The organism is Micromonospora sp. DT53 (genome assembly GCF_049841535.1).
Lineage (GTDB): Bacteria > Actinomycetota > Actinomycetes > Mycobacteriales > Micromonosporaceae > Micromonospora.
This window is the reverse complement of record NZ_JBNCKM010000002.1, coordinates 399,772-511,304: the sequence shown is the minus strand read 5'-3', so window position 1 is coordinate 511,304 and position 111,533 is coordinate 399,772. Positions and strand designations below refer to the sequence as shown.

Sequence of the window (111,533 nt, the reverse complement as noted above, 5' to 3'; positions counted from 1 at the left end):
ATCCCGCTGCGGACCGGGAGTTGCACCGCCCGGACACCGCCGGCGAGATCGACCGGCCGTAGCGGGCCGCATGGTCAGCCCTTCCGTGCTCGGCCCGACCGCCGAGCGCCTTCCCGACGTGCGGCGGATCGCCGTGCTGCGCGCCAACGCGCTCGGCGATTTCATCTTCGCCCTGCCGGCGCTTGACGCGTTGCGCGGCGCGTACCCCTCGGCGGAGATCGTGTTGCTCGGTGCGCCGTGGCACGCGAAGCTCTGGCGCGACCGGCCCGGCCCGGTGGATCGGGTGCTGGTGGTGCCGGCGACGCCCGGCATCCGTACGCCGGACCCGGGCGAGCCGGAGTCGTCGATGGACGACTTCCTGGCCGCTGCCACCGGTGCGCAATTCGACCTGGCGGTGCAGATCCACGGTGGCGGCGCCAACTCCAACCCGCTGGTGAGTCGTCTCGGCGCCCGGTTGACCGTCGGCCTGCGCGCCGACGACGCGCCGCCGCTGGACCGCTGGCTCCGCTACGTCTACTACCAGCACGAGGTGATCCGCTACCTGGAGGTGGTGGCGTTGGTGGGGGCACCCGCCACCACCATCACGCCGATGCTGGCGGTGACCGACGCCGACCGGGCCGAGGCCGCCCGGGTGCTCGGCCCGGCGGGCCGCCCCCGGGTGGCGTTGCATCCGGGTGCCACCGACACCCGCCGCCGCTGGCCCGCGGAGCGCTTCGCCGAGGTGGCCCGTGCGCTGCACGAGGACGGCTACGAGGTGCTGGTCACCGGCACGCCCTCCGAGCAGGACGTGGTGGACCGGGTCGTCGCGGCGGCCGGGGTGCCGGTGCGACCGCAGGTGGGCACGCTCAGCCTCGGCGGGCTGCTGGGTTGCTATGCCGACTGCGCGTTGGTCGTCTCGAACGACACGGGCCCGCTGCACGTGGCGGCGGCGGTGGGCGCGCCCACGGTGGGCATCTTCTGGGTCGGCAACCTGATCAACGGGGCCAGTCCGCTGCGGGGTCGACATCGGCCGATCAGCTCCTGGACGGTGCACTGCCCGGTCTGCGGGGTCGACTGCACACCTGGCATCTATCCCCACCGGCCGGGCGACGGTGATTGCCCGCACCGGGACTCGTTCGTCACCGACGTTCCGGTGGTCGAGGTGCTGGAAGCCGCCCGGGAGTTGCTCACCCGGTAGTTCAGGCCGGCTGTGGGGTGTCCTCGTCGGCGAGGACGACCTCCCACGCCTCCACGTCCCGGTCGGTGACAGTGGTGGGGGACTCCAGGTGGTACGCGCCGCTGGGCAGGATGCCCGCGCCGCCGTAGCGGGACAACACGGCGAGCTGCGCGGCCACGTCCTCGCCCTGGTGCTTCTCCTGCACCCGACGCCAGAAGTCGAAGCCACCGGCGTCGACGAGTTTGGCCCGGTCGTAGAGCACGCACCCGCCGACCCAGGAGACCTTGTACGCCCGCCACGCGCCCGGCGGCAGCGCCAACTGCTCGGTGATGTGCAGCAGGTTGGCGGCCGAGTGGATCCGGGCCCGGTTCCACTCCGGGGTGCCGGGTCGGATCCGCTCCGGTGTGGGCGGGCCGGTCCACTCCTCGTAGTGGCCGTGCGATTCCGGCCGCACGTCGGCGGTGTACGAGAGCCCGTGCACGCCGTTGCCGACGAACCCGCAGCCCAGTTCACCGATCGCGGTGACCAGTCGGTGCAGCGCACCCGGTTCCAGCCAGATGTCGTCGTCGAGGCTGAGGACGTACCGGGCGGCCGAGGCGGCGAGCAGGTACGCGCGGTGTTCGGCCAACCCTCGCCGGGGCAGCCTGCGGGTCAGCAGCACGGGGTGCCCCCGCTGGCGCAGCGCCCGGACCATTGTGGCCGCGGCGGGGTGCGCGTACGCCGGGTCCCCATCGGACTGGTCGCTGACGACCACGCCGAAGCCGGGTACGCCGTCCTGGGCGGCGAGCCCGCCCAGGGTGACGGCCAGCTCGGCGGGCCGGTTCCGGGTCGGAATCAGCACGTCTACCAGCCGGTCGGCGCGGAACTCCTGCGGGGCGCCGAGGTCGAGGGGCCGGTTCACGACGCCTGGGTGCGGGAGCTGAGCGACGGGTCGGTGAGGTGTGGCGCCGGGTCGTTGAGGTGTGGCGCCGGATCCTGGCTGTGCGACCGGATCCGCTCGATGATCGCGGAGGTGGACCGGTCCGGCACGTACCCCAGGGTGCGCACCTGACCGCCCAGCCGGCGCACCAGCGGCGCCTCCGGCACCAGCTCCGGCGGATAGTCGCCGCCCTTGACGTACACGTCGGGTCGGACCGCCTCGATCAGCGCGGCGGGTGAGTCCTCCTCGAACACCACCACGTGGTCCACGCAGGCGAGCGCGGCGAGCAGGGCGCCCCGGTCCTCGACCGGGTTGACCGGCCGGTCCGGGCCCTTCAGTCGTCGTACGCTGCCGTCCGAGTTGACCGCCACGATGAGCAGGTCGCCCAACGCGCGGGCCTGCTCCAGGTAGCGCACGTGCCCGCGGTGCAGCACGTCGAAGCAGCCGTTGGTGAAGACCACCGACCGTCCCGCCTCGCGGTACTCGGCGACGATCGCGTCCAACTCGTCCCCGCCGACCAGCGCGGGATGGCTCGTGGTGTGGGTCGGCTGGTCGAGCGCGGCGAGCAGGTCGTCCCGTCGGCACACGCAGGTGCCGGTGTCCGAGACGGTGATGGTGGCCGCCAGCTGGGCCAGTTGGGCGGCGGTGGGCAGGGGCGCGTCGGCGGCCAGGGCCAACGTCATCGCCGCCAGGTACGCGTCGCCGGCGCCCACGGCGTGACTCGCCGGCACCGGGGTGCTGTGGCTGCGTCGTGGCTCCCCGTCGGCGCCACCGACCACCGCGCCCTCGGTGTCCAGGGTCACCGCGACCACGTCGGCGCCGGTGTGCGCACGCAGTTCGGCCAGCCGCGACTCGGCCAGGACGGCTCGGTCGACGCCCTCTCCGGCCCGGGTGTTCACGGTGACGCCGGTGCCGGTGACGCTGAGCCCGTCGCCGGTGAGAGCCACCCGTCCCTCGCCCGGGGTGGGCTCGCCGACCGGCCCGGGACGGCGGTCCGGTGCCGGGTCCGAGGCGGTGTCGTCGTCGGCGCGTACCGCGCCCGGTGCCGCGCCCAGTGTCATCTCCGAGGGCCCGTCGGTCGGGTCGCCGTCCGGGTGTTCCAGGTGCAGTTCCGTCCCGCCGGTCGGTCGGGTCGTACCGCCCGCGCGGGCCAACAGTCGGGTCGCCTCGGCGAAGCTGGGAGTGACCACGGTCGGCGCGAGGCCCCGCCAGTCGGCCAGGTCATGGGCGTCCAGCGCGACAGTGGCGTACCGCTGGCGGTTCTCGACCAGCCACGCGCGGACCGGCGCGGGCAGCGCGCCCAGGCCGTAGTCGCAGACCACCAGGGTTGGTGCCTCCCCACCGGCTGCGGCGCGCAACTCCTCGGTGGCGCAGCTCAGGGCGGTGAGCAGTCGGGAGACGCCGTCGTGGCCCAGGGCGTCCTCCGGGTCGCCGGAGTCCTCACGCAGCAGGATCTGGTTGCCGGCCAACATTCGCCGCTTCACCGGGGTTGGCCGTCCGGGCTGGTTGACCGTGCGGTCCCAGACGCCCGCGCGGTCCAGGCAGTCGTGTAGTTCGTCCCCGGCGACGTCGGCGCCGACAGGTGCCACCAGCACCGCCCGGCCGCCGAGGGCGGCGACGTTGACGGCGGTGTTCGCGGCCCCACCGGCGGCGGAGATTCGCCGGCGCAGGGTGAGGACGGGGGCGGGCGCCTCCCGGCAGAGCCGGTCGGAGTCGGCGAACCGCCATTCGTCCAACATGGCGTCACCGACGATCAGGACTGGGCGTCCGAGCCAGCTCTCCACGACGGTGGCGAGCCGGCGCTGTTCCGCTGCTGCTCCTGCCATGCCTCCCCGGGTCCCCAGCGGCCTGGCGGACAAACCTGAGCGGTCCCTGACCTGCGGCTACGTCACCGCTGTGCCCTTCGTGACCCGGCTAGGCGGTTTCGGACGTTCGGCGGCGGGAAGGGGATTGAGGTAACCCCGGAAAGGAGATGTACCGAGATGGCAGCGACATTGCAGGGCAAGCGGATCGCCTTCCTGGCCGCCGACGGTGTCGAGGAGGTCGAGTACGTCCAGCCGCGCGAGGCGGTCGAGAACGCCGGCGCGACGGCCGAGTTGGTCTCGCTGAAGCCCGGTTCGATCCAGTCCTTCAACCACCTGGACCACTCCAAGACCTACGACGTGGACGTGACCGTCGACAGGGCCGACGCCGCCGGATACGACGCGCTGGTGCTGCCCGGAGGGGTGGCGAACCCGGACTTCCTGCGGGGCGACCCGGACGCGGTGCGGTTCGTGAAGGCGTTCTTCGACGCGGGCAAGCCCGTCGGGGTGATCTGTCACGGCCCGTGGACGCTCATCGAGGCGGACGTGGTGCGCGGTCGACGGATCACCTCCTGGCCCACCCTCCGTACCGACCTGACCAACGCCGGCGCCACCTGGGTGGACGAGGAGTGCGTGACGGACGGCAACCTGACCAGCAGCCGCAAGCCCGACGACCTCCCCGCCTTCTGCGCACAAATCACCAAAACCTTCACCACCTCCTGACCCCTAACCCCCACCCGCCCCCGGTTGATCATGAAGTTATTGCCACGACACGCCGCGCACGGTGGCAATAACTTCATGATCAACGCTTTTCAAGGGGGTCCGGTGGGGGTTTCTTTTTGGGGGTTGGCGCATGTTTTGCGGGTGGCGGGATAGAAGGGCACATGACCACCGAAGCCTCCGACGCACCGGTGCTGAACCGTCAGCAGATCCGACTGCTCATGTTCGGCCTGATGACCGGCATGCTGCTGGCCGCACTCGACCAGACCATCGTCGGCACGGCGCTGCCGACAATCGTTGGCGAGCTGGGCGGAATCAACCACTACTCCTGGGTGGTCACCGCGTACCTGCTCGCCTCGACCGCGTCGACGCCGCTCTACGGCAAGATGGCCGACCTGTATGGTCGCCGACCTGTCTTCCTCTTCTCGATCGGCACGTTCCTGGTCGGCTCGTTGCTGGCCGGGCTGTCGCAGAACATGACCCAGCTGATCATCACCCGGGGTATCCAGGGCCTCGGCGCCGGTGGTCTGCTGACGCTCGCGTTCACCATCATCTCGGACGTGGTGTCACCCCGGGAGCGTGGTCGCTACCAGGGCCTGTTCGGCGCGGTCTTCGGGATCTCGTCGGTCGCCGGGCCGCTGGTGGGCGGTTACTTTGCGGAGACCGACTGGCGGTGGATCTTCTACATCAACGTGCCGCTGGCGATCCTGGCCATCGTCGTCTGCTACCACGTGATGCGGCTGATCCCGTTCGAACGTCGGGACCACTCGATCGACTGGCTCGGCGCCGGCCTGCTGGTGGCCGGGGTGAGTTCCCTGCTGCTCGCGTTGAGCTGGGGTGGCAACGAGTACGCCTGGGGCTCCGGCGTGATCATCACGCTCTTCGTGGTCGGCGCGGTGTTGGGGGTGCTCTTCGTCCTTCAGGAGGCCCGGGTGGCCGAGCCGATCCTGCCGCTGCGGCTGTTCCGGAGCGCGACCTTCGCGCTGGCCAACTCGGCCCTGCTCATCATCGGTCTGGTGATGTTCGGTTCGATCATCTTCATTCCGCTGTACCTGCAGATCGTGAAGGGCGCCTCGCCGACCCGCAGTGGTCTGCTGATGCTGCCGATGATGGCCGGCATCATCATCACCTCGATCCTGACCGGCCGTGCGATGACCCGGATCGGCCGCTACAAGTGGTTCCCGGTGGCCGGCTCGGTGACCCTGCTGGTCGGCATGTTCCTCTTCACCCAGCTGGAGGTGGCCACCTCCCTCTGGGTCGCGTTCGGGTTCATGGTGGTGATCGGCGTCGGGCTGGGCCTGTGCATGCAGTCGCTGATCCTGGCGGTGCAGAACGCGGTCTCCGTACGTGACCTGGGGGCTGGCACCTCCTCGGCGACCTTCTTCCGGTCGCTGGGCGGTTCGTTCGGGGTGGCGATCCTCGGCACGGTGCTCTCGTCCCGGCTGACCGGCGGGCTCGCCGACCGGTTGCCCGGCGCGATCGCGCAGCTTCCGCCGCAGGAGCAGGCCGCCGTGGCGGCGAGCGGCGGCACCAACATCTCGATCAACGATCCGGCGACCATCCTGGCCCTGCCGGGGCCGGTGCGCGCGGCCATCCAGGGCGCCTTCGTCGACGCGCTGGACATGGTCTTCCTGACCGCCGGTCTGATCGCGATCGTGGCGGTGGTGGTGACCCTGACGCTGCCCAACACGCAGCTGCGGGGTGCCGGCCCGAAGGGCGCCACCGGTGGCGCCGACCCGCTCGGCGGCGAGGCCCCGGCGCCGGGCGGCAAGCCGTTGACGCGGGAATCCAAGGAGGAGGCCGCCGCCGACATGGAGGCCAAGTCCCAGACGATGATCTGAGCGTCTCGACCCGACCGCCCCGGACCGCTCCGGGGCGGTCGGTGTCGGCCGGGCCCGTCGGCGGTCAGGCGGGACGGCGGTAGGCGCCGTACCACCAGGTCGCGGCCAACTCCCGGGCGGCCGCCGCGTCGGTCTCGGGGTCGGCCGGGGTGGTGCTGACGTGGTCGGCCAGGAAACGGTCGCCGCCGACCACGATCAGCCGGCTGGCCGCCGTCACGTCCAGGTCGGCGGGGGTACGCCCGGCCTGCTGCTCGATCCGGAGCGCGTCCACGGTGCGGGCCACGAACTGCTCCAGCCCGGCCGCCCAGTACTCGCGGACCGCCTCGTCGTACGCGGCGACCTCGCTGACCGCGGCCAGCACCGGGGCGTACGTCCGGTATATCCGGATCACGTCGGCGAAGACCTCGGTCAGCCGTGCGAGCGGATCGCCGGGGCCGCCCGGATCCCAGTCGCCGGTGCGGTCGAACGAGCTCTCCCGCATGGTGCCGGCGAGGCGCATGAGCAGCTCGGTCTTGTCCCGGAAGTGGGTGTAGAAGGTCGACCGCGCCACGCCGGCCTCGGCGGCGATCCGCTGCACGCCGAGGTCGGTGAAGCGGATCCCCTCCTTCAGGAGTCGCTCGGTGGCCGCCAGCACCCGCGCTTCGACTGCCGCACGTCCGTCGGGGTTGCGCGGGCGGCGGCGGGTGATCGAGGGCATAGCCGGAATCCTAGGTGGCCGGGGGCCGGGTGGGCGACGTACGCTCGTTGCCGGACACAGTGTCCGACATAGTGACCACGGAGGGTCCGACCTCGGCCTCCGACCACCACGAGGAGCGACACACGTGAAGTACCGACTGCTGGGCAACACCGGGGTGTACGTCTCGGAGATCTCGCTCGGCGCGATGACCTTCGGTGGCAAGGGGCACCCGCTCTGGGGCACCCTCGGTGGGCTGGCGCTGCCCGAGGTGCAGCGGCTGGTGGACACCGCGCTGGACGCGGGCGTCAACTTCGTCGACACCGCCGACGGCTACGGCGACGGCGAGAGCGAGGAGCTGCTCGGCAAGGCGCTCGGCAAGCGGCGTCGCGACGTCGTACTGGCGACGAAGGTGCACTCCCGGACGGGCCCCGGCCCGAACGACGTCGGCACGTCCCGGCTGCACATCATGCAGAACCTGGAGGACAGCCTGCGCCGGCTGGGCACCGATCACATCGACCTGTACCAGATCCACAACTTCGACCAGATCACCCCGATGGAGGAGATGCTGCGCGCGCTCGACGACGCGGTCCGGCAGGGCAAGGTGCGCTACATCGGCGCCGCCAACTTCGCCGCTTGGCAGATCTCCAAGGCGCTGGGCATCTCCGCCCGGGAAAAGCTGGCCGGGTTCGTCTCGGTGCAGGAGTACTACTCCCTGCTGGGTCGGGACGTGGAACGCGACGTGGTGCCGATGGCGCTCAACGAGGGTGTCGGGCTGACCGTCTGGAGCCCGCTCGCCGGTGGTTTCCTCTCCGGCAAGGTCAGCCGGGACGGCGCCGTCGCCGACAGCGGCGCGCGCAGCGCCCAGCCCGGCTACGCCAGCTTCACGCCGTTCGACCCGGAGCACGCCTTCGGGGTGGTCGACGTGCTCAAGGGCGTCGCCGAGCGGCACGAGGTCAGCCCGGCCCGGGTGGCGGTCGCCTGGCTGCTGTCCCGGCCGGCCGTGACCAGCGTGATCGTCGGTGCCCGCAAGGAGGAGCAGCTGGTCGACAACATCGCCGCCTCGGACCTCACGCTGACCGCGGAGGACCTCACCGAGCTGGACGAGGTCACCAAGCTGCCCGTCGCGTACCCGAACTGGATCCAGGAAGGGTTCTTCGCCGGGCTCCGCCTGCCGCAGTGAGGCACGGCCCCGGGGTCGGTGGCCCCGGGGCCGCCCTACTTGAGGATGAGCCGGTTGGTCTGCTCGAAGACGTCCAGGTCGGCCAGGGTCTCGATGACCGAGGTGGACAGTGGGGTGGGGAACCGGTCGCGGGCGAAGAAGCCGGCGTCGGTGGTCTCGTCGGTGACCCGGGCCAACTGCCCGTCCCACTCCTCCACCTTGAACGCGGTCGTGAACACCTGGTACGTGTGGCCGTACATGTTGGTGCTCGTCCGGTCCGGGCCGGTGTAGAGGGCGAACGCGCAGACCCGCAACGCGCGCAGCCCGGTCTCCTCACGGACCTCGCGCACCGCGCAGTCGGCGATCGACTCGCCCAGCTCCATCGCGCCGGCCGGCATGGCCCACTGGCCGTTGTCCGAGCGTTTGATCAGCAGAACGCGTCCGGCGTCGTCGTTGACCACGGCACGGGCGCCGACGAACATCAGCGTCCGGTCCCCGGCGAGCGCGCGCAACTGCCCCACGTACGAGTCGGCCCAGGAGATGCTCACCTGCGACAACTTACGGGGGTTCCCAACGTGTGACCGGCGACACTAGCTTGTTACCCATGCGTAGCACGATGATGGACGCCCCCCTGCAGATCTCCCGGATCCTCGACCACGGCGCAGGGGTGCACGGCACGGCCGAGGTGGTCACCTGGACGGGCGCCGAGCCCCGCCGGATGACGTACGCCGAGGTGGGCCGTGCCGCCGCCCGGCTGGCACACGCGCTGCGCGACGAGTGTGGGGTGACCGGCGACGAGCGGGTCGCCACCTTCATGTGGAACAACAACGAGCACCTGGTCGCCTACTTCGCGGTGCCGAGCATGGGCGCGGTGCTGCACACGCTCAACATCCGGCTCTTCCCCGACCAGGTCGTCTACATCGCCAACCACGCCGAGGACCGGGTGGTCCTCGTCGACAGCACGCTCATCCCGCTGCTGGCCCGGGTGATCGGTGAGCTGACCACGGTGCGGCACGTCGTGGTGGTCGGCGGTGGCGACCCGGCGCCGCTGGTGGCGGCCGTCGGCGACCGGATCACGGTGCACCACTGGGACGCGTTGCTCGCCGACCGGCCCGACACGTACGACTGGCCCGAGGTCGACGAGCGTGACGCCGCGGCGCTCTGCTACACCTCGGGCACCACCGGCAACCCGAAGGGCGTGGCCTACTCGCACCGGTCGATCTATCTGCACTCGTTGCAGGTCTGCATGCCTGAGGGTTTCGGTCTCGGGCCGACCGACCGCGAGTTGGCCATCGTGCCGATGTTCCACGCCATGTCGTGGGGTCTGCCGTACGCGGCCTTCCTCTCCGGCGCGTCGCTGATCATGCCGGACCGGTTCCTCCAGGCCGCGCCGATCGCCGAGATGATCGCCGCCGAGCGGCCCACCCTGGCCGGCGCGGTGCCGACCATCTGGACCGATCTGTTGGCCTACCTGGACACCCACGACGTGGACACCTCCTCGCTCGGTGAGGTGATCGTCGGCGGCTCGGCGTGCCCACCGGCGCTGATGCACGCGTTCGACGAGCGGCACGGAATCGACGTCATCCATGCCTGGGGCATGACCGAGATGTCCCCGCTGGGGTCGGTCTCGCGTCCGCCCGCCGGCGTGACAGGTGAGCAGGCGTGGCGCTACCGCTACACCCAGGGGCGGGTGCCGGCGGGCGTGCAGGCGCGGATCGTCGGCCCGTCGGGCGACCCGATGCCCGCCGATGGCAAGGCCGTGGGCGAGTTGGAGGTCCGTGGGCCGTGGGTGACCGCCCGGTACGTCGGTGACGACGCTCCGGACGAGGAGAAGTTCCGCGACGGCTGGCTGCGTACCGGCGACGTGGGCACCCTCTCGCCGGACGGGTACATCACGCTGACCGACCGCGCCAAGGACGTGATCAAGTCCGGCGGTGAGTGGATTTCGTCGGTGGAGCTGGAGAACGGGCTGATGGCCCACCCGGCGGTGCTGGAGGCGTGTGTGGTGGGTGTCCCGGACGAGCGGTGGGACGAACGTCCGCTGGCCACCGTGGTGCTCCGGGAGGGCGCTGCGGTGACCGCCGAGGAGTTGCGGGACTTCCTGGCCGGGTCGGTGGCGCGCTGGCAGCTGCCCGAGCGCTGGGCGTTCATCGACACGGTGCCGAAGACGAGCGTGGGCAAGTTCGACAAGAAGGTCGTCCGTTCGCGGTACGCCGGGGGCGAGCTGACCGTCCGGGAGCTGACCGCCCCGTAACGTTTTCCTGAGCCCCGTCGCCTATTGGGCGGAACAACAACCCTCCCCAGGGGCGGCCCCGGCGTTCGCACCGCGCCGGGGCCGCCCGCTCCACGCGGGGTGACCCGCACATCGTCATTGTTGCGAAAGTTATTCGCTTCTGTCCTGCTGATGGGGAAATCAGGCGGTCAGCGACCCGATCAGGCGTCGCTGGTGGTGATGAGCACCTTGCCCACTGCCGAGTCCTCCACCGCCTGGTGCGCCGCGGCCGCCTCGGCCAAGGGGTAGTAGTGCAGCGGCAGGCCGGCGTCCGCACCGACCCGGATGCCACCCTGGCTGGCCGCCGCCGCCACGTCCTTCACGCCCTGCGCCTTGGCCGCCTTCGGCTCCGTGTAGACAAGCACGAACTGCCAACGGGCGTTCGGCGCCATCATCGCCCGGATCGGGATGCTCACCTCGTCGCCGCCGTTGTCGGCGTACATGCAGACCGCGCCGCCGTGCCGCAGCACCTGCACATCGATCGAGGCGTTGCGGGCGGGGGAGACCTCAACGACCGTATGAACCCCGTCGGGGACGATCTTGTGGACCTCCTCGACCACGTCCTGCTCCCGATAGTTGATCACAAAGGAGGCGCCGGCCGACGCCGCGAGCTGCGCCTTCTCCGCGCTGCTCACCGTCGCGATCACCGTGGCGTCGGCCCAACGGGCGAGCTGGATCGCGGCGTTGCCGACCGCGCCCGCGCCGCCCTGCACCAGCACTGTGTGATCCGCGAGCGCGCCGGCCCGCAGCGTGTCCGGCATGAACTCGCCAGCGGTCAGACAGCGGTGCGCGGTGAGGAACGGGATGCCCAGGGCCGCGCCCAGCTCGAACGGAGCGGGGCCGAGGCGTACCGCCTGCCGGACCGGCACCAGCGTGTATTCCGCAGTCGTGCCCCACTGTCGCTGCCAGGCGGACTCCCAGACCCACACCCGCTCACCGATCAGGTCGGGGTCGACACCCTCGCCGACCGCCTCGACCACCCCCGCGCCGTCCTGCCCGGGAATCTGCCACCCGTTCGGGGCGGAGTTGCGGCGGGACTTCCAGTCGGTCGGGTTCACCCCCGCGACCGCCATCCGCACCAGGACCTCGCCCGCACCCGGCTCCGGCACCGGCCGGTCGACCAGATCAAGCACCGAAGGGTCGCCGTTGCGCTCGTACACGATGGCCTTCATTCGTGGTCTCTACCCCGCTCGGCACGGGTCAACCCAGCTCGTCCACCAGCTCGGGGGTCAGCTCACCGATCGCCTTCAGCGTCACCACGGCCAGCCCGGCGGCATCCGGATCGAGCGGGTACGAGCCGTGCGGAACCGCCACCACCCGCATCCCCGCCGCCGCCGCGGAGCGCACCCCGTTGGACGAGTCCTCCACGGCCACACAGCGGGTCGGGTCGACGCCGAGGCGCTGCGCCACGCTCAGGTACACGTCCGGCGCGGGCTTGCCCCGCTCGGTCTGCTCGGTGGAGAGAGTCGCGCCGAACGCGTCGGTCAGGCCGGTCGCCGCCAACGCCGCCTCGATCAGCCGGGTCGGCGACGAACTGGCCAACCCGAGTGGCCACCGCGCGGCCAGCCGGCGTACGACCTGGTCGGCGCCGTCGATGAGGGGTACGTGGTCCCGGTAGCGTCGGGTCATCTCCTCGACCACCTCGACGGCGACCTGCTCGGCGGTGCGGCCGACGCCCAGCTCTCCGCTGAGGTAGTGGGCCCACTCGCCGGTGCTCATCCCCATCAGTCGGCGTTGCGTGTCCGGCTGCCACGTCCCGCCGTGCGCCGCCACGTACGCCCGGCGGACCTCCTCCCACACCGGCTCGGAATCCACGATCACGCCGTCCAGGTCGAACACCACAGCATCCGTCACGGGCCCATCCTGCCCGACGGGTGGGCGCCCGGTCAGCCGGGCAGCGCGGGCAGGCCGAGCGGGCTGTCCTCGGGGAGCAGGGTGTGGCCGGACCGGGCGATCGGTTCCAGCAGCTCTCGCAGCCGGTCCGTGTCCTGCGAGCCGAGCGCCCGCCACGGGTGCGCGGCGGCCCGGTCGGTGGCGTCCTCGATGGCCTGGAACTCGGCCCGGGCATGTTCGGTGGCCCCGCCGTCCTCGGTCAACCAGCCCCGCTGGGTGAGCCGTTGGCGGGCGGCGTGCCACTGCTCCTCGGACCAGCCCCGGCCGAGCAGGTACTGCGGCGACGAACCGTCGAGCGCGACCCGCCCGGCCAGCGTCTCCACCGGGTCCAGCCCGGCAGCCACCAGCGCCGCCACGTGCCCGTCCCCCCGGTGTTCGCGCAGCGTGGTGGCGGCCTGCCAGAGCCGTGCCAGCGGGTACTCCCCGACCGGGAGCGCCGCGTTGACCGCGCCGAGCACCCGGCCGGCGAACTGCGCGGCCGAGGCGGCCCGCTCCAGCAGGTCGGCGGCCTCCGCCAGGTGCGACTCGGGCAGCTCGTAGGTCAGCTCGGCGAGCGCCTGCACGGCTCCGGTCAGGCGGGCGCGCAACGCCTCCTGCGGGGTGGCCAACCGCCACACCGCCGGCAGCGCGCGGGCCACCATCGGCGGCGCGAAGGTGAAGAAGGCGGCGATCACCGGGGCCGCCTCGGTGGCTCCCAGCGGCGCGGCCCGGCCGGCGAAGTAACCACGCCAGTAGCCGCGCAGCCCGACCGCCTCGTACGCGGCGCGGGCCCGGGGGTGGAGGTAGGTGACCGCGTGCACCGGCTCGAAGTACGCCCACATCGACCGGGCGGTCCGCCCAGGCTCGTCCAGCGCCGTCACATGCACCTCCGCGTCCCGGTTCCGATGCTCACCCCGGGCGGCGAACCGCCCGGGGTGACGCCGAACCTACTGCCGCTGGGTGACGGGCCGGAAGCCCCATGTGAACAACTCCATCGCGACCCGGCGGCAACCGGGACGACCCGGACAGGTCACTGGGCGGCGAGCACGTCCACCACGAAGCGCAGCGGGCCGGTCGGACGCCCACCGGCGGCGGCCTCGTCGTTGCCATACCCCAGCTCGCCCGGGATGTCGAGCTGCACCCGGCTGCCCACTGTCACACCGACCAGGCCCTGATCCCAGCCCGGGATGACCTGGCCGACGCCGATCGGGAAGGTCGCCGGCTGCCCGGCCTTCCAGGAGGAGTCGAACTCCTTGCCGTCCTTGTAGAACACCCCCACGTAGTTGGTGGTGATGTTCTGGCCCTTCTGCACGGCCGGGCCCTTGCCCTTGATCAGCGGGGTGACCGTGAGCTTCTTGAGCTCGCCCGTGCCCGGCGCCACAGTCGGCTTGCTGCCCAGCGCCGGGTCGGCGCCCTCGGGCAGCTGCGGAGCGGGCGGCGCGCCGGCCTCGTCAGGGGCCGGGGCGGAGGCGGACGGGGTCGCGTCGGCCTGCGTCTTGGGCTTGTCGTCGCCCCCGCCGATCGTCACGAAAACGCCGATCAACACCCCGACCACGGCGACGGCGGCGAGGCCACTGGCCCACGCGTTGCGCTTGCGCCTCGCGTCGGCGGCCTTCTTCTCTGCCAACTGGGCGGCCAGGCGGCGCCCCGACTTGGTTGCCGGGCTCTGGTCCGGGCCCGTCTGCTGCGTCCGCTCGCTCACGTCGTCGACTCCCTGCTGCGAAGTGTGGCCGGCACCCGGTGCCGGGGGGAAAGCCGACGCACACGGTACCCGCACCGCGGCCTGCCGTGCCGGCCGCGGACGTCTCGGATCGCCCAGCGCGACAGTTCCGGGGCTTTCCCGGGCGGTTATTCCGGGACGACCATGAAGTCGGTCACGAACGAGGTGACCCGCCCGTCGACGGCACGGCCGATCCAGGTGCCGTAGCAGCCGTCGCCCCAACCGGTGGTCACGGTGACGACGTTGGCACCGCTCGCCTCGTCCAGGACAGCGTTGATCAGCCCCGGGACCGGGGACGAGGGCAGCTGGTCGGGGATGAAGACCTGCTCGACCCGGTCGTAGTCCCAGCCCTCCAGGACACTGAGCGCTGTCGGGTCGGCGAGGGTGCCGGCGCCGGCGTCCACCCCGTACCCGAAGTAGTCGTCCGCGCCGAGCGTGGCGACGTCCTGATCGCCCGCGACCGCCGGTTCCCAGCGGATCGTCGGCTCGGTGGAGACGACCAGCTCCAGCGCGGCGACCCGGCGGTCCACCTCGGAGTCCTCCCGGAGCACCACCGCGACCCAGGCGCGGGCGGGATGCCGCCCCGGCGGCACGGTCACCGTGAACGGCTCCGCCTCCGGGCACACCAGCGGGTCACACCCGACCACGCGGCCGGTCGGCAACACGATGTCGCCCACCGGGTGAACCTCGATCAGGTAGCCGCCGTGCTCGTCGGTGAAGCGGGCGCCGGGCGTCAACAACCGGTCCAGGTCAGGGGTGTACGGCATGGGGGCTCCTCCGGTCGCCAGCGGCCGGCGGAGCCTACCCGGCCCGGCGGACACCGCCGCCGCTGCCGTACGGTCAGGCGCTCTTGCGCGGTGCGGTCTTGCGCGCGGCTGCCTTCTTCGCCGGCTCCGCCTTCTTCGCCGGGGTCTTCTTGGCGGCTGTCTTCTTCGCCGGCTCGGCCGTCTTCTTCTCGGCGGTCTTCTTCGCCGCTGTCTTCTTCGCCGGTGCCTTGGCAGCCTTCTTCTCGGCCGCCTTCTGCGCCGACCGCGCCGACGAGATGGGCGTCGGCTCGCCGCCACCACCGCCACCACTGCGGGCCGGCTGCTCGCCGCGAGCCGCCTTGGCGCGCTCCACCGAGGCCTTCAACGCCGCCATCAGGTCCACCGCCGCGGCCGGGGCCTCCTCGACCTCCTCCGGCTGGACGACCTCCCGACCCTCCACCTTGGCGTCGATGACCTCCTGCAACGCGGCCCGGTAGTCGTCGGTGAAGACGTCCGGCTCGAACTCGCCGGTCATCGAATCGATAAGTGAGCTGGCCATGGCCAGCTCCGGCGGGCGCACCTTGAGGTCCTCGTCGAGGAAGCCGAAGTCCGGGGTACGGATCTCGTCCGGCCAGAGCATGGTGTTGAGCAGCAGCACACCCTCGCGGACCCGCAACGTGGCGAGCTGTTCGCGCTGGCGCAGCGCCACCTTGACGATGGCCACCCGCTCCGAGTCGATCAGCGCGTCGCGCAGCAGCACGTACGGCTTGGTTGCCGCGCCCTCCGGCTCGAGGAAGTACGCCTTGTTGTAGAGGATCGGGTCGACCTGCTCGGCCGGCACGAACTCCAGCACGTCGATGGCACGGGAGCTGGTCAGCGGCAGGTCGGCGAAGTCTTCGTCGGTGAGGATCACCATCTCGCCGCCGCCGATGTCGTAGCCCTTGGCGATGTCGTCGTAGGTGACCTCCTCGCCGCAGATCGAGCAGGTGCGCTTGTAGCGGATCCGACCGCCGTCCTCGCGGTGCACCTGGTGGAACCGAATGTCCTTCTCCTCGGTGGCGGAGTAGAGCTTCACCCCGATCGAGACGAGCCCGAACGACACGGCTCCCTTCCAGATGGCACGCATCCTGCGCTCCCTTCCCCGGTATCGACCATGCTCGCATCCGAAAGAACCTGACGCGAGGTGTTCGGGCTGCTACTACAGTCGGGTCGTGCCCGGAGCGCCGCTCAAGCCGATGCTCGCGATGACCGGGCCACTCCCGGCGGGTGACGGCTGGGCCTACGAGTTCAAGTGGGACGGGGTCCGCGCGCTCGCCGACATCTCCGGCGGTGGTCAGCACCTGTATGCCCGCTCCGGCGTGGAGATCACCGCCGCGTACCCGGAACTGGCCACCCTGCCCGAGCAGGTCGACGACGCGCTGCTCGACGGCGAGGTGGTGCTGCTCGGCCAGGGCGGGCAGCCGTCGTTCACCGCGCTGGCCGAGCGGATGCACGTCCGGGACCGGAACAAGGCGGCCCGGTTGGCGGCGGTCATGCCGGTGACGTACATGATCTTCGACCTGCTCCGGTTGAACGGCGACGACCTGACCGGCTGGCCGTTCGAGCGCCGGCGGGAGGCGCTGGACGCGCTCGCGCTCGGTGGCCTCCGGTGGGCGGTGCCGCCGATGTTCACCGACGGGCCGGCGACCTACGAGGCGGCGGGGGAGCACGGCCTGGAGGGTGTGATGGCCAAGCGGGTCGGGGCCGTCTACCGCCCGGGGGTGCGCTCGCCGGACTGGGTGAAGGTCAAGCTGGAGGTGACCGGCGACTTCGTCATCGGCGGTTGGCGACCGGGCGCGCGCCGGATCGGCGGGCTGCTGGTCGGGGTGCCCGGCCCGGACGGTCGGCTGATCTACCGGGGTCGGGTCGGCGGCGGGATCGGCGCGGCCATCGAGCGGCAACTCCTCGCCGAGCTGGAGCCGCTGCGCTCCGGCGTGTCGCCGTTCGCACCGAGTGTGCCGCGCGAGGATGCGCGGGGTGCCATCTGGGTAGAACCCCTGGTGGTGGTGGAGGTGAAGTACGGTCAGCGCACCCCCGACGGTCGGCTGCGCTTCCCCCGGGTGCTGCGGTTGCGCCCGGACAAGCCTCCGGAGGAGGTCGACGATGCCGACTGAGCGGCTACGGGTGGACGTCGAGGGCCGTGCGCTGGAGCTGTCCAACCTGGACAAAGTGCTCTACCCGGCGGCCGGGTTCACAAAGGGTGAGGTGATCGACTACTACACCCGGATCTCCCCGGTGCTGCTGCCGCACCTGCGGGACCGACCGGTCACCCGGATCCGCTTTCCCAACGGGGTGGACGACAAGTCGTTCTTCGAGAAGAACAAGCCGGCCGCGACCCCGGACTGGGTGCGGGTGGAGAATCTGCCCGCTCCCGGGTCGACGAAGGGCCGGGAGACCATCGACTACGTGGTCGCCGACGACCTGCCCACCCTGGTCTGGCTGGCCAACCTGGCCGCGTTGGAACTGCACACGCCGCAGTGGAAGGTCGGCGAGGACCCGGACATGATGGTCGTCGACCTGGACCCGGGGCCGCCGGCCGGGCTCGCCGAGTGTTGCCCGGTGGCGGTCCTGATGCGCGACCGGCTCGCCGACGACGGCATCGAGTCGTACCCGAAGACCTCCGGCAAGAAGGGCATGCAGCTCTGCTGCCCGATCGCCGGCACCCAGTCGTCCGATCTCGTCTCCGACTACGCCCGGCGGATCGCGCAGGAGTTGGAGAAGGCGCACCCGAAGCTGATCGTGTCGAAGATGGCGAAGAACCTCCGGCCGGGCAAGGTCTTCATCGACTGGAGTCAGAACAACGCGGCGAAGACCACAGTGGCGCCGTACTCGCTGCGGGCCCAGTCGGTGCCGTCGGTGTCGACGCCGCTGACCTGGGCCGAGGTCGAGGCCGGCGCGCGCGGCCGGAGACCTGCCGTCCGCCAGTTCAGCGCCGCCGAGGTGCTGGTCCGGGTCGAGGAGTACGACGACCTGCTCGCCCCGCTGCTCGACGGTGGCCCGGAACTGCCGACACGCTGACGACAGAAATCAGCGTGCTCGTGGTGACGGTCAGTGCCCGGAGGGTTCGGCGCCGTTGAAGCAGAGCAAAGGGTGTGTTACGGGGGTGGCATCCTGGCACCTGCTCGCGATGCGTGACCGGCCCGACGCCCGCCTCGGATGGCGAGCGCCGGGCACGGGGCGGCGGTCGGGTCAGTTGCGGCCGAAGACCTTGCGGCTGGAACCGAGGCGCAGCAGCACCGTCTCGCCGGTGGCGTCCTTGACCCCGTCGTTGTCGGTGATCGCGTACACCTCGCCGTTGCCGGCGACGGTCAGGCCCTCCAGCTTCTCCTGCGTCCATCCGTTGGTGGCGCGCAACGCGGGCAGCACGTCGACGGCGAGCGTCTTCGGCAGCACGGTCAGCGGACCGGTCGCCGCCGCACCGGGCAGTGGCACCGTGTAGATCCGCTTGACCGTGGCGGCCGGGCCGTTCAGCTTGTCCCGCTCGATGACCGCGAGCCGGTCACCGACCACGGTGATCTCGGAGAGGCCCATCCAGTCGCCGGGCACTGTGGTGGCCCCCAACTGGTATCCGAACCAACTCCAGGTGCCCGCCGCGACGTCGTACCGGCCGAGCCGGACGATGCCGGCCGGGTCGGTGCTCAACTCCCGTTGTACGGCCACCCAGACGATCTCCCGTCCCTGCCGGTCGGTGGTCGCGGTGACCCCCTCCAGGCCCTGCTTGGCGAGGCCGGCGGCGACCTCGGCGGGCAGCGCGACGGTCTGCCGGGTCACCCCGGCGGCATCGAGCCGGACCAGCTTGTTCTCCGCGCCCTTGGCGCCCTCCACAGCGAGCCAGAAGCCGCCCTGCGGACGGGCGAAGATGCCCTCCGCGTCGTACCCGACCGGAGCGCCTGTCGCGTCCCGCACCGGCAGCGCACCGGTGATCACGGCCGGCATCCGCTTCGCGTCGATGGTGAGGATGCGGGTCTGGCCGTACGCCGCGTCGGTGACGCTGTAGAGCTGGTCCCGCTTGCCCGGGACGGCGCTCAGCGCGCCGAGTGCGCCCCAACCGGTCGGGGTGCCGGCCCGGTCGGTGCCGGAGACGATGCTCGGGAACGCAGGGGTGCCCTTGCCGAGCTGGAAGAGCGACACCGAGGCCCGAACGTTCACCGAAGCGTCGTCCTCCTCACTGGAGACCGCGAGCAGCCCGCGCGACGGGATGGGAAGCAGCCCCTCCGGCCCGTTGGTGGTCGGCAGGACCTGCCGAAAGACCGGACGGGCGGGGTCGCCCAGGTCGTAGACGGCGACGAAGTTGCTCCGCTCCGAACCGACGAAGGCATACCGGACGCCGTCGTACTCGGCGACGGCCACGCCCTCCGGCTCGGTGCCCTTCTTGGCGGCCCGGTCCTCGTTGTGCAGCCCGTACGTGACGGCGAGCCGCTCGAAGGTGTTGCCGGCGTCCCAGGCCACGCGTCCGCTGCGGCTGTCGAAGACCGACCAGCCACGGGTGCCGCCGTGCCAGTCGCCCTCGTTGGCCGTGGCGAGATAGCGGTCGTCGACCCAGGCCACCGCGTCCGGCTCGCGCGGCACGTCGGTGATGCTGCCGGTCAGGTCGATGACACCGTCCTTCTTGGTGTCGATGCCGCTGACCGTGGCGGTGCCGGCGCTGAACACCTTGGTGATCCGGCCGGTGGGCAGGTCGATCAGGGCGACGCCGTTGTTCTCCTGAAGCGTCACGGCCAACTGGTTGCGGCTGTTGATCGAGACGTACTCCGGCTCGGGGTCGGTCGGCGCGGCGAGGCCGGCCTGCGCCAGCGCGGGCAGCGCGCTGCCGTCGGCCCCGGTCAGCGCGACCGGCCGCAGCCGCCAACCGGCCGGTGCCTTCCCGGCCAGGTCGACGATCTGCACGAAACCGGCGGGCGCCTGGGGCAGGTCGCCCTCCTCGCCGCCGGGTGGGGTGGCCTCCTCGTCGCGCTCGTTCTCGATGGCGATCGCGGCGTACCGCTTGTCCTTGCTGATCGCGATGGAGTCGGGCTGACCGGCGAGATCGAAGCTGGCCACCCGCTCGCGACTGGCCAGCTCGATCACGTCGAGTCGGCCCGACGGCTCGGTGTAGCTGGCGCTGGTGTTCACCACCACCAGCACGTACCTGCCGACCACGGCGACCGAGGTCGGCTCGTCCTCGGCGTTGCCGAGCTGGGCCAGGGAGAGCGTGCCGAGGCCGCGCGGCCGGTCGGCACGGGAGATGTCCAGGAAGCCGATGCGCCGGGCCAACGCGTCGGTGTGGATCAGGGTGCGACCGTCCTCGCTGACCGCGGAGATCTCGGCGACCGTCGCGGTCGTCGGATCCTCGCCGGCCGGACGGTTCTGGAACACCGGGTACGTGGCGACCCGGTCGAAGGCGAGCGACAGGCCTGGGTGGTGGTGCGCGCCGGCCGACGCGGGGGTGGCCCCGGTCAGGCTGGCGGCGGCGACACCGGCTGCGGTGAGCGCGGTGAATGCTCTTCTGAGTGTCAAGGACTTCCTCCGTTAGGTCGTACCCGCACGGAGGCTGACAGCCGCTGGGGAGCGTCAGCTTGCGCCGACATGAACAGTCGGCGAAGCTCGCAGCCGCCACCAGGCAGCCACGACCAGGGTGACCGTGATGACGGTGACCGCGATGTCGCCGGCCAGGGCCGCCGCCGGGCTCGCCGGGGAGTACGGCGGCACCAGGTACGCGAACGCGGCGGCCATGGCCAGGCTCGTAGTGCCGGCAACAAGCGTGTGCCGCTGCCCCCAGCCATTGCAGGACGACCAGTACGCGATAAGCCCGCCGGCGACGGCCGCGAGCGCCAGCGCGATCGCCACCCCCGCCCAGCCCGGTGCCAGGTCGGAGCCGAGGCGGACGAGGACGACCGGCAGACCCACCCAGAGCGGATGCGGCGCCCGACGGGCCCGGCGCGGGCGGGGGTGACGCCAGCGGGGCAGCAGAGCCGTTCCGACGAGTACGAGGACCAGCGCCGTGGCGAAGGACAGTTGGAGCGGGCTGGCCAGGAAGCCCTTGTCATTGTTGATGTTGAAGAAGATGAACAGGCTGCCGAGCAGATAGATCACGCCGACCACGGCAAGGCCGGGCCGGCCCAGCCAGGGCCGGAGCCGACGGTTCGCCCCGAGGAGCGACTCGATGAGCAGGATCGGCGCGCAGATGGTCAGCACGATGTGATTGCCCACGTAGTCGAAGGCCTGCCGGAGGCTGAACTCCAACCCCGGCACCAGCGTCGCCTCGGCGGCGGTCCGGGTGTCGGCGTACTGGGTGTCGTCGAGGAAGTCGGGGTTGAACAGCGACTGGTCGACAAGCCCGGCCTGGAGTACACCGAACGCGGCGGCGAGCAGCACGATCGTCGGCCAACCAGCGCCGAGGTGCCGAGCGGTCTCCCGGATCAGGATCGCCGCGCCGCCGTACATCGGCCCCAGGAAGATCAACACCGGCAGGAAGTCGTCGATGGCGAAGCCACCCCACGAGCACTCCGCCGCCCAGGGCGCGAGCAACAGCAACGCGATCACCGGCAGGAGCCGCCGGCGCAGTGGCAGAAGCGCAGCGGCGGCAGGGCGATCGGCGGCGGGATGGTCGGCGGCGACGGGGTCGGTTCCGGTCGGCATGGGCGCTCCTCGACGGTGTCTCGGGGGTCATCTGCACCGTGCGCGGGCCACCCGGTCACCCGATACGGCCATCGGTCGGCGACCGGCGCGACCAAAGTCGTTGAGTACTGTGGTGCCGACGTCGACCTGGGGAGCGTGGATGCAGCCAATCGTCACGGCCAACCTGGCGGCCCGACCCGTCGAGGTCGAGCTTCCGCTGCTCAGCTACCGGAACGAGGCGACCGGCGAGCGCGTCGACCTGACCGCACAACAGGTCGGCACATGGGCGGCACGCAGCGCGAGCCTGCTGCGGGACGGCTGCGGGCTCGGCCCCGGCAGCCGCATAGCGGTCCTGCTGCCGCCGCACTGGCGTACCGCAGCGGTGTTGTTGGGTGCCTGGGCCTCCGGCCTGGCGGTGTCGTTTCGACCGCGCGCCACTGCGGGCCTGACGGTGCTCGAACCCGGCGGCGACCGGCCGTTCGACGCGGTCTTCGTGACGCCGGAGCGGCAGGACGACTGGCTGGAGGACGTTCCCGACGCGCCGCACCGCTACCTTGTCGGCACCGGGCCGGGGCAGTTGGACGACGTGCCGTTGGGCTGGTTGGACTGGTCTGCCGAGGTGCTTCGGCACGGCGACGCCGCGCCCGACCACACCGCCATCCACCCGTCGGACCCGGCCACCGCGGACGGCACCACCTACGGCCAGTGGGGTGCGCTCGCCCAGGAGTTCGCCGCGATGCTGGACCTGCGCGCCGGTGACCGCCTACTGGTCGACGCCGCGGAGACCGAGCAGCCGCTGAAGTGGTTGCTCGCGCCGCTCTCGGCCGGCGCTTCCGTGGTCATCAGCGCCAACCTCGACCCGGCGCGACGGGACGCGGTCGTCGCCGCCGAGCGGGTGACCCGGGTCCTGTAAAGAGTGGAGCACTGGTAGGCGACAGGAAGGAGGCCATGTGATGCAACCCGACGCCCGTCCCGAGATCACGCACTACACCTACCGTGTCACCTGGTCGGTCGATGACCAGGAGTTTGTCGCCACCTGCGCCGAATTTCCGTCGCTCTCCTGGCTGGCCCCCACGCAGGTGGAGGCGCTGCAGGGCCTTCAAGGTCTGTTGCAGGAGGTGATCGCCGACATGCGGGAGCAGGGCGAGGCGGTGCCGCAGCCGTTCGCGGAGCGAAGCTACTCAGGCAAGTTCAACCTCCGTGTCGGAGAGAGCCTGCATCGCGAGCTCGCCATCGAGGCCGCCGAGGACGGGATGAGTCTCAACCAGTACGTCCTACGGAAGCTGCGCGCGGCCTGAGTGGTCGGACAGCGCGCTTTGATCAACTCGGCTTTGGTGAAACCGGGCAACAACCTGTCCTGGATGCCGCGACTTTCTGGAAAACCGGGTCGATCAGGGCTGCGTCACCCGTCCGGTGGAGACCACCCGTTCCGCCCGCTCTCACGTTTCTCCCGCTCCTACGCTTCGCCGAAGGCACGCGCACGGTCAGTGCGTCGGCCACTGTGCACATTGGCGGAGGGGACATGGTGTCGAGGCGTACCCGTCGGGCTGTGGTTTCGGCGGTGGCCGGCGGCCTGTTCGCCCTCGGGGTGGTCGCGCCCGGTCCGGCGGCGGCGCCGCTGCCTCGCGCGGTCCGCGCCGACGGCCCCACCGCCCCCGACCCGCGCGACCCGCGCCCGCCGCTGCTCCCCGCCGACTTCCGGGGCGTCGGTCGGTACGTCGTGCGTGACCTCGGCATCGACGTGCCGTTCAGCTGGCAGGGCCGGGACGGCAACAGTCAGATGACCGCCGGCGGCCCGGACCACCCGATCTGGTTCACCAACCTGATCTACGAGAACACGCTCTACACGCTCACCTACAGGTGGCCGAACATCCCGCTGTTCCCGCCCCGCGCGTGCAGCAAGATCCCGGGGTTCTTCAACCGGCAGATCTTCAACGACAAGCTGAAGACCGCCCGCTACGTGGGTCCGGAGATCCTGCAGGGTGACCAGGACCGGCACGTCGACCACTGGCGGGTCGGCGTCGTCGGCGGTTCCACAGTGCCGGGGGAGTTCTTCCGGTTTCCGCTCGCGCTCGGCGACATCTACGTCGACCAGCGGGACCCGACCCGGTGGTGGCAGGTGTTGCAGTTCGGCCTACAGAACCTCTTCGACCCGGAGTTGGACGAGTGGTTCACGCTGAACACCTTCGACCACCACCCCGGCGAGGTCACCCTCCCCGACCGCTGCCCACCGCCCACGTCGTAACACCCCGCCTGTCGTCGCCCGCCCCACGCGTTGATCGACTCGGCTTTCTTGAAACCGGGGCATCAACCTGCTTCGGATGCCGCGACTTCCAGGAAGCCGAGTCGATCAAGGCGGGCGCATCCCGGCCAGGTCAGGCGCGGCCGGGCGATCTCGGCAGCTACAGGGCGAACAGCAGGGCGGCGTCGAGCAGGACGACGACGGCGGTGGCGAAGTGGATGCCGAAGGCGACGGCCTTCGTGCCGCCGTTGCGGAGCACGATGACGGTGTCGCCGAGCGGGACGAGCGCGACGACCAGCATGAACCACGCGACCGCGTCGGCGCTGGTGAAGGCGATCAGGGCGAGGCCGAGCAGGCCGTAGCTGAGATCGCGTACTCCCTTGACGCTGAGGTAGGCGGGATCTCCGTCCGGCCGGGCCGGTACGCCGTACCCGGCAGCCGACGCGGTGGGCACCAGCAGGAACCGAGCGCCGATGAAGGCAACGAAGAGGCTGAGCACGACGGCGAGCCCGTAGGCGAGGGATGTCAACATGGTCCGCTCCATTTGCTAGCGCTGCTAGATGTAGGAGCGACGCTAGCAGAGCGCCGACAGGATCGCTAGCGGTGCTAGAGTCTCTGTCATGTCGACACAGGCACGCCGGGAGCGCGAGCGGGCGGAACGGGAACGGGCCATCATCGCCGCGGCGCGCGACCTGGCCCTGGCGGAAGGCTGGGACGCGGTGACCACACGGCGGCTCGCCGCCGAAATCGAGTACAGCCAGCCAGTCCTCTACAGCCACTTCAAGGGCAAGGACGCCATCATGGCGGCGGTCGCCGTCGAGGGCTTCGCCGAGCTGGCCACCGCTGTCGCCACGGCCCGGGCCTCGGCCGCCAGTCCCCGGCAGGCGGTCGCCGACGTGGCGGCGGCGTATGTCGCGTTCGCCCAGCAGCGGCCCGCGATCTACGACGCGATGTTCACCCTCGCCGTGGACCTGCCGTTCGCCACTCAGGACGTCCCGACGGACCTGGCCCGAGGCTTCGCCGAGCTGGCCGAAACGGTGCGCCCGGTCGCCGGGAACGACGACCTGGAGACGGTCACCGAGACGTTCTGGGCCGGCCTGCACGGGCTGGTCACGCTGATGCGCAGCGGCCGGCTCCGGCGCGCCGGCCACGAGCAGCGGCTGGCCGTGCTCGTACGCGGCTTCTCCGCTTGAACGTTGCCGCCAAGATCGGTTGAGCCAGCACGGCTGGCCGCCGGCTACGCGTCAGCGCGAGCGTCGCGCACAGCGCGCGGTGTGGTCGGTGGGCAACCCACACCGCCCGCCGCCGGGCAGTGGCCGGTCACAGAACACCCAATGATGTACGCCCTGCTGGTCCTCGGCCGAGACGGTCACCCCGCCCGGTTCGACACGCGCGGTGAGCCGGACCAGCACCCGAGCCGCGGTACGCGCGAAGATCCGAGCGCGCAGCAGGTCCGGCGCGGTGATCGGCAGGTGGATCACCCAACGGTCGCTCATCGGAGGCAGCGGTTCGCCGACCGGACCGTCCGCCTCGGGGTGCGCTCTCGCGTCGGACGTTCTTCGTCGGGTGGGCCCGGCTGACGGATCAGGTTGCGCACGGTGACTGCCCTTCGTCGGATGGATCGACGTGCGGAGGCGGCCTCCGCCGGTTGCGCTCGGCGGAGACCGCCCCGCCCTGCGGCCGCTCCGGAGGTGCGGCAGCAGGCCGCGCTGGGGGAGCGCGGCGGGTGAGGGTCTCGGTGGCGATGCGAGACCAGTACGAGAGGCGCCAACCGACCGCAGCAGCACCGCATCACCGAGAGCGACGCTATTGCTACTGAGTCACCTATGTCAAGCATGTCGCCGAGTCATCTACCCACTTATGTCATCCGTGCTACATGCGTTGCCTGCGTCGAAGTAGCTGATCAATACTGGGCGGGCCAACCGACTGCAAGGGGCTCCACGTGCCTATCCCGCCCACGATGGACGAACTGCTCGACGATCTCCTGAAAAAGATCAAGGACGGCACCTACGCGCCCGGGTCGCAACTCCCGTCCGGGCGGGTGCTGGCGGATGAATACGACGTCTCCCAGTCCACGATCAGCCGGGCGGTGGCGAGACTGCGTGGCGACGGTGTGCTGGTGGGTCGTCCAGGTCGAGGGGTCTTCGTCGCCGAGTCCCGACGGCGCTGAGCGGGTGCTCGCGCCCGACGGCTGATCGACTCGGAATCCGTGAAACCGCGGCATTGAAGTGCCCCGGACGGCCCGACTTGCGGGAAGTCGAGTCGATCAACGCCTACCGTCCGGTCGGCGACAGAGCGGGATTTCGGGACGTGAGCGCTTGGCGCGTATCGATACTCTCGCGAATGGGATGGCGAGGCGCGCCATTCTCGTCCGGGGGGACACAATGGTCGAGCGCGTACGAAGAATGCTGGCCGCATCAATGGGGATCTTGCTCGGTGCGGGCCTGGTCACCGTCACCGCCAGCCCGGCACAGGCCGATGAACAGTTGGACCTGCGGAAGTCCGGGTGGGCCTACACGGATTCATATCTGCCGAAAAAGTCGTTCGTCAACCCCGCCGGAGACGCGCCGATCGGCGCCTGGGCAGACACGCGCGGCAACAAACACCTGTCCCGGTCCTACTTCACCTTCGACGTTTCGCGCTTCCGCAAGGCCATTGTCCACCGGGCCGATCTGATCATCGGCGAGCGATCGGCCGCCGACTGCGCGGCGGCTCAGCCGGTCCAACTCTGGCGGACCGATCCGATCAAGGCGACCACGAGTTGGGAGTCGGAGCCCCGCCGGCGTGAACTCATCGGCACCATCCTGGCCGGCGGCTCGGCGACCTGTCCCGGCTATCTGGTCTGGGACATCAAGCCGGCCCTGCAGCGGCTGGCCGATCAGGACAAGCAGACCCTGACCGTCGAGATCTCCGTGCCGCACGGCGACGAGGGCAAGCTCTCGCACGGCCGTAAGCTCTACCCGTACCCGGCGATCCGCAGCGATGTCAACCACGCCCCGACTGTCGCCCAGATCGGGTTGGAGTGGCCGTCGTGGTCCTGCGGCACCAAGAAGAAGCCACAACCGGTCGGGGCGCGCAGCTACACCTTCATGCTCCGGGGCGCGGACGCGGACAGCAGTGACCCGTACCTCAACGCGCAGTTCGCCGCCTGGCCGGTCGGCCACGAAGACCAGCGGTCCGAGCAACCTGGCGTCAGTTACGGAAGCAACCTCGCCAAGGTCCCCTGGGAGATGTCGCAGTACCCGCACGGGACCGTTGTGGCGTGGACCGCTCGTGCCTTTGACGGTCAGGACTACTCGAAGTGGGCACAACCCTGCTACGTGAAGGTGGACGGGCAGCGACCGGCCCCGCCCACGGTCACCTCGGCGAAATACCCGGATGACGGCCAACCCCACGGCGGCCCCGGGGTGCCGGGCACGTTCGTCCTCACGGCGAACGGGTCGCCGGACGTGGTCGGCTACTACTGGGGACGCTACGGCGAGACGTACAACTACCTTCCCGCGCCCGCACCCGGCGCGAACGTCACACTCGAATACGCGCCCACCTCCTACAACGAGACCCTGAGCGTGCGCAGTGTGGACAGCGCGTCGAACTCCTCAGAGGTGACCAACTACCAGTTCGCGGTGCGGTCCACCGCACCGCAGGTGCAGGTGCAGGTCGGCGGTGTCGGCCTGTCGAGTCAACTGGCGATCTCGACGAACGTCGAGGGGGTCACCGAGTTCGGCTACACGATCGGTGGTGGCGACGAGACCAGGATCCCGGCGAGCACCGACGGCACCACCGAAGTCCCGGTGACGTTCGCGCAGGCCGGCCCCATCCGGCTTGAGGTGCGCAGTTACGTCGGCGCCGAGTTCGTCGGCGCGTACACCGAGGAGGTGTTCGTCCGCGACACCCCGCTCGTGGAGTCGGCCGACTTCGCCTTCCCCGACCACAACGGGGTGGTGGGTCGTCCGGGCACCTTCACCTTCCGACCCGGCCGGGTCGGGGTGGTGGCGTACGAGTACGGGTTGCTCTACGGCGAGATGCAACGCGTCGACGCGGCAGCGGACGGCACCGCGGCGCTGAACTGGACGCCTACCGACCCGGGCTGGCACACGTTCATGGTGCGCAGCATCAGCGCCGACGGCACCGTCTCGGAAATCGTCCAGTACGAGTTCAACGTCATCGACACGAAGCCGAGCATCTACTCCGAGACCTACTACGAGTACGGCGCGTGGGGCGGCGTGGGTATCGCCGGTGAGTTCCACATCAGCACGGCGATGCCGAACGTGGACGTCTTCCTCCATCGGTACAACGACGGGCCCGAGCAGGTCATCGAGCAGACCGACAACGAGGCTCGGCTGACCCTCACCCCGGATCGCTCCGGCAGCAACACGCTGGCGGTGCGGACGCGCTTCCTGGACGGCTCCTTCTCGCCGACGCGGACCTACACCTTCGAGGTCAGCGACGCGCCTGTGGTGACGTCCAGCGCGTACCCCGAGAGCGGCTCGGCCGGCCAGCCAGGCCAGCCAGGCCAGTTCACCTTCAACCCGGGCCGCTCCGACGTGGTGGAGTACCGCTACCTGTTGGACTACAGCGCCGAAGAACAGGTCGTGACGGCCGGGCCCGACGGCCGCGCCACGATCGAGATCACGCCGCCGCATCCCGGGAGCACTGTGTTGACAGTGACCAGCCGGGCGGCGGACGGCACGGCCAGCGCGGAGCGGCGGTACGAGTTCCGGGTACGAGATCCCCGCGTGAACGTGAACAGCGCCTACGACGAGTACACCGCCATCGGCGGGATCGGCGCTACCGGCCGGTTCGAGGTCTACACCGAGATCGGCGAGGTGACGACCTTCGAGTACCAGCTCAACGGCGGCGCCTGGCAGAGCGTGCCGAAGACCCCCAACTCGTTGGGCACCGACATCATGCTGACGATGGATCGCAACGGCGCGAACGTCTTCTCGGTGCGGGGCCGCACCGAGGCGGGGGAGTACACGCCACAGACGGACTACCCGTTCCTGGTCGGTACGGCGCCGCTCGTGTCCTCGGTGACCTACCCGGCCAACGAGTGGGGCGGCGGCGTCGGCGTGCCGGGTGACTTCACCTTCACCCAGGGCTCTCCGGGCGTCGTCGAATTCGAGTACACGGTCGACGACGGGCCGGCGATGCTGGTCGCGGCGAATGCCGCCGGAGTCGCCACCGCGAGCTACACGCCGATCGCGACGAGCTTCCAGACCATGAGGGTGCGCGGACGTGCGGCCGACGGCGTGTGGACCGACACGACGAGCTACCACTTCCTGGTCAACTCGGCCTGAGTGCGGGTCGACTCCATATCGGCGACGGCGCGGTGTCGAAGTGCCGCGACATCGCCGATATGGAGTCGATCAAGGCCCCGCGGGTCAGTCGACGGTGGGGAGCCTCGGGCCGAGGACGTCGTCAGCGTCGACGATCGTGTACGCGTACCCCTGCTCGGCGAGGAAGCGCTGCCGGTGCGCCGCGTACTCGGTGTCGATCGTGTCCCGGGACACCACCGTGTAGAAGTGCGCCTGCCGGCCGTCGGCCTTCGGCCGGAGCACCCGCCCCAACCGCTGCGCCTCCTCCTGCCGTGACCCGAACGTCCCCGACACCTGGATCGCGACCGCCGCCTCGGGCAGGTCGATGGAGAAGTTGCCGACCTTCGAGATCACCAGGGTGCGGATCTCCCCGGTGCGGAACGCGTCGAAGAGCCGCTCCCGCTCCTTGTTGGTGGTCGAGCCCTGAATGATCGGCGCGTCGAGGTACTCGCCGAGCTGGTGCAGCTGATCGATGTACGCGCCGATCACCAGCACCTGGTCGTCCGGGTGCCTGTCGACGAGCGCCTTGACCACAGGCAGCTTGGTGCGGGCCGTCGCCGCCATCCGGTAGCGCTCCTCGGCCTCCGCCGTCGCGTACGACATCCGCTCCGCGTCGGTCAGGGTCACCCGGACCTCGGTGCACTCGGCCGGGGCGATCCAGCCCTGCGACTCGATGTCCTTCCACGGCGCGTCGTACCGCTTCGGACCGATGAGGCTGAACACGTCACCCTCGCGGCCGTCCTCGCGTACCAGAGTCGCGGTGAGGCCCAGCCGGCGGCGGGCCTGGAGGTCCGCGGTGAACCGGAAGATCGGCGCGGGCAGCAGGTGCACCTCGTCGTAGACGACCAGGCCCCAGTCGCGGGCCCCGAAGAGGTCCAGGTGGGTGAACGCCCCGCCGCGCCGCGAGGTGAGCACCTGGTACGTCGCGATGGTGACCGGGCGGATCTCCTTGCGCTCGCCGGAGTACTCGCCGATCTCCTCCTCGGTCAGCGACGTGCGGGCGATCAGCTCCCGCTTCCACTGCCGGCCGGCGACCGTGTTGGTGACCAGGATCAGGGTGGTGGCCTTCGCCTCGGCCATCGCCGCCGCGCCGACCAGGGTCTTTCCGGCGCCACAGGGCAGCACCACGACGCCCGACCCGCCGGCCCAGAACGCCTCGACGGCTTCCCGCTGGTACGAGCGCAGCGTCCACGGCTTGCGCCCGTCCTTGCCGGCCTCGGCCAGCTCGATCGGGTGCGCCTCACCGTCGACGTAACCGGCCAGGTCCTCCGCCGGCCAGCCCAGCTTGAGCAGCGCCTGCTTGAGCCGGCCACGCTCGGACGGGTGCACCCGGATGGTGTCGTCGTCGATCTTGTCGCCGAGCATCCCGGCGAGCTTCTTGCTCTTGGCCACCTCGATCAGCACCAGCCGGTCCAGTGCGCGCAGCACCAGCCCGTACGCCGGGTCGTTGGCGAGCTGAAGCCGCCCGTACCGGTCCATCGTGTCGGCCACGTCCACCAGCAGCGCGTGCGGCACCGGGTAGCGGGAGTACTTGAGCAGCGAGTCCACGACGCCCTCGGCGTCGTGCCCCGCCGCGCGGGCGTTCCACAGACCCAGTGGAGTCAGGCGGTAGGTGTGCACGTGCTCCGGCGAGCGTTCCAGCTCCGCGAACGGCGCGATCGCCATCCGGCAGGCCTGCGCGTCGGGGTGGTCGATCTCCAGCAGCAGGGTCTTGTCCGACTGCACGATCAGTGGTCCACCGCTCACGCCAGCGTCCTCTCCTCGGTTGGCCGTCCGGCCGGAACGGGTGGCATACCCGCCGCTGGCCGACCATCCAGTGTTGCACGATGCGGGACCGCGAAAGAAAGATGCTCACCGGCCGCAACCGTGACGGCACTCACGAACGTCTAGTAAAGGGACGACTGTCTGGGGAGGCTCCATGGGGCATGTTCGGATTACTTCCCGGCTGGTCGCCCTTGTGGTGGTCGTGCTGGTCGGCACGGGTGCGTGCGCGTTCGATCCGCAGTCCGGTGGGAGTGGTGGCGGGGGAGCCGCCCCAGCCGGTGCGGCGGAACAGGCAACGGGGGCGAGCGACACGTCCGGGCCGGACCAGCACGGCCGGCCCACGCCGGCCGTGCCCACCCCGAAACCCTCCCGGAAACCCACGCCGAAGCCGACCCGCACGCCAACACCCACGAAAACCCCCGGCACCGGTACGCCTACCGTCGCCGGCTGCCCCCAGGGCCAGCACCAGCGCGCGGTGGAGACCCACCTGGCCCGGTTGGGCGGGTTCGGGGCGGTGACCGTGGATGGTCGGCAGTCCGCCGCCGACTGTGCCGCGATCAAGAAGTTCCAGAAGAGGTACGGCATCCGCCCCGTCGAGGGTCGCGCCGGACCGACCACCCTCGACGTGGCCCAGCGCCTCGCCACCACCGACACGACCCGCTGCAAGGCCGGCACCGGCACCACGTTCTGCGTGGACCTGACCCGGCAGACCGTCTGGGCGCTCCGCGGCGGCAAGGTGATCATGGCGCCGACGGTGACCCGCACCGGCATGTCCGGCTACCGCACCCCGGCCGGCACGTACGCCGTCAACTACCGCAACCCCAAGGAGTGGTCCGACCCGTACGAGGTGTGGCTGCCGTACTGGCAGCACTTCACCCAGGGGATGGGCTTCCACGAGACCACCACCTACCTGCACGAGAAGTCGATCGGCTCACACGGGTGCGTCAATCTCCTGCACGCCGACGCCGTCCGGATGTGGGAGCTCGGAAAGGTCGGCACCCGGGTGGTGCTGATCGGCCGGCGCCCCGGCACCTGAGCGACACGGAGCGAATCGCGGCGGTAACCCCCTGTCCGACCGGACTAACGAGTGTCACCCTGGGAGTCCAGGGCCGGACCGGGCGGGGAGGCTGGCATGACGGTCGACCGTGACGTGATCGCGGAGCACGAGCAAGCACCACCCGACGAGGTGTCCCGCGCGACAGTGATCGCGTACGCCGCCGCGGCGACGCTCCTCCTCGGGTGGTTCCTCTTCGGCTGGCTGGTGCTCCAGCAGGGCTTCGTCGACTCGGTCGGGGAGTCCGCCGGCGCCGGCTTTGCGCTGCTGCTGATCATCTCGGTGGTCGGCACCGTACGCCGAAGCCGCCGCTGACCGACAGCGCCCGTGCGGTGGCGCCGGCGGTCAGTCCGCCACCACCGCCGCGGTGATCCGGTGCAACGCGAACGTGTGCAGCATCTCGGTCCGTTCGTCCTCGGCCCGCAGGTAGCCGGCACCGATCGAGACCGGCTTGAGCAGGCGCGACGCGGTCGCCCCGTGAGCGTCGACGTAACCGACCCAGACCAGCGCCTTGTCCCGGACCGCCTGCTGGAGCACCGCCAGGGCCTCGCTGTGGGTGTGCGCCGGCACCGGGCCACCGCCCAGCCCCGGCGCGCCGCCGCGCACCACCGCCGGTGCCCGTCGGGCCGCCCGCGCCGCCGCGTCACCCCGCCGGATGTGCTCCACCACGCCGAGCAGCCGGGGCATCGGCAGCTTCGGGGCGGCCAGCGGGTCGATCGTCCGGGTGGTCACCGACACCCGGGCCGGGGCACGCCGGATTCGCGGCCGGGCCAGCACGGTGCTGCCGGTGCCGTCCTCCTGCACCGGGGCATACCCGACGTCGCGAAGCGCGCCCAGCAGCCGACCAACCTGATACTGCGTGCACAGCACCGTCGGGGCGAGCCGGCGCAGCGCCAACGACTCCAGGCGCCGGTCGGCCAGCACCTCGCTGATCAGTGTCTCGTCATCGCTGCGCAGGTACGCCCCGGCCAGGCCGACCCGGAGCCCACCGTGCTTACGGGCCACGTCGTCGATCAGGTAGGTGAGCCCCTGCGGCACCGGGGTACGCGAGCGACGCCGGAACACGTCGTGCAGATCGTCGGCCGTGTAGCCGGAATCCAGTGCCCGCCGCACGCTCGCCGTGGTGACCCGGTGCACGCTGGCCCCGCCGGCCGACTCGAGCTCGGTCATCGCCTCCAGCTCGACGGCGAGCGCCGGCTCGGGTGGGCCGGGCACCACCACGGTCAGGTCGGCCTGCACCAGGAAGTGGTCGACCGGTGCGGGCAGCAACGCGTCCAGCGCCCGGGCGGCACCGGACGGGTCCCCGCTCTCGACGTCCGCGTGCACGCCCAGCGGGTCGTCGCCGCCCCGCTCGTCGGTCGACGTCAGGTCACCCAACAGCAGCCGACCGTACGAGGTGAGCGCCCCCAACCCCGTCACGCCCAGCTGCGCGGCCTCGGCCAGCACCTCCCGGTGCGCGGCGTCCCGGCCCCGGCTGCGACGCGGAGCCCGCCAGTCCAGCAGGCCCTGCACCTCCTCCGCGGTGGGCGCCGTCGCCGGCTCCAGATCGGCGAGTACGCCGAGCACCGCCCGCCGGGTGGCCGGCACGCTGGCCCGCTCGGCCTCTGCGGAGAGCGCGGTGATCGGCCGGTCCCGGTCGTCGCGGCGGCCCACCAGCCCCACCTGCCGGGTCATCGTCAGCCAGGCTCGGGCGAGCTGCTCCCACCGTTGGGCCAGTGAGGCGGCCCGCCACACCTCGTACCCGCCGGTCGGCAACACCTGCTGATCCGCCCCGTACCGGCCGGTGGCCGAGCCGGCCATCTCCAGCTCACCGACGAGCCCAGCCGCGTACGCGACCTCCAACAGCAGCGCGGTGGTCGGCTCGTCAATCCCGGCGGTACGCGCCAACCGGCGCAGATCCCGCACACCGATGCCGCCCGAACGCAGCACCGGCGCGGGCTCGTCGGCGAGCTGCTCCAACAGCCCTTCGGTGTGTCTGACCACCTCCATGGTCTGCCCGGCCCCGGCCGAGTCGACCGCCTTCGGCTCACGCGGCGCGGCGGTCACCGGCGGTGGGCTGGTGCGCAGGGGCCCGAGCGGACCACTGTCGCGGCGCAGCAGCAGGCCGACCTCGCGGGGCAGCTCCACCGTTCCGCTGGCCGTGGACGAGCCGGTCGTCACGGGGACCAGCAGCCGGTTGTCGACGAGCCACCGCACCGGGGAACCGGCCGGAGCGCCACCGTTTGTCGGGTCGGAGAGGACCGGGTCCTCCGCGCCGAGCGGCGGCGCCTGCAACGCCCCCGGCGGCACGCTGCCCACCGGCGGGCCGGCCGCCAACCGGTCCAGGATCGCCCGGGCCGAGGGCGGGGCGGCGAGCACCGTCCGTCGGAGCTTCGCCGGGTCCGCGCAGAGCACGGCCGTGCGCGGGTCCAGCTCCGCGGCCGGCCGGCCGAGCCCAGCGGGGTACGGGGAGACTTCGTCGACGGCGGGCACCACCTGGAGCGCGTGCTCCGGGCCGTACAGCAGAAAAAGCGCACGCAGCCGGCCCACGGCGGCCCGGACGGCCGTCGGAGCCGGCGGCTGCGGCCCCGAGGTCGCCATCGCGAGCACGGTGTCGGTGGCCGTGGTGCCGTCGTCCGGATTTCGGGTGAGGCGGGCGGCGTCGAGGATCTGGAGGGTGAACTGGTCCAGACCGTCCAGCGCGCGGGCCACGGAAACCCGGGACTGGGCCCGGATTGCCAGGGCGGAGACGTCGGCCGGCACGGGCACGACGAGGTCGGGCCGCAGCTGGAGGAGCGCGGCCAGTGACTCGTCGGGCAGCGACCGCAGGTGGTCGGCGAGTGAGGTGGTCATCGTCTTTCCACGCTAGCCCGGCACCGGGCTTCCGCGCCCCTCGGACGTCCGGCCGACTGGGAGTAGCCGGTACGTTTCTCGACATGCCCGCACTGACCGTCGGATTCGATCTCGACATGACCCTGGTGGATTCCCGTCCCGGCATCGCCGCGGCCTACCGGGCGCTGACCGCGAGGACCGGTGTGCCGGTCGACGCCGAACTGGCGGTGTCCCGGCTCGGGCCGCCGCTGCGTACCGAGCTCGCGCACTGGTTCCCCCCGGACCAGGTCGAGTCGGCCGTGCGGGTGTATCGCGAGCTGTATCCGGCGTACGCGATCACCCCGACGCTCCTGCTGCCCGGCGCACGGGAGGCCATCGACGCGATCCGTACGCGGGGCGGCCGGGTGCTGGTCGTCACATCCAAGATCGGCCGGCTGGCCCGGCTGCACCTGGACCACCTCGGTCTCGCGGTCGACGAGTTGGCCGGCGACCTGTTCGCCGAGCAGAAGGCGACCGCGCTGCGGGAGCACGGCGCGACCCACTACGTCGGTGACCACGTCGCGGACATGGCGGCGGCGGCAGCGGCCGGGGTGCCCGGCATCGGTGTCGCGACCGGCCCGTGCTCCTCCGCTGAGCTGCGCGCGGCCGGGGCGGAAGTGGTGCTGGACGAGCTCACCGAATTCCCAGCGGCGCTCGACGGGATGATCCAGCTAGCCTTGGAGCAGTAGCGGCTCAAGTGAAGCAGGGGTTTTCAGGTGCCTACGGGTCGAGTGAAGTGGTACGACACGGCCAAGGGATACGGCTTCGTCACGAGTGACGAGGGCGGCGACGTGTTCCTGCCCAAGGGGGCGCTGCCGGCGGGTGTCACCGACCTCAAGGGTGGCCAGCGGGTCGACTTCAGTGTGGTGGACAGCCGCCGAGGCGCGCAGGCGATGGGAGTCAAGCTGCTGGACGCGCCGCCGTCGATGGCGGAGCTGCGCCGTCGGCCGGCCGAGGAGCTGCACGGCCTGGTCGAAGACATGATCAAGGTGCTGGAGGCGAAGGTCCAGCCGGACCTGCGCCGGGGTCGGTACCCGGACAAGAAGGCCGCGCAGAAGATCGCTCAGCTGGTCCACGCGGTGGCGCGCGAGCTGGAGGTCTGAGGCACCAGGCCGGCGGTGGCGGCCCGGTCGAGCAGTGCCGCCACCGCGGCGAAACCGGCCTCGCCCAGGTCTGCGGTGAACTCGTTCACGTAGAGGCCGATGTGCCGGTCCACCACGTCGAGTTCCATCTCCTGGGCGTGCGCCAGCACGTACTCCCGGCTGGCCGCCGGGTCCGCCCAGGCCTGCCGGACCGACTCGCGGACCCAGCCGGCCGCGGCCTCCGGGTCCACCGCCCCACGACGGGCCAGGATCGCGCCGAGGGGGATGGGTAGGCCGGTGTCGGCCTCCCACCACTCGCCGAGGTCGACCAGGGCGCTCAGGCCGTGCCGGTGGTAGGTGAACCGGGCCTCGTGGATGACCAGCCCGGCGTCGTAACGCCCAGCCGCCACACCCGGCATGATCTCGTGGAACGGGACCACCTCGATCCGGGCCGGCGGTCGCCCTGCCGACCAGAGCCGGAACAGCAGGTACGCGGTGGTCCGGTCGCCCGGCACCGCCACCGTGGCGCCGGTCAGGTCGGTGCGGTCCGGACCGCCGTCACGATCGCCTCGGGTGAGCACCAGTGGGCCGCAACCCCGACCGAGCGCGCCGCCGCAGGGCAGCAGGTGGTAGTCGTCGAGCAGCCAGGGCAGTGCCGCGAAGCTCACCTTCACCAGGTCGAACGCGCCCCGCTCGGCCGCCGTGTTGGTGACGTCCACGTCGGCGTACGTCACCTCGACCGGTGGCGCGCCGGGCACCCGCCCGTGCACCAGCGCGTGGAAGACGAACGTGTCGTTGGGGCAGGGCGAGATCGCCAGAGAGAGCGCCACGCCGTCCACGGTAGCCCCGCCCCCGCCCGCCCTTCCGCCGCGGTCCGTGCCTGTGACGTGCCGGGCAGCTGCCGGGGCAGGCGCCGGGCAGTTGCCGCCGTCGGTGCGCCGGCCACCGTCATGGTTCCAGCCGCTTCCGGGGTACCGGTGGTCACTTCTTCTGCCTGTAGAGCTGCCCCCTCTATGGGGCAGGGCCGGAGGCCTCTATGGGGCAGGGCCGGGGTCTTAATGAGGCAGTGCCGGCGGTGTCGGCAGTGCCGGCGGTGTCGGCGGTGTCGGCGGTGTCGGCGGTGCCGGCGGTGCCGGCGGTGTCGGGGGTGTCGGCGGTGTCGGCGGTCCCCGTGCCGGCGGTCCGGTGGGGCGGTGCCGGTGGGGCGGTGCCGGTGGGGCGGTGCCGGTGGGGCGGTGCCGGCCCCTGGGAGGCGGTGCCGGTGGGGCGGTGCCGGCGCTCCGCCGGTGGTGATCGTTGCATCAGGGGCATTCCGATCTGCCCCATTCCCGGGGCAGCTCTACAGGCACCGACCAAGAGGTGTGCACAGCGCCGGCGACGTTATCCACAGGGTTTTCCACAGGTGGACGGAGCGCTGTTGACGGCCGGACCGGCGCGGAAAACCATTTATGGATGACTGCCGGCAGGAGTGGGATCGACGTGGGGGCGGCCCTGCGGGATCTTCGTCGACGTGCCGATCTGAGCCAGCGGCAGTTGGCCGAGCGGTCCGGGGTTCCGAAGAGCACGGTGGCTCGGATCGAGGCGGGGCAGGGCGCCGGGCCGGCGTTCCGGACGGTGGAGCGGCTGGTCGGGGCGGCCGGTGGTGAGCTCGTCCTCAGACTGCCCGGCGATCCCCCGGCCGACACCTCACCGGCCCCGCTGGACGAGCCACGGGACGAGCCACGGGACGAGCCACGGGACGAGGCCGGTCGCCGTTACCCAGCGCACCTCGACGTCCGTCGAGTGCTGACCCTCAAGGACTGGCCGGGTGCCTGGTGGGTGCACTCCTACACCTTGCCGCAGCGGTCGTGGCCGGTGCGCGTTCCGGAGCTGACCTACGACCTCGACCGAGCACGGCGTGACGAGCGGCGGTTACGTGACCGGACACGCGCCCAGGTGGTGTTTCGGCGGGCGTCCGAAGGGCTGCCGGCGACGTCGTGGCGCTTCCTCGCCGAGGTGCCCGGGGCTGGGCCGGTCGGTGAGTTGAGGGCCCACGAGCGGAGCCTCGACCTCCTCCTCGGCGAGGACTGGGGCGACCGACGTGAGCTGGTGTTGGAGGGTGTTGTCGTTGTTCCCGGCCTGCGGACCCTAGGCATCGCGCGTCAGCTGATCGGTCTACTGGTCAGGGAGATGGCGGTGGCCGGCATCCGGACCACCCACGCGATAGCCGAGGCGGGCCACGTCGAGTTCCTGCTCGCCTGTGGGTTCGAGCTGCGGGCGGGGAGGCCGTCGGCCCTGACCCTCGACGTCCGCCCTCCTCGACCCCAGTGAGCCGACGGGCTCAGCTCAGCGCCCGAGCCGCTTTGGTCAGGGCGGCGAGGGCCTCCCGCAGCCGCCAGGCGTCCCGGTCGCGGGGGCCGATCGGGTTGGAGATGGTGCGTAGCTCGGCGAAGGGCACCCCGGCCTGCGCCGCGGCGACCGCCACGCCGTACCCCTCCATGGCTTCGGCGACTGCTTCCGGATGCCTCCGGCGCAGCTCGTCGGTGCTGGTGGTGGTGCCGGTGACGGTGCTGACCGTGAGCACCGGGCCGGCCGTGGCCGTCGGGAGGGCGGCCCGCAGCGCCGCCAGCAGGCCCGGGTCCGCCGGCATTCTGCTGCCGGCGACGAGCAGCGCGAGCGGCATGCCCAGCTCGTCGACGGGGATGAAACCGTCGGGCGACTCGGCGCCCAGGTCGGCGGCGATGCTGGCGGTGCCGAGCACCGTGTCGCCGACCTCGGCCCGCCCGGTGAAGCCGCCGGCCACACCGGCGCTGACCACCGCACGGTACGGGCGGCCGGCGGCCTCGGCCAGCGCCAGCAGCCGGGCGGTGGCGGCGCCGGCGACGGCCGGGCCCACACCGATCGGGCTGACGGTCACGGTGCGGTCGGTCAGACCGGTGCGGACCGCTTCCGCCTCGGCGGGTACCGCGGTCACCACCAGCAGACCGGTCACGAGAGTGAGCCGGGGGACTCGCGGCGGGTTTCGTCGTCGGCCCCGCCACCCGGGCCGCCAACCGCCGACGACGGGCGGTAGATGTGGTAGCCCGGCGGGGCGAGGCTCGGGTCGTCGTACTGCGGGGAGCTGGTCTGGGCCGGCGCCGGTGACGTGGGTGCGGGGTCGCCGGGCTCGTCCGCCAGCTCGGCCTCGGCCAGTTCGTCGTCGCCGAGCGGTCGGCCGGCCAGCTTCTCGCCGCGCAGCCGGGCGGCGGCCAGCACACCCCGGATCGCGGCCAGTACGCCGACCCCGGCGGCGACGGCGATGCCCATCCGACCATCGAACGGCACCAGCCCGAGCCCGCCGCCGGCGACGAAGGCGAGCATCAGCACCGTCTCGGAGTGGGCGAAGGAACTGGCCCGCAACCGTTCCGGGATGCGCTCCTGGATCGAGGCGTCCACGGCCAGCTTCGCGATCCCGCTGACCATGGCGGCGACCAGGCAGAGCAGGGCGACCATCACCAGCGAGAACTGGATGACGGCGAGCACCGCCACCCCGGCCACGATGATCATGCTGCTGGACTGGATGGCGGTCGGCCGATGGATGCGCAGTCGGGTGCCGATGGCGGTGGCCAGGAAGGTGCCGACCGCGAGCGCGCCGCCGACCACGCCCAACGCCCACTCGGCGCCCAGATCCCGGCCGAACACCACGGTGGTCAGGTCGCCCTTCTTGATCGCGAAGGCGAGGAAGAGCAGCAGGAAGCCGTAGAGCGCGCGGAGCGTCGCCGCGCCGATCAGGGTGGCGATCACCAGCCGGCCGGACGGTCGGCCCCGGCCCAGGGGTCGATCACCACGGCGACGGCCCAGCGCGCGTAGTGGCCGGGGGACCCGCTCCGGTGGCTCCGAGTCGGCCTTCGGTGGCAGCCGCAACGAGATCACCATGCCGACCAGGAAGATCACCGACGCGACCCGTAGCGGCCACTGCGGCCCGAACCAGAACGCGGCCAAACCGATCGGCGCCACCAGCGCGCCCGCGACCGTGCCGTAGACGCTGGCCCGGGCACCCACCTGGGACAGGCCGAGGCCCTCCGGCAACAACCGGGGCACCGCCGCGGAGCGGGCCACGCCGTACGCCCGGGAGAGCGCGAGCACCCCGAACGCGGCCGGATAGAGCCCGAAGCCGTGGATGTAGTCGGAGATCAACCAGGCCAGGAAGGCGCGGCCGAGCATCGTCGCGGCCAGGGCGTACCGCCGGCCGTGCCGGAAGTGATCCAGCAGCGGACCCACCACCGGGGCGAGCATCGCGAACGGCACCATGGTCACCAGCAGGTAGAGCGCGACCTTGCTGCGGGCCTCGCCGAGCGGCACGTTGAAGAAGATGGTGCCGGCCAGACCAATGGCGATCAGAGTGTCCCCGGCGCAGGAGAGCGCGTGCAGGTCGAACAGGCGAACCATGCCGACCTCGCCGCCGGCGCCCCGGGCGCGGGCCCGACCGGCCCGGCGGGTCACCCAGCGGCCGCTGCCCACCGAACCGCGCAACAGCAGACGGACGGCGCGAATGCCGGTGCCGACGGTCCGACCGAGGACGGATCGCCCGGAGCGGGAGTACGACGGCATGTGCACCATCCTCGCCCATCCGATCCGGGTACGCCGCACCACCGCTGGGAAAGGTTCCCCGGGAGTCCCTGTCACCCCTGCGAGGCGCATGGGGAACAATGGTGAGGTGACCAGGCCCGTCTCCACCCGTGCCGCCCGTCTCGACCAGGTCTGCGCCGCCGCCGTCGAGGTGGCCCGCGCCGGCATCACCGAGGTCGACGCCGATGACGTCGGCGACCACCTGCAGGTTGTGGCCGAGGGTGATCGGCTGGTCACCCATTACTTCGAGTGCCTCCTCGCCGGTTACCGCGGCTGGCGCTGGGCGGTCACCGTCACCCGGGTGCCACGCAGCAAGACTGTGACCATCTGCGAGACGGTGTTGTTGCCCGGCCCGGACGCGCTGCTCGCGCCCGGCTGGCTGCCCTGGCAGGAGCGTCTCAAGCCGGGCGATCTGGGCCCGGGCGACCTGCTCCCGACCTCCCCCGACGACGATCGACTGGTCCCCGGTTACCTGCTCTCCGACGACCCCGCGGTCGAGGAGACGGCGTGGGAGTTGGGCCTCGGGCGCGCCCGCGTGCTCTCCCGGGAGGGCCGCATCGACACGGCGCAGCGCTGGTACGAGGGTGACCACGGCCCCGCCGCGGCCATCTCGACCGCCGCTCCGACCGCTGCCCGCTGCGGCACCTGCGGCTTCTACCTGCCGTTGGCCGGTGCGATGCGGCAGGCATTCGGGGCGTGTGGCAACTTCTACGCTCCCGACGACGGCCGGGTGGTGAGCGCCGATCACGGTTGCGGCGCTCACTCCGAGACGTTGATCGAGGCGGCCGACACCGCGGTCGAGGAACTGCCAACGGTGTACGACGACAGCGCCGTGGAGGCCATGTCGGTCAGCCGGGCCTCGGGCTCGGTGGAGGCCGCTGAGCCGGCGGAGCCGTACGGGCACTCCTGATCGTCCGCGCCGGAGTGCTCCGGCGCGGTGGCCAGGTCAACGCGCGCGGCGGCGGCGTCGGTTGGCGTCGTGTCGCATCATCACGGCGAGACCCGGAAAGCCCCAGAGGAAACCGGCGAGGCAGGTCCAGAGCCAGTTCTGGTGATCGTTGTCGGTCAACCAACCCCGGAAGAAGATCAGTAGGACCAGGCCGGCCACCGCCCACGCGATCAACCCGGCGAGGGCGAACGGCACCATCGGCGGATCCAGTGGCGCGGGCCGCGGTGGCTGCTCGTTCGGCATCCGGCAAGCGTACGGGATCTACTTCCCCTGCCCGCCGACGATCTGGGACGATGCGCGCGACAACCTGAAGATCACCTGCGAGGACCTGATGGCAGTAGCGCCGCCCGAGAACGGCACACCTCCCAATCCCGCTCATCCGCGCAACGGTTTCGACCGGTTCTTCGAGATTTCTGCCCGTGGCTCGACGTTGAGCCGTGAGGTACGCGGTGGTCTGGCGACCTTCTTCACGATGGCGTACATCGTGGTGCTCAACCCGCTGATCCTCGGCGGCGCCGTCGATGGTGACGGCAAGAGCCTCCCGATTCCCGCGCTGGCTGCCGCGACTGCGCTGGTCGCTGGCCTGATGACCATCCTGATGGGTGTGGTCGGCCGGTTCCCGCTGGCGCTCGCCGCCGGTCTGGGCGTCAACGCGCTTGTGGCGTACGAGATCGCCCCCGAGATGACCTGGGCCGACGCGATGGGCCTGGTGGTGATCGAGGGTGTGATCATCGCCGTGCTGGTGCTCACCGGCCTGCGGACCGCGGTGTTCCGCGCGGTGCCGACGCAGATGAAGACGGCGATCGGCGTCGGCATCGGCCTCTTCCTGACCATCATCGGCCTGGTCGACGCCGGTTTCGTCAGGCGGATCCCGGACGTCGCGAACACCACGGTGCCGGTCGGCCTGGGCATCGGCGGCAAGCTGGTGAGCTGGCCGCTGCTGGTCTTCGTGGTGGGTCTGCTGCTCACGCTGGTGCTGGTGGTCCGCCGGGTCAAGGGTGCGATCCTGATCGGGATCCTGACCTCCACCGTGCTGGCGGTGATCGTCGAGGCGATCGCCAACATCGGCCCGTCGTTCGTCGACGGGAAACCCAACCCGAAGGGTTGGGCACTGAACGTGCCGGAGCTGCCCAAGACGGTGGTGGACGTGCCGGACCTGTCGCTGCTCGGCAAGTTCAACGTGCTCGACTCGTGGGGACGGGCCGGCTGGGTGGTCGTGCTGATGTTCGTCTTCACCCTGTTGATCACGGACTTCTTCGACACCATGGGCACGATGGTGGCGGTCGGTCAGGAGGGCGGCCTGCTCGACGAGCGGGGCACCCCGCCGAAGGCCAAGGAGATCCTGCTAGTCGACTCGATCGCGGCGGCGGCCGGTGGTGCGGCCAGCACCTCCAGCAACACGTCGTACATCGAGAGTGCCGCGGGTGTCGGGGAGGGTGCCCGGACCGGCGTGGCCAGCCTGGTCACCGGCGTGCTCTTCCTGCTGGCGATGTTCCTGGCGCCGCTGGTCGTGATCGTGCCGTTCGAGGCGGCGTCGACGGCCCTGGTGGTGGTCGGTTTCCTGATGATGACCGCGGTGCGGACGATCGACTGGTCCGACTACGAGATCGCCATTCCGGCGTTCCTCACCATCGTGCTGATGCCGTTCACCTACTCGATCTCCAATGGGATCGGCGCCGGTCTGATCACGTTCGTGGTGGTCAAGCTGGCGCGGGGCAAGGCCCGGGAGATCCACCCGTTGCTGTACGGGGTGGCCGTGTTGTTCGTGCTGTACTTCCTGCGTGGGCCGATCGAGTCAGTGGTGCTCTGAGGCACGTCCGGGCGGGGAGTCGATCGGGGATTCCCCGCCCGTACCATCTGAATCCCCTCGTGAGGCTGGTCATAACGGATGTCGTTAGCCATGCTCATTAGTTAAGCTAACTACTGTGACGGAGCGGACGGTGACGGCGGAACGCGTGCCACCGGCGCAGCTGGCTCCCCAGCTGCGTGATGCGATCACCCGACTCAACCGGCGGGTCCGACAGGCCCGACCGGTCGGCGACCTCACGGTCACCCAGGTCTCCGCGCTCACCAGCCTGCGGCTGGCGGGCGCGATGACACCCCGGGAGCTGGCCGACGTGGAGCGGGTGCAGCCGCCGACGATGACCAAGATCGTCGGGAAGTTGGAGGACCGCGGCCTCGTGCGGCGGACACCCCATCCGACCGACGGGCGGCAGGTCATCCTCGCGGCGACCGAAGGAGGGCAGGCCGTGCTCGACCAGTTCGAGCGGGCCCGCGACGAGTGGCTGGCCCATCGGCTGGCCGCACTCGACGAGGACGAACGGGAGACCCTGCAGAGGGCCGCCCAGATTCTTCAGCAGCTCGCTCGCGCCTGAGCCGCATTCGCGCCACCGGGTCCGTGCCGTCACCTGTCGATGACGCGTACGTCCGGAGGAGGCGCACCAAGAGTGCAGGCGAAGCTGAGCACGATGTTCCAGTCCCTACAGGTCCGCAACTACCGCCTTTTCGCATCCGGGCAGCTGATCAAGTTGGTCGGCGTCTGGATGATGTTCATCGCCCAGGACTGGCTCGTCCTCGAGCTCTCCAACAACTCGGCCACCGCGCTCGGCGTGGTCACCGCCTGCCAGTTCACCCCGGTGCTCCTGCTCACCCTGCTCTCCGGCCGGCTCGCCGACCGGTACGACAAGCGGGTGCTGCTCTTCGCCGCCAACGCCTTCTGGAGCCTGCTGGCGCTCGGCATGTCGCTGCTGGTCATCACCGACCTGGTGCAGCTCTGGCACGTCTTCGCCTTCGCCGCGTTGCTCGGTACGGCCAACGCCGTGGAGACCCCGGTCCGGCAGGCGTTCGTCTCCGAGCTTGTCGGCACGCCGCTGCTGCCCAACGCGCTGTCACTGAACGCCGCCGTGTTCAACTCCGCCCGGATCGTCGGCCCGGCCGTCGCCGGCCTGGCCATCGCCGCGTTCGACGTGGGCCCGGTCTTCCTCTTCACCGCTGTCAGCTCCATCGCGCCCCTGGTCAACGTGGTCCGAATGCGGACGGCCGACCTGCACCGCGACGCCCTGCTGCCGCGCGACGAGCGGGCGTCCGCCCGGGTCGTCGACGGGCTGCGGTACGTCTCGCGCCGCCCCGACCTGCTGCTGCCGATGGCGGTCATGTCGGTGATCGGCATGTCGCTGTTCAACTTCCAGCTGACCCTGGCCGCGCTGGCGAAGACGGTCTTCCACACCGGTGCCGCCTCCTTCGGCCTGTTCAGCACGGCGCTGGCCGTGGGCGCGCTCGGCGGCGCGCTCAGCGGCACCGGTCGGCGGAGCCGGCCGTCGGTCTGGCTGGTGCTCGGCGCGGCGATCGCCTGCGCCAGCTTCGGCACCCTGGTCGGTCTCGCCTCGACGTACTGGCTGGTCGTGGCACTGCTGGTGCCGACCGGCTTCTTCATGGTGTTCTTCGCCCAGGCCGCCAACCAGCGGGTCCAGTTGGGCGTGGACGCGGCCTTCCGGGGGCGGGTGATGGCCCTGTGGGTGTTGGTGTTCCTGGGCACCAACCCGGTCGGCGCGCCGTTGATCGGCTGGGTCGCGGAGCACTTCGGTGCCGGTGCCAGCATCTGGATGGGTGGGCTGATCTCGCTGGCCGCCGCGCTGATCGCCCTCACCTGGCAGCTTCGCCACTCCGGTGCCCGGCTGCGGTTCCGGGTGCTGCCGATGCCCCGTTTCTATGTCACCTCGACCGACTGCTGAGGTTTGGGCGTAGCTGGCCGCGTCCCGTTGCGAGGATCGCGCGGATGCGGCCAAACCGCTGGCGGGGTGGCACGGTGGGGCTTAGCGTCGATACGTGGGAGTCGGACGCGCGCTGATGCTGGCCCTGGCGTTCCTCGCCGTGGCCAGTCTGCCGGCGGCATTCGCCCTGATCTTCTGCTACGACGAGATCCTCGACCGGGTCGTCTGCGGGTGGTCCGAGTGGCGTGACCGCCGACGGGAGAAGCGCACGATCGCCCGTCTCGACCGGGCCATCGAGGCCGACGCGCTGACCCGCGACATCGACCTCAGCGAGTTCGACCGCGCTGACCGTCGGCCACTGGAGCAGCTCGCCGCGGACCTGCGTCGTCTCGGCGGTCAGCGGGTCGGCGGCGCCGGTCGATCGATGGTCTGGCACAGCGCGCTGCTCCAGGCGTACGACGACCGGCTTCGCCTCGCCTGCCGCGCCCTCGGCGTCACCGAGCACCTCGCCGAGTTGGAGGGCGTCGATCAGGAGATCGAGCGGGTCCGGGTGGAGGGCGTGCTGCACGCCGCCGGGCTGGCCCTTCCGGCGGCCCGGGCCGGGCACCGACAGCGACACCGCTGAGCGCGGCCGATCGGCTATGACCGATCCGGTGCCGGCTGCGCGATGCCCGATGTGGCCGCTTGGGATCTGGTGTGGAGCACCGCGCGGGCCTGTTCGGCGGCGCGGGTGATGCTCTCGCTGATGAAGTCGAGGAAGCGGGCGATGTTCTCCAGCCGGGCGGCGGCGGGGGTGTGCGCGCCGAGCAGGGCGACGCCCTGGCGTGCGGTCGCGACGAGATGGTCGTTGGCCCGCGCGCTGGCGATCGTCGCCTGGTAGAAGAGCTCGTCGTCGATGACGTAGCGGTCGCGGCGGCGTTCGTCGCGTTCGCGGCGGACCAGGCTCTGGCTCTCGAGGAAGGTGATCGCCTTGGAGATCGACGCCGGGCTGACCTGGAGGCGCTGGGCGAGTTCGGACGCGGTGAGACTGCCCGAGTCGGTGAGGAACAGGCTGGTCAACACTCGGGCCCCCATCTTGTTCAGACCGGAGGCCATGAGGACTGTGGTGAACGCCTGCTCGTAGTCGGCCACGGCCTGGGCATCGCGTCCGTGTTGTCGGGGGGCTGCCTCGGCGCCACGGGGAGGGGCGGGCTTGCGCCGGTGGGCGCGGTGCTCGGTCGCGTGCTGGGCCAGATCGGCCCGGTAGCCGGTCGGGCCGCCATTGCGCATCACCTCGCGGGTGACCGTCGAGGTGGGGCGGGCGAGGCGTCGGGCGATCTCGGCGTAGGGGAGGCTGTCGGCCAGCCCCAGCGCGATCTGCTGGCGTTCCTGCTGGCTGAGCCTGCCTCCCGGCATCGCGATCTCCCTCTCGTGGTCCCGTGGAGCGGCGGTCCCGGACTCCGCCACCATAGCGTTAACCCGCATCCCAATGCAACGGCGATGGGGCCAACGTTGCATTAGATTCGGGGTCGTTGCAACAATTCCGTGAGCTTGAGCAGCTAAAACACCATCTAACTGCAACAGGGCGGTTGCAGAAACTGGAAAGCAACGTAGCGTTTCCCACATCAGTAACAAGCACCAACCTGGGAGAGCACGATGCAGACGTTCGACACACCCGCCCCCATCTCCGCCGTCCTGGACATTCCTGCCGGGCGCATCCAGCTCATCGCCGCGGACCGCACCGACACCATCGTCGAGATCCTCCCGGCCGACCCCGCCAAGAGCAGCGACACCAAGGCCGCCGAGCAGACCACTGTCGCCTACGCCGACGGCGTCCTGCGAATCACGACCGCACGTCCCCTCAACAAGCTCTTCGGCCCCTCCGGCTCGCTGGAGGTCACCGTGCGGGTGCCTGCCGGCTCCCACGTCGATGCCAGGGCCGCCAGCGCCGAGCTTCGGTGCGTCGGCCGCCTCGGCGACGTCGCCTTCGACGGGGCGTACCGGGAGATCAAGATTGACGAGGCCGCGAGTGTCCGCCTCACCGCGATCGACGGCGACGTCGAGGTCGGCCGGCTCAGCGGCCCCGCCGAGATCAGCACCGCCCGGGGTGACATCAGGGTCGCCGAGGCGCTGCGCGGCACTGTCGTCCTCCGTACCCAGTCCGGCGACATCTCGGTCGCGGCGGCGGCCGGCGTCTCGGCCGTCCTGGACGCCGGCACCGGCCACGGCCGTGTCAGCAACGCCCTCAAGAACGACGGCACCGCCGAGCTCGACATCCACGCCAGCACCCCGCAGGGCGACATCAACGCCCGCAGCCTCTGAAAAGGACGGATCGAGATGACGAACAACAGCATGTCCTCGACCAACTCGACGTGGACCGGCCTGGTGTCGGTCGACGACACGGCCCTGGCCGTCACCGACACCGGCGGGCCCGGCATCCCCGTGGTGTACCTCAACGGCCAGTTCGCCACCCAGGGCTACTGGCGGCGGGTCATCGCCGACCTGGGCGCCGGGTTCCGGCACATCACCTACGACGAGCGGGCTCGCGGCAGGAAGTCGAAGCGCTCAGCCGACTACTCGTTCGAGGCCGCCGTCCGGGACGTCGACGCCGTTCTCGCCGCTCGGGGCGTACACCAGGCGGTGTTTGTGGGCTGGTCCTACGGTGCGGTGGTCGGGGCGCACTGGGCCAACCGGAACCCGGAGCGCACCCTGGGCGCGGTCCTGGTCGACGGTGCCTTCCCGCACGACTGGCTCGACGAGGCCATGGCGCAGCGGATCCGCAAGATGTTCCGACGGATGAACCTGTTCATGCCGCTGCTGCGCCCGACCGGCCTGACCCCACGGATGAATGCCGACCAGATGGCGGACAGCAACATCGAGCTCGGCGAGCTCTCCCGCGAGCGCGAACTGGGCCCGGTGCTGGACGCCATCACCGTCCCGGTGCGGTACGTGGTCGCCTCCGGGACGTCCCTCGGCAGTCGCGGGGACGAGCAGGAGCAGATCCGTGCCAGCCTCGACGCGGTGACCGCCCGCAACCCGAACATCACCATCGGCGCGAAGGTCGCGAGCAACCACGGCGCGATCCTCAAGAAGGACTTCCGGGCCGTCGCCGAGGCCGTACGCGGGGTCGCGGCCCCTCGCCGCGAAGGCGCTGGAGACGCTCGGTGAGGGACGAACACTCGCGTTGACGGGTGGCGCAGGGTCACCCGTCAACGCGAAGCGTCAGGACGATTCGCGGGCGGCCGGGCCGCTGCCGAAGAGCACGTCGTCCCAGCTCGGCAGCCGCTTGCGGGGCTTGCCGTTGGCGTCGGTGGACTCACCGGAGGCCGCCGCGGCGGCCGTCCGACGGGGCCGCAGCACCGCCAGCGACGGCACGGCCGGCACCTCCTTGGGCGCGTCCGAGTCGTCGTCGAAGGCCGACCCCTGACCGCCGCCGAGCAGCGCGGCGGCACCCCCGCCGACCGGCCGCTGCCGAGGCGCGTCCGAACCGGCAAGAGCAGCCGGGGTACGCGGCTCAAGGCCACGACCCGACGACCCGCCGAGCGGGCGGTCCAGGGAGGCGAGCAGCGCGTCGCGGCCAGCCCGGATCGGATCGCGGCCGGGGCGCGGGTGCTCGGACGCCGCCGGCAACCCGTGCCCACCACGGCTCGGCTCGCCACGCGACGGACCCGGGAGGCCGTGCCCGGTCCGTTCCGGTGCCGGCTCCTGGCCGAGGATCGGCGTGGGCCGCTCGGCACACAGGTACTGCGCCATGTCGTCGTGCGGCGTGACCACCTGCCGGGCCTTGTCCATGTCCCAGATGGCCTGCGCGGTGGCCTTGCCGGACGGCCAGGTGGCGATGATCCGCCACGTGCCGTCGTCGCGCCGGTAGGCGTCCCAGGAGATCTTCTCAGTGTCGATGCCGTGCTGGCTCAGCCGGCCGTTGACCACCTCGGCGAGCGGGGTGGGCTTCTCCGCGCCCTTGAGGCGGGTGCGGCGGGCGTGCTGGGCGAGCATCGCCCGCTCCTGCAACACCGGGCCGGCGTAGCGCAGCACCCGGTCGACCGGCACCCCGGCGATCCGGGCGACATCCTCCGCGGACTCACCAGAGCGGATGCGGGCCTGGATGTCCCGAGGAGACAGTGAGGGAATCGGGTCGGCAGTGGTCGGTGCCACCGCGAGCGGCGGGGCACCCGGCTCGGGGTGCATCACGCCGGCGATGCGTTCGTCGATCGGCAGGGCGAGGAGTCGCCCCACCTCGTCGGCGAGCACCAGGGCCTGGCCGTCCTCGGAGAGGGCGACGAAGCGTACTGGGCGCATAGCGTTGCCTCCGTCCCGCTTCGCTGGCCGCACGCCACGAGTCGGCCACCCAGGCGTCTCGGACCACCGTACGCGCATCTGCCCAAGGGTGGGGGAAGCGACACCCCGCATGTCGTGACTGAGCTGCGGCGATGATCACGGTCGGTGTCCGTGGAGGCCCCGACGGACACCGACCGTGACGAAGGTCAGAGTCGCTCGACCACGTAGTCGATGGACGCGGTGAGCGCCTCGACATCGGTCGGCTCGACGGCCGGGAACAGCGCCACCCGCAGCTGGTTGCGACCGAGCTTGCGGTAGGGCTCAGTGTCCACGATGCCGTTGGCGCGCAGCGCCTTGGCGATCGCCGTGGCGTCCACCCCGTCGGCGAAGTCGATGGTGGCGACCACGTTGGAGCGCAGCGACGGGTCGGTGACGAACGGGGTGGCCACACTGGACCGCTCCGCCCAGCCGTAGACCGCGGCGGCGCTCTCGGCGGTGCGCTTCGACGCCCAGGCCAGGCCGCCCTGCGCGTTCATCCAGTCGGTCTGCTCGGCGGCCAGGAAGATGGTGGCCAGCGCCGGGGTGTTGTAGGTCTGCTCCAGCCGCGAGTTGTCGATCGCGGTGACCAGGTCGAGGAAGGCGGGGATGTAGCGCCCGGACGCCTTGATCTCGGCGGCCCGGTCAAGTGCGGCCGGGGACATCAGGGCCAGCCAGAGACCGCCGTCGGAGCCGAAGCACTTCTGCGGAGCGAAGTAGTAGACGTCGGTCTCGCCGACGTTGACGTCCAGGCCACCCGCGCCGGAGGTCGCGTCGACAAGCAGCAGCGCGCCCTCGTCGGCCCCGGCCACCCGGCTGATCGGGACGGCCACACCTGTCGAAGTCTCGTTCTGCGGCGTCGCGTACGCGTCCACGCCGGACTCGGCGACCAGGGCCGGAGCACTGCCCGCGTCGGCCTTGCGGACGGTCGGCTCACCCAGGAACGGGGCGTCCTTGACCGACTTGGCGAACTTGGCGCCGAACTCGCCGAAGCTGGCGAACTGGGCCCGGTCGCGAATCAGGCCGAAGGTGGCGACCTCCCAGAACGCGGTGGTGCCGCCGTTGCCGATCACCACCTCGTAGCCCTCGGGCAGCGAGAAGAACTCGGCGATGCCGGAGCGCAGCCGGGCCACCTGGTCACGGACCGTCTTCTGCCGGTGGGAGGTGCCGAGGTAGGTGGTCGCGACCTCGGCGAGGGCGGACACCGCCGCCGGGCGAACCTTGGACGGGCCGCAGCCGAAGCGTCCGTCGGCGGGCTTGATCTCATCGGGAATCCGGATGATCGGTGCGTCAGCCACGGTCTTGAAGATCCTTCCGCAAGGGCGAGGGCGGGCCCGGCGACACTGCCGGCCCTCATCCTCGCACCCGCCCCGGACCGCGATGGGCGGGGTCCCGGCGGTCGGTCTGAGTCCTTCGCCACAGTCGGCTCCGGCAGCCGTCGACAACGACCCTTCTTCGACGCGCGGCGTCGAAAGGGCCCCTCCCCGACGCGCGGCGTCGAAAGGGCCCCTCGCTGACGCGCGGCGTCGGGGAGGGGCCCTTTCCTACCAGCTCAGACGCCGTGCGGGATGGCCGCCCAGCCCTCGACCTCGGACGGCTTGCGGGCCTCCGGGCCCATGTAGCGGGCGGACGGGCGGACCAACCGCTGAAGGCGCTTCTGCTCCAGGATGTGCGCGCTCCAGCCGCCCATCCGGGCGCAGGTGAACATCGAGGTGAACATGTGCGCCGGCACCTCGGCGAAGTCCAGCACGACGGCCGACCAGAACTCCACGTTTGTGGCCAGCACCCGGTCCGGTCGGCGGGCCTGAAGCTCGGCGAGGGCGGCCTTCTCCAGCGCCTCGGCGATCTCGAAGCGCGGCGCGCCCAGCTCCTTGGCCGTGCGCCGGAGCACTCGGGCGCGCGGGTCCTCGGCACGGTAGACGCGGTGGCCGAAGCCCATCAACCGCTCGCCGCGGTCGAGGACGCCCTTGACGTAGCCCTCCGCGTCGCCGCTGCGCTCCACCGCCTCCAGCATGCTGAGCACCCGGGACGGGGCACCGCCGTGCAGCGGGCCGGAGAGGGCGCCGATGCCCGACGAGATGCAGGCCGCCGCGTCCGCCCCGGTGGAGGCGACGATGCGAGCGGTGAAGGTGGACGCGTTCAGGCCGTGCTCGGCGGCCGAGATGAAGTACGCGTCGACGGCCTTGACGTGCCGCGGGTCGGGCTCGCCGCGCCAGCGCTTCATGAACCGCTCGACGATGGTCTGCGCCTTGTCGATCTCCTTCTGCGGCACCGCCGGCAGGCCGAGGCCGCGAGCGGACTGGGCGACGAAGGAGAGCGCGGTCACCGACACCCGGGCGAGATCCTCGCGGGCCCGCTCGTCGGAGATGTCCAGCAGTTGGCTGAGACCCCAGTACGGGGCCAGCATGGCCACCGCGGACTGCACGTCGACGCGGATGTCACCGGAGTGCACCGGCACCGGGAACGGCTCCGCCGGCGGCAGGCCCGGCCCGAAACGGCCGTCGACAAGTAGTGCCCACACGTTGCCGAACGACACCTGGCCGATCAGATCCTCGATGTCGACTCCGCGATAGCGCAGCGCGCCGCCCTCACGGTCAGGTTCGGCGATCTCGGTCTCGAAGGCGACGACGCCCTCCAGCCCGGGTTTGAAATCGGCCATGTCGCTCTCCTGGATCTGGTCGGTGCGCCCGATCGCTCATCCGGCCCGATCGGCCGAGCGCCTTAGGCGACCCTCAGGGATGTGTTCGGAACATACTGCCTGCTGAGTAAGGGATACGCGACCCGCTGCGACTGTGCTGCACGCGACATCCCCGGACGCGCATTCTCCGCCTGGCTCAGTGAGACTGGGCAGGGTGGGCTGGCCAGCGCGGGAGGGTGCTGACCGGGCCCTCGAAAAGGAGTGGGGACGTGACGGGTGACACACCCGCCCCGGCCGCGATGCGTAACGAGTACGCCGCGGACCTGGGCCTGACCGAGGCTGACCTGGCCGTCGACTGGCACACCCAGTTCGACAGGTGGTTCGCCGACGCGGTGGCCTTCGGGCTGCCCGAACCGAACGCCATGGTGGTGGGCACCGCCGACTCGGCCGGCCGGCCGAGCGGGCGGACGGTGCTGCTGAAGGGGTACGACCCGGAGGGCTTCGTCTTCTTCACCAACCACCTGTCGCGCAAGGGCGTCGAGGCGACCGCCAACCCGTACGCCAGCCTGGTCTTTCCGTGGTTTCCCATGCAACGCCAGGTGGTCGTCGCCGGGCGGGTCGCGCACGTCGACCGGGCGACGAGCGAGGCGTACTTCGCCAGCCGGCCGCGCGGCTCCCAGTTGGGCGCCTGGGCCAGCCCGCAGTCCCAGGTGGTGTCGGGCCGGGCGGTGCTCGAGGAGCGGTACCAGGAGGCGGCCGAGCGGTTCGCCGACCAGGCCGAGATCCCGACCCCGACGCACTGGGGCGGGCTGCGGGTCCAACCCGAGTCGGTGGAGTTCTGGCAGGGTCGGGCCGGCCGGCTGCACGACCGGCTCCGCTTCCGTCGCCTCGACGAGGGTGGCTGGACCGTCGAACGGTTGGCGCCGTGACGGGTGTGCGGGAGACCCGGCCGCGCGCAGCGCGCCGGTGGGCGATCGACGTGCGTCCGCTGCGGGTTCCGGCGTACCGCCGGCTCTGGCTCGGCAACACCGTGGCGATGTTCGGCTTCCAGTTCACCGCCGTCGCGGTACCAGTGGAGATGTACGCCCTGACCCGCGACTCGTTCTGGGTGGGCCTGCTGGGAGTGGCTGCCTTCGTACCGTTGCTGATCTTCGGGCTCTGGGGCGGCGCGGTCGCCGACGCCCGCGATCGGCGTGTGGTGTTGCTCGGCGGCTCATTGTTGCTCTGGGCATCCACCCTCGGTCTGCTGGTCCAGGCACTGCTGAACGTGGGCAGCCCGGTGCTGCTGTTGGTGTTGATGGCGGTGCAGTCGGTGGCCTTCGCGATCAGCTCGCCGGCCCGCAGCGCCATGCTGCCCCGGCTGGTGCCGGAAGACCTGGTGGCGTCCGCGACCACCCTGAACTACACGACCTTCACCGCCGCCTCGGTCGCCGGCCCGCTCGCCGCCGGCCTGATCCTCGCCGCCTCGCCGGACACCACTGTGGTCCTGCCGATCGCGTACGGGCTGGACGCGGTGCTGTTCACCGCGATGCTCTGGGCCGCGCTGCGGCTGCCCTCGCTCCCGCCCGAGCCCACCGCCGACGGTCAGGCCCGGCGTGCCGGCCTGTCCAGCGTCGTCGACGGGTTCCGCTACCTGGCCACCACCCCCGTACTGCTGCTGTCCTTCGCGGTGGACCTGATCGCGATGATCCTCGCCATGCCACGGGCGCTCTTCCCGGAGATCGCGCACGAGCGGTTCGGCGGCGGTGGCGCGGTCGGCCTGCTCTACAGCGCCATCGCGATCGGCTCGATGATCGGTGGGCTGACCTCCGGCTGGATCGGCCGGCTTCGCCGGCAGGGGCTCGGTCTGGTGCTCGCGGTGGTCGGCTGGGGTCTGGCGATCGCCGCGGCGGGGCTGGCCCACCAGCTCTGGCTGATGGTCGTGCTGCTCGCCGTGGCCGGCGCCGCCGACCTGATCAGCGCCGTGCTGCGCCAGTCGATGCTGCTGGTCTACGCACCGGACCGGATGCGCGGCCGACTCCAGGGCGTCAACACGGTCGTGGTGGCGGGCGGCCCCCGCCTGGGCGACCTGCGCGCCGGCACCATGGCCGCCGGCTTCGGCGGCGGGGTGGCCTGGGTGGCAGGTGGGCTCGCCTCCGCGGTGCTCGTGGTGGTGCTCGCGGTCGCGTTCCCGGCGCTGCTGCGCTACCGGGCCGCGACGGCGTCGAGCGAGGACCGGACCTGACCGGTTAGGGTCGCCGGCATGGAAAGCCCCGATCCGCGCCCGTTCTCCGGCGCCCAGTGGACCATCTCCGCCGCCGGCCACGAGGCCGTCATCGTGGAGGTCGGCGGTGGGCTCCGGACGTACCGGCACGACGGTGTCGACCTGGTCGACGGGTACCGGACCGACGAGGTCTGCCCCGGCAGCACCGGGCAGGTGCTGGCGCCCTGGCCGAACCGGATCCGCGATGGTCGCTACCCGTTCGGCGGGCGGACGCACCAGCTCGCACTGACCGAGCCGGATCGGCACGTGGCCATCCACGGGCTGGTCAACTGGGTGCCGTGGCAGTTGCTGGAGCAGTCGGCGGACGCCGTGACGGTCGGCTACGACCTGCCACCGCAGCTCGGCTACCCGTGGCCGCTGCGGCTGCGCAGCCGGTGGAGCGTCGACGCGGACGGTTTGCGCGCCGAGCACGAGGTGACGAACACCGGCGAGGAGTTGGCGCCGTTCGGCTTCTCCGTGCACCCGTACCTGCAACTGCCGGGCGTCGCGGTGGACGACCTGGTGTTGCGGCTGCCCACCCGGAGCCGGGTGCTGGTGGACGGTCGACTGCTGCCGGTGGGGGTGACCCCGGTGTCCGGCACCGAGTACGACTGGACCAGCCCCCGCCGGATCGGCGCCGCGGTGCTGGACTCCTGCTTCGGCGACGTGATCCGGGACGCCGACGGGGGCTCGTCGGTGAGCCTCGCCGCGCCGGACGGTTCGGCCGGGGTGCGCATCTGGGCGGATGCCGAGTTCGGCTGGTGGCAGGTGTTCACCGGGGATGCCCTCATCGGCGAGCGGCACCGCCGGTCGGTGGCGGTCGAGCCGATGACCTGCCCACCGGACGCGTTCCGGTCGGGTAGGGATCTGCTCACGCTCAAGCCCGGCACGACCTGGCGAGGTGCCTGGGGCATCCGCCCCGGCGCCTGATGGAGTTCGCCGAGGTCGTCCGCCGTCGGCGGATGGTGCGCAACTACGACCCGGACCGCCAGGTCCCGCCCGACGTGGTGGACCGGCTGCTCGACCACGCGGTCCGCGCGCCGTCGGCCGGCTTCGCCCAGGGCTGGGGCTTCCTGGTGTTGGAGGAGCCGGCCGACCGGGAACGGTTCTGGGCCGCCACCACCCCCGACGGCGGTGGACGGGAGCGGTGGCTCGCCGGTATGCGCCGAGCACCCCTGATCGTGGTGCCGCACGCCAACGAGTCGGCCTATCTGCGGCGGTACGCGGAGCCGGACAAGGGCTGGACGGACCAGTCCACGGATCGGTGGTCGGTGCCGTACTGGCACGTGGACGCCGGCTTCGCCGCGTTGCTGATGCTGCTCACCGCCGTGGACGAGGGGCTGGGGGCGTGCTTCTTCGGCATTCCGCCCCAGCGGATCGACACCTACCGGGACGCGTTCGGCGTGCCGGTGGAGTACCAACCCATCGGTGCGGTCACAATCGGTTACCGGGCGGCCGACCATCGGTCACCATCGTTGCGCCGTGGGCGTCGTCCGCTGGACGAGGTCGTGCGCCGCGGCCGGTGGAACTGATGCCGACGCCCCGTTCGTCCGGTTGAGAATCGGACGAGCGATGGCGAAACTGACATCAGGGAGCAGAACGCAGCGTGCGCTGGGCGGCTAGGCTGGCACGGTCATCGGTGCCGCGCCGCGCGGTGCCCGCCGCGGCCCGGCTCGGCGCCGTCGGTCGGCCCGGCCACGGGGAGGGGAGCGTGCCGTCGTGATCTTCAGAGCGGTCCGGGACGGGCGTCCCTATCCGGAGCACAATCTGACGCTCAAGCAGTGGGCGGAGATCCCGCCGCGGCCACTGCGCCTGGATCAGATGATCACCACCAAGCGCGAGTTGGCGCTGGACAAGCTCCTCGCCGAGGATTCCACCTTCTACGGTGACCTCTTCCCGCACGTCGTGCAGTGGAACGGCGGGCTCTACCTGGAGGACGGGCTGCACCGGGCGCTGCGCGCCGCCCTCCAGCAGCGCAACCAGATCCACGCGCGGGTGCTGGTGCTCTCCGGGCCCATCGAGTGACGAGCCCTTCTTTCGCGCACTGAACCTTCGTTAGGGTGGCGTCCATGACCGCTGCGCTGGACCTCCTCGACCTGGACCCGTCGCTCAGCGAGGAGGAGCGGCAGATCCGCGACGTCGTCCGCCAGCTCGTCGACGACCGGGTGCGGCCCCACGTCGCCGACTGGTACGAGGACGGCCGGGTGCCCGCGCGGGAGCTGGCCCGCGAGTTCGGCAAGCTCGGCCTGCTCGGCATGCACCTCACCGGCTACGGCTGCGCCGGCGCCTCCGCGGTCGCCTACGGGCTGGCCTGCCAGGAGCTGGAAGCCGGCGACTCCGGCCTGCGCTCCCTGGTCTCCGTGCAGGGATCGCTCGCCATGTACGCCATCTGGCGCTACGGCAGCGAGGAGCAGAAACAACGCTGGCTGCCGTCGATGGCCACCGGTGCGGCGATCGGTTGCTTCGGCCTGACCGAGCCGGACCACGGCTCCGACCCCGCCTCGATGGCCACCCGCGCCCGCCGCGACGGCGACGACTGGGTGCTCACCGGCGGGAAGATGTGGATCACCAACGCCCCGATCGCGGACGTCGCGGTGATCTGGGCGCGCACCGACGAGGGTGTGCGGGGTTTCGCCGTACCGATGGACACACCCGGCGTCACGGCCCGGGAGATCCGCCGCAAGATGTCGCTGCGCGCGTCGGTGACCGGCGAGATCGTGCTCGACGACGTCCGGCTACCGGCCGACGCCCAACTGCCCGAGGCGGTCGGGCTCAAGGCGCCGCTGAGCTGCCTCACCGAGGCCCGGTACGGCATCGTCTGGGGTGCGGTCGGCGCGGCCCGCGACTGCCTGGAAACCACACTGGCGTACGCCACCACCCGCACCCAGTTCGGTCGCGCACTGGCCGGTTTCCAGCTCACCCAGGCGAAGCTCGCCGACATGGCCGTCGAGTTGGTGAAGGGGCAGTTGCTCGCCCTGCACCTGGGCCGGCTCGCGGACGCCCACCGGATGCGGCCCGAGCAGGTCAGCGTGGGCAAACTGAACAACGTGCGGGAGGCGCTGGCCATCGCCCGGCAGTGCCGCACCATCCTCGGCGCCAACGGCGTCTCCGGTGAGTACCCGGTGATGCGGCACGCCAACAACCTGGAGAGTGTGCTGACGTACGAGGGCACCTCCGAAATCCACCAACTGGTCATCGGGCAGCGGCTCACCGGGCTCTCCGCATTCGCCTGACCTGCCCTTTTGTCGCTTCCTGGCGCTCGCCGCGCGGCTGTCGTATCGGGGCCGTACCGTCATTGACAGACGACGTGTCTGACGAGGACGGTGAGCGTGATGGCCCGCGACGCTGGCAGCAACGAGCCCACGAGGGAGTTCCCCGGTTACCCGACCGGTGACGATCTCAAGGCGCGGTCGACCACGACACCCGAGTGGACCGCGGATACGCCCGATGGGCCAGCGGGTCCCGGTGGTCCTGCGGGTCCCGGTGGTCCTGCGGGTCCCGGTGGCCCTGGCGGCCCCGGTGGGCCTGGTGGTCCGACGAGCGGTGGCGACGGCCCCGGCGGTGGCGGTGGCGGTGGGGCGGCGCGAGGGCTGCTCCTGCTGCTCGGTGCCGCCGCGCTGGCCGTGGTCGTGCTGCTCGGCATTCAGGCGGTCGGCATTCTGCCGGACTTCCGTAACCCGTTCGCCAAGGAGCAGACCGACCGCAGTCAGCCACCGCTGCTCAAGTCGATCCAGGACCTCAGTCGCTACGTGGCCGCGGAAGGCAACTTCCAGGTCGTGGTCGACACGCAGAACGACAGGCGCAACGTTCCGGACTTCCTGCTCAACGAGCGCACCCTGTTCGTCGGTGCCGGCAGCGTCGAGGCGTACGTCGACTTCACCAAGATCGGTGAGGGCGCCGTCGTCCAGTCCGCCGACGGCAAGTCCGTCGAGATCAAGCTGCCCGCACCGCAGCTCGGCGAGACCAACCTCGACATGGAGAAGAGCTACGTCTTCGCCGAGGAGCGCGGTCTGCTCAACCGACTCGGTGACCTGGTCGGCAACGACCCCAACCGGCAGCAGCAGGTCTACCAGCTCGCCGAGGACCGGATCACCGCCGCCGCCCGGGACAGCGGGCTCTCGGCCCGGGCCGAGGAGAACACCCGCAAGATGCTGGAGGGTCTGCTCCGCTCCCTCGGCTACCAGCAGATCACCGTCACCTACATCGCCCCCTGACCCAACCACCCCCTGGTACGCCGAAGCGCCCGCCCCGACTTCCGTCGGAGCGGGCGCTTCCGTCTCTGCCCGGCGCCGCGCCGTTGCCCAAGATCCGCGCAACTTCGGCGATGGTGGTGCCTCCAGCGCCCCGGAGGCAGCAACATCCCTGAAGTTGCCGCCCCGGGGTGCGCCATGGCCGGGGGTCAGCGGCCGGTGGAGGCCAGGAGCCCTCGGTGGAACCGGCGCTGTGGACCGGACGAGGGGTGGGTGCGCGCGGAAGGGACGTGAGGAACGGCAGCCGAGGGGTCCGGAGGTCCGCTGCTGGGGCGCGCGGCCGATTCGCCGGATATGAGGCATCGTCGTGGTGGCGGACCAAGCGATCTTGGACAGTTTCCGTCAGCAGCACAGTCAGCAGCTGACGGAAACTGTCCAAGATCTGCGATTACGTCAGGTGTGCGGGGCGGGTCAGCGGCCGGTGGAGGCCAGGTAGCGGTCCTCGTTCGGCATCAGCACCCACAGGATCAGGTAGACGATCACCTGCGTGCCGGGCAGCAGCAGCGACAGCAGGAACAGCAGCCGGACCATTCCGGCCGACATGCCGAACCGCCGTCCGAGGCCGGCGCAGACACCGGCGATCATGCGCCCCTCGCGGGGCCGGACCAGTTTGCGACTCATCGTCGTACTCCCACTCTGCGGCGGTGCGCCGCGTCTGCAATCCACGGTAGAAAGGGATGACCACCTCGCCCTCGGTCCCGAGGATGAGCGGCGACCCGTGGACCCGTAGGTGCTTTACCCGGGCAGCACCCCGCTGACGCCTCCCCGAACCGCCCCTCGAGCGCCGCCCTCGCCCCGCCCTCGCCCGCGCGCCGCCCGCCCTCGCCCGCGCGCCGCCCGCCCTCGCCCGCCCTCGCCCGCCCTCGCCCGCGCGCTGCCTGTCTCCCGCACTGCCGCGTCCGCCGAGCCAGACGGAGATCATGCTCGATCCTGGTTGTAGTGGCATCAAGGCGAGCGAACACCACTACATCCTGGATCCAGCACGATCTTGCGGGGCGAGCGAGCATGCGAGCGGGCGGCGGGGCGAGTGGGGTGAGCGGGGCGGTACCGGGCGGCGAACGGGCGGGCGGGAGACGGTGGTCGGGTGTTCACGTCCCGGACCGGGTGGGCGGTGAGCTGGGCGGGTAGGCTGGCTGATCGGCCTTCCACACCCCGGAGGGCCGGCACCCATACCCCGGACGGTCACGAGCGGGGCCGCCAGACCGGTGGTCACGACCCGGCCGGGTCCCGTACGCCGGGACGACGGCGAGGAAGCGCAGCCATGATCAGTGTTTTCGACCTCTTCAGCGTCGGTATCGGGCCGTCCAGCTCGCACACGGTGGGGCCGATGCGGGCCGCGCGTACGTTCGTCGGCGGGCTCAAGGCCGACGGGCTGCTCACCGACACGGCGCGGGTGCAGGCCGAGTTGTTCGGCTCGCTGGGTGCGACCGGGCACGGCCACGGCAGTGACCGGGCGGTGCTGCTGGGGTTGGCCGGTGAGTCGCCGGAGACTGTCGACACGGACACCGTCGGTCCTCGCGTCGAGCGGATCCGGGCCGAGCGGCGGATCAACATCCTGGACGCGCACGAGATCGACTTCGACCCGGATCGGGACCTGACGCTGCACCGCCGCCGGTCGTTGCCGTACCACCCGAACGGGATGACCTTCGTGGCGTACGACGGGGCCGGTGCCGAGTTGCGCAGCCGCACCTACTACTCCGTCGGTGGCGGGTTCGTGGTGGACGAGGCGGCGGCCGGCGCGGACCGGATCAAGCCGGACAGCACAGTGGTGCGGTACCCGTTCCTGACCGGGGCGCAGCTGCTCGACGTCACCACCCGCACCGGTCTGTCGATCAGCGAGGTGATGCTGGCCAACGAGCGGTCCTGGCGCAGCGAGGCGGACATCCGGGCCGGTCTGCTGGAGATCTGGCGGGTGATGCGGGAGTGCGTGCAGCGCGGCTGCGAGCGGGACGGCGTACTCCCTGGGGGGTTGAAGGTCCGGCGGCGCGCGGCGGAGCTGCGGCGCGGCCTGGAGGCGGAGGTCGGGACGGCCGACCCGCTGCACGCGATGGACTGGGTGACGCTGTTCGCGCTCGCGGTCAACGAGGAGAACGCGGCGGGTGGCCGGGTGGTCACCGCGCCGACCAACGGGGCGGCCGGGATCATTCCGGCGGTGCTGCACTACTACACCCGGTTCGTGCCGGGCGCCGATGACGAGGGCGTGGTGCGGTTCCTGCTGACGGCGGGCGCGATAGGTGTGCTGTTCAAGGAGAACGCGTCGATCTCGGGTGCCGAGGTGGGCTGCCAGGGCGAGGTCGGTTCGGCGTGCTCGATGGCGGCGGCGGGGTTGGCCGAGGCGCTCGGTGGCACCCCCGAGCAGGTGGAGAACGCGGCCGAGATCGGGATGGAGCACAACCTCGGGTTGACCTGTGACCCGGTGGGTGGCCTGGTGCAGATCCCCTGCATCGAGCGGAACGCGGTGGCTAGCATCAAGGCGATCACGGCCGCCCGGCTGGCGCTGCGCGGCGACGGTGTGCACAAGGTGTCGCTGGACAAGGTCATCAAGACCATGCGAGAGACGGGCGCCGACATGAAGGTCAAGTACAAGGAGACGGCGCGTGGCGGTCTGGCCGTCAACGTGATCGAGTGCTGAGTCCGGTCGATTCGGGGCAATCGTTCACCGACTGCTAACCTGTCGTCCGTTTCAGGAGGCGGGAGGCTGCGGTGACCTCTGGCGTCGCGGCTTTGTGGTCGCACCGCAACTCGCTGCGCATCCTGGTCAGGCGGGATCTGGCGGTCAAGTACCAGCAGTCGGTGCTTGGCTACTTCTGGTCGTTGATCGAGCCGCTCGGCATGGGCGCCATCTACTGGTTCGTCTTCGGGGTGCTCTACTCCCGGGACACCGGTCGGCACCTCGGTGAGGCGGCCGAGTCGTACCCGTTGTTCCTGATCACCGGCATCTTCGCCTGGATGTGGACCAGTTCGGCGCTGAGCGAGGCGACGAACGCGCTGACCGGCCAGTCCCGGCTGATCACCACGATGAACGTGCCGCGTCAGGTCTTTCCGATCGGCCGGGTCACCGGCCGGTTCGCCGAGTACGCGGCGGGCCTGCCGATCCTGATCGCCATCGCGGTGATCTACGCGGTGCACGGTCGGATCCACCCCGGCTGGTCGCTGCTCTCCCTGCCGCTGGCGGTGGCCATCCAGGCCGTCCTGTTGACCGGGCTCGCCCTGCTGTTGTCGGCGTGGAACGTGCTGATGCGCGACGTGGAACGGTTGATGCGGCTGATCATCCGGGTGCTCTTCTACGCCACGCCGATCATCTATCCGTTCAGCCTGGTCCGGGAGTCCGGCCTGCCTGGCTGGTTGAAGGTGGTCTACGAGCTGAACCCGCTGGTCGGGATCTTCCAGCTGCACCACGCGATCTGGTACCCGGACGAGTTCCCGGACGCCCGGCTGCTCGCCACCACGATCGTCGGCAGCCTGCTGGTGCTGGCCGCCGGTTGGTGGTCGTTCCGCCGGTTGGAGCCCGCCGTGCTCAAGGAGCTGTGACGTGGCCGCGCCGATCATCGAGGCCGACGGCCTGGGCATCCGGTTCGTCCGCAACCGCCGCCGCCAGCTGCGGCTGCGTGAGTTGTTCATCCACCGGGGCGCCCGGGGCGCGCTGCCCGGCCAGTTCTGGCCGCTGCGGGACGTGTCGTTCACCGTGCAGCCCGGTGAGACGGTCGGGGTGATCGGACGCAACGGCACCGGCAAGAGCACCCTGCTGCGGCTGATCGCCGGGGTGCTCATTCCGGATGAGGGCGGCATCCGGGTGCACGGCGCGGTGGCGCCGTTGCTGGAGTTGTCCGCCGGTTTCTCCAACGACCTGACCGGGCGGGAGAACCTGCACCTGGTCGGTGGGCTGCACGGACTGTCGACGAGTTACCTGAAGCGGCACTTCGACGACATCGTCGAGTTCGCCGGTGAGCAGGTGGAACGGGCCATCGACACGTCCGTGCGGCACTACTCGTCGGGGATGAAGGTGCGGTTGGGCTTCGCGATCATCTCGCACCTGCCGCACCCGATCCTGCTGATGGACGAGGTGACCGCGGTCGGGGACGCGGAGTTCCGTAAGAAGTGTTACGCGACGATTGATCGTCTGCTCGGGGAGGGGCGCACGCTGGTGCTGGTGTCACACAACGAAAAGGACCTGACCCGGTTCTGCCGTCGGGGGTTGTACCTCGACGCGGGCCGGTTGACGCTCGACGGCACCATCGCCGAGGCGCTCGACGCGTACCACGCCGCGGTCCCGCGGTGACGCTCGCGATCGTGCTCGCCGCCGGGAGGCCCGCGGCGGGCCTGACCACGGCGACCGGCGAGCCACTGGCCGACCGCCTGGCCGCCCAGTTGCGCCAGGCCGGGGCGGACGAGGTGCGTTTCGCCGCCAACCTCGACGAGTTGACCGACCTGGTCGCCACCGCGACCGCGCCGGTGCTGATCACCGGCACGGACCTGGTCGCGCACACCGCCGTACTGCGGCACCTGGCCACCAGCCCGGTGGGGCCCACGGTGGCGCTGGTGCTCGGCGACCCGCCGGTGCCGGGTCGGACCGCGGTGCGGGAGGAACGCGGCCAGGTGGTCGACGCCGGCGCGTTGGACGCCCTCGACGGGGACGCCACAGGCGTGTTCGGCGGCGCGCTGCGGGTCGGCGTGGAGGACCTGCCGACCCTCGCGGCCGCCGCCCGGGCCGCCGCGTCCGGGCTGCTGCCCGTCGCCGCCCCGATCGGCCCGTCCGGCGACGTGGCGCCACTGCCGGCGACCGCCGGGTCTGGGTCTGGGGGGTCGGTCGCGGCCGGCGGCCCCGGGTCCGCCGTGGACCGGCTCTTCGCGGGCCTCGCGGCGCTCGGCACCCTGATCTTCGCCCAGCGGGTACGCCTGCTCGTCGCCCACCGGGTCGAGGACACGGCCGGGCTGACCGCTGCCGAGGCGGCGGTGACCGCTGTCGACGAGGACCGGGCCGAGCTGCGGCTGTCGGTGAAGGAGAAGGACGACTTCTTCTCCACCTACTTCGTCAGCACCTGGTCGCCGCACGTGGTCCGGCTCTCGGCCCGGCTCCGGCTCACCCCGACCGGGGTGACGGTGATCTCGGTGCTCTTCGCGTTGGGCGCGGCGGTGCTGTTCGGGGTCGGTGGGCGACAGGCGCTTGTCGGTGGCGCGGTGCTGCTCTACCTCGGCTTCGTGCTGGACTGCGTGGACGGCCAACTGGCCCGCTACACCCGGCACTTCAGCGCCTGGGGTGGCTGGCTGGACACGATGGCGGACCGGGCCAAGGAGTACCTGGTCTACGCCGGGCTGGGCTTCGGGGTGAGCCACGCCGGGCTGGGCAACGGGTGGGCGCTCGCGATCGCCGCGATGACCTTGCAGACCGTCCGGCACATGACCGACACCTGGTACGGGGTGCTGCACGACGAGGCGGCCCGTCGGCCGCGTACGGCGACGAACGCCAGCGGCGGGATCGGTGACCGGCTCAACGCGGCGTCGACCCGGGTGCAGGCGGACACCGGGTCGGTGTCGTACTGGCTGAAGCGGACAGTGGTCTTCCCGATCGGTGAGCGGTGGGCGCTGATCGCGGTGACCGTGGCGCTGTTCAACCCGCTGGTCAGCCTGATCGCCGTGCTGGTCTGGGGTGTGCTGGCGTTCGCGTACACCGGGGCTCTGCGGACGCTGCGGGCCCGCTGGATGTGGGTGCCGGTGCTGGACACGGTCGATGCCACACTGCACCGCGACGACGGGCCGTTGGCCCGCTGGTTGCCTGTGGTCCGCCCGATGGGGCCGCTGACCCTGGCGGTGGTCGCCGCGCTCGGCCCGGCGGTGCTACTGGTCGGGGCGTTGCTCAGTGACGCGCCCGAGGGGCTGCGCTGGGCGGTGCCGGTGGCGCTGCTGGTGCTGCTCGTCGGTGGGCTGGGCGCCGGAGCGGCGCACAACGGCCCGCTGGACTGGCTGGTGCCCGCCGCGTTGCGGGCCGCCGAGTACCTGTTCGCCATCGCGGTCGGGGTGGTCGGCGCGGCGCCCGGCTGGCTGATCTTCGGGTACGTCTTCGTGCTCACCGTGCACCACTACGACCTGACCGCCCGGCTGGAGAAGCGGCAGGCGGCACCGCCTCTGCACGCGGCGACGCTGGGTTGGGAGGGGCGTTCGGTCCTGTTGGCCCTCGCGGCGATCGCCGGAATTGCGGGTATCGGTTTGGCTACACTCGGTGCGTACCTTCTGGTGGTATTCGTGGTGAGCGCCGTCCTGGCCTGGTTCGTGCGACCGGCCCGTAGCACGCGGGCGTCGGTGGCGCCGGCGAGCGCTGGAGGTGCCGCGCCGCGCTGACGGAGGGACGGCCGGATGACCCTGATCAGCTTCGTGGTGCCGGCCTTCCGGGTGCAGGGATACCTGCGGGAGTGCCTGGACTCCATCCTCGGCCAGCCGGAGACCGACTTCGAGGTGATCGCCGTCGACGACTGCTCGCCGGACGCCAGCGGCGACATCATCGACGAGTACGCGGCCCGCGACCAGCGGGTCCGCTCGGTCCGGCTGGCGGAGAACGTCGGCCTCGGTCCGGCCCGGAACATCGGGCTGGACCGGGCCGTCGGCGAGTACGTGTGGTTCCTCGACGGTGACGACTGGCTGGCTCCGGAGTGCCTGACCGAGGTCGCCGAGCGGTTGCGGGTCACCCGCCCGGACGTGCTGCTTGTCGACCACGTCCGCGCCCACTGGAACGACACAGCCACCCGCAGCGCGATGGCCGAGGTGTTTCCGGAGGCCCCGGGCCCGGGCACCTTCCGGTTGCGGGACCGGCCGCAGGCGATGCACCTGCTGCACACCGCGTGGAACCGGCTGGTCCGTCGGGAGTTCCTCGTCGACCTGGGGCTGCGCTTCGCGCCCGGCTGGTACGAGGACGTCTCGTTCAGCTACCCGGTGCTGATGGCGGCGCACCGGATCGGCGTACTGGACCGGGTCTGCGTCAACTACCGGCAACGCCGTGCCGGCGCGATCACCCGGACCCGTGGTGACAGGCACTTCGAGGTCTTCCCGCAGTGGCACCGGGTCTTCCACCTGATGGATTCGTGGGGGCCGGCGACGGAGGCCCTGCGGCCGGCGGTCTTCGAACGGATGATCTGGCACTACCTGACCGTGCTCGGCAACGGTCAGCGGATCGCGCCGGAGCTGCGGGAGGCGTTCTTCGCGCAGATCACCGCCGACTACGAGCGTTGGCTGCCGTCCGGCGGTTATCCGGTGCCGGACGGGGTCGAGGGAATCAAGCACAAGCTCGTCGCGTCCGGGCGGTGGCGCACCTTCAGCGCGTTGCGGGCCGCCAGCCGGGCACGCGACGCCGCCCGCCGGCGGGCCCGCACCGCTCGGCGCAAGGTCGGTCCGGTCGCCCGGCGGGGTGCCCGGCTGACCCGTGACGGGCTGCTGCGCGAGTACTACCGGGCCGAGTTGCGGCGGCCGGTCGACCCGACGCTCGCGGTGTACGCCGCGTACTGGTACCGGGGATACTCCTGCAACCCGGCGGCCATCTACGAGGTCGCCCGCCGGTTGGCGCCGGAGGTGCGCGGGGTGTGGGTGGTGCGCCGGGACCGGGTGGACACCGTGCCGGCCGGGGTGGAGTACGTGGTGGCCGGCACGCCGCCGTACTACCGGGTGCTCGCCCGCGCCCGGTGGCTGGTCAACAACGTCAACTTCCCGGACTTCGTCCGCAAGCGACCGGAACAGGTGCACGTGCAGACCCACCACGGCACGCCGGTCAAGGTGATGGGGCTGGACCAGCAGCGCTACCCGATCGGCGCGGGCCGGATGGACTTCGCCGGGCTGTTGCGCCGGGTGGACCGCTGGGACTACAGCGTCAGCGCCAACAGCTTCTCCACCCAGATGTGGGACCGGGCGTACCCGGCCACGTACACCACACTGGAGGTCGGGTACCCACGCAACGACCGCCTGGTCACCGCCGGCCCAGACGAGGTGCGTCGCCTCCGCGCGGAGTTCGGCCTGGACCCCGACGAGCCTGTCGTCCTGTACGCCCCGACGCACCGCGAGCACCTGCCCGGCTACCGGCCGCCGTTCGATCCGGACCGGTTCGTCCAGGCGCTCGGTGACTCGGGCCGGTTGCTGATGCGCAGCCACTACTTCCACGACCGTGATCGACGTCCCGGCCAACCGAAGGACTGGGAGCGGGTTCGTGACGTCAGCGGCCACCAGCGGGTGGAGGATCTCTACCTGGTGGCGGACGTGTTGGTCACCGACTACTCGTCGGCGATGTTCGACTATGCGGTGCTGGACCGGCCGATCGTGCTCTACACCCCGGACTGGGAGGCGTACCGGCTGGCCCGGGGGGTCTACTTCGACGTCACGGCCGAACCGCCGGGCGCGGTGGCCTCCACTTTCGCCGATCTGCTCGACCTGTTCCGTACCGACGCCGTGCGCTCGGACGCGGCGGCGAAGGCCCGTGAGCACTTCCGGGCCCGGTTCTGCACGATGGACGACGGGCGGGCGGCGGAGCGGGTGGTGCGTCGGGTGTTCCTCGGGGAGCAGGGCGAGCGGTCGACGCGCTGTTGATCGGATTTCTGTCGGTTAATAGCAGTGACACCGATCGAACATGAGACGTTTACCCGATGTCACAAAGCCATGATCCTGGTCACAGTCTTGTGGGGTTCGGCTGACGCGCTGAGGGGGAAGACGGTGAGCACCGTCACGCTCAAGGATGTGACCAAGATTTTCCGGGATGGCACGGTCGCCGTCGACAGCATCAATCTCGATGTCAACGACGGCGAGTTCATGGTGCTGCTTGGGCCGTCCGGGTGCGGCAAGTCGACAGTGCTGCGAATGATCGCCGGCTTGGAGGACCCGAGCACCGGTGCGGTCATGCTCGACGGGGAGTTGGCGAACGACCTCCCACCACGGGATCGCAAGATCGCCATGGTCTTCCAGGACTTCGCCCTCTACCCGCACATGACCGTCGGCGACAACATCGCGTTTCCGCTGCGGCTGGCCGGGATCGAGCCCGAGCCGAGGGGCGAGCGGGTCAGTGACGTGGCCAGCGCGCTGGGCATCGGTGACGTGCTGGCCCGCAAGCCGGGTCAGCTCTCCGGCGGGCAACGCCAGCGGGTGGCGATGGGCCGGGCGATCGTCCGCCGGCCCGGCCTGTTCCTGATGGACGAGCCGCTGTCCAACCTGGACAGCGGTCTCCGGGCCGAGCTGCGCGCGGAGATCTCGGGCCTGACCCGGGAGTTGGGCGTCACCACCGTCTACGTCACGCACGACCAGGCCGAGGCGCTCACCATGGCCGACCGGGTGGCCATCATGCGCCGCGGCGTGCTCCAGGACGTGGGCACACCAACCCAGGTGTACGGCCGGCCCGCGACGCTCTACGTGGCGGCGTTCCTGGGCAGCCCACGGATGAACCTGCTGGAGGCGTCGGTCTACGTCCACCTCGACCGGTACGTCACCCTCAACCTCGGTGACCAGTCGCTCTACCTGCCCTGGAACGACATTCGCAGTCGGGCGGTGGCGCACTACCACGGTGAGCGGATCGTGGTCGGCATGCGGGCCGAGGCGCTCACCCCGGTCGCACCGGACAGCCCCGGCGACGTGCTGCGCGGGCGGATCCGCTACCTGGAGCACCACGGGCACGAGTCGTTGGCGTTCCTCGACATCGGCGCGACCGCGATCATGGTCGACGAGATGGGCGCGCCGCTCGAACCGCCGCCGGTCGGCCAGCGCGGCCTGCGCCGGTTCGGCTCGGTGATGCAGCGGCTCACCGGCAAGCCGGTGGAGGCGCAGGAGCCCCCGGTCAGCGGCGTCCAGACCAGCGTGCTCCCCGATCCGGGCCGGCACCATCGACGCCCGGCGGAGCTGGCGGTGCGGCTGGCGCCGTACCCGTCGGTCAGCGCCGGTCATCCGCTCGCCGTCTCGGTGCGGATGGACGCGCTGCACTTCTTCGACGAGCGTGGCGACCGGATCGACGTGGGTTGGCGCTGACGACGCGCCGGGGCGGGGTGGCGGGCTCGCCATTCGGTGTCCTACCGTCTGCCCACCCAGTCCACTGTGAAAGACCACCGAGAGGGGTGCACCCGTGTCGGGTGACCGTCCCAGCCCGCTCGTCATCGAGCGCATCCTGCGGGATCGCGAGGGCATCTGGCAGCAGATCGTGGCCGAGCGTGACCTCAACGGCCTGACCGGGCGGATGCTGACCAGCTCTGCCATCGCGTTGGCCTGCTACGGGGCGGTGCTGGGCTTCTTCCACAGCCCGCTGATGGCGCTGACCTCGGCGCTGAAGCTGCCACTGCTGTTCCTGGTCACGCTGGCCATCTGCCTGCCCACGCTCTACCTGTTCAACCTGGTCTTCGGCGCCCGGCTCTCGGTGCGGCAGTCGTTGGCGCTGGTGATGGTGGCGATCACGGTCACCTCGATGCTCGCGGTGGCGTTCGCGCCGATCAGCCTCTTCTTCCTGATCACCGCCAACGACTACGGGTTCTTCAAGCTGCTCAACGTGGCGATCCTGACCCTGTCGGCGCTTGTCGGGTTGCGGTTCCTGACCAGCGGGATGCAGGTGCTCAACGACCACGGCCTGCTCGCGCCGGAGGCCGCCAACGCCAAGGTCGGCGAGCAGGTAGGCGCCCAGGCGCCGGTCCAGGCCGTGCCGGCCGCGGTGCCCGTCGGGGCGACGCCGGCCGCCGCGCCGGCCGCCGGTCAGAGCGCCGAACCGGTCGCCGTGCCGGCCGGAGCGGCGGTGGCCGAGTCGACGCCGAACGGCGCCGTGACGACCGCGCCGGCTCCGGCCCAGGTTCCGACCCAGTGGGCCGGGCAGCCGGCCGGTGCCTCGTTCCCGCCCGGCTATCCCCCGCAACGCCCTTGGGACGGCCGGACCGCCCGACGCGGCGAGCCGACCCAGCGGCCGGCCAGCATGACGCTGCTCTACATCTGGATCCTGCTCTTCGGGTTCGTCGGCACCCAACTGGCCTGGACGCTGCGCCCGTTCTTCGGCGACCCGGGCCAGGACTTCGCCTTCTTCCGCAGCATCGACGGCAACTTCTACGCGGAGATCCTGCGCACCATCGCCAACCTCTGAGCGTGGCCCCGCCAGCGGGAGTCGCTGGTTGCCGGCCTGATTACCGGTGAGTAACGTCAGGCCATGACTATCGACTCCCGCCAGGTGGCGGCCGGGATGCTGGAAGCGGTGCCGTTCGCTCGTACGCTCGGTCTCGAGTTCGTCGAGGTGGCGCCCGAGGCGGAGGGCGGCGTACGGGCAGTCGTCCGGCTGCCCGACTCACCCGCCACCCACAACCACATCGGCGGACCGCACGCCGGCGCCATCTTCACCCTCGGCGAGACGGCCTCCGGCGCTGTCGTGCTGGCCGCCTTCGGGCAGCTGCTCGACCGGGCCGTGCCGCTGGCCGTCCGGGCCGAGATCGCCTACCGGAAACTCGCCATGGGTCCGGTGCTGGCCACCGCGCGACTCGGCCGGCCGGCAGTCGAGGTGATCGAGGAGTTGGAGGCCGGTCAGCGCCCGGAATTCCCGGTCGCGGTGCAGATCGCCACCGAGGACGGCAAATCGACAGCCGAGATGACCGTGATCTGGACACTGCGACCGAACTGAACCGCCTCGGGCGGCGGAAATGGGTTTGCGGGCCCAGCAGGATGGATAGATTCGTACCGTGCTGGGCCTACCTGCTCATGTGACCGCCTGTCTCTTCGATCTGGACGGTGTGCTGACGCAAACCGCCCGCGTACACAACGCCGCCTGGGCGCAGACGTTCGACGAGTTTCTTCGTCAGCGCGCCACGGTCTCCGGCGAGCCGTTCCAACCGTTCGATCCGGGCCCGGACTACAACCGCTACGTCGACGGCCGGCCCCGGGCCGACGGGGTCCGGACGTTCCTCGCCTCCCGCGGGATCGTGCTGCCCGAAGGCAGCCCGGACGACCCGCCGGAGGCCGAGACCGTCAACGGCCTGGGTAACCGCAAGAACGTCCTGCTGCTGCACCGTCTGCGAACCGCAGGCGTCGAGGTCTACCCCGGCTCGGTGCGGTACCTGAAGGCGGCGACCGCCGCCGGGCTCCGCCGAGCCGTGGTCACCGCGAGCGCGAACGGGGGCGAGGTGGTCGCCGCCGCCGGGTTCGAGCCGCTGCTGGAGGCCCGGGTCGACGGGCTGGTCGCCCGCGCCGAAGGGCTGCGCGGCAAACCACACCCCGACACCTTCCTCGCCGGGGCCAGGCTGCTCGGCGTCGACCCGACACAGGCCGCCGTCTTCGAGGACGCGCTCTCCGGAGTGGCCGCCGGTCGCGCCGGCGGCTTCGGTTACGTGGTCGGCGTCGACCGGGTCGGGCAGGCCGACGAGCTGCTCGCCCACGGCGCCGACATCGTGGTGAAGGACCTCGCCGACCTGCTCGACGACGCCGACCCGCCGACACCGACCCGCACCGCGACCGACCCGCTCGCCGCCGAACGAGGCTCCGCATGATCCGCGAGCGCGCCTATCCGGTCGAGCCCTGGCACGTCCGGGAGACCCGGCTGGACATGGACGTGCTGGCCCAGTCCGAGTCGGTCTTCGCGCTCTCCAACGGGCACATCGGCCTGCGCGGCAACCTCGACGAGGGCGAGCCGCACGGCCTGCCCGGCACCTACCTCAACTCGTTCTACGAGTTGCGTCCACTGCCGTACGCGGAGGCGGGCTACGGCTTCCCCGAGTCCGGGCAGACCATCGTCAACGTCACAAACGGCAAACTGATGCGGCTGCTTGTCGACGACGAACCGCTCGACGTGCGCTACGGAGAGCTGCTCGCCCACGAGCGGATCCTCGACCTGCGGGCCGGCACGCTGCACCGGGAGCTGCACTGGCGCTCGCCCGCCGGCCGCGAGGTAAAGGTCCGCAGCACCCGCCTCGTCTCGTTCACCCAGCGGTCGGTGGCCGCGATCAGCTACGAGGTGGAGGCCGTCGACCGCCCGCTGCGGCTGATCGTGCAGTCCGAGTTGGTGGCCAACGAGTCGCTGCCCGCGCAGAGCAAGGACCCCCGCGTCGCGGCGGTCCTGGAGTCGCCGCTGCAGGCCGAGGAGGAGCTGACCACCCCCGACGGCGGCCAGCTGATCCACCGCACCAAGGTCTCCGGTCTGCGGGTCGCCGCGGCCATGGAGCACGAGGTGCACGGCCCGGACCACACCACAATCGAGTCCGAGGGGTACCAGGACTGGGTGCGTACCACCATCGCGTGCGTGCTCAAGCCCGGCGAGAAGCTGCGGGTGGTCAAGTATCTGACGTACAGCTGGTCGAGCCGTCGGTCCCTGCCGGCGCTGCGCGACCAGGTCGGCGCGGCACTGGCCGGCGCCCGGCTCGACGGGTGGGACGGCCTGCACCGGGAGCAGCGCAACTACCTCGACGCGTTCTGGGACGCCTCCGACGTGCTTGTCGATGGCGACCCGGAGGTGCAGCAGGCGGTCCGGTTCGGTCTCTTCCACGTGTTGCAGGCCGGCGCCCGCGCCGAGCAGCGGCCGATCTCGGCGAAGGGGCTGACCGGCCCCGGCTACGACGGCCACGCCTTCTGGGACACCGAGATGTTCGTCCTGCCGGTGCTCACCTACACCCAGCCGAGCGCTGTGCGCAGCGCGTTGCAGTGGCGGCACAGCACGCTGGACTCGGCGCGGGAACGCGCCGAGACGCTCAACCTGCGGGGCGCCGCCTTCCCCTGGCGGACCATCGAGGGCCCGGAATCATCCGGATACTGGCCGGCCGGCACGGCGGCCTTCCACATCGCCGCCGACATCGCCGACGCCGTGCGCCGCTACGTGATGGTCACCGGGGACACCCAGATGGAGCGGGAGATCGGGCTGGAGCTGCTGGTGGAGACCGCCCGGCTGTGGCGCTCCATCGGCCACCACGACCGGCACGGGCAGTTCCACATCGATGGTGTCACCGGCCCGGACGAGTACACCGCAGTGAAGAACGACAACATCTACACCAATCTGATGGCACAGCGGAACCTGCTCGCCGCCGCCGACGTCGTCATGCGTTACCGCGACGAGGCGTTCCACCTCGGGGTCACCGACGAGGAGGCCGCGAGCTGGCGGGACGCCGCCACCTCCATGCACGTGCCGTACGACGAGGAGCTCGAGGTCCACCAGCAGGTGGAGGGCTTCACCCGACTCCAGGAATGGGACTTCACCCACACACCGGCCGAGAAGTACCCGTTGCTGCTGCACTACCCGTACTTCGAGTTGTACCGCAAGCAGGTGGTGAAGCAGGCCGACCTGGTCCTCGCCATGCACTGGCGGGGGGACGCCTTCACGCCCGAGGAGAAGGTGCGCAACTTCCTCTACTACGAGCGCCGCACCGTACGCGACTCGTCGTTGTCGGCCTGCACCCAGTCGGTGCTCGCCGCCGAGGTGGGCCATCCGGAACTCGCGCACACCTACCTGCGTGAGGCCGCCCTCATGGACCTGCACGACCTCAACGAGAACACCCGTGACGGCGTACACATGGCGTCGTTGGCGGGCGCGTGGCTCGCCCTGGTCAGCGGGTTCGGTGGTCTACGGGACCACGACGGCGAGCTGTCCTTCGCCCCCCGGCTCTCCAGCCGACTCAGCCGGTTGGAGTTCTCGCTCCAGTGGCGCGGGCTGGCGCTGCGGGTGGACGTCCGGCCGCACCAGACGACGTACTCGCTGCGCCACGGCGGCCCGGACGACGCGGTGGAGCTGCGCCACCACGACCAGGTGCTGCGGGTGACCTGCGACGAGCCGGTGACGGTGCCGGTGCCGCCGGCCGAGCCGTCCGGCCCGCTGCCCGAGCAGCCACCGGGCCGTTCTCCACTGCTGCGGTTGCCCGAACGCGAACAGTGACGGGCGGGGCGGGAGTTCCCGCCCCGCCCGCCCACGCCTGTCGTTCAGTCCCGGTGGGTCAGACCGGCTCGCCTGTCGACGGACGCCCGATCGCGTCCCGGGGCGTCGCCGCCTTCGGATCGTCGGGCAGCCGGGCCGAAGCGGCCTGGTCCCCGAAATCCTGGTCCCCGAAGTCTTGGTTGCGCTCGGCGTCCTGTTCACGCTGGGCCTGCTCGGTCAGCTGCTGCTGCCGGGAAATCTGCTGCTTGGCCATGGCGATCCTCGCGATCCGTCGGGGCGCGGTTGCGCCGACACGGTCTGCGGTCGTTCGTCGCGTACCCGACGCCCCGACGGGCAAACGCGGCCCGGCGGCGTGCCCACGCGGTCCGGAGTGACGCCGCCGCGGCGTGCGTGCCGGGCGGCGGGCGGGGTACCCGGAGCACCGGCGAGGACGCGGAGGTGGGGTATGGACGAGCAGCGCACGGTGACGATTCCGAGCGGGGACGCCCAGCTCCCCGCCGACCTGACGCTGCCCGCCCAGCCGGTGGGCGTGGTTTTGTTCGCGCACGGCAGCGGCAGTTCCCGGCACAGCCCGCGCAACGTGGCGGTGGCCCGGACGCTTAACGACCGTGGGCTCGCCACGGTGCTGGCGGATCTGCTCACCCCGGCCGAGGACGAGGTGGACGCGCGCACCGCGGAACTGCGCTTCGACATCGGGCTGCTGGCCAGCCGGCTGGCCGGGATCGTCGACTGGCTCGCCGTCGAGCGTCCTGCCGGTGACGTGCCGATCGGCCTGTTCGGGGCCAGTACGGGTGCTGCCGCCGCCCTGGTCGCGGTGACATCCCGAGCCGATCGGGTGGCTGCCGTGGTCAGCCGAGGTGGTCGGCCGGACCTGGCCGGGAACGCGCTGGCCCAGGTGCGTACCCCGACGTTGTTGTTGGTGGGCGGCCTGGACGAAGAGGTGATCACGCTCAACGAACGGGCGCTGGCCGAGTTGGGTGAGGTCGGCGAGCTACGGGTGATCCCCGGCGCCACCCATCTCTTCGAGGAGCCCGGCACCCTTGAGCAGGTCGCCGACCAGGCCGGCACCTGGTTCACCACGCACCTCAGCCGGTGATCAGTCCGCGGGCAGGAGGGCCGAGGCCGCGCGGCGCTGTTGGACGGTGTCGATGACCCGCCAGAGGACGGCGGTGATCGGGACGCTGACGAAGGCGCCAGCGATGCCCGCGATCAGCGTGCCCGCGGTGACCGCCACCAGGATCACCGCTGGATGCAGTCGGACCTGCCGCTTCATGACCAGTGGCTCCAGCAGGTTGCCCTCGATCTGCTGCACGGCGATCACCGCGGCGAGGGTGAGCAGCGCGGTGGTGGGACCCTTCGCGGCCAGCGCCACCAGCACCGCCACGGCACCGGCCACCGTCGCCCCGATGATCGGCACGAACCCGCCGAGGAACGTGATCAATGCCAGCGGCAGGGCGAGTGGCACCCGCAGCACCACGAGAGCCAGCCCGATGCCCAGCGCGTCGATCGCGGCGATGAACATGGTGCCCCTGCTGTACGCGCCCAACGTCTGCCAACCGTTCCGGCCGGCCTCGGCCAGCACGGGCTGGTTCGGGCCGGACACCCGCGACAGCAGCCAGTGCCACATCGACCGGCCGTCCTTGAGCAGGAAGAAGAGCAGCACCAGAGACAGCAGTGCGGAGCCGAACACCTCGGTGGCGGTCCGGGCGCCGGCCACCGGGTCCGGAGAGCTGCCACTGAGCCCCTCCCGGGCCTGGTCGACAAGCTTGTCCAGCTGTGCCTCGCTGACCGGCAGCGTGGACGTCACGAAGTCCCGGCTGCGTTCAACCCCCTGCGTCAGCTCCTGGCTGAGCTGATCGAACTGGCTGGCGGTCAAGTTCCACACCAGCGCGCCGACGCCGACCAGGATGCCGAGCAGCAGAAGGACGGTGCAGAGCGCGGCCAGCGCCGCCGGCAGGCGCAACCGGCGCAACAGAAGCAGGACCGGGTCGAGTAGCGCGGTGAGGAAAATGGTGGCGGCCAGGGCGATGGCCAGCGGCGCCAACAGGACGGCGATCCGGCCCAGCAGGTAGAGACCGGCGGCGATCACCACCAGGCAGGCGCTCCACAACACCGCGGTTCGGACCAGCCAGGGCAGCGCCGCCCAGGTTTGGCGCGGCCCGGGGCCGCCTGTCGGTCCGGGGTCCTCATCGGCCATGTCGGTCCTCCTCGATCTCGACGAGGTCGGTACCCGGTCGGTCGTGCCCCGACACCCGAATCGCCGGCCGCCGCCCGCGCGGATCGTACGTCGGCCGGCGTGACGCGGGTGGATGTTCGCGAATTGGATTAGAACTGTTGCCTGTCGCGTAGCTCGTCCATCGAGGTGGGTCGGCCGCTCAACGCGTCGCGCAGACGGTCGACCAGACCGATGCCGGGGGCGAGCAGCCTGTTCGCCACCGGGTGCTCCGGGCTCCCCGGATGTGGCCGGGTCGGCCCGATCTCCTTGATCGCCGTCACCCTGGCGGCAGCCTCGACCAACTCCTCCCGGGCCGTCGCCGCGCGCAGCCGCGGAAAGAGCTCCTTCTCCTCGTCCGCCACGTGGTGCCGGACGGTGCTGGTCAGCTCGGCGAGCAACTCGTCGAAGCGAGGGTCGGACGGGTCGGCGGACTCCAACTCCTTCATGGTCCGCTCGGCGTCGGCGTGCTCCGCTATCTCGCGGTCGGCGATCTCGTCGCCGTCGGGCAGTGCCTTGCGGGCGATCGGATAGACGTACGCCTCCTCGGCCACCGAATGGCGGACGAGTTCGGCGATCACCACGTCGACGAGGTGCCGGCGGTGCTCGGGGGTGCCCTGCCGGGTCGCCAGCTCGACGAGGACTGCCTCGATCTTGCGATGATCGGAGACCAGGATGTCGACGGCATCGTGGTCGTCGGCGGTTGATGGGTTGGTCATGTCACGGCCCCTTACCGGTTGCGGATCGGTGGGAGGTGTGTGGCTCTGGTACCCCCACGGGGCTGCACAAACCCAAGGGTGCCGATGCGTTCGGTGGTGGCAGTGGTGGTGCCGGTGCCGCTGGGGCCGACCCTGCCGCGATTGCCCTGCCGTCGCCGGGGTAACCGCCCCCATGGCCGACGACCGCCCACCCGCCGACCGTGATCAGTCGCGGCTCGATGAGACCGCCGAGCGGACGGTTCGGCAGGTTCGGCAGGCGCGGCACCGTGGCGGGCAGGCCGGCCGGATCCGGGCCCGGCAGTGGGAGGTCACCCTGGTGATCTCCGTCCAGGCCGGGTTGGCCGCGGCGATCGCCGCCCTGCTCGCCAAGAACCTGCTCGGCCCCGGGTCGCACGTCTTCGCTCCCGCCGCCGCCGTCGGCACGATCGCCACCGCCATCGGCCAGCGCGCCCGGCGCACCTTCGAGCTGCTGGGCGGCGTCGGCCTGGGCATCATCATCGGCGACACGCTGCGCTTCCTGCTGGGCTCGGGCCCGTGGCAGACCGGCACGGTGGTCGCGCTGGCCATCGCCGCCGCGCTGCTGGTGGCCGGAAAGGGTGGTCCGCTTGTCGGTCAGGCCGGCGGTACCGCGGTGCTGATCGCGACGCTGGCCCCGATGGAACGTGGCCTGGAGTTGCCCCGGATCTTCGACGCGCTCGTCGGTGGGGCGGTCGGCCTGGTGGTGGTCGCGCTGTTGCTGCCGATCAACCCGCTGCGAGTGCTGGACCGGGCCGCGGCTCCGATCTTCGCGATCCTCTGCGAGCAACTCGCCGAGCTGGCGCAGGCGATGCGCGAGCGCGACGGCGACCGGACCCTGAAAGTCCTGGAGCGGCTCCGGGGCACCGACGGCGACCTGAGCCGGCTGCACGATGCGCTCAGCGGGGCCGAGGAGGTGGTGACGATCGCTCCGGCGCGCTGGCACCGCCGGCAGCAGTACCACAGGTACGCCCGCAGCGCGGACCACCTGGAGCGGTTGCTGTTGGACACTCGTGCCATGGCCCGCTGGTCGACCACCGCCCTGCAGTACGACGAGCCGATTCCGCCGGAGCTGCCGGACGCGATGGCCCGGTTGGGTCAGGCGGTGGTGGTGATGCGTTCCGAGTGCAAGGTCGGTGACGACCCCCAGCGGACCCGCCGGTTGGTCGAGGAATGCGCCGAGTTGGCCGGGCAGGCCTTCGCGAGCGGGGTCAGCTCGTTCGGTGAATCCCTCGTCACCGGACTGCGCACCGCGGCAAGTGATCTGCTCCGGGCGGCCGGTTCTGAACCCGACGACGCGAATCGGATCGTGCGCCGGGCAACCGGTGCCGGGGAAGCGGAGATCCACCCGCCGGTCCGGCGACACCTGCACCGAGCCCGACCAACGCGGGCTGCCCGTGCCCGTCGACGTGCGCACCTCGCCGCCCGGACCCGTAACGACGGTCGGGCCGGCCTCCCCGCACGGGAGAGGCCGGCCCGGTGAACCGTCAGGGTCAGGAGGAGTAGCCGCGCTCGGCGATCCAGTTGGCGACCTTCGGCAGGCTCATCCAGTACTCGCCCAACGCCGGGTCGGCCGGGTCGGCGACCCGGATCATGTCACCACCGTCGCGGTAGCCGACGAGGGTCAGGTAGTGGCCGCCCTCGTACGAGTGCGGGTTGCCGTCGGTGTCCACGGTCGTGCCCTTGATGTTGGCCACCACCGGCCGTCCCGCGTCGACCGCGGCCAGCACGTCGCGCCGCAGCTGCTCGACCTGGTCGGGGCGGGCCACCGCGTCACGGATCTCGGTGGTCCGGTACTTGCCGCCGGTCAGCTGGTTCAGCACCCGGGTGGTGTCCAGGGCCGAGGGGGTACCCGCCTCGGTGGTGCCGAGCAGTTGGGCCACCTCGTCCTGGGAGAGCGCCTTGCCCTGGGCGGACAACGCGATCCGGGTGGCGGCCGGGCCGCAGTAGTAGAAGTTCGGCTGGGCCTGGTAGTCGACGCCGAGAATCCGTTCGGCGTGGCGGTCGTTCTGGTTCGTCGAGGCCGGGGCGGCCTGCACCGGGGCGGCGGCCTGCGCGGCCACCGCCGGGCCGAGGGCGCAACCGCCGGCGACCAGCAGGCCGACGACGGACAGACCGCTCTTCTGGACGATCGGGTTCATGGTCGAGTCTCCGTTCGGGGGGTTGGCGCCTCCGGCCAGCGGAGGGCGGCAGCACCGGGAATGGCGCTCGGCGCAACACGGGGGCCGACCGTCGGTGGTCTCGGCCCTGGGCGTACCGAGGGCGTAACCGGTCTGCCGCACCGAGAATTCCGCCGGCCGCGGGCACCGGGGGCGTGCGGCAACCATGCCCCGGCCCGAACCGGACATCGGGGACACGCGGGTCAGCTCAGAGGCTCCCCAGCAGCCTGGTCACGGTGATCTCAATGACCACCCGCTCCGGATTCGGGCGCGGTGTCCGATACCGCTCGGCGTAGCGCCGCTCCGCCTCCGCCACGGCGGCCGGATCCGTCCGCAGCACCGCGCGACCCTCGATCGTCAACCAGCGGCGGCCATCCACGTGGCACACGGCCACCGGCGCGCCCGCATCGCCGGCCGCCGCCACCTGACGGGCCTTGCTGGACGCGCCGGAGGTGATGACCCGGGCCAGCCCGGCCGCCGGGTCGAGGGTCACGCCGACCGGTACGACGTGCGGGGTGCCGTCCGCGCGAAGGGTGGTCAGCGTCGCGAGGTGCCGTTCTGCGCAGAAGGCGACAACACGGTCATCGTGCACAGCCAACCGATGATCGCCCGCCATACCCGTCCCCTGTTCGCCGAACCGGCCTCGATCATGGCACGCGGCGCGCCCGGTCCCGATCAGACAGGGCGTCCGGCTGACCGGGCAGCTGCCGACCTGCCGCCCGACGTTTGTGCACCAGCCGGGTCAGGTAGATCAACGCGGCGGCCAGGACCCCCATGTCGTCCAGGTAGATCGGGTCCGGCAGCACGTCGACCGGGAAGATCGTGTAGATCAGCGCCCCGTAGAAGGCCACCTTGCCGCCCGCGCCGAGCCCGGTCAGCATCCGCCGCGTACGCACCACCCGCACCGCCAGCACCACGGCACCGACAAGTGTGGCGAGCGCCAGGATGCCGGCGACCACCACGAGGACCCACGCCTGTCGGGACATGCCGTCACGCTAACCCACCCGACCCCGCGCGGCTCAGAACGCCGGCACCGTCGCACGCCCGCGAGCCGTCACCTTGTTCTCCCGGGTCTGCTCGACGTTCTCCCGGGTCTGCGCGCCCAACGGTCGGGCGACCTCGCTGAGCGGCAGCACCGACGCGGACTCGGCGACCCGTCGTCCGGTCGCGGCGTACGCCTCCTCGCGCAGACTGCGAGCCGCGGCCACCGCCAACTCTGCCGCCCGCCACGCCGCCTGCTCCCGCTCGCGGGCCGCGGCGTGCTTGGCCGCCAGGTTGTCCCGGATCGCCCGCTGGAGCACCAACTCCTGCTCGACCGGGTGCAGTCGCGGGTCCCAACCGTCGCGGTGCGCGAAGACGTCGCTGAGCTGCTCCACCGACAACTCCCGCCGCCAGTACGCATCCAGCGCGGCCCGGTGCAGGTAGCGCTCGCGGTCCGCGTACTCGGCGGGGGTCCGTGCGGTGTGCGGCAGCGGCATCGCGGCCGCCCCGTCCAGCCGCCGCACGCCAGCCTCGGCCGCCTCGTACGCCAGCCAGGCCGTCTCGACCTCCTCCTGCGCGGCCTCCCACTCCGCCCGGCGGCGTCGCACGGTGGTGGTCGCCCGCTCCGCGGCCACCGCGACCTCCTGCGCGTAGCGGCTCTGCTCCCGCTCCTCCTGCGCCTGCTCAAGTTGGCTCGGCATGGCCGCGCGGCGGATCCGGGCGCCCGGGTCGAAGCGGAACCGGCCGGGTCGCAGCAGGAGAGCGGAGACGGCGACGGCGACCACCCCGAGCAGGCTCAGCCAGATGGCGGCGGCCCGGGAGAGGTCGGGCAGGACGGCGGAGAGGATGGTTTGCATGATCAGCACCTCGCGGTCGAAGGCGGGTATCGACGGGCGGCAGGAAGGCGCGGCAGCACCGGTCGGCCCGGTGGCGGGGTCGTCCCGTCGACGGCACACTCAGGTGCCGCACGGGATCAGCCGGGATCGGGCCCCGGGGATCGCCGGGCCTGGCTCAGCGGGCGGGCGGGCCGCGTCGCGTAGGAGTGCCACGGCCGGGATCGATGGCCGGGACGTGCGCCAGGCCCGCCGCGACCGGACCGGTCGCCGTGGCGGTATCGGCCGTGGCGGTGTCGAGCGTGTCAGCCGGCGGGGCGACCGCGGGCTGGCCGGCCCGCGCGACGGCCGGGCCGGCGTCGGGGCGGACACTCGCCACCCGGCTGCTCACGGCACTGGGCCGCAGCTGCGTGGGGACGGGCGGTGGGGTCGCGGCGAGGGCGGCACCGAGGCCGACCGCGAGCACCAGCACGGTGACCGCCAGGCGGGTCAGTTCCCGCAGTGACCGCAGCACAGCCCACCGGGCTGGGCGGGCAAACACTGCGGACGACACCCGACCAACCTATCGCCCGTCCTGGCGTACCGCAGCACGGCGACGGGCCGAGCCGGCGTGACCGCCACCACCACGCGCACTGTGGACGCCGCCGACCGGGGCCCGAGAACGGTGGTGCCCCCGGCCGGACCAGGTCCGATCGGGGGCACCGCGCATCGTCTGGGTGGCACCGCCAGTGGGGCAGGCCCGCCGGCGACCGACAGTGGTCAGTCGCCGGTGCCGAGCACCGGGGGCGCGGGCTTGTCGTCGCCCTGCCACACCATCTCGTCCTCGGTCAACCAGGTCATTCGCTCGTCGGAGTCGTCGTCCTGTGCGCGACCGTGCCCGCCGAGCACCCCGGGACGGCCGCCCCCGGAGCCCGGCCGGGCGTTGCCACCGGTCACGGCCGCGCGCCCACCGCTGCCACCGCGCTGGCCGTCGATGCTGCGCCCGACCCCGCTGGCGGCGCGGCTCTCCGCCGCCGCCGCACCACCGCCGGTCGGCCGAGCCGAGGTGGGGGCCGTGCCACCCGAGCCCGCGAGCGCGCCGCTGCGCAGCACCCCGCCGGCCGGTGCCCCGCCCTGCCCTGCGTACAGCAGGCCGGGGCCGGTGCTCGCCCCGGTGGGCGCGCCGGCCGGCCCGGACAGGCCGGCCAACCCGGCAACACCCCCGCCGACCAACGCGCCGCCGACCAGTTGCTCAGCCCCGGCGAGGGAGGTGCCGCCGCCGACGAGACCGCTGCCAGCGCCGACCGGGCCGGTGACGACGGCCGGGTCGCCACCGGGGCCCGAGCCGACCTCGTCGGGAGTCGCACCATCACCGGGCAGTTGGGCAGCGCGGTCGGGCGTCGAGATGGTCGCGTCACCGGTGCGCGCGGTGTCAGCGCCGGTGTTGGGGCCGCCGGTCACCCGGGCGATGGCCGAGACGCTCTGCGGCTTCGTCGGGTCCTTGCTGGCGGTGGTCGGAGTATCCGGATCCGGCGGGGGCGGGTCGACCACCCGGTCGTAGGCGGAGATGTCGTAGCTGCTGGCCAGATCGGCCACCAGGTTCACCATCCGCTGGTGGGCCTTCTCCTGCTCTGCCTTGTCCTGCTGGTGACCCGCGATGCCCCCGGCGATCAGACCGGTCAGACCGAAGATGGCGCCACCCTTGATCGCACCGCCGATCGCCTTGTCGTTGTCGTCGGTCTCCTCAGGGCTCTCGGCTTCCTTGTGGGCGGCGCGCAGATGGTCGGCCATCATGGTCAACCCCTGCTTGATGCCGGCCATCCCTTCGCCCAACGCGTCGGTGTGGGCGACGATCAGGCTGAGTCGCCGATGGAACTCCCGACCTGCCGAACCCGTCCAGGTGTTGCTGAGCTTGTCGAGGTCGCCGCTCAGATCCCGGCCGAGGCCGTCGAGAATGCCCTTGAGCTCGGCCCACTGGGTGGCCACGCCCTCGACCTGCTCCGGCTTGCCCGCCATCAGACCGTCGTACAGCTGCTGGTGGGTGTTGCCCTGGTAGCGCTGGGTGTATTCAGACACGCCCGTCCTCCTTCGGCTGCAACGCCCGGTCGACAGGGGTCAGCGCGGCGGTGACATCGTCGGCGTTTGCCGCGTTACGCGCCTCGGCGGTGCGGTAGTTGCTCAGGATCGTGCTGGTCGCCTGCTGTGCCGCCAGCACCGCCTGTCGGATCCGTTCGGCCTGGTCGACATAGGACTGGTGGACCTCGCTGTAGCGACGCGCGTTGTCGGTGGCGTCGAGGAACGAGCCCAAGGCCGGAGGCCGGCACTGCATCTCGGTGTTGAGCTTGCGCAGCACCGACTCGGCCTGGCTCAACCGCGACGCCAGGTGCTCGTGGAAGTCCTCAAGGGACAACAGGTCGACTTCCGTACGCCCGGCCATGGCAACATCCCCGTCGTTCTGGTTGACAACCGTCAGCGACATCCAGGTTAGTCCACCCGTGCGACTCCGGGCGACCCGTCGAAGCTGCTCAGCCGTCGGCGTCGGTCGATGCTGTGGACCCCCCGCCGCCGGTGCCGCCGCTCGACGGGGCGCCACTGGCCGGAGTCGACGGTGTCGAGCCCGACGGTGGCGCGGCGGACGACGGCCGGGACGGCGAGCCCGAGGGCGGCGTGGCGGACGGCGAGCCCGAGGGCGGCGCTGCCGACGGTGAGCCCGACCGCGGCGCGCTCGATGGCGCTGCGGTGGGTGCCGGTCCGTCCTGGGCGAAGACGGCGAACGCGTCCTCGCGGTCCAGCGTCGGCCCGGTCGGGATCAGGGCGAGCAGGGAGCCGGGCACCGCCAGCGGAGTGATCCCGCCGTAGCCGAGCACGTCGAGTGTCTCCGCCGAGGCGAGCGGGTACCGGATGCCCTGCGGGCTGATCAGGTAGATCGTCGACCCGGCGGCGCCGGACCCGCTGGTCCCCGCGCCGGGCGAGGCCTGCGCGATGACACCCTTGCCGCCGGGCAGGAGCACCGCTTCGGCGGTGCGTACGGCATCGCGCCTGGTCTGGCGCACCGGCACCAGCCCCGGATCGCTGTCGGTCAGCTCGTCAGGCACCCGGTCGAAGACCTCCATGGTGGTGGTCGGCGGGCCGCCCGCGCTGCCCTTCCGGTACGTCGCGCAGAGCGTCGTCTGACCGGGCTGGGCCGGGTAGAGAGTGGGCATCGTCGGGGGCACTCCCTCCTCCTCGATCCGCCGCTCCTCGAACGCCTCGCTGGCCTGGTTCGGGGTGATGTCGGTGATCCGACCGCCGTTGCTGATCAGGAGCAACGCGGTGATCTCGCTGATCGACACGAGAGCCTCCCGAGTCAGCACGTAGTGCCGCCCGGCCGCCTTGAACACCGAACCGACGTCGTACGACTGCCCGGCCACCTTGCGGCTGCTGGGCTCGCCCTCACCGGCCAGCGACGGCCTACGCAGCGGCGGCCCGGCCGGCACGGCGTTGAGCAGCTGCTGCCCGATCTGGAGTCGGTCGGTGCCGGCCATCCGCAGCGCCGTGATCGTGCGGGACGGGTCGAGCAGCTGGAGCCGGGTGTTGTTGGCGATCAGGTACCGCTGGTCGTCCACCGCGACCAGCACCGCCCGGTCGCCCAGCGGAGTGCCACCGGGCAGCGCGCGGTCGATCACCAGCCGGGTGCTGGACCGCTGCCGGTCGACCGGGTCGGGCACGTCGCAGACCGACCAGGGCAGCCCGGTCAGCGACTTGCGGTCCGGCAGCGCGTCAGGTGCCCCGACGATGCCGACGGTGACGCCGCGGGGCCGGTCCCGCAGCGACGCCTGGGACATCGTCCGCACCTCGGCACTCGCGTCGTTCACGATGAGGCGCGCCGACGTGTAGTTGAGCGTCGGGTGCAGCTTCCCCTCGATGAACACGTACGTCGCGCCGGTCTCCCGTTCGATGACCAGGGTCTTGTCGTCCAGTGGCGCCGCGCCACCGGTCAACTGGCCGTAGGCGCCCACCCCACCGAGCACGATGGCCGCCGTCAGGACGCTGCCGAAGACGGCCATGCCGAGCCGTCGCATCGGCAGGTTTGTGGTCTCCGGATCGCCCGACAGCAAGGCGGAGACGATGCGGCGGGTGACGAAGCGGTACGCCTGCACCTGATCGCGGCGGGTCCGCATGACTTACCTCCGGCGGGGTGTTTCCGCGACGATCAGGTCGAGGTGCCGTCGCGGGCTTCCCTACGATAAGGGGCCGACGGTGGTTCCTTGGGACCACCGCTCGTGGCCGGCACCGGACCGACCCGGCGCAGAGCCGTACCGTGCAGGAGGGACAGTCAGCGATGACGCAGGTTCAGGCGCCACCCGCCCGAGCGGTCACGGACCCTGTCGACGTTTCGGCCCGGCCGGTGCCGCCGGCCGAACGGCCCGGCCGTGGACGGGTCGGTCCCGTGTTGGTCGGGCAGCTCGTCGTGTTGGAGTTGTGCGGGGTCGGGGTCTGGGCCGCCACGGCCGGACCCAGCTGGGTGCTCGCCGCGGTGGGCGCGGCGGCGCTGCTGGTCGTCCTGGCCGCCTTCGCCCGTCGAGGTGGTCGGTGGTGGTTCGAGGACCTGCTGCTGCGCCGACGGCTACGGCGACGCGGCGAGCGGGCGTCGGCCGTGCTGGCCACCGGCATGGCGACCGACCCGCGGTTGGCTGCGCTCGCCCCCGAGTTGAGCGTCATCGAGCTGACCGACCGGGGCACCCGGCTCGGCATCGGGCGCGACGACCAGGGCTGGTTCGCCGCCGTCGCCCTGCAGTCCGCCACCGGTGCGGCGGTCGGCTCCGTCGACGCCTCCGCTGTGGACCGCGCGCTGGGCGTGCTCGCGGACTTCAGCGCCCCGGTCTCCCGGGCTCAGGTCGTCGCGCACACGCTGGTCTGGTACCCGGCGCCCGGTGCTCCGCCGGCGGCACACCGGACCGTCTGGGTGGCGGTGCGGCTCACCGTCCGGGACGCCCGGGTCGAGGCGGTGAGCCGGGGCGGCGGGCTGACCGGCGTGCACCGGACGGTGGCCGCCGGGATCGGCCGGCTCGGCAAGGCGCTGACCTCGGCGGGGTTGTCCCATCGCCCGTTGGGCCGTGAGGAACTACGTGCGGCGATCGTCTCGGCCGCCGGTCTGGACCTGGTGCCGGAAGCGCCGGCGGAGAGCTGGCACGGGTTGCGCGGCGGTGGCTGGACGCACCGCTGCATGACTCTGCGGGGCCGGCCCGACGCGCCACTGGGCCCCCTCGTGGACGCGATCACCGCCACCTCGGCGCCGTCGCACACGGTGGCCGTGAGCGTCTCGGCGGACGGCCGGGTGGCGGCGCCGCTGCTGCGGGTCGCGGCCATGGACAACCACGTCGAGGCCCTGGTCAAGGTGGTGCGCGAGGTCGCGGACCGGGCGGGTGCCTCCACCCGGCCGGTGGACGGCCAACATGCTCCGGGCGTCTACGCCGCCGCCCCGGTCGCGTCGACGCTTGGCGTCTCCACCGGTCCGCGGTAGCGCTGACCGGTGCGGGCGGCGAGGCGCGGTCAGGGTCGGAGGTTGACGATCCAGCCGTAGAGGCCGCAGACCCAGAAGGCGAGTGGCACCAGCGAGATGATGAGCAGGATCTCGGTGATGTCGAGCAGGCGGCCCCAGACCGGCGAGATGCGCTTGCCGGCGACGGTCAGACCGTAGATCAGGCTGATCACGGCGGCGAACATCAGCCCGCCCAGGATCAGGCCGAGCCGGACCGGCAGCGACCCACCGGCGAAGGTGGCCGCGGCGGCCAGGCCCAGACCCGCGGTGCCGGCCAGCAGCACCGGGGTGCGCTGGGCCCGGCCCAGGAGGGGGCGTGCCCGCAGCAGCGCCAGCAGGGCCAGCACCAGGCACAACAACACCGCGGCCAGGCGCCCGTCCAGGGCCAGCACGATCTGTGCGCCGAGCACCAGCAGGGACACCGTCCACAGCAGACCGGTCAGGAACTGGTCGGCGCGTTCACTCTGCTGGAGCACCTGCCGGCCGTCCACCGACTCGCTGTCGGTCTTCAGGTCCTCCGGACCGGTCGGGATCGACGGCACCGGCAGCCGGGCGAGCCGGTAGGCCATCATCGGCAGCGCCGGCACCACGCCGAACGCGACTGCCGCGACCACCGCGGCGGAGGCCGCCGCGTCGAGGTCGAGGACCAGGCAGAGCACCGCGCCCAGGCCGGTCGCGGCCGCGACCCCGATCGCGGCGAAGAAGAGAGGGTACCGGTCGCCGACCGCCAGCACGGCCACCGCCCCGGCCACCATCGCGGCGGTTGCGGCGAGCAGGACGTGTGGACTGGCCAACTGGGTCAGCGACCGATCGCCGGCGAGCAGCAGCAGGCCGCCGGTGGCCGCGTGCACCAGGCCGACCAGGGCCAGCACCGCGCCGATGCCGCTGTCACCTGCGGCCCTGGACAGCACCGCGGCGCCCACCAACAGCGCCACCGCGACCAGCAGCGCGGCCACCGCGCCGGGCAGGTGCGGCGGGCCGGCGAAGAGGGCGGCCAGCGCGCCGGCGCCGAGCGCCGCCGCCGCGAAGATCACCGCGAACGAACGGGTCGCGCCGACCTGCCAGGCGCCGGGGCGCTGGTTGGTCGCGGTCGCCACCGCGTCCACCACGTCGTCGAAGACGATCTCCGGCGCGGCATCCGACCGGGGGTTGAAGTAGAGCACCTCACCGTCCCGGACGCTGAGCTGCGCAGCGGTACGCCCGCCGTCGAGCGGCGCACCGCCCAACCGGGACAGTGCCCAGCCGCCGTGTCGGGCGCCCTCGTCGGCCATGTCCTCGCCGGCGTAGCGCAGCAGGGTGGGGAGCAGATCCGCCATCGGCACGTCCGACGGCAGCGCCAGATCCATCCGGGTACGCGGAGCCACGATGGTGATCCGGCTCAGACCACCGGTCGCCGTCTTCGTCGCCACAGTGGCCTCCAGGTGTGCGTCTGTGATCGGCTGTCTGTGATGCTGCGGTCCGGGTCCACCGCGCACACGGCAGATTACCTACGATGACGGCACGTACGATGCCCACCCGCGGGCGGTGTTCCGCGGCCGCACGTCATCAGGGCCGCTTCTGGGGAGGAGACAGCCGTGAGCACGGTGGTGTTCCGCCGGCTCCCGCGTCAGCCGGGGCCGGCCTTACCGCGCGGCGAGGTGTTGCTGGAGTCACCTCCCGAGCTGCCCGAGCCGACACCCCGCGGGATGGGGCAGCTGCTCATGATCCTGCCGATGTTCTGCGGGGTCGGTGCCATGGCGTTCCTCTACGCCGGCAAGGGCGGCGGCATGATGACCTACGTCGCCGGTGGTCTGTTCGGTGTCTCGATGCTCGGCATGGCGATCGGCTCACTGGCCAACAGCGGTGGCAAGGACAAGGCCGAGCTGAACGCCGATCGCCGCGACTACATGCGCTACCTGGCGCAGATGCGCAAGCGCACCCGGCGTGCCGCCGAGCAGCAGCGGGCCGCAATGGCCTGGCGACACCCGGAGCCCGACGCGCTCTGGTCGATCGCCGCGTCCCGGCGGCTCTGGGAGCGGCGGATCACCGAGGACGACTTCGGCGAGACCCGGATCGCCCTCGGGCCGCAGCGGCTCGCCGTGGAGATCGTCCCACCGGAGACGAAGCCGGTGGAGGACCTGGAGCCGATGAGCGCCATCGCGCTGCGCCGGTTCGTCCGTGCACACTCCACGGTTCCCGAGCTGCCGACGGCGCTGTCGGTGCGCGCGTTCAGCCGGGTGGTGCTGCGCGGCGACCGCGAGCCCGTGCTCGACCTGACCCGGGCGGCGCTGGGGCAGCTGGCCACCTTCCACGCACCTGACGACCTGGTGATCGCGGTGGTCGCCGCCCCCGACCGGCAATCGGCGTGGGGTTGGGTGAAGTGGCTGCCACACGCCCATCACAGCGGTCGTACCGACGCGGCCGGCGCGCGCCGGCTGGTCTTCGCCAGCCTGGCCGAGGCCGAGGCGTCGCTCGCGGCCGAGCTCGCCGGCCGGCCCCGGTTCGCACCGGAGGCCAAGCCGCTGACCACCGCCCCGCACCTGGTCGTGGTGATCGACGGTGGGGAGATCTCACCGACCTGTCAGCTGGTTGGCCCGGGGCTGCTCGGCGCCACCGTGATCGACCTCTCCGGGACGGTGCCGCGCGACGCCGGCCGCTGGCTGCTCTGCCTGGACGTGGGCGACGGTGACTCACTCGACCTGGTGCGGGGCAGCTCGTCGTCGACGCTGGGTCGGCCCGACCGGCTCAGCGCCGAGGCCGCCGAGGGGCTGGCCCGACAGATCGCCCCCTTCCGGCTCTCCCAGCAGCAGACCGGCGGCGACGAGCCGCTGGCCCGCAGCACGGAGCTGCCGGACCTGCTCGGCGTCGGTGACGCCGCGGCGGTGGACGTGCAGAACACCTGGCGTCCGCGTGGTCACCGCGACCGGCTGCGCATCCCACTCGGTGTGGGCCCGGACGGCAACGTGGTCGAGCTCGACTTCAAGGAGTCGGCGCACGAGGGCATGGGTCCGCACGGTCTGGTGATCGGCGCGACCGGGTCCGGCAAGAGCGAGCTGCTGCGTACGGTGGTGGCCGCGTTGGCGGTGACCCACTCGTCGGAGGAACTGAACTTCGTCCTGGTGGACTTCAAGGGCGGCGCGACCTTCGCCTCGCTGGAGGCGCTGCCGCACACCAGCGCGGTGATCACCAACCTGGCCGACGAGCTGCCACTTGTCGACCGGATGCGCGACGCGCTCGCCGGCGAGATGGTGCGTCGGCAGGAGCTGCTGCGGGCGGCCGGCAACTACGTCTCCCGCTTCGAGTACGAGAAGGCGCGTTCGGCCGGTGAGCCGTTGGCTCCGATGCCCAGCTTGTTGATCATCTGTGACGAGTTCAGCGAACTGCTCGCCGCCAAACCGGACTTCATCGACCTGTTCGTGATGATCGGCCGGTTGGGTCGATCCCTCGGCGTGCACCTGCTGCTGGCCAGCCAGCGCCTCGAGGAGGGCAAGCTGCGGGGCCTCGACACGCACCTGTCGTACCGGATCGGTCTGCGCACGTTCTCCGCGGTGGAGAGTCGGATCGTGCTCGGTGTACCGGACGCGTACGAGTTGCCGAACGCGCCGGGCCACGGCTATCTGAAGACGGACACCAGCACCATGCTGCGGTTCCGGGCCGCGTACGTGTCGGGGGCGTATCGGGCGCCGGGGCAGCAGGCGTCCGCCTCGCAGGCGCTTGTGCAGCGGCGGATCGTGCCGTACGGCCTCGACTTCGTTCCGGTGCAGGTCCCGCAGGTGCCGGTGGACACCACCCCGGAGCCGGAGCAGCCGGCCGACGGCAAGGCCGTGGCGATGCTCGACGTGCTGATCGACCAGCTCAAGGGCCGGGGGCGCCCGGCCCACCAGGTGTGGTTGCCGCCGCTGGCCGACCCGCCCGGCCTGGGGGAGTTGCTCGGCCCGCTGGCGGTCGACCCGACCTACGGGCTGTGCACCGCGTCCTGGCCCGGGCGCGGGCGGCTGACCGTCCCGGTCGGCGTCGTGGACCGCCCCTACGAGCAGCGCCGGGACCCGATGATGGTCGAGCTGGCCGGGGCCGGCGGCAACGTGGTCATCGTCGGTCGGTCGCTCAGCGGTAAGAGCACCATGCTGCGTACGCTGCTCGCCTCGCTGGCGCTCACGCACACGCCACGGGAGGTGCAGTTCTTCTGCCTGGACTTCGGCGGGGGCGCGCTGCGCAGCATGGAGCGGTTGCCGCATCTGGCCGGGGTGGCTGGTCGGCGCGACGTCGAGGCGGTCCGCCGAACGGTGGCCGAGGTGGTCGCCGTTCTGGACGACCGGGAGAGTCGTTTCGCCCAGCACGGCATCGACTCGGTGGCGAGCTACCGCCGTCGCCGTGCCGCTGGTGAGTTCGCGGACGACCCGTTCGGCGACGTGTTCCTGGTGGTGGACGGGTGGAACACCCTGCGCCAGGAGTACGAGGAGTTGGAGCAGACCATCACCACGTTGGCGAACCGGGGCCTCGGCTTCGGTGTGCACGTGGTGCTCACCGCCGTGAGGTGGGCGGAGATCCGGATCAACATGCGGGATCTGCTCGGCACCAAGTTGGAGCTGCGCCTCGGTGACGCGTCGGAGTCCGAGATCGACCGCCGCGCGGCGAACAACGTGCCGGAGAAGTCGCCCGGTCGGGGCCTGACCCGCGACAAGCTGCACTTCCTCACGGCCATCTCGCGGATCGACGGTCGTCGCGACATCGAGGATCTGAGCGAGGCCTCGTTGTCCCTGGCCGGGCACGTGGCGGCGAACTGGCCGGGTCGTCCGGCGCCGAAGGTGCGGTTGCTGCCGCGCCGGCTGCCGGTGGCGGAGCTGGCCCGGATCATCGACCGGTCGGCGCCCGGGCTCCCGATCGGTGTCAACGAGTCGGCACTCGCGCCGGTCTACCTGGACCTGACCAACGAGCCGCACCTGACGGTCTTCGGCGACGCGGAGTGCGGCAAGACCAACCTGCTGCGCCTGATCGCCCGGGGGATCACCGAGCGGTACACGCCGGCGCAGGCCCGGCTGGTGATCGCCGACTACCGGCGTGGCCTGCTGGGTGCGGTGGAGGGTGACCACCTGCTCGACTACGCCCCGTCGAACCAGGCGTTCGCCCAGGGGCTCGGGTCGATCCGCAGCGCGCTCAACAACCGACTGCCCGGCCCGGACGTGACCACCGCCCAGCTGCGCGACCGGAGCTGGTGGAAGGGTCCGGATCTGTACATCCTGGTGGACGACTACGACCTGGTGGCCTCCGGTGGCAGCAACCCGCTCAGTGTCCTGCAGGAGCTGTTGCCGCAGGCCCGCGACATCGGTCTGCACCTGATCGTCACGCGTCGGGTCGGCGGTGTGTCCAGGGCGCTCTACGAGCCGGTGCTGCAACGGTTGCGTGAGTTGGACTCGCCGGGCCTGCTGATGTCCGGCAACCGGGAGGAGGGCGCGGTCTTCGGCACGTTGCGACCGAGCCCGCAGCCGCCCGGGCGGGGCACCCTGGTTCGCCGTCGCGATGGCCAGCAGCTGATTCAGACCGCCTGGTCTGAGCCGGCCTGAGCGCGGTCGGTCGTTCGGTAGGCGGTGGTGGGCCTTCTCGGTCCGATTCACCACCATCCATCGAACGTCCCCGGTCAGGGCTGCGAGGGCTGGACAGGTTCCGCTACGGTCTTCACAGGAGTGTCCGTCGGTGGGGTGTTGCTGCCTTGCCGCGGGGGAGGGGTGCGGCGAAGCCGCCACCACAACAGACGGAAGGGTGTGAAGCATGGCGTTCGAGGTCGAAGCTGCGACTCTGCATACCGCCGCGAGTGACGTGCGGTCCACGCGCAGCGAGGTCGACGGCGAGCTGAAGAAGCTGTGGAACGTCGTCGACGACCTGGCCATCGCGTGGAAGGGTCAGGCGTCCACGGGCTTCCAGTCGCTGATGACGCGCTGGAACGAGGACACCGTCAAACTGCTGACGGCGATGGACAGCATCGCTGACCTGCTCGACAAGTCGGGTACGACGCACCAGGTCAACGACGAAGAGCAGCAGCAGATGCTGGACAAGTTCCACTCTGCTCTCAACCCGTGATCCGCAGCCGGCAGAGGAGGAAATCGTGACGATCAAAGTTGACTATGCGGTCCTCGAGAGCAGCAACCAGCAGATGCAGGCCATCTCGAAGACCCTCGAGGAAAAGCTTGACACGCTGCGGTCGATGCTGACCAAGCTGCACTGGGACGGCGAGGACCGGGTTGCCTACGAGCAGCACCAGGCGAAGTGGGACACGGCGGTCCGGGACATCAACCGGATCCTGAACGAGATCGGCGGTGCCGTCGGCATCGCCCGCGAAAACTACCTCACCACGGAGATGAGCAACTCCAAGGTGTGGAGCTGAGGCATTCGCACAAGCGGCTCCGGTCCGGTTCATCCGGCCCGGAGCCGCTCTGTGTTGGCGTAGAGGTCGGCAGCGCGTTGCGGTGCGCCGCTCAGCCGGCAGTCGGTGCGTTGGTGCGTCGACCGGGGCGCCAGCCGCGTCGGCGGCCCCGGGCCATGATCGGTCGCGCCACCAGCAGCAGCCCGGCGAGCAGAGCGCCGATGACCGCCGCCCAGATCGCGGTGGGGCGCTGCCAGCTCAGCGGGTCGTCCCGCACGGCGGGCGCCGGGAGCGCGCCGGCGGGCGGGTTCGCCCGGCTGCCGAGCAGGCTCGACACCGCCCGGTACGGGTTGACCATCCCGTAGCCGATGTCGGCGTTCTGACCCTCGGGTGGGTTGTCCGCGGTGCGTTTCAGCCGATCCGCGACCTGCTGCGGGTTGAGATTCGGGTAGGCGGCCCGCACCAGCGCGGCGACTCCCGAGACGTACGCGGCCGCGTAGCTGGTGCCGCCCTCCGGCACGGCGCGGTAGCCGGTGTTTCCGGGTGCCGGCCCGACGATGTTCATCCCGGGCGCGGCGATGTCGACGTAGTCGCCGCTGATCGAGGTGCCGACGTGGTTCCCCTGCTCGTCCACCCCGCCGACCGCGATCACCCCGGGGTACGCGGCCGGGTAGCCCGGTAGGTTCTGGGAATTTTCCGACCGGTTGCCGGCGGCGGCGACAAGCACCACCCCTTTGGCCAGCGCGCGCTCGACGGCCGCCGTCAGTTCGGGGCGGGGAATCGTCGTCAGGGACAGGTTGATCACGTCGGCGCCCTGCGTGACCGCCCAGTCGATGGCCGCCGCGATCTCCGCGGGGAGTTGCGGGTTGTTGACCGCCCCGAGCTGCGGAAGGACCCGGATCGGCAGGATGCGGGCGGCCGGGGCGATGCCGCTGAAGGGGACGACTGTGCCCTCGCGGCCCGCGATGATGCCGGCGATCAGCGTGCCGTGCCCGGCCTCGTCGCACTGGCCCTGCCGGGCCGTCAGGCCGTTGAAGTCGCGGCCCTCGAGCACCTGCCCCTTGAGCAGCGGGTGGACGGCGGAGACTCCGGAGTCGATCACGGCCACCGTGACCCCTGCGCCCCGGGACAGCGGCCACGCCGAGGACGGCTCCAGCCGGCGTAGCGCCCACGGCGTCTGGGTCAGGCTCTCGGAACCGGTGGGACCGCAGAGGGGTGGTGCCGCGGTCGCGGGGGAGGGCGCCACCAGGCCGGCGCCGAGCAGGGCCGCCAGAGCTCCACTGAGGACGCCGCGGAGGGCATGTCGGGACCGGGTCGCGCTCAACGGCGGGCATTCGCGCACCCGCAAAGGTTACCGCCGGGACCGTCGGGCAGCGGCCCCCGGTGACGGGGGTCAGGCCTGCTGCCGTGCCTTCGTGGCGGGAGTGTCGGCGAACAGCGCGAGCAGGTCGCCGACCTGCCGGTCGGCCTCGGCGGGGTGTCGGAAGCGGCCGGCCGGGTTGAGGGTGTATTCGTTGCGTCGCCCGACCCGGGTGCGGTGCAGGTAACCGCCCGCTTCCAGGTCGGCCACGATCGCCTGGGCGGCCCGTTCGGTCACGCCGACCTCGGCCGCGACGTCACGCAGCCGGGCGGTCGGATCGCGGGCGATGGCCAGCAGGACGTGCCCGTGATTGGTGAGGAACGTCCAGTTCCGCCCGCCGTCGGTGTCGCCCGTCACCGTGCTCGCCATCGTGCCCGCCTTTCTCCGATGTCCGCCCGCCCTCGCGAGAGTCTTGCCCGCCCTGCACCGTGAGGGTGGCCCAGGGGGCGACCGGGGTCAACGTATGAAATCTAAATCACGCATACCTTGACGCATCTTACGGTGCGTGTGACGGTGGAGCACGAGCCAGCGCCCGCCACCCGTCCGGCGGAAAGCCAGCTTGACCAGGTCAGATGCGTCGAGACGAGGTGCGGGATGAGTCATACCGGGAGCGTCGGCGGTCAGCCGGGTGCGCAGCGGACCACCGACCGGGCGTCCGCGCTCAGCGAGCCGACCCGGGCGTACGCCGAGCTGGTCGCCGGCAACCTGCGCTTCGTCGGTGGCGCCCCACGCCACCCCAACCAGGATGCCGGGCACCGGGCCGCCGTGGCCGACGGGCAACACCCGTTCGCGGTGATCGTCGGCTGCTCCGACTCCCGGCTGGCCGCCGAGATCATCTTCGACCGCGGGCTGGGCGACCTCTTCGTGGTCCGCACCGCCGGGCACACCGCCGGCCCCGAAGTGCTCGGCAGCGTCGAGTACGCGGTGACCGTGCTCGGCACTCCGCTGGTGGTGGTGCTCGGCCACGACTCGTGCGGTGCGGTGCAGGCCGCCCGTGAGTCCGCCGCGACCGGCACCGCGCCGAGTGGCCATCTGCGCGCGGTGGTCGACGCCGTGCTGCCCAGCCTGCGGCGGGCCGAGGCCGAGGGCGTTGACGACATCGACGGCATCGTCGACATCCACATCGCACAGACCGTCGAGACGTTGCTCGGGCAGTCCCCCGTGCTTGCCGAAGAGGTGGCCCGGGGGCGGTGCGCGGTGGTGGGGGTGTCCTACCGGCTGGCCGCCGGAGTGGTGCGCCCGGTGGCCGCCTTGCCGGCTGGCTTCGCGACGCTGGACGCCCCGGCCAGGTCGACCGACCCGGCCACCCCGGCCACCGTCTGACGCGACGAGGGCCGCTCCGCGTCACGCGCGGAACGGCCCTCGACCGGGGATCGTGCGGGTCAGAGCAAAGACATGTGGACGTGGTCGGTGTGGTTCGACGGTCCGCTGTACGAGCTCCAGCCGGTGGCCGGGAACCAGATCTGCCGGTTCCAGATCACGTAGTAGATGCCGAGACGGTCGGCGTTACGGATGAGGAACGCGGCGACGTTGTTGCCGTACGTCCGGGTGTCGTTGTTGTGCCACGGAGAGAAGCCGCTCTTCTGCAACGACCAGTCGCAGGCGCGGCCCTTCGGGTGCTCCCACGGCCCGCCGGGGCGGTAGCAGCCGACGAACCGGTTGAAGCCGGCCGCCTTGACCTCCTTGTACGCGTGCAGCGTGCGCGGCGTGATGCAGCCGGACGTGGTGGGGTCCTTCTCGCTGCACGACTGGGGCTTCCAGTCACCGTCGGCGGTGCGACCCGGGCCGATCTTCGCGACCTTGGAGGTGGCGTCCACCAGGCCGCCGGTGAAACCCTTGCCGCCGACGAGGGAGAGCGCCTTGTCGGCCTCGCTCTTGCGCTTCGCCATCACGGCGGTCTGCTTCTGCTGCTCGCGGACCTCGGTGTCGAGGGCCAGCTTGGCCTGCTCGGCGCGGGCCTTCACCTCGTTGACCTCGGAGAGCTTCTTCTCGTTGACCATGTTCATCTCGTCGAGCATCCCGGCGCGCTGGACGAACGAGTCGGGCGCATCGCTCTCCAGCAGCAACGCGACCGCACCGATCCGGCCGGTCCGGTACGCCTGGGCGGCGATCTGCCCGACCTGCGGGGCCAACGCGTCCAGGTCGGCCTTGGCCCGGTCGACCTCCGCCGCCAACTCGCCCTGCCGCTTCTTGGATTTGTCCAGCTTGGACTTCGCGGCGGAGTAGTCGCGGTTGGCCTGCTCGATGACGTCGTTGAGCAGCTTGGGCTCGCCGTCCTCCTCGTGCCCGGACGGTGTGGGGTTCGTCGGGGCGGCGTGCGCCGGGAGCGGCCCGGCGAGCACGGTCAGTGCGGCGATCACGGCCGCCACGGGAGTCAACCAGCGGCGTAGGGGTGCCGTCACAATGTTCCCTTCCGTCGACCGCCGACCGGGTTAGCTGACGGGTTCGGGGCGGAAGTGGCCCCTACCGCTGACGCGGATTCACCCCAGGTACCTGGGTCCCCGGCTCGCCGGTTGGCGATTGGGCGGTGGCACCGCAGGCGCCGCTTCGCGCCTTCATCGGTAACCGGCAGCGAGGTTACCCGAGAGTCGACCGGGTGAGCTACGCCTGGATGCCGACCAAAAGCGTCATTTCGCCATAGCGTTGAGTGACCAGTGACGTGGTTCTCAGGGTGGATGCCCGATCTGGTCACGCTGAGGAGTGTCACCATGCCGTATCCGTGCTCCTGTTCGACTCCGGCCACCTGTCGGTGGCCTCGGATGGGGGTGTGGCCCGCTTCCGGTTCGGCTCGTCGGAGCCGACCGTTAGCGGCGAGATGAGTGCGGCCAGTGCCTCCGTGCGGTCCGACTGGGGCCGGGACGCGGGAGCGTCGGTGGACGGTGTGGCATCGGGGCGCCCGGCGGCGGTCACCACCGCGGCCAGCCCGGTGGTCAGCGGCACCGCGGCGATCAGACCGAGGGTGGCGACCGCGCTGCGGACGATCTCCTGCGCGAGGAACTCGCTGGTGAGGATCTGCCCGATCGGCCGCGAGTCGGCGGTGAGCAGGAGCAGCAGGGGCAGCGACGCGCCCGCGTACGCCAGCACGATGGTGTTGACGGTGGAGGCGATGTGCGCGCGGCCGACCCGGGTGGCCGCACGGTAGAGCTGCAACCGGGTCAGGCCGGGGTTGGCGTTCGCCAGCTCGGTGACGGTGGCAGCCTGGGTGACCGTCACGTCGTCGAGTACGCCGAGCGATCCGATGATGATTCCGGCGAGCAGCAGACCGTGCAGGTCCACGTCCCCCTGGAACATCGACAGGGTGGTGGCGTCCTCGCTGCCGAAGCCGGTGAGGTGGGTCGCGGCCGTGGCGATCGTGGCCAGTACGCCGGTCAGCACCAGGCTGCCCAGGGTGCCGAGTACCGCGACCGAGGTCTGTGCGGTGACCCCGTGGGTCAGATAGAGCACCACGAACATGATCAGGGCCGCGCCGACCACCGCCACCAGCAGTGGCGACCTGCCGGCGCCGATGCCGGGCAGCACGAAGGTGAGCAGGATGGCGAAGCTGGCGGCCAGCCCGGCGAGCGCGGCCAGACCTCGCCACCTACCGAAGGCGACGATCGCGGCCGCGAAGACCACCGCCAGCCACACCATCGGGGTGCCGCGTTGGTGCTCGGCGATGTTCCAGTTGCTGGTGGTGGGATCGGTCGGGTCGGCCAGCTCGACCAGGATGACCTCGTCGCCGACCTCGACCCGGGGTGCGCCGGGTCCGTCGGGCACCGGTGTCCGGACCTGCTGGCCGGCGGTCGGCCCGTCGTCCACCCGCACGTCGACAGTGCCGCACCGCCCGTCGCCGATCCTCGGTGTGCCCTCGGGGACCGACGGCACCGGCGGGCACGGTTCGCTCACCACCCGGGTGACCGTGCCGGGGTGGCGCGGCACGTCCGCACCGCCATCGGTCTGCGGTGACCCGCCGCGCGGCCAGAGCAGCGCCGCGGCCAGCACGGTGGCGACGAAGAGGGGTACCACCGTCAGCACGAGGATCCGTCGCACCCGTGGAGGGGCGGACGGAGCGGGGTGCGTGTGGTCGGCGGCCAAGGCGGGACTCCCAACGATCCGGTGCGGGGTACGGGTCAGCGGGCCGGGCGGTTCACCGTTTCGGTGGAAACGCGACGGACGGCGGCACGGATCGCTGCCTGATGACCGCTTGATCACGGACGGTCAGTGCTCGGCCCGGTCGGCCGGGAACGACGCCATGTCGTGGCGTCGCCGGTGCCTGACTGTGCGGCGGCATACGGAGGGCCATCGTGGGAGATGCTAGCCAGCCCACCCGGGGGGTGCAGGTCGTGGCGGAGTGTCGGGCGGCCGAACCGCCCGTACGGCGGTCTCCGGGCGGTCAGCCGCGCTTCATGAGCCGGCCGACCGCCGCCATCATCTCGGTGGCCATCTCGTCGGCCCGGCCCTCGGCGGCGCCCTCGTGCATGCAGTGCCGGGCGTGCCCGTCGAGCAGCCCGAGGGCCACCTTGTCGAGGGCGGCCTGGATCGCGGAGATCTGGGTGAGCACGTCGATGCAGTAGCGGTCGTCGTCGACCATCTTCTCGATGCCCCGGACCTGCCCCTCGACGCGGCGGAGCCGCGCGAGCAGCTGGTCCTTGCTGGCGGTGTATCCGCGGATCGGGGTGGGTGCGGTCATGCCGACCACGATACCGTACCCCCAGGGGGTATGGTACGGTCGTGGTCCGATGAGATACCCCCACCGGGTACCGGTACCGCAAAGGAGACGATCCGATGGTCAACACCACGTACCAGGTGCAGGGCATGACCTGCGGGCACTGCGTCAGCGCGGTGAGCGCCGAGGTCGGCGCCATCACGGGCGTGCGTGACGTCCAGGTCGACCTGGAGGCCGGCCGGGTCACCGTCAGCAGCGACCAGCCGCTGGACACCGCGGTCGTCCGGGCCGCCGTCGACGAGGCCGGCTACGACCTCGTCGACGCGTGATCGGGAGGCCGGCGTGCGTACGGTGACGCGACTGGCCGGGTTCGCCGTCGGCCTGGCGGCGGTCTTCGGCGCGACGTACGGGGTCGGCCGGGTGGTCGACCGCACTCCGGTGGTCGAGGGTCGGCACGATGGTGTCGCCGCCCATGAGGCGGGAGAAAGCCCCGAGCCTGCCGACCGGCTTCCCGGCGGGCTGCTCGTCTCCGAGCGCGGCTACACCCTCGAACCGGTCGACGCCCCGCTCGGCGAGTTCGCCTTCCGGATCACCGGCCCGGACGGCCGCCCGGTCACCCGGTACGAGGTGGCGCACGACAAGCTGATGCACCTGATCGTCGCCCGCCGGGACCTCTCCGGCTTCCGCCACGTCCATCCCGACCTGGCCTCGGACGGCACCTGGCGGGTCGACACCCCGCTGGCCGGCCCCGGGCAGTGGCGGGCGTTCGCCGACTTCGCCCCGACCGGGGGCGAGCCGCTGACCCTCGGCGCGGACGTGATCGTCCCCGGGGAGCTGACCGAACGGCCGTTGCCCGCCCCGGCGACCAGCACCACCGTCGACGGCTACACGGTCACCCTGACCGGTGCGCCGCAGCCCGGCCGCACGTCATCGCTGACCCTGACCGTCAGCCGGGACGGGCAGCCGGTCACCGACCTGGAGCCCTACCTGGGCGCGTACGGGCACCTGGTGGCACTGCGCCGGGGTGATCTGGCGTACCTGCACGTGCACCCGGACGGGACGCCCGGCGATGGGCGCACCCGACCCGGTCCGGCCGTCACCTTCCTCGCCGAGGTGCCCTCGGCCGGCAGCTACCGGCTCTACCTCGACTTCCAACACGGCGGGCGGGTGCACACCGCCGAGTTCACGGTGGTCGCCGGCGCTGCCGCGACCGGCGACGTCCCCACCCCGAGCGGGCCCGCGCCGACAGGTGCGGCCGACCACGGCACCCCCGGGCACGGACACGACTGACGGGACCAGACGATGACCACCACCAGCAGACCGCTGCCCGAGGCGCCGAACCGGATCGAACTGGCGATCGGCGGAATGACCTGCGCCGCGTGTGCCGCCCGGATCGAGAAGAAGCTCAACCGGATGGACGGGGTGAGCGCCACCGTCAACTACGCCACCGAGAAGGCGACGGTCCGGTACGTCGACGGCGTCACGCCGGACGACCTGATCGTGACCGTCCAGAAGACCGGTTACACGGCGGCGCTGCCGGCCCCGCCCAGCGCGGAACCCCCGGTGGACCCGTTGCGGGGTCCGCGTACCCGGCTCTGGGTCTCGGTGGCCCTGAGCGTGCCGGTGATCCTGCTGGCCATGGTCCCGGCCTGGCAGTTCGACTACTGGCAGTGGCTGTCGCTGACCCTGGCCGCCCCGGTGGTGGTCTGGGGTGGGCTGCCGTTCCACCGGGCCGCCTGGACGAACCTGCGGCACGGCGCGGCCACCATGGACACGCTTGTGTCGCTCGGCACCCTGGCCGCGTTCGGCTGGTCGCTCTGGGCGCTCTTCCTCGGTGACGCGGGGATGCCCGGGATGACGCACCCGTTCCGCTTCGACATCACCCGCACCGACGGCGCGGGCAACATCTACCTGGAGGCGGCGGCCGGGGTCACCGTGTTCATCCTGGCCGGTCGCTACTTCGAGGCCCGGTCCAAGCGCACCGCCGGCGCCGCCCTGCGCGCCCTGCTCGACCTCGGCGCCAAGGACGTGGCGGTGCTGCGCGACGGCGTGGAGACCCTGATCCCGGTGGACCGGCTGGCCGTCGGTGACCGGTTCGTGGTCCGTCCCGGGGAGAAGATCGCCACCGACGGGGTGGTCGACGAGGGCACCTCCGCGGTCGACGCCAGCATGCTCACAGGTGAGTCGGTGCCGGTCGAGGTCGCCCCCGGTGACGGCGTGGTCGGCGCCACGATCAACGCGGGTGGGCGGCTGATCGTCACCGCCACCCGGGTCGGCGCGGACACCCAGCTCGCCCGGATGGCCGACCTGGTCGAGCAGGCGCAGAGCGGCAAGGCGGCCGTGCAGCGGCTGGCGGACCGGATCTCCGGAGTCTTCGTGCCGATCGTCATCACCCTCGCCGTCGGCACGCTCGGCTGGTGGCTCGGCACCGGGGCCGGCCCGACCGCCGCGTTCACCGCCGCCGTGGCCGTGCTGATCATCGCCTGTCCGTGCGCGCTCGGCCTGGCCACACCGACCGCGCTGCTGGTCGGCACCGGTCGGGGCGCCCAGCTCGGCGTGCTGATCAAGGGGCCGGAGGTGCTGGAGTCGACCCGCCGGGTGGACACCGTGGTGCTCGACAAGACCGGCACCGTGACGACCGGTCGGATGACAGTGGTGGACGTGGTGCCGGCCAGCGGTGTGGACCGGGCCGAGCTGCTGCGGCTCGCCGGGGCGGTGGAGGCCGCCTCCGAGCATCCGATCGCCCGTGCGGTCGCCGCCGCTGCCGGCGACGAGGGCGCGCTGCCCCCGGTGACCGCCTTCGGCAACCTCGAGGGGCTGGGCGTGACCGGCACTGTCGACGGGCAGACCGTGCTGGTCGGCCGGGTCCGGCTGTTGCGCGAGCACGAGATCGACGTACCGCCGGAGGTCGAGTGGGCCGTGCGCGACGCGGAGGCCGTCGGCCGTACGGCGATCGTCGCCGGTTGGGACGGTCGGGCCCGCGGCGTGCTCGCGGTCGCCGACGTGGTCCGGCCGAGCAGTCGGGCGGCGGTGGCCCGGCTGCGCGGGCTGGGGCTGTCCCCGGTCCTGCTGACCGGGGACAACACCACAGTGGCTCGCGCGGTCGCCGCCGAGGTGGGCATCGACGAGGTGATCGCCGAGGTGCTGCCGGCCGGGAAGGTCGACGTGATCAGGCGGCTCCAGGCCGAGGGGCGGTCGGTGGCGATGGTCGGTGACGGGGTCAACGACGCCCCGGCGCTGGCCCAGGCGGACCTGGGGCTGGCCATGGGCACCGGCACCGACGTGGCGATCGAGGCGGCCGATCTCACCCTCGTCCGGGGCGACCTGGGTGCCGCGGTGGACGCCATCCGGTTGTCCCGACGCACGCTCGGCATCATCCGGGGCAACCTGTTCTGGGCGTTCGGCTACAACGTCGCGGCCCTGCCGTTGGCCGCCGCGGGTCTGCTCAACCCGATGATCGCCGGTGCCACGATGGCGCTGTCCTCGGTCTTCGTGGTGGCAAACAGTCTGCGGCTGCGTCGCTTCCGTCCGACCGCTGCCGATCTGTGACGGTGGTAATGGTTGGGCCAGTGACGGCGGGGGTACCTCTGTGGTCGTAGCGACGCTTGCAATGGAGGTTGGCAATGGGTATCGACGACAAGATCAACAACGCCACCGAGGACGCGACCGGCAAGCTGAAGGAAGGCGCCGGTCGGGCCACCGACAACGAGCAGTTGGAGGCGGAGGGTCGCGCTGACCAGTCCACCGCCAAGCTCAAGCAGGCGGGCGAGAAGATCAAGGACGCCTTCAAGAGCTGACGTACGACGTAACCCGCACGCCGGGCCGGTGATCATCACCGGCCCGGCGTGCTGTGTGTCCGGCCCTCGGCGCCGACCCTGAGATCCCCCTGATTCCGCTTCCGTCCCGTACCGCCGCACGGAAACACCTGCTAACTTTCTTTGGCATGTGCAAGGGCTGGTTATGAGCACCGCTCCACCGCCGACCGGCGACGACCTGGTCCGGGTGCTGGCCACCCTGGCCAACCCGCACCGGCTGCGGGTCGTCGCCGCGTTGGCACGCGAGCGTGCGTACGTCAGCGGGCTGGCCCGGCAACTGGGCATCAGTCGGGCGCTGTTGCAGGTCCACCTACGGAAGCTGGCGGCGGCCGGGCTGGTCACCGCCCGCCTGGAGTTGTCGGAGGACGGGAAGGCCATGAACTACTACGAGGTGGAGCCGTTCGTGCTCACACTCACCCCCGCGGTCATCGCGACGGCCGTCGAGACGCTGACCGTGCCCGACTCGGGCGAGCAGCCGGGAGCCCAGCGATGAGCGAGCACGACTGGACCGAGGTGGTCGGCGCGATCGGCATCTTCGCTTTCCTGATCAGCGTGGTCACGGTGACCGTCGTCCAACTCGCCAAGACCCGGCGGGCACGGTACGAGGCGGCCCGCGCCGACAACTACCGCCAGCTCGCCGAGACGGCGGCTCAGGCCCAGGCGGAGAACGCCCGACTGCTCGCGGCGATGGATGGCCGGCTGGGCGGGATGGAGACCCGGATGACCACGCTCGAACGCGTCCTGCGCGAGGTCGACTGACCCGGCGGACGAGAGAGGCCCCGGGCCGTCGAGCGGCTACTCGACGACCCGGGTGGAAGCAGCGTCACCTCGCCCGCTGGGCGAGTTTCACAGGCAACGCTCCTTCGAGGAGAGGACAGCACCTCATGCTGCGCGTACGCAAATCCGCGGTCGGCTGGGCGGTCGCCCTGGCCCTCACGGCCGCCGGCCTGACCCCGGCGAGCCCGGCCGCCGCCCGACCACAGCCCGCCCCGACGATCGACTGGCGGCCCTGCCCAAAGGACGCCACCGCCGAGTGCGGCACCCTGTCGCTGCCGGTCGACTGGAACCGGCCCCGAGGTGAGCGCTTCGACCTGTCGTTGGCCCGCCGGGTCGCCGACCCCGCCACCCGGGAAGGCGCGCTGGTGTTCGGCCCCGGCGGGCCGGGCGACAGCGGGGTCGACCGGGTGGTGAACGGCAGCTCCCGGTTCAGCGCCGACCTGCGTGCCCGGTTCGACATCGTCAGTTTCGACCCGCGCGGCACCGGCGGCAGCCACCCGGTGGTCTGTGCCCGGGACCTGCTCGCCCGGCAACCGCAACTGATCGCCGACCAGGCCCAGTTCGACGCCGTCCTGGCCGACAACGCGCTGCTGCGCGCCGACTGCCGGGCCCGCACCGGCGCGCTCTACGACCACGTCGACACCACAAGTGCCGCCCGCGACCTGGACGCCGTCCGCGTCGCGCTCGGCGAACGGCAACTGACCTTCCACGGCAGCTCGTACGGCACCCTGCTCGGGCAGCGGTACGCCGAGCTGTACCCCGAACGGGTCCGGGCCATGGTGCTGGAGGCCGCGATGGACCACAGCCTCGGCACCCGCGCCTTCCTGGACACCCAGGCCGTCACCGCGGAGGACGCGTTCGACGAATTCCTGGCCTGGTGTGCCCGATCCGCCGACTGCGTCCTGCGGGGACGCGACGTCCGCGCGATCTGGGCCGGGCTGCACGCCCGTGCCGAGCGCGGCACGCTGACCGACCCGGAACGGTCCGGGGCCGCGCTCGCCCCGTTCGAGTTGAGCCGCCTCGCCCACAAGAAGCTCTACGACACCTGGCGGTGGCCGGGGCTGGCCGAGTGGATCGTCCGACTGGAGGGCACCGCCACCACGCCGAGCGCCCGCCCGCTGGCCGACCAGGCCGTGGCTCCGTACCCCTTCGCGGTCTTCTGTCAGGACTGGAGCCTGCCGGTCCGCGACTACCGGGAGTACGCCGGACACGTCCGCCGTTCGGCCCTGCTCGCGCCGGACCTGCGCTACCCGCCGGCGCTGTTCGTCCTGGCCACCTGCCTGGGTGCCCCCACACCTGTCGCCAACCCGCAGCATCGGCTGCGGGTGCGCACCGACGTGCCGCTGCTGCTCGCCGCCACCGTGCACGACCCGGCCAGCGGCTACGGCTGGGCGCGCAACGTGGCGCGGCAGCTGGGCCGGCACGGCGCGCTGCTCACCTACCAGGGGTGGGGGCACGGCAGCTACAGCAGCAGCCCGTGCGTAGAACGAGCCGTCGACGCCTACCTGATCGATCAGGTGGTGCCCGCCCGGGGTGCCAGCTGCCCGGCCGTCGAACCCGAGGTGTGAGCACCGCTGCCGGCCGTCGGGTGGTCTGGGCCGCCCGACGGCCGGCAGCGCTGTGCTCAGGGGCCGCTCACCCCTACCCGGCCAGCCGGGCCGCCCGCACCTCCAGGTAGCGCTGCTCGGGCCGGCTGGTGGTGCCCCGGGCGGCGGCCAGGTACGCCTCCCGCGCCACGCCGACGTCCCCGGCCAGCTCCAACAGGTGAGCCCGGACGGCGGCCAGCCGGTGGTGCCCGGCCGTGCGTTCGTCGGCGTCCAACGGCGTGAGCAGTTCGAGCCCGGCGCGGGGCCCGTCCACCATGGCCACCGCCACCGCCTGGTTCAGGGTGACCATCGGGTTCGGCGCGACCCGGGCCAGCAGTCGGTAGAGCGCGACGATCTGCCGCCAGTCCGTCTCCGCCGCCGTCGACGCCTCGGCGTGCACCGCGGCGATCGCCGCCTGGAGCTGGTACGGGCCGGGCGGCGACCAGGTCAACGCCTCGGTGATCAGCGCGATCCCCTCCGCGATGGCGGCTGCGTCCCACCGTGATCGGTCCTGCTCGGCCAGCGGCACCAACTCCCCGTCCGGCCCCACCCGGGCCGCCCGGTGCGCGTCGGTCAGCAGCATCAGCGCCAGCAGCCCGGTCACCTCACCGTCGTCGGGCAGCAGCCCACGCAGGATGCGAGCGAGCCGGATCGCCTCGCCGGTCAGCTCGGCCCGGCGCAGGTCAGAGCCGCTGGACGCGGTGTAACCCTCGTTGAAGATCAGGTAGAGCACCCGCAGGACCGTCCCCAGCCGTTCGTCCCGCTCGGCCGGCCCGGGCATGGTGAACCGGGCACCGGCGGCCTCGACCCGCTGCTTGGCCCGCCGGATCCGTTGACTCATCGTCGCCTCGGGCACCAGGTGGGCACGGGCGATCTGGGCGGTGCTGAGACCACCTACCGCCCGCAGGGTCAGCGCCACCTGCGCCGATCCGGGCAGCGCCGGGTGGCAGCAGAGGAACAGCAGCATCAGGGTGTCGTCGTCGGCCGGAACGGCGGGCTCCGCGTCCGCCGCCGGCGCCACCCCTGCGTACGCCGGCTCGCGGCGCGCCACCGCCACCTCGCGGTCCCGGCGCGCGCTCTCGCTGCGCCACTCGTCGGTGAGCCGGCGGGTGGCCACGGTGAGCAACCAGGCGCGCGGATTGTCGGGTACGCCCAACCCGGGCCACTGCGTCGCGGCGGCGAGCAGTGCCTCCTGGACCGCGTCCTCGCACCTGTCGAACTGTCCGTGCCGACGGACCAGCAGGCCGAGGACCTGCGGCGCGAACGTGCGCAGCAGATCCTCGACCGTCCGGTCCTCGGTCACATCTCCGTCCCGGCCTCGTCCATGATCGGGCGGACCTCCATCGCGCCGCCGTACCGGACATCCGGCCAACGGGCGGCGATCTCGGCCGCCCGCTGCGGGCTGTCACAGTCGACGGCCAGGTAACCGGCGAACTGCTCCTTGCTCTCCATGAACGGGCCGTCGAGGACCTCGGGGTTGCCGTCCACGAGCCGGACCGTCAACGTCTGCGACGGATTGGCCAACGCCTGGCCGCCGATCAACTCGCCGGTCTCGGTCAGCTCCTTCATGATCTCGTCGACCTCACCGAAGAGGGCGGTGCGATCCTGCTCGCTCAGCCCCTCGGTGAAGCCGGGCCGGTTCCAGATCAGCAGCATGTACTTCACGGCGGCGCTCCTCAGACTCTGGTCGCACCCCAATCGGGGTGCGGCTCACCGGAGGGTCGGAGCCGTTCCCCCGATCCCTACCGCGTACCGAAGAACATCGCAGAAACGCCCGCCGGGGGTGCTCCCACGCCGGATGGTTCAGCGCGGATCGGGTCGGCCGGGCACCTGTCGGGGCTTCCGGCCGCCGCCGACGTCCAGCGAGGCCCGGTCGGCGGCCGAGGTGCCGGACGACCAGCCCTCGGCGTCGCGCACGCTGAGCCGGTGCCGGGTGACGCCGGGGAAGAGCGTGTCCAGCCGCTCCCGGACCGCCTCACCCCGCGCCGCGAGTACCGGCAACAGCCGCTCCGCACCGGCCGTCTCGGCCGCCGCCCGGTCCGCAGCCTCGGTCGCCGCGTCGGTGGCCGTCCGCAGCCGCTCACCGATCCGCAGCGCGAACGCGTTGAGGAAGGACTCGTCCCAGACCTTCGTTCGCCGTCCTGACCCCGGCCGCCGCTCGGCACGCCCGCGCAGCATCGCCGCCGTGGCCTGGACCAGCAGCGACGTGTAGAGCAACTCCACCGCCACCAGATCCGCCGGCCAGCCCAGCACGGTGGCGAAGCCGAGGTCGTCCGACCAGACCGCCTCGCACCGGTTCGCCGCCGCCACCTCCTGCACCAGCAGCGCCTTGGCACCCGCGTACGGGGCGTCGGTGCTCAGGCGCACTCCGCCGGGCAGGTCCCCGCGCTCCGACCCGGCGGCCAGCAGCGCCTCGTCGATGCTGTGCCGGGCGATCAGCTCCTGGGCCTTCCCGGTCAGCGCCTCCGCCTCGGCCGGAAAGGTGGTCGACTCGGCCTTGGCCAGCAGCGCCCGTACCCGGTCCAGCATCGGCGACCCGCTGCGAGCCGTACCGGCCGTGCGGGGCAGTGCCGCGCCGCTGGTGCCCGGAGGTGGGCGCAGCACCGCGATCGGCGGCAGGCTCTCCACAAGCGCGAGAGTGTCCACGGCCGTCCGGAGCGCGTCGGCCCGGTCCAGACCTTCGCTGACCGCCCAGCCGGTCAGCACGCTCCGGTCGGCGCCACCCTCGGTGACCGCCAGCTCGTTCAGTTGGTCGTCCCACCAGGCGGGGACCGGCTCGGCCTGGTCGCGCCGCTGGGCGGCCAGCGCGTGGCGGACCAGCCGGGCCGCGCGGGCGTCCAGCCGTCGGCTGGTGATCCGGTCCACGTCGACCGGCTGCCAACCGCGTGGCCAGAGCCGGCCCAGGCCGCGGACCAGGCGACCCAGCAGGGCCGCGTCCACCGCCGTGGTGCCGTCCGCGGCGCCGGTGCCGACCATCAGTTGGTCCAGCTGCCGTTCGGCCTGCCGTACGTCCGTGCCGCGCACCGCCGCGAGCGCGTTGGCGACGAGTTCGTCAGCGTCCGGCACGGGCACCTCCTTCTCGGGATCTGGCTCGTTCTTCTCGGGAGCTGGCTGCCGCTGCCCCCTCAGGCTCCATGATCATGCCGTCAGTGGCCCGGGAGTCACGAAACGGGGATGTCGCCGCCCCCATTCGACCTTCCGTCGCCGAAGGACGAGGCGCTGACGCGACCTTTTTGATCAGCTCGAAGGTGGCGTGGCCGCCAGTGCGGCAGAGAGTCGGCCGAGGAACGAGCGGATCTCGTCCTCACTGTGGTGAGTCTCAGCCTGGTCTTTCAGTGGGCCCGAGTAGCGCAGCGCCTCCTCCAGCGCGTCCCGCGTCTCGGCCCGGTCTCCCGGGCCAGGAATGGCCGTGGCCGAAATGGCAGCGCTCGGTTGCGGCACGTTCAGCGGAACAGTCGAGCATTTTCGACCGCCCAGCCGTCGAAGTCGCGTAGCGGGCGGCCGATGATCTCGCGCACGGTCGGCCGCTGGTCGAGCGTCCACCGGGTGAGGTCAGCGAGCCTCGTGCCGTACTCCTCAAGGGCGTACAGGGTCACGTCGATACCGCTGTCGGGCCAGCCGCGACGCCGCCAACTCGCGCGGCTGTGGTCGGGCGTCACCTCAATGGCGACGATGTCGCGACCGACCGCTCTGGCGATGCTCGCCACCCGCGAACGGCTGCTGATCGGCAGCCCTACCGCTTCGAGGACAGCGCCGACATGGTCGTCGGTACGCAGCGCCGCCAACGCGACAGCGGCGAGGTCGTCCTCGTGGATGAAGGGGTAGTGCCCGCCGTCCAGGTGCGCCTCCCGTACGGTGCCCTCGCCCCTGATCGTCTCTGGCCAGTCCGATCCGGTGGCCGGATAGGTGCCCTCGATCACCGCGCCCATCACCGCCGACGGCCGGATGTGTACCCACTCCATCCCGGAGCCTTCGACAGCCCGCTCGATCGCCAGCCAGAACCAGGTCTCGGGCGGGTACCTCTCCTCGTACTCCGGCCCGTGCGAGGACAGCACGACGATTCGCCGCACACCGGCACCACCGGCGAGATCCAGGGCATCCCGCACCGTCGTCGGTGAGGCTCCGGCGAGGAAGACGCCGTCGACGTCGTCGTAGACCTGGACGTGCTCGAGCGGCCGGGTGATGGATCCCTCGACGACCTCGACTCCGTCGGGCCAGCCATCCACCTGGTCGGATTCGGCGAGAACACGCACCCGGTCACCAGCGTCCAGCAGTTGCCGCCCGAGGCTCCGCGCGACAATCCCCGTGGGGCTGCTGCCCGCGTCCATCCGGGCATTGACAGCGGTCAGCAGGAGCAGGCGAGTGCGTGAGGCAGCCGCCACCCGATCGGTTTCAGCCATGGCAAGACCCTCCAGCAGGAAAGCGGAGATCTTGCGCCTCCCGCTCGATGGGAGGTTGCGGATCGTGAGGTCGTCAACGCTACCAGCCACCGCAACGGCGGGCCGGGCCGTCGGCGCGCCTGCACGCGCCAGGTCAGGGGCGTTGCGGCCAGTCGCGGAGGATCTCCTCGACCGGTTGGACCTCGCGCTCCGGGTCTGGTGCCGGGGTTGGTCGGTCGGTCGGGGTGCGGTCGAAGCGGGGCGCTGGTGCAGGCTGGATCTCGCCACCCACCTCGACGAACGTTCCCCGGGCGGCGTTGTGCGGGTGCTGGTGCGCCTCGCCGGGGGCGAGCACCGGCGCGACGCAGGCGTCCAGGTCGGCGAAGACCGCAGTCCACTCGTCCCGGGTCCGCTCGGAGAACCGCTCGGTGAACCGGCGGCGCAGCTCGTCCCAGCCGCTCGGGTCGTACTGGGCGGGAAGGTCCGGGTCGTCGGCGAGGTCGAGGCCGGTGAGGAGTACGGCGTAGAAGGCTGGTTCCATCGCGCCGACGGCCATGAATCCGCCGTCAGCGGTGGCGTACGTGTCGTAGAACGGCGCCCCGCCGTCGAACATGTTGCGCCCGCGTGGGGCGGCCCACAGGCCGGTGCCGAGCAGCCCGTGCAGGAACGAGGTGAGCAGCGCTGAGCCGTCCACCATGGCCGCGTCGACCACCTGACCGATGCCGGAGCGCTCCCGTTCCAGCAGCGCGGCCAGCACCCCGACGGCGAGCAGCATGCCGCCGCCGCCGAAGTCGCCGAGCAGGTTCATCGGCGCGTACGGGCGTTCGCCGGCCCGTCCCAGCGGCTCCAACGCCCCGGCCACCGCGATGTAGTCGATGTCGTGCCCGGCGCGGGCTGCCAGCGGGCCGTCCTGACCCCAGCCGGTCATCCGCGCGTACACCAGCCGGGGGTTGTGGGCCTGGCACACCTCCGGGCCGAAGCCGAGCCGCTCGGCCACCCCGGGCCGGTACGCCTCGACCAGCACGTCCGCGCGTTCGACGAGGCGCAGCAGGTCCGCCACCCCGGCCGGGGACTTCAGGTCGAGCGCGGTGACCCGCCGCCCACGTTGCAACGGCCCGCTGGTCGGTGCGGCCAGCCGGCCGGCTCCCGGGGCGCCCGGCCGGTCCACCCGCACCACGTCCGCGCCGAGGTCGGCGAGCACCATGCAGCCGAACGGCGCCGGGGCGAGGCTGGCCAGCTCGACCACCCGAACCCCGGCCAGCGGCCCACCGCGCGCCGCCGTCACGCGACCCCCACCGGTGCGGCGGGGCCGTCGGCCGAGGCGGCGAGCCGGTCGACCAGGTCGGCGGGGGGTGTGAACCGGTCGCCGTAGCGGTCGGCCAACTCGGTGGCACGGGCCGCGAAGCCGGCCGGGCCGCCCCCGTACTGCCGGACGTAGCGGATCACCCCTCCCGTCCACGCGGGAAAACCGATGCCGAAGATCGAGCCGATGTTGGCGTCGGTCTCGGTGCGCAGCACCCCCTCGTCGAGGCAGCGCAGCGCGTCCAGCGCCTCGGCGAAGAGCATCCGCTCCTGGAGGTCGGTGAACGGCACCGCCCGACCCGCGTCGCTGGTCAGGTCGGCGAGACCGGGCCACAACCGGCCCCGGGCGCCGTCGTCGTAGGAGTAGAAGCCGCGTCCGGTGGCGCGTCCCGACCGGTCGTACGCGTCGACCAGCTCGTCCACCAGCCGGTGCGCCGGCAACGGTCGGAACTCCTCGCTGGCCGCCTCGAACTGACGGCGGATCCGTTGGATCAGCGTGAGACTGACCTCGTCGGCCAGCGCCAGCGGCCCGGTCGGGTAGCCGGCCTGCAGGGCGGCCTGCTCCACCGACGCGGCGGGGACACCCTCGGCGACCATGCCGACCGCCTCGTCGATGAACCGGCCGATCACCCGGCTCGTGAAGAAGCCCCGGCCGTCGTTCACCACGATCGGGGTCTTGCCGATCCGCCGGCCCAGGTCGAACGCCCGCGCCAGCGCCACGTCCCCGGTCCGCTCGCCCACCACGATCTCCAGCAACGGCATCCGGTCCACCGGCGAGAAGAAGTGCATGCCGATGAAGTCCGCCGGCCGGTCCACGCCGGCGGCCAGCCCGGTGATCGGCAGGGTGGAGGTGTTGGAGGCGAGCAGCGCGTCGGGCGCCAGCACGGGCAGCACCTCGGCGAAGACCTGCTGTTTCAGCGCCGGGTCCTCGAAGACCGCCTCGATGACCGCGTCGCATCCGTTCAGTGCGTCCACCTGGTCGGTGGTGGTGATCCGGTCCAGCACGGCGCGGGCATCGGCCTCGGTCGTGCGGCCCTTGCGTACCGCGCGGGTCAGCAACCGCTCGGCGTGCTCCCGGGCCCGGCCGGCGGCCTCCGGCGTGACGTCCTTGACCACGACGTCCAGCCCGGCGCTGGCGCAGGCGTACGCGATGCCCGCGCCCATCATGCCGGCCCCGAGCACCGCCACCCGGCGTACCGGTGGGGCCTCCACATCGGCCGGTCGGGCCGCGCCGCCGTTGACGGCCTTCAGGTCGAAGAAGAACGCGCCGATCATGTTCTTGGCGACCTGCCCGGTGAGCAGGCCGATCAGATGCCGGGTCTCCACGGTCAGGGCGGTCTCCAGGTCGACCTGTGCGCCCTCGACGGCGGCGGCCAGGATCGCCTCGGGCGCGGGCAGCCGGGCGCCCTTGAGCTGCTTGCGCAGCGTCGCCGGGAACGCGGGCAGCTGTGCGGCCAGCGAGCGGCTGGTCGGGGTGCCGCCCGGCATCCGATAGTCCGGTCGGTCCCACGGCTGCGCCGGGTGCGGGTTCGCCACGATCCAGGCCCGGGCGTGCTCCAACAGCTCCGTCGGCGTGGCGACCACC

At 71.7% G+C, this 111,533-nt stretch carries 105 protein-coding genes and 1 riboswitch (2 of these 106 only partly in view); of the genes, 57 read left to right on the top strand and 48 right to left on the bottom strand.

Annotated elements, in window-relative coordinates:
* Positions 1–62, top strand: partial view of an Hsp20/alpha crystallin family protein gene (locus tag ACLQ3B_RS08215; protein WP_425778834.1) — the end only. It extends 490 nt beyond the left edge of the window; only the last 62 of its 552 coding nucleotides appear in the window; the start codon falls outside the window, past its left edge; its stop codon occupies positions 60–62.
* 8 nt (positions 63–70) lie between these two features.
* Positions 71–1,177, top strand: coding sequence for a glycosyltransferase family 9 protein (locus ACLQ3B_RS08210; RefSeq protein WP_425778832.1), 1,107 nt, complete (start codon positions 71–73; stop codon positions 1,175–1,177).
* Position 1,178: 1 nt separating this feature from the next.
* Here the strand turns inward: ACLQ3B_RS08210 and ACLQ3B_RS08205 are convergent, their stop codons facing one another.
* Both ACLQ3B_RS08205 and rfaE2 read right to left on the bottom strand, forming a co-directional pair.
* Complete coding sequence (locus tag ACLQ3B_RS08205; protein ID WP_425778830.1) at positions 1,179–2,057, bottom strand: glycosyltransferase family 2 protein; 879 nt, start codon at positions 2,055–2,057, stop codon at positions 1,179–1,181.
* Positions 2,054–3,901, bottom strand: a complete 1,848-nt coding sequence (gene rfaE2, locus ACLQ3B_RS08200; RefSeq protein WP_425778828.1) for a D-glycero-beta-D-manno-heptose 1-phosphate adenylyltransferase — start codon at positions 3,899–3,901, stop codon at positions 2,054–2,056. The genes ACLQ3B_RS08205 and rfaE2 overlap by 4 nt, the downstream gene beginning before the upstream one ends.
* Before the next feature lie 156 nt (positions 3,902–4,057).
* Between rfaE2 and ACLQ3B_RS08195 the strand changes: the two genes are divergently transcribed.
* Together ACLQ3B_RS08195 and ACLQ3B_RS08190 are read left to right on the top strand one after the other, a co-directional pair.
* Positions 4,058–4,600, top strand: coding sequence for a type 1 glutamine amidotransferase domain-containing protein (locus ACLQ3B_RS08195; RefSeq protein WP_425778826.1), 543 nt, complete (start codon positions 4,058–4,060; stop codon positions 4,598–4,600).
* Between the two features lie 161 nt (positions 4,601–4,761).
* Positions 4,762–6,438 carry an MDR family MFS transporter gene (locus ACLQ3B_RS08190; protein ID WP_425778824.1) on the top strand — a complete coding sequence of 559 codons (1,677 nt, stop codon included), beginning with the start codon at positions 4,762–4,764 and terminating at the stop codon, positions 6,436–6,438.
* Between the two features lie 64 nt (positions 6,439–6,502).
* Here the strand turns inward: ACLQ3B_RS08190 and ACLQ3B_RS08185 are convergent, their stop codons facing one another.
* On the bottom strand, positions 6,503–7,135 hold the full coding sequence (locus tag ACLQ3B_RS08185) for a TetR/AcrR family transcriptional regulator (RefSeq protein ID WP_425778822.1): 633 nt from the start codon (positions 7,133–7,135) through the stop codon (positions 6,503–6,505).
* Positions 7,136–7,259: 124 nt separating this feature from the next.
* Between ACLQ3B_RS08185 and ACLQ3B_RS08180 the strand changes: the two genes are divergently transcribed.
* Entirely contained in the window at positions 7,260–8,294 is a 1,035-nt protein-coding gene (locus ACLQ3B_RS08180; protein ID WP_425778820.1) for an aldo/keto reductase, read from the top strand.
* 35 nt (positions 8,295–8,329) lie between these two features.
* On the opposite strand, the gene ACLQ3B_RS08175 is transcribed toward ACLQ3B_RS08180, so the two are convergent.
* Positions 8,330–8,821 (bottom strand): NUDIX domain-containing protein, encoded by a 492-nt coding sequence (locus ACLQ3B_RS08175; RefSeq protein ID WP_425778818.1) that lies wholly within the window; start codon positions 8,819–8,821, stop codon positions 8,330–8,332.
* Between the two features lie 71 nt (positions 8,822–8,892).
* Between ACLQ3B_RS08175 and ACLQ3B_RS08170 the strand changes: the two genes are divergently transcribed.
* Positions 8,893–10,527 (top strand): fatty acid--CoA ligase, encoded by a 1,635-nt coding sequence (locus ACLQ3B_RS08170; protein ID WP_425779830.1) that lies wholly within the window; start codon positions 8,893–8,895, stop codon positions 10,525–10,527.
* Positions 10,528–10,706: 179 nt separating this feature from the next.
* Here ACLQ3B_RS08170 and ACLQ3B_RS08165 read toward each other — a convergent pair whose 3' ends face one another.
* From ACLQ3B_RS08165 to ACLQ3B_RS08140, 6 genes are all read right to left on the bottom strand, one after another.
* Positions 10,707–11,717: an NADPH:quinone reductase gene (locus tag ACLQ3B_RS08165; protein WP_425778816.1), complete on the bottom strand. Its 1,011-nt coding sequence runs from the start codon at positions 11,715–11,717 to the stop codon at positions 10,707–10,709.
* Positions 11,718–11,745: 28 nt separating this feature from the next.
* A complete protein-coding gene (locus ACLQ3B_RS08160; RefSeq protein ID WP_210821116.1) occupies positions 11,746–12,399 on the bottom strand; it encodes an HAD family hydrolase in 654 nt (217 codons plus the stop codon).
* Positions 12,400–12,431: 32 nt separating this feature from the next.
* Complete coding sequence (locus ACLQ3B_RS08155) at positions 12,432–13,259, bottom strand: SCO6745 family protein (protein ID WP_425779829.1); 828 nt, start codon at positions 13,257–13,259, stop codon at positions 12,432–12,434.
* Between the two features lie 188 nt (positions 13,260–13,447).
* A complete protein-coding gene (locus ACLQ3B_RS08150) occupies positions 13,448–14,119 on the bottom strand; it encodes an FKBP-type peptidyl-prolyl cis-trans isomerase (RefSeq protein ID WP_425778814.1) in 672 nt (223 codons plus the stop codon).
* Between the two features lie 146 nt (positions 14,120–14,265).
* A complete protein-coding gene (locus ACLQ3B_RS08145) occupies positions 14,266–14,904 on the bottom strand; it encodes a DUF4241 domain-containing protein (protein ID WP_425778812.1) in 639 nt (212 codons plus the stop codon).
* A gap of 73 nt (positions 14,905–14,977) precedes the next feature.
* A complete protein-coding gene (locus ACLQ3B_RS08140; protein ID WP_425778810.1) occupies positions 14,978–16,009 on the bottom strand; it encodes a Ku protein in 1,032 nt (343 codons plus the stop codon).
* An 85-nt stretch (positions 16,010–16,094) separates the two neighbouring features.
* Here ACLQ3B_RS08140 and ligD (ACLQ3B_RS08135) point away from each other — a divergent pair, with 85 nt between their 5' ends.
* On the top strand, positions 16,095–17,036 hold the full coding sequence (gene ligD, locus ACLQ3B_RS08135; RefSeq protein WP_425778808.1) for a non-homologous end-joining DNA ligase: 942 nt from the start codon (positions 16,095–16,097) through the stop codon (positions 17,034–17,036).
* Complete coding sequence (ligD, locus tag ACLQ3B_RS08130; protein ID WP_425778806.1) at positions 17,026–17,940, top strand: non-homologous end-joining DNA ligase; 915 nt, start codon at positions 17,026–17,028, stop codon at positions 17,938–17,940. Before ligD (ACLQ3B_RS08135) ends, ligD (ACLQ3B_RS08130) begins: the two co-directional genes overlap by 11 nt.
* 171 nt (positions 17,941–18,111) lie before the next feature.
* Here the strand turns inward: ligD (ACLQ3B_RS08130) and ACLQ3B_RS08125 are convergent, their stop codons facing one another.
* The gene (locus ACLQ3B_RS08125; protein ID WP_425778805.1) at positions 18,112–20,418 is read right to left on the bottom strand and encodes an esterase-like activity of phytase family protein; all 2,307 of its coding nucleotides are present in this window, start codon (positions 20,416–20,418) and stop codon (positions 18,112–18,114) included.
* A 54-nt stretch (positions 20,419–20,472) separates the two neighbouring features.
* On the bottom strand, positions 20,473–21,540 hold the full coding sequence (locus ACLQ3B_RS08120; RefSeq protein ID WP_425778803.1) for a hypothetical protein: 1,068 nt from the start codon (positions 21,538–21,540) through the stop codon (positions 20,473–20,475).
* 139 nt (positions 21,541–21,679) lie between these two features.
* Between ACLQ3B_RS08120 and ACLQ3B_RS08115 the strand changes: the two genes are divergently transcribed.
* The 3 genes from ACLQ3B_RS08115 (at position 21,680) to ACLQ3B_RS08105 (ending at position 23,764) form a co-directional block, all read left to right on the top strand.
* On the top strand, positions 21,680–22,432 hold the full coding sequence (locus ACLQ3B_RS08115; RefSeq protein WP_425778801.1) for a TIGR03089 family protein: 753 nt from the start codon (positions 21,680–21,682) through the stop codon (positions 22,430–22,432).
* A gap of 40 nt (positions 22,433–22,472) precedes the next feature.
* Positions 22,473–22,817 (top strand): type II toxin-antitoxin system HicB family antitoxin, encoded by a 345-nt coding sequence (locus ACLQ3B_RS08110; RefSeq protein WP_425778799.1) that lies wholly within the window; start codon positions 22,473–22,475, stop codon positions 22,815–22,817.
* Between the two features lie 224 nt (positions 22,818–23,041).
* Entirely contained in the window at positions 23,042–23,764 is a 723-nt protein-coding gene (locus ACLQ3B_RS08105) for a hypothetical protein (protein ID WP_425778797.1), read from the top strand.
* Between the two features lie 157 nt (positions 23,765–23,921).
* On the opposite strand, the gene ACLQ3B_RS08100 is transcribed toward ACLQ3B_RS08105, so the two are convergent.
* On the bottom strand, positions 23,922–24,293 hold the full coding sequence (locus ACLQ3B_RS08100; protein WP_425778795.1) for a DUF4267 domain-containing protein: 372 nt from the start codon (positions 24,291–24,293) through the stop codon (positions 23,922–23,924).
* 88 nt (positions 24,294–24,381) lie between these two features.
* Here ACLQ3B_RS08100 and ACLQ3B_RS08095 point away from each other — a divergent pair, with 88 nt between their 5' ends.
* Entirely contained in the window at positions 24,382–24,954 is a 573-nt protein-coding gene (locus ACLQ3B_RS08095) for a TetR/AcrR family transcriptional regulator (protein WP_425778793.1), read from the top strand.
* 51 nt (positions 24,955–25,005) lie between these two features.
* Here the strand turns inward: ACLQ3B_RS08095 and ACLQ3B_RS08090 are convergent, their stop codons facing one another.
* The gene (locus tag ACLQ3B_RS08090; RefSeq protein ID WP_425771151.1) at positions 25,006–25,257 is read right to left on the bottom strand and encodes a hypothetical protein; all 252 of its coding nucleotides are present in this window, start codon (positions 25,255–25,257) and stop codon (positions 25,006–25,008) included.
* Positions 25,258–25,721: 464 nt separating this feature from the next.
* Here ACLQ3B_RS08090 and ACLQ3B_RS08085 point away from each other — a divergent pair, with 464 nt between their 5' ends.
* Together ACLQ3B_RS08085 and ACLQ3B_RS08080 are read left to right on the top strand one after the other, a co-directional pair.
* Entirely contained in the window at positions 25,722–25,931 is a 210-nt protein-coding gene (locus ACLQ3B_RS08085) for a winged helix-turn-helix domain-containing protein (RefSeq protein ID WP_393365805.1), read from the top strand.
* 250 nt (positions 25,932–26,181) lie between these two features.
* Positions 26,182–29,058, top strand: a complete 2,877-nt coding sequence (locus tag ACLQ3B_RS08080) for a hypothetical protein (RefSeq protein ID WP_425778791.1) — start codon at positions 26,182–26,184, stop codon at positions 29,056–29,058.
* 84 nt (positions 29,059–29,142) lie between these two features.
* Here the strand turns inward: ACLQ3B_RS08080 and ACLQ3B_RS08075 are convergent, their stop codons facing one another.
* Positions 29,143–30,822: a DNA repair helicase XPB gene (locus ACLQ3B_RS08075; RefSeq protein ID WP_425778789.1), complete on the bottom strand. Its 1,680-nt coding sequence runs from the start codon at positions 30,820–30,822 to the stop codon at positions 29,143–29,145.
* Positions 30,823–30,994: 172 nt separating this feature from the next.
* Here ACLQ3B_RS08075 and ACLQ3B_RS08070 point away from each other — a divergent pair, with 172 nt between their 5' ends.
* Both ACLQ3B_RS08070 and ACLQ3B_RS08065 read left to right on the top strand, forming a co-directional pair.
* Positions 30,995–31,876 carry a L,D-transpeptidase family protein gene (locus ACLQ3B_RS08070; protein WP_425778787.1) on the top strand — a complete coding sequence of 294 codons (882 nt, stop codon included), beginning with the start codon at positions 30,995–30,997 and terminating at the stop codon, positions 31,874–31,876.
* 96 nt (positions 31,877–31,972) lie between these two features.
* A complete protein-coding gene (locus tag ACLQ3B_RS08065; protein WP_366630523.1) occupies positions 31,973–32,209 on the top strand; it encodes a hypothetical protein in 237 nt (78 codons plus the stop codon).
* Positions 32,210–32,239: 30 nt separating this feature from the next.
* Here the strand turns inward: ACLQ3B_RS08065 and ACLQ3B_RS08060 are convergent, their stop codons facing one another.
* Positions 32,240–34,726 carry a helicase-associated domain-containing protein gene (locus ACLQ3B_RS08060; protein WP_425778784.1) on the bottom strand — a complete coding sequence of 829 codons (2,487 nt, stop codon included), beginning with the start codon at positions 34,724–34,726 and terminating at the stop codon, positions 32,240–32,242.
* 83 nt (positions 34,727–34,809) lie between these two features.
* On the opposite strand from ACLQ3B_RS08060, the gene ACLQ3B_RS08055 reads away from it, so the two are divergent.
* Both ACLQ3B_RS08055 and ACLQ3B_RS08050 read left to right on the top strand, forming a co-directional pair.
* A complete protein-coding gene (locus ACLQ3B_RS08055; RefSeq protein ID WP_425778782.1) occupies positions 34,810–35,433 on the top strand; it encodes an HAD family hydrolase in 624 nt (207 codons plus the stop codon).
* Positions 35,434–35,460: 27 nt separating this feature from the next.
* Positions 35,461–35,847: a cold-shock protein gene (locus tag ACLQ3B_RS08050; protein WP_074316242.1), complete on the top strand. Its 387-nt coding sequence runs from the start codon at positions 35,461–35,463 to the stop codon at positions 35,845–35,847.
* Here ACLQ3B_RS08050 and ACLQ3B_RS08045 read toward each other — a convergent pair.
* Entirely contained in the window at positions 35,808–36,656 is an 849-nt protein-coding gene (locus tag ACLQ3B_RS08045) for a 1,4-dihydroxy-6-naphthoate synthase (protein WP_112677681.1), read from the bottom strand. The genes ACLQ3B_RS08050 and ACLQ3B_RS08045 overlap by 40 nt on opposite strands.
* Positions 36,657–37,278: 622 nt before the next feature.
* On the opposite strand from ACLQ3B_RS08045, the gene ACLQ3B_RS08040 reads away from it, so the two are divergent.
* Complete coding sequence (locus ACLQ3B_RS08040) at positions 37,279–38,136, top strand: helix-turn-helix domain-containing protein (RefSeq protein WP_425778780.1); 858 nt, start codon at positions 37,279–37,281, stop codon at positions 38,134–38,136.
* A 10-nt stretch (positions 38,137–38,146) separates the two neighbouring features.
* Here ACLQ3B_RS08040 and ACLQ3B_RS08035 read toward each other — a convergent pair whose 3' ends face one another.
* Positions 38,147–38,797: a futalosine hydrolase gene (locus ACLQ3B_RS08035; RefSeq protein WP_425778778.1), complete on the bottom strand. Its 651-nt coding sequence runs from the start codon at positions 38,795–38,797 to the stop codon at positions 38,147–38,149.
* Positions 38,794–40,395 carry an MFS transporter gene (locus ACLQ3B_RS08030; RefSeq protein ID WP_425778777.1) on the bottom strand — a complete coding sequence of 534 codons (1,602 nt, stop codon included), beginning with the start codon at positions 40,393–40,395 and terminating at the stop codon, positions 38,794–38,796. Before ACLQ3B_RS08030 ends, ACLQ3B_RS08035 begins: the two co-directional genes overlap by 4 nt.
* Positions 40,396–40,483: 88 nt before the next feature.
* On the opposite strand from ACLQ3B_RS08030, the gene ACLQ3B_RS08025 reads away from it, so the two are divergent.
* Positions 40,484–41,323, top strand: a complete 840-nt coding sequence (locus ACLQ3B_RS08025; protein ID WP_425778775.1) for a DUF3027 domain-containing protein — start codon at positions 40,484–40,486, stop codon at positions 41,321–41,323.
* A gap of 36 nt (positions 41,324–41,359) precedes the next feature.
* Here the strand turns inward: ACLQ3B_RS08025 and ACLQ3B_RS08020 are convergent, their stop codons facing one another.
* Positions 41,360–41,605, bottom strand: a complete 246-nt coding sequence (locus tag ACLQ3B_RS08020) for a DUF2530 domain-containing protein (protein WP_425778773.1) — start codon at positions 41,603–41,605, stop codon at positions 41,360–41,362.
* An 88-nt stretch (positions 41,606–41,693) separates the two neighbouring features.
* On the opposite strand from ACLQ3B_RS08020, the gene ACLQ3B_RS08015 reads away from it, so the two are divergent.
* The 4 genes from ACLQ3B_RS08015 to ACLQ3B_RS08000 all read left to right on the top strand — a co-directional run bounded on the left by ACLQ3B_RS08015 (position 41,694) and on the right by ACLQ3B_RS08000 (position 45,697).
* Complete coding sequence (locus tag ACLQ3B_RS08015) at positions 41,694–43,172, top strand: NCS2 family permease (protein WP_425778771.1); 1,479 nt, start codon at positions 41,694–41,696, stop codon at positions 43,170–43,172.
* A gap of 115 nt (positions 43,173–43,287) precedes the next feature.
* Positions 43,288–43,737, top strand: coding sequence for a MarR family winged helix-turn-helix transcriptional regulator (locus ACLQ3B_RS08010; RefSeq protein ID WP_425778769.1), 450 nt, complete (start codon positions 43,288–43,290; stop codon positions 43,735–43,737).
* 72 nt (positions 43,738–43,809) lie between these two features.
* Positions 43,810–45,093 carry an MFS transporter gene (locus tag ACLQ3B_RS08005; RefSeq protein ID WP_425778767.1) on the top strand — a complete coding sequence of 428 codons (1,284 nt, stop codon included), beginning with the start codon at positions 43,810–43,812 and terminating at the stop codon, positions 45,091–45,093.
* Between the two features lie 94 nt (positions 45,094–45,187).
* Positions 45,188–45,697, top strand: a complete 510-nt coding sequence (locus tag ACLQ3B_RS08000; RefSeq protein WP_425778765.1) for a hypothetical protein — start codon at positions 45,188–45,190, stop codon at positions 45,695–45,697.
* A 14-nt stretch (positions 45,698–45,711) separates the two neighbouring features.
* Here ACLQ3B_RS08000 and ACLQ3B_RS07995 read toward each other — a convergent pair whose 3' ends face one another.
* Entirely contained in the window at positions 45,712–46,467 is a 756-nt protein-coding gene (locus ACLQ3B_RS07995; RefSeq protein WP_425778763.1) for a helix-turn-helix domain-containing protein, read from the bottom strand.
* Positions 46,468–46,707: 240 nt separating this feature from the next.
* Between ACLQ3B_RS07995 and ACLQ3B_RS07990 the strand changes: the two genes are divergently transcribed.
* Both ACLQ3B_RS07990 and ACLQ3B_RS07985 read left to right on the top strand, forming a co-directional pair.
* Positions 46,708–47,373, top strand: a complete 666-nt coding sequence (locus ACLQ3B_RS07990; RefSeq protein WP_425778761.1) for a DUF4097 family beta strand repeat-containing protein — start codon at positions 46,708–46,710, stop codon at positions 47,371–47,373.
* Between the two features lie 15 nt (positions 47,374–47,388).
* Complete coding sequence (locus ACLQ3B_RS07985) at positions 47,389–48,219, top strand: alpha/beta fold hydrolase (protein WP_425778759.1); 831 nt, start codon at positions 47,389–47,391, stop codon at positions 48,217–48,219.
* A gap of 54 nt (positions 48,220–48,273) precedes the next feature.
* On the opposite strand, the gene sepH is transcribed toward ACLQ3B_RS07985, so the two are convergent.
* The 3 genes from sepH to ACLQ3B_RS07970 form a co-directional block, all read right to left on the bottom strand.
* Entirely contained in the window at positions 48,274–49,350 is a 1,077-nt protein-coding gene (gene sepH, locus ACLQ3B_RS07980) for a septation protein SepH (protein ID WP_358096329.1), read from the bottom strand.
* A gap of 185 nt (positions 49,351–49,535) precedes the next feature.
* On the bottom strand, positions 49,536–50,663 hold the full coding sequence (gene serC, locus ACLQ3B_RS07975; protein WP_425778757.1) for a phosphoserine transaminase: 1,128 nt from the start codon (positions 50,661–50,663) through the stop codon (positions 49,536–49,538).
* 254 nt (positions 50,664–50,917) lie between these two features.
* On the bottom strand, positions 50,918–52,024 hold the full coding sequence (locus tag ACLQ3B_RS07970; RefSeq protein WP_425778755.1) for a citrate synthase 2: 1,107 nt from the start codon (positions 52,022–52,024) through the stop codon (positions 50,918–50,920).
* 278 nt (positions 52,025–52,302) lie between these two features.
* On the opposite strand from ACLQ3B_RS07970, the gene pdxH reads away from it, so the two are divergent.
* From pdxH to ACLQ3B_RS07935, 7 genes are all read left to right on the top strand, one after another.
* Positions 52,303–52,932, top strand: a complete 630-nt coding sequence (pdxH, locus tag ACLQ3B_RS07965; protein WP_425779827.1) for a pyridoxamine 5'-phosphate oxidase — start codon at positions 52,303–52,305, stop codon at positions 52,930–52,932.
* On the top strand, positions 52,929–54,227 hold the full coding sequence (locus tag ACLQ3B_RS07960; RefSeq protein ID WP_425778753.1) for an MFS transporter: 1,299 nt from the start codon (positions 52,929–52,931) through the stop codon (positions 54,225–54,227). Before pdxH ends, ACLQ3B_RS07960 begins: the two co-directional genes overlap by 4 nt.
* Positions 54,228–54,245: 18 nt before the next feature.
* Positions 54,246–55,175 (top strand): aldose 1-epimerase family protein, encoded by a 930-nt coding sequence (locus tag ACLQ3B_RS07955; protein ID WP_425778751.1) that lies wholly within the window; start codon positions 54,246–54,248, stop codon positions 55,173–55,175.
* A complete protein-coding gene (locus ACLQ3B_RS07950; protein WP_425778749.1) occupies positions 55,175–55,777 on the top strand; it encodes a nitroreductase family protein in 603 nt (200 codons plus the stop codon). The genes ACLQ3B_RS07955 and ACLQ3B_RS07950 overlap by 1 nt, the downstream gene beginning before the upstream one ends.
* 187 nt (positions 55,778–55,964) lie before the next feature.
* Complete coding sequence (locus tag ACLQ3B_RS07945) at positions 55,965–56,270, top strand: type II toxin-antitoxin system VapB family antitoxin (RefSeq protein ID WP_091395231.1); 306 nt, start codon at positions 55,965–55,967, stop codon at positions 56,268–56,270.
* A 44-nt stretch (positions 56,271–56,314) separates the two neighbouring features.
* A complete protein-coding gene (locus ACLQ3B_RS07940; RefSeq protein ID WP_425778746.1) occupies positions 56,315–57,478 on the top strand; it encodes an acyl-CoA dehydrogenase family protein in 1,164 nt (387 codons plus the stop codon).
* Between the two features lie 99 nt (positions 57,479–57,577).
* On the top strand, positions 57,578–58,459 hold the full coding sequence (locus tag ACLQ3B_RS07935; protein ID WP_425778744.1) for a DUF4230 domain-containing protein: 882 nt from the start codon (positions 57,578–57,580) through the stop codon (positions 58,457–58,459).
* Positions 58,460–58,906: 447 nt separating this feature from the next.
* Here ACLQ3B_RS07935 and ACLQ3B_RS07930 read toward each other — a convergent pair whose 3' ends face one another.
* Positions 58,907–59,116: a PspC domain-containing protein gene (locus tag ACLQ3B_RS07930; protein WP_425778742.1), complete on the bottom strand. Its 210-nt coding sequence runs from the start codon at positions 59,114–59,116 to the stop codon at positions 58,907–58,909.
* A 640-nt stretch (positions 59,117–59,756) separates the two neighbouring features.
* Between ACLQ3B_RS07930 and ACLQ3B_RS07925 the strand changes: the two genes are divergently transcribed.
* The 10 genes from ACLQ3B_RS07925 (at position 59,757) to ACLQ3B_RS07880 (ending at position 73,328) form a co-directional block, all read left to right on the top strand.
* Positions 59,757–61,127, top strand: a complete 1,371-nt coding sequence (locus ACLQ3B_RS07925) for an L-serine ammonia-lyase (protein WP_425778740.1) — start codon at positions 59,757–59,759, stop codon at positions 61,125–61,127.
* A 71-nt stretch (positions 61,128–61,198) separates the two neighbouring features.
* The gene (locus ACLQ3B_RS07920) at positions 61,199–62,026 is read left to right on the top strand and encodes an ABC transporter permease (protein WP_425778738.1); all 828 of its coding nucleotides are present in this window, start codon (positions 61,199–61,201) and stop codon (positions 62,024–62,026) included.
* Position 62,027: 1 nt separating this feature from the next.
* Positions 62,028–62,774: an ABC transporter ATP-binding protein gene (locus ACLQ3B_RS07915; RefSeq protein WP_210820205.1), complete on the top strand. Its 747-nt coding sequence runs from the start codon at positions 62,028–62,030 to the stop codon at positions 62,772–62,774.
* On the top strand, positions 62,771–64,831 hold the full coding sequence (locus ACLQ3B_RS07910) for a DUF5941 domain-containing protein (RefSeq protein WP_425778735.1): 2,061 nt from the start codon (positions 62,771–62,773) through the stop codon (positions 64,829–64,831). Before ACLQ3B_RS07915 ends, ACLQ3B_RS07910 begins: the two co-directional genes overlap by 4 nt.
* A gap of 15 nt (positions 64,832–64,846) precedes the next feature.
* Entirely contained in the window at positions 64,847–67,057 is a 2,211-nt protein-coding gene (locus tag ACLQ3B_RS07905; RefSeq protein WP_425778733.1) for a bifunctional glycosyltransferase/CDP-glycerol:glycerophosphate glycerophosphotransferase, read from the top strand.
* Positions 67,058–67,180: 123 nt separating this feature from the next.
* Positions 67,181–68,479: an ABC transporter ATP-binding protein gene (locus tag ACLQ3B_RS07900; protein ID WP_425778732.1), complete on the top strand. Its 1,299-nt coding sequence runs from the start codon at positions 67,181–67,183 to the stop codon at positions 68,477–68,479.
* 94 nt (positions 68,480–68,573) lie between these two features.
* Positions 68,574–69,569 carry a hypothetical protein gene (locus tag ACLQ3B_RS07895; protein WP_425778730.1) on the top strand — a complete coding sequence of 332 codons (996 nt, stop codon included), beginning with the start codon at positions 68,574–68,576 and terminating at the stop codon, positions 69,567–69,569.
* Positions 69,570–69,632: 63 nt separating this feature from the next.
* Positions 69,633–70,097, top strand: coding sequence for a DUF4442 domain-containing protein (locus ACLQ3B_RS07890; protein WP_425778728.1), 465 nt, complete (start codon positions 69,633–69,635; stop codon positions 70,095–70,097).
* A 58-nt stretch (positions 70,098–70,155) separates the two neighbouring features.
* Entirely contained in the window at positions 70,156–70,959 is an 804-nt protein-coding gene (locus tag ACLQ3B_RS07885) for a beta-phosphoglucomutase family hydrolase (RefSeq protein WP_425778726.1), read from the top strand.
* The gene (locus ACLQ3B_RS07880; RefSeq protein ID WP_425778724.1) at positions 70,956–73,328 is read left to right on the top strand and encodes a glycoside hydrolase family 65 protein; all 2,373 of its coding nucleotides are present in this window, start codon (positions 70,956–70,958) and stop codon (positions 73,326–73,328) included. The genes ACLQ3B_RS07885 and ACLQ3B_RS07880 overlap by 4 nt, the downstream gene beginning before the upstream one ends.
* Before the next feature lie 58 nt (positions 73,329–73,386).
* Here the strand turns inward: ACLQ3B_RS07880 and ACLQ3B_RS07875 are convergent, their stop codons facing one another.
* Positions 73,387–73,581: a hypothetical protein gene (locus tag ACLQ3B_RS07875; RefSeq protein ID WP_124817091.1), complete on the bottom strand. Its 195-nt coding sequence runs from the start codon at positions 73,579–73,581 to the stop codon at positions 73,387–73,389.
* Positions 73,582–73,773: 192 nt separating this feature from the next.
* Between ACLQ3B_RS07875 and ACLQ3B_RS07870 the strand changes: the two genes are divergently transcribed.
* Entirely contained in the window at positions 73,774–74,424 is a 651-nt protein-coding gene (locus ACLQ3B_RS07870) for a dienelactone hydrolase family protein (protein ID WP_425778721.1), read from the top strand.
* Here ACLQ3B_RS07870 and ACLQ3B_RS07865 read toward each other — a convergent pair whose 3' ends face one another.
* The gene (locus ACLQ3B_RS07865) at positions 74,425–75,525 is read right to left on the bottom strand and encodes an AI-2E family transporter (RefSeq protein WP_425778719.1); all 1,101 of its coding nucleotides are present in this window, start codon (positions 75,523–75,525) and stop codon (positions 74,425–74,427) included.
* A gap of 128 nt (positions 75,526–75,653) precedes the next feature.
* Entirely contained in the window at positions 75,654–76,259 is a 606-nt protein-coding gene (locus ACLQ3B_RS07860) for a hemerythrin domain-containing protein (protein ID WP_425778717.1), read from the bottom strand.
* Positions 76,260–76,431: 172 nt separating this feature from the next.
* Between ACLQ3B_RS07860 and ACLQ3B_RS07855 the strand changes: the two genes are divergently transcribed.
* Positions 76,432–77,757, top strand: coding sequence for an FUSC family protein (locus ACLQ3B_RS07855; protein ID WP_425778715.1), 1,326 nt, complete (start codon positions 76,432–76,434; stop codon positions 77,755–77,757).
* Between the two features lie 10 nt (positions 77,758–77,767).
* Here the strand turns inward: ACLQ3B_RS07855 and ACLQ3B_RS07850 are convergent, their stop codons facing one another.
* From ACLQ3B_RS07850 to eccB, 8 genes are all read right to left on the bottom strand, one after another.
* Positions 77,768–78,415 carry a C39 family peptidase gene (locus ACLQ3B_RS07850; RefSeq protein ID WP_425778713.1) on the bottom strand — a complete coding sequence of 216 codons (648 nt, stop codon included), beginning with the start codon at positions 78,413–78,415 and terminating at the stop codon, positions 77,768–77,770.
* A 226-nt stretch (positions 78,416–78,641) separates the two neighbouring features.
* Positions 78,642–79,049 (bottom strand): pyridoxamine 5'-phosphate oxidase family protein, encoded by a 408-nt coding sequence (locus tag ACLQ3B_RS07845; RefSeq protein ID WP_425778711.1) that lies wholly within the window; start codon positions 79,047–79,049, stop codon positions 78,642–78,644.
* A gap of 31 nt (positions 79,050–79,080) precedes the next feature.
* Entirely contained in the window at positions 79,081–79,419 is a 339-nt protein-coding gene (locus tag ACLQ3B_RS07840) for a hypothetical protein (protein ID WP_425778709.1), read from the bottom strand.
* 33 nt (positions 79,420–79,452) lie between these two features.
* Positions 79,453–80,271 carry a hypothetical protein gene (locus tag ACLQ3B_RS07835; protein ID WP_425778708.1) on the bottom strand — a complete coding sequence of 273 codons (819 nt, stop codon included), beginning with the start codon at positions 80,269–80,271 and terminating at the stop codon, positions 79,453–79,455.
* A 154-nt stretch (positions 80,272–80,425) separates the two neighbouring features.
* Complete coding sequence (locus ACLQ3B_RS07830) at positions 80,426–80,800, bottom strand: hypothetical protein (RefSeq protein ID WP_425778706.1); 375 nt, start codon at positions 80,798–80,800, stop codon at positions 80,426–80,428.
* Between the two features lie 206 nt (positions 80,801–81,006).
* Positions 81,007–82,302, bottom strand: coding sequence for a WXG100 family type VII secretion target (locus tag ACLQ3B_RS07825; RefSeq protein ID WP_425778704.1), 1,296 nt, complete (start codon positions 82,300–82,302; stop codon positions 81,007–81,009).
* On the bottom strand, positions 82,295–82,705 hold the full coding sequence (locus ACLQ3B_RS07820) for a hypothetical protein (protein WP_425778702.1): 411 nt from the start codon (positions 82,703–82,705) through the stop codon (positions 82,295–82,297). The genes ACLQ3B_RS07825 and ACLQ3B_RS07820 overlap by 8 nt, the downstream gene beginning before the upstream one ends.
* A gap of 46 nt (positions 82,706–82,751) precedes the next feature.
* Positions 82,752–84,386, bottom strand: a complete 1,635-nt coding sequence (gene eccB, locus ACLQ3B_RS07815) for a type VII secretion protein EccB (protein ID WP_425778700.1) — start codon at positions 84,384–84,386, stop codon at positions 82,752–82,754.
* Positions 84,387–84,547: 161 nt separating this feature from the next.
* On the opposite strand from eccB, the gene ACLQ3B_RS07810 reads away from it, so the two are divergent.
* Positions 84,548–85,729: a type VII secretion protein EccE gene (locus tag ACLQ3B_RS07810; RefSeq protein ID WP_425778698.1), complete on the top strand. Its 1,182-nt coding sequence runs from the start codon at positions 84,548–84,550 to the stop codon at positions 85,727–85,729.
* A gap of 29 nt (positions 85,730–85,758) precedes the next feature.
* Here ACLQ3B_RS07810 and eccD read toward each other — a convergent pair whose 3' ends face one another.
* The gene (eccD, locus tag ACLQ3B_RS07805) at positions 85,759–87,156 is read right to left on the bottom strand and encodes a type VII secretion integral membrane protein EccD (protein ID WP_425778696.1); all 1,398 of its coding nucleotides are present in this window, start codon (positions 87,154–87,156) and stop codon (positions 85,759–85,761) included.
* 165 nt (positions 87,157–87,321) lie between these two features.
* Between eccD and eccCa the strand changes: the two genes are divergently transcribed.
* From eccCa to ACLQ3B_RS07790, 3 genes are all read left to right on the top strand, one after another.
* Positions 87,322–91,287: a type VII secretion protein EccCa gene (gene eccCa / locus ACLQ3B_RS07800; RefSeq protein WP_425778694.1), complete on the top strand. Its 3,966-nt coding sequence runs from the start codon at positions 87,322–87,324 to the stop codon at positions 91,285–91,287.
* Positions 91,288–91,492: 205 nt separating this feature from the next.
* The gene (locus ACLQ3B_RS07795; RefSeq protein ID WP_030329557.1) at positions 91,493–91,801 is read left to right on the top strand and encodes a WXG100 family type VII secretion target; all 309 of its coding nucleotides are present in this window, start codon (positions 91,493–91,495) and stop codon (positions 91,799–91,801) included.
* Positions 91,802–91,826: 25 nt separating this feature from the next.
* Positions 91,827–92,105, top strand: a complete 279-nt coding sequence (locus ACLQ3B_RS07790) for a WXG100 family type VII secretion target (protein ID WP_396713915.1) — start codon at positions 91,827–91,829, stop codon at positions 92,103–92,105.
* Positions 92,106–92,196: 91 nt separating this feature from the next.
* Here ACLQ3B_RS07790 and mycP read toward each other — a convergent pair whose 3' ends face one another.
* Together mycP and ACLQ3B_RS07780 are read right to left on the bottom strand one after the other, a co-directional pair.
* A complete protein-coding gene (mycP, locus tag ACLQ3B_RS07785; RefSeq protein ID WP_425778692.1) occupies positions 92,197–93,426 on the bottom strand; it encodes a type VII secretion-associated serine protease mycosin in 1,230 nt (409 codons plus the stop codon).
* 51 nt (positions 93,427–93,477) lie between these two features.
* Entirely contained in the window at positions 93,478–93,813 is a 336-nt protein-coding gene (locus ACLQ3B_RS07780; RefSeq protein ID WP_425778690.1) for a helix-turn-helix transcriptional regulator, read from the bottom strand.
* A 225-nt stretch (positions 93,814–94,038) separates the two neighbouring features.
* On the opposite strand from ACLQ3B_RS07780, the gene ACLQ3B_RS07775 reads away from it, so the two are divergent.
* On the top strand, positions 94,039–94,767 hold the full coding sequence (locus ACLQ3B_RS07775) for a carbonic anhydrase (RefSeq protein ID WP_425778688.1): 729 nt from the start codon (positions 94,039–94,041) through the stop codon (positions 94,765–94,767).
* A gap of 59 nt (positions 94,768–94,826) precedes the next feature.
* Here the strand turns inward: ACLQ3B_RS07775 and ACLQ3B_RS07770 are convergent, their stop codons facing one another.
* The 3 genes from ACLQ3B_RS07770 to ACLQ3B_RS07760 form a co-directional block, all read right to left on the bottom strand.
* Positions 94,827–95,846 carry a coiled-coil domain-containing protein gene (locus ACLQ3B_RS07770; RefSeq protein WP_425778686.1) on the bottom strand — a complete coding sequence of 340 codons (1,020 nt, stop codon included), beginning with the start codon at positions 95,844–95,846 and terminating at the stop codon, positions 94,827–94,829.
* 4 nt (positions 95,847–95,850) lie between these two features.
* Positions 95,851–95,981, bottom strand: a riboswitch (cyclic di-AMP (ydaO/yuaA leader).
* A 166-nt stretch (positions 95,982–96,147) separates the two neighbouring features.
* Positions 96,148–97,518 carry a YibE/F family protein gene (locus ACLQ3B_RS07765; protein WP_425778684.1) on the bottom strand — a complete coding sequence of 457 codons (1,371 nt, stop codon included), beginning with the start codon at positions 97,516–97,518 and terminating at the stop codon, positions 96,148–96,150.
* 298 nt (positions 97,519–97,816) lie between these two features.
* Complete coding sequence (locus ACLQ3B_RS07760) at positions 97,817–98,113, bottom strand: metal-sensitive transcriptional regulator (RefSeq protein WP_030329541.1); 297 nt, start codon at positions 98,111–98,113, stop codon at positions 97,817–97,819.
* Between the two features lie 95 nt (positions 98,114–98,208).
* Between ACLQ3B_RS07760 and ACLQ3B_RS07755 the strand changes: the two genes are divergently transcribed.
* The 7 genes from ACLQ3B_RS07755 (at position 98,209) to ACLQ3B_RS07725 (ending at position 104,249) form a co-directional block, all read left to right on the top strand.
* Positions 98,209–98,418, top strand: coding sequence for a heavy-metal-associated domain-containing protein (locus tag ACLQ3B_RS07755; RefSeq protein ID WP_425778682.1), 210 nt, complete (start codon positions 98,209–98,211; stop codon positions 98,416–98,418).
* Between the two features lie 13 nt (positions 98,419–98,431).
* A complete protein-coding gene (locus ACLQ3B_RS07750; protein ID WP_425778680.1) occupies positions 98,432–99,379 on the top strand; it encodes a hypothetical protein in 948 nt (315 codons plus the stop codon).
* A gap of 12 nt (positions 99,380–99,391) precedes the next feature.
* On the top strand, positions 99,392–101,638 hold the full coding sequence (locus ACLQ3B_RS07745) for a heavy metal translocating P-type ATPase (RefSeq protein WP_425778678.1): 2,247 nt from the start codon (positions 99,392–99,394) through the stop codon (positions 101,636–101,638).
* 74 nt (positions 101,639–101,712) lie between these two features.
* Positions 101,713–101,886, top strand: coding sequence for a CsbD family protein (locus tag ACLQ3B_RS07740; protein ID WP_036390803.1), 174 nt, complete (start codon positions 101,713–101,715; stop codon positions 101,884–101,886).
* A 163-nt stretch (positions 101,887–102,049) separates the two neighbouring features.
* Positions 102,050–102,397: an ArsR/SmtB family transcription factor gene (locus tag ACLQ3B_RS07735; protein WP_425778677.1), complete on the top strand. Its 348-nt coding sequence runs from the start codon at positions 102,050–102,052 to the stop codon at positions 102,395–102,397.
* Complete coding sequence (locus ACLQ3B_RS07730; protein ID WP_425778675.1) at positions 102,394–102,663, top strand: hypothetical protein; 270 nt, start codon at positions 102,394–102,396, stop codon at positions 102,661–102,663. The genes ACLQ3B_RS07735 and ACLQ3B_RS07730 overlap by 4 nt, the downstream gene beginning before the upstream one ends.
* A gap of 125 nt (positions 102,664–102,788) precedes the next feature.
* Positions 102,789–104,249: an alpha/beta hydrolase gene (locus ACLQ3B_RS07725; RefSeq protein WP_425778673.1), complete on the top strand. Its 1,461-nt coding sequence runs from the start codon at positions 102,789–102,791 to the stop codon at positions 104,247–104,249.
* A 73-nt stretch (positions 104,250–104,322) separates the two neighbouring features.
* On the opposite strand, the gene ACLQ3B_RS07720 is transcribed toward ACLQ3B_RS07725, so the two are convergent.
* From ACLQ3B_RS07720 to ACLQ3B_RS07695, 6 genes are all read right to left on the bottom strand, one after another.
* Positions 104,323–105,570, bottom strand: a complete 1,248-nt coding sequence (locus tag ACLQ3B_RS07720) for an RNA polymerase sigma factor (RefSeq protein ID WP_425778671.1) — start codon at positions 105,568–105,570, stop codon at positions 104,323–104,325.
* Positions 105,567–105,923 carry a YciI family protein gene (locus tag ACLQ3B_RS07715; protein ID WP_231397627.1) on the bottom strand — a complete coding sequence of 119 codons (357 nt, stop codon included), beginning with the start codon at positions 105,921–105,923 and terminating at the stop codon, positions 105,567–105,569. The genes ACLQ3B_RS07720 and ACLQ3B_RS07715 overlap by 4 nt, the downstream gene beginning before the upstream one ends.
* Before the next feature lie 147 nt (positions 105,924–106,070).
* Entirely contained in the window at positions 106,071–107,333 is a 1,263-nt protein-coding gene (locus ACLQ3B_RS07710; protein ID WP_425778669.1) for a DUF2786 domain-containing protein, read from the bottom strand.
* Between the two features lie 377 nt (positions 107,334–107,710).
* A complete protein-coding gene (locus ACLQ3B_RS07705) occupies positions 107,711–108,667 on the bottom strand; it encodes an NAD(P)H-binding protein (protein WP_425778667.1) in 957 nt (318 codons plus the stop codon).
* Positions 108,668–108,800: 133 nt separating this feature from the next.
* On the bottom strand, positions 108,801–109,931 hold the full coding sequence (locus ACLQ3B_RS07700; RefSeq protein WP_425778665.1) for a CaiB/BaiF CoA transferase family protein: 1,131 nt from the start codon (positions 109,929–109,931) through the stop codon (positions 108,801–108,803).
* Positions 109,928–111,533, bottom strand: the 3' portion of a protein-coding gene (locus tag ACLQ3B_RS07695; protein ID WP_425778662.1) for a 3-hydroxyacyl-CoA dehydrogenase NAD-binding domain-containing protein. 560 nt of this gene lie beyond the right edge of the window; the window shows 1,606 of its 2,166 coding nt (coding positions 561–2,166); the start codon falls outside the window, past its right edge; it ends in the stop codon at positions 109,928–109,930. Before ACLQ3B_RS07695 ends, ACLQ3B_RS07700 begins: the two co-directional genes overlap by 4 nt.

Excerpts from the sequence above, each read along its gene's own strand:
- ACLQ3B_RS07855 (WP_425778715.1), top strand. The coding sequence starts at position 76,432 with ATGGCCGACGACCGCCCACCCGCCGACCGTGATCAGTCGCGGCTCGAT.
- ACLQ3B_RS08155 (WP_425779829.1), bottom strand. The coding sequence starts at position 13,259 with ATGTGGGCGTACTTCGAGCCGGTGCACGCGGTCACCTACCTCCACCCC.
- ACLQ3B_RS07745 (WP_425778678.1), top strand. The coding sequence starts at position 99,392 with ATGACCACCACCAGCAGACCGCTGCCCGAGGCGCCGAACCGGATCGAA.
- ACLQ3B_RS08090 (WP_425771151.1), bottom strand. The coding sequence starts at position 25,257 with ATGAGCGACCGTTGGGTGATCCACCTGCCGATCACCGCGCCGGACCTG.
- ACLQ3B_RS07835 (WP_425778708.1), bottom strand. The coding sequence starts at position 80,271 with ATGCAAACCATCCTCTCCGCCGTCCTGCCCGACCTCTCCCGGGCCGCC.
- ACLQ3B_RS08210 (WP_425778832.1), top strand. The coding sequence starts at position 71 with ATGGTCAGCCCTTCCGTGCTCGGCCCGACCGCCGAGCGCCTTCCCGAC.
- ACLQ3B_RS07795 (WP_030329557.1), top strand. The coding sequence starts at position 91,493 with ATGGCGTTCGAGGTCGAAGCTGCGACTCTGCATACCGCCGCGAGTGAC.
- ACLQ3B_RS08020 (WP_425778773.1), bottom strand. The coding sequence starts at position 41,605 with ATGCCGAACGAGCAGCCACCGCGGCCCGCGCCACTGGATCCGCCGATG.
- ACLQ3B_RS08120 (WP_425778803.1), bottom strand. The coding sequence starts at position 21,540 with ATGCCGACCGGAACCGACCCCGTCGCCGCCGACCATCCCGCCGCCGAT.
- ACLQ3B_RS07865 (WP_425778719.1), bottom strand. The coding sequence starts at position 75,525 with ATGGCCGATGAGGACCCCGGACCGACAGGCGGCCCCGGGCCGCGCCAA.
- ACLQ3B_RS07875 (WP_124817091.1), bottom strand. The coding sequence starts at position 73,581 with ATGGCCAAGCAGCAGATTTCCCGGCAGCAGCAGCTGACCGAGCAGGCC.
- ACLQ3B_RS07905 (WP_425778733.1), top strand. The coding sequence starts at position 64,847 with ATGACCCTGATCAGCTTCGTGGTGCCGGCCTTCCGGGTGCAGGGATAC.
- ACLQ3B_RS08140 (WP_425778810.1), bottom strand. The coding sequence starts at position 16,009 with ATGCGTGCCATCTGGAAGGGAGCCGTGTCGTTCGGGCTCGTCTCGATC.
- ACLQ3B_RS07990 (WP_425778761.1), top strand. The coding sequence starts at position 46,708 with ATGCAGACGTTCGACACACCCGCCCCCATCTCCGCCGTCCTGGACATT.
- ACLQ3B_RS07755 (WP_425778682.1), top strand. The coding sequence starts at position 98,209 with ATGGTCAACACCACGTACCAGGTGCAGGGCATGACCTGCGGGCACTGC.
- ACLQ3B_RS07935 (WP_425778744.1), top strand. The coding sequence starts at position 57,578 with ATGGCCCGCGACGCTGGCAGCAACGAGCCCACGAGGGAGTTCCCCGGT.
- ACLQ3B_RS07850 (WP_425778713.1), bottom strand. The coding sequence starts at position 78,415 with ATGAACCCGATCGTCCAGAAGAGCGGTCTGTCCGTCGTCGGCCTGCTG.
- ACLQ3B_RS07955 (WP_425778751.1), top strand. The coding sequence starts at position 54,246 with ATGGAAAGCCCCGATCCGCGCCCGTTCTCCGGCGCCCAGTGGACCATC.
- ACLQ3B_RS08030 (WP_425778777.1), bottom strand. The coding sequence starts at position 40,395 with ATGCCGTCGTACTCCCGCTCCGGGCGATCCGTCCTCGGTCGGACCGTC.
- ACLQ3B_RS07705 (WP_425778667.1), bottom strand. The coding sequence starts at position 108,667 with ATGGCTGAAACCGATCGGGTGGCGGCTGCCTCACGCACTCGCCTGCTC.
- ACLQ3B_RS08115 (WP_425778801.1), top strand. The coding sequence starts at position 21,680 with ATGCAGCCAATCGTCACGGCCAACCTGGCGGCCCGACCCGTCGAGGTC.
- ACLQ3B_RS07940 (WP_425778746.1), top strand. The coding sequence starts at position 56,315 with ATGACCGCTGCGCTGGACCTCCTCGACCTGGACCCGTCGCTCAGCGAG.
- ACLQ3B_RS07810 (WP_425778698.1), top strand. The coding sequence starts at position 84,548 with ATGACGCAGGTTCAGGCGCCACCCGCCCGAGCGGTCACGGACCCTGTC.
- pdxH (WP_425779827.1), top strand. The coding sequence starts at position 52,303 with ATGCGTAACGAGTACGCCGCGGACCTGGGCCTGACCGAGGCTGACCTG.
- ACLQ3B_RS07725 (WP_425778673.1), top strand. The coding sequence starts at position 102,789 with ATGCTGCGCGTACGCAAATCCGCGGTCGGCTGGGCGGTCGCCCTGGCC.
- ACLQ3B_RS07995 (WP_425778763.1), bottom strand. The coding sequence starts at position 46,467 with ATGCCGGGAGGCAGGCTCAGCCAGCAGGAACGCCAGCAGATCGCGCTG.
- sepH (WP_358096329.1), bottom strand. The coding sequence starts at position 49,350 with ATGCGCCCAGTACGCTTCGTCGCCCTCTCCGAGGACGGCCAGGCCCTG.
- ACLQ3B_RS07970 (WP_425778755.1), bottom strand. The coding sequence starts at position 52,024 with ATGGCCGATTTCAAACCCGGGCTGGAGGGCGTCGTCGCCTTCGAGACC.
- eccB (WP_425778700.1), bottom strand. The coding sequence starts at position 84,386 with ATGCGGACCCGCCGCGATCAGGTGCAGGCGTACCGCTTCGTCACCCGC.
- ACLQ3B_RS07775 (WP_425778688.1), top strand. The coding sequence starts at position 94,039 with ATGAGTCATACCGGGAGCGTCGGCGGTCAGCCGGGTGCGCAGCGGACC.
- ACLQ3B_RS07925 (WP_425778740.1), top strand. The coding sequence starts at position 59,757 with ATGATCAGTGTTTTCGACCTCTTCAGCGTCGGTATCGGGCCGTCCAGC.
- ACLQ3B_RS07870 (WP_425778721.1), top strand. The coding sequence starts at position 73,774 with ATGGACGAGCAGCGCACGGTGACGATTCCGAGCGGGGACGCCCAGCTC.
- ligD (WP_425778806.1), top strand. The coding sequence starts at position 17,026 with ATGCCGACTGAGCGGCTACGGGTGGACGTCGAGGGCCGTGCGCTGGAG.
- ACLQ3B_RS07780 (WP_425778690.1), bottom strand. The coding sequence starts at position 93,813 with ATGGCGAGCACGGTGACGGGCGACACCGACGGCGGGCGGAACTGGACG.
- ACLQ3B_RS08085 (WP_393365805.1), top strand. The coding sequence starts at position 25,722 with ATGGACGAACTGCTCGACGATCTCCTGAAAAAGATCAAGGACGGCACC.
- ACLQ3B_RS08015 (WP_425778771.1), top strand. The coding sequence starts at position 41,694 with ATGGCAGTAGCGCCGCCCGAGAACGGCACACCTCCCAATCCCGCTCAT.
- ACLQ3B_RS08195 (WP_425778826.1), top strand. The coding sequence starts at position 4,058 with ATGGCAGCGACATTGCAGGGCAAGCGGATCGCCTTCCTGGCCGCCGAC.
- ACLQ3B_RS08110 (WP_425778799.1), top strand. The coding sequence starts at position 22,473 with ATGCAACCCGACGCCCGTCCCGAGATCACGCACTACACCTACCGTGTC.
- ACLQ3B_RS08190 (WP_425778824.1), top strand. The coding sequence starts at position 4,762 with ATGACCACCGAAGCCTCCGACGCACCGGTGCTGAACCGTCAGCAGATC.
- ACLQ3B_RS07840 (WP_425778709.1), bottom strand. The coding sequence starts at position 79,419 with ATGTCCCGACAGGCGTGGGTCCTCGTGGTGGTCGCCGGCATCCTGGCG.
- ACLQ3B_RS07860 (WP_425778717.1), bottom strand. The coding sequence starts at position 76,259 with ATGACCAACCCATCAACCGCCGACGACCACGATGCCGTCGACATCCTG.
- ACLQ3B_RS08165 (WP_425778816.1), bottom strand. The coding sequence starts at position 11,717 with ATGAAGGCCATCGTGTACGAGCGCAACGGCGACCCTTCGGTGCTTGAT.
- ACLQ3B_RS08170 (WP_425779830.1), top strand. The coding sequence starts at position 8,893 with ATGGACGCCCCCCTGCAGATCTCCCGGATCCTCGACCACGGCGCAGGG.
- ACLQ3B_RS08025 (WP_425778775.1), top strand. The coding sequence starts at position 40,484 with ATGGGGAACAATGGTGAGGTGACCAGGCCCGTCTCCACCCGTGCCGCC.
- ACLQ3B_RS07930 (WP_425778742.1), bottom strand. The coding sequence starts at position 59,116 with ATGAGTCGCAAACTGGTCCGGCCCCGCGAGGGGCGCATGATCGCCGGT.
- ACLQ3B_RS08060 (WP_425778784.1), bottom strand. The coding sequence starts at position 34,726 with ATGACCACCTCACTCGCCGACCACCTGCGGTCGCTGCCCGACGAGTCA.
- ACLQ3B_RS07740 (WP_036390803.1), top strand. The coding sequence starts at position 101,713 with ATGGGTATCGACGACAAGATCAACAACGCCACCGAGGACGCGACCGGC.
- ACLQ3B_RS08105 (WP_425778797.1), top strand. The coding sequence starts at position 23,042 with ATGGTGTCGAGGCGTACCCGTCGGGCTGTGGTTTCGGCGGTGGCCGGC.
- ACLQ3B_RS07890 (WP_425778728.1), top strand. The coding sequence starts at position 69,633 with ATGACTATCGACTCCCGCCAGGTGGCGGCCGGGATGCTGGAAGCGGTG.
- ACLQ3B_RS07845 (WP_425778711.1), bottom strand. The coding sequence starts at position 79,049 with ATGGCGGGCGATCATCGGTTGGCTGTGCACGATGACCGTGTTGTCGCC.
- ACLQ3B_RS07985 (WP_425778759.1), top strand. The coding sequence starts at position 47,389 with ATGACGAACAACAGCATGTCCTCGACCAACTCGACGTGGACCGGCCTG.
- ACLQ3B_RS07820 (WP_425778702.1), bottom strand. The coding sequence starts at position 82,705 with ATGTCGCTGACGGTTGTCAACCAGAACGACGGGGATGTTGCCATGGCC.
- ACLQ3B_RS08065 (WP_366630523.1), top strand. The coding sequence starts at position 31,973 with ATGACGGTCGACCGTGACGTGATCGCGGAGCACGAGCAAGCACCACCC.
- ACLQ3B_RS08100 (WP_425778795.1), bottom strand. The coding sequence starts at position 24,293 with ATGTTGACATCCCTCGCCTACGGGCTCGCCGTCGTGCTCAGCCTCTTC.
- ACLQ3B_RS08080 (WP_425778791.1), top strand. The coding sequence starts at position 26,182 with ATGGGGATCTTGCTCGGTGCGGGCCTGGTCACCGTCACCGCCAGCCCG.
- ACLQ3B_RS07880 (WP_425778724.1), top strand. The coding sequence starts at position 70,956 with ATGATCCGCGAGCGCGCCTATCCGGTCGAGCCCTGGCACGTCCGGGAG.
- ACLQ3B_RS08145 (WP_425778812.1), bottom strand. The coding sequence starts at position 14,904 with ATGCCGTACACCCCTGACCTGGACCGGTTGTTGACGCCCGGCGCCCGC.
- ACLQ3B_RS08040 (WP_425778780.1), top strand. The coding sequence starts at position 37,279 with ATGACTGCCGGCAGGAGTGGGATCGACGTGGGGGCGGCCCTGCGGGAT.
- rfaE2 (WP_425778828.1), bottom strand. The coding sequence starts at position 3,901 with ATGGCAGGAGCAGCAGCGGAACAGCGCCGGCTCGCCACCGTCGTGGAG.
- ACLQ3B_RS07760 (WP_030329541.1), bottom strand. The coding sequence starts at position 98,113 with ATGACCGCACCCACCCCGATCCGCGGATACACCGCCAGCAAGGACCAG.
- ACLQ3B_RS07730 (WP_425778675.1), top strand. The coding sequence starts at position 102,394 with ATGAGCGAGCACGACTGGACCGAGGTGGTCGGCGCGATCGGCATCTTC.
- ACLQ3B_RS08055 (WP_425778782.1), top strand. The coding sequence starts at position 34,810 with ATGCCCGCACTGACCGTCGGATTCGATCTCGACATGACCCTGGTGGAT.
- ACLQ3B_RS08070 (WP_425778787.1), top strand. The coding sequence starts at position 30,995 with ATGGGGCATGTTCGGATTACTTCCCGGCTGGTCGCCCTTGTGGTGGTC.
- ACLQ3B_RS07735 (WP_425778677.1), top strand. The coding sequence starts at position 102,050 with ATGAGCACCGCTCCACCGCCGACCGGCGACGACCTGGTCCGGGTGCTG.
- ACLQ3B_RS08095 (WP_425778793.1), top strand. The coding sequence starts at position 24,382 with ATGTCGACACAGGCACGCCGGGAGCGCGAGCGGGCGGAACGGGAACGG.
- ACLQ3B_RS07715 (WP_231397627.1), bottom strand. The coding sequence starts at position 105,923 with ATGCTGCTGATCTGGAACCGGCCCGGCTTCACCGAGGGGCTGAGCGAG.
- ACLQ3B_RS08185 (WP_425778822.1), bottom strand. The coding sequence starts at position 7,135 with ATGCCCTCGATCACCCGCCGCCGCCCGCGCAACCCCGACGGACGTGCG.
- ACLQ3B_RS07950 (WP_425778749.1), top strand. The coding sequence starts at position 55,175 with ATGGAGTTCGCCGAGGTCGTCCGCCGTCGGCGGATGGTGCGCAACTAC.